105 protein-coding genes and 1 pseudogene (2 of these 106 cut by a window edge) are annotated in these 115,343 nt (G+C 34.8%); 55 read left to right on the top strand and 51 right to left on the bottom strand.

Annotation, left to right across the window (positions count from 1 at the left end; all coding sequences use genetic code 11):
- The 7 genes and pseudogenes from scpA to NZ698_RS08895 all read left to right on the top strand — a co-directional run.
- Positions 1-270: the 3' portion of a methylmalonyl-CoA mutase gene (scpA, locus tag NZ698_RS08925; RefSeq protein WP_263002767.1), read on the top strand. Its footprint begins 1,848 nt before the window's first position; only the last 270 of its 2,118 coding nucleotides appear in the window; its start codon lies off the left edge, out of view; its stop codon occupies positions 268-270.
- A 68-nt stretch (positions 271-338) separates the two neighbouring features.
- Positions 339-839, top strand: coding sequence for a hypothetical protein (locus NZ698_RS08920; RefSeq protein ID WP_263002766.1), 501 nt, complete (start codon positions 339-341; stop codon positions 837-839).
- Positions 840-1,391: 552 nt separating this feature from the next.
- Positions 1,392-2,144 carry a hypothetical protein gene (locus NZ698_RS08915; protein WP_263002765.1) on the top strand — a complete coding sequence of 251 codons (753 nt, stop codon included), beginning with the start codon at positions 1,392-1,394 and terminating at the stop codon, positions 2,142-2,144.
- Between the two features lie 10 nt (positions 2,145-2,154).
- Positions 2,155-3,546, top strand: a pseudogene (locus tag NZ698_RS08910) (RtcB family protein).
- Between the two features lie 216 nt (positions 3,547-3,762).
- Positions 3,763-4,461 carry a peptide chain release factor H gene (prfH, locus tag NZ698_RS08905; RefSeq protein ID WP_263002764.1) on the top strand — a complete coding sequence of 233 codons (699 nt, stop codon included), beginning with the start codon at positions 3,763-3,765 and terminating at the stop codon, positions 4,459-4,461.
- On the top strand, positions 4,448-4,957 hold the full coding sequence (locus NZ698_RS08900) for a tetratricopeptide repeat protein (RefSeq protein ID WP_263002763.1): 510 nt from the start codon (positions 4,448-4,450) through the stop codon (positions 4,955-4,957). The genes prfH and NZ698_RS08900 overlap by 14 nt, the downstream gene beginning before the upstream one ends.
- Before the next feature lie 25 nt (positions 4,958-4,982).
- Entirely contained in the window at positions 4,983-5,975 is a 993-nt protein-coding gene (locus tag NZ698_RS08895) for an enolase C-terminal domain-like protein (protein WP_263002762.1), read from the top strand.
- Between the two features lie 21 nt (positions 5,976-5,996).
- Here NZ698_RS08895 and NZ698_RS08890 read toward each other — a convergent pair whose 3' ends face one another.
- Both NZ698_RS08890 and NZ698_RS08885 read right to left on the bottom strand, forming a co-directional pair.
- Entirely contained in the window at positions 5,997-6,284 is a 288-nt protein-coding gene (locus NZ698_RS08890) for a cytochrome C (protein WP_263002761.1), read from the bottom strand.
- 28 nt (positions 6,285-6,312) lie between these two features.
- Positions 6,313-6,606 carry a c-type cytochrome gene (locus NZ698_RS08885; RefSeq protein ID WP_263002760.1) on the bottom strand — a complete coding sequence of 98 codons (294 nt, stop codon included), beginning with the start codon at positions 6,604-6,606 and terminating at the stop codon, positions 6,313-6,315.
- A 230-nt stretch (positions 6,607-6,836) separates the two neighbouring features.
- Here NZ698_RS08885 and meaB point away from each other — a divergent pair, with 230 nt between their 5' ends.
- Positions 6,837-7,820, top strand: coding sequence for a methylmalonyl Co-A mutase-associated GTPase MeaB (gene meaB, locus NZ698_RS08880; protein ID WP_263002759.1), 984 nt, complete (start codon positions 6,837-6,839; stop codon positions 7,818-7,820).
- A 2-nt stretch (positions 7,821-7,822) separates the two neighbouring features.
- Here the strand turns inward: meaB and NZ698_RS08875 are convergent, their stop codons facing one another.
- Positions 7,823-8,368: a DUF4251 domain-containing protein gene (locus NZ698_RS08875; protein WP_263002758.1), complete on the bottom strand. Its 546-nt coding sequence runs from the start codon at positions 8,366-8,368 to the stop codon at positions 7,823-7,825.
- A 104-nt stretch (positions 8,369-8,472) separates the two neighbouring features.
- Between NZ698_RS08875 and NZ698_RS08870 the strand changes: the two genes are divergently transcribed.
- Entirely contained in the window at positions 8,473-9,276 is an 804-nt protein-coding gene (locus NZ698_RS08870) for a M48 family metallopeptidase (RefSeq protein WP_263002757.1), read from the top strand.
- 44 nt (positions 9,277-9,320) lie between these two features.
- The gene (locus NZ698_RS08865) at positions 9,321-9,629 is read left to right on the top strand and encodes a hypothetical protein (RefSeq protein WP_263002756.1); all 309 of its coding nucleotides are present in this window, start codon (positions 9,321-9,323) and stop codon (positions 9,627-9,629) included.
- Positions 9,630-9,664: 35 nt separating this feature from the next.
- Here the strand turns inward: NZ698_RS08865 and NZ698_RS08860 are convergent, their stop codons facing one another.
- The 10 genes from NZ698_RS08860 to NZ698_RS08815 form a co-directional block, all read right to left on the bottom strand.
- The gene (locus NZ698_RS08860) at positions 9,665-10,303 is read right to left on the bottom strand and encodes an outer membrane beta-barrel protein (RefSeq protein WP_263002755.1); all 639 of its coding nucleotides are present in this window, start codon (positions 10,301-10,303) and stop codon (positions 9,665-9,667) included.
- On the bottom strand, positions 10,287-11,102 hold the full coding sequence (locus NZ698_RS08855; RefSeq protein ID WP_263002754.1) for an ABC transporter ATP-binding protein: 816 nt from the start codon (positions 11,100-11,102) through the stop codon (positions 10,287-10,289). The genes NZ698_RS08860 and NZ698_RS08855 overlap by 17 nt, the downstream gene beginning before the upstream one ends.
- On the bottom strand, positions 11,102-11,854 hold the full coding sequence (locus NZ698_RS08850) for an MlaE family ABC transporter permease (protein ID WP_263002753.1): 753 nt from the start codon (positions 11,852-11,854) through the stop codon (positions 11,102-11,104). Before NZ698_RS08850 ends, NZ698_RS08855 begins: the two co-directional genes overlap by 1 nt.
- A gap of 29 nt (positions 11,855-11,883) precedes the next feature.
- A complete protein-coding gene (locus NZ698_RS08845) occupies positions 11,884-13,254 on the bottom strand; it encodes an exopolysaccharide biosynthesis polyprenyl glycosylphosphotransferase (RefSeq protein WP_263002752.1) in 1,371 nt (456 codons plus the stop codon).
- 40 nt (positions 13,255-13,294) lie between these two features.
- A complete protein-coding gene (locus tag NZ698_RS08840) occupies positions 13,295-13,924 on the bottom strand; it encodes a 7-carboxy-7-deazaguanine synthase QueE (RefSeq protein WP_263002751.1) in 630 nt (209 codons plus the stop codon).
- Between the two features lie 6 nt (positions 13,925-13,930).
- Positions 13,931-14,815, bottom strand: coding sequence for a bifunctional 5,10-methylenetetrahydrofolate dehydrogenase/5,10-methenyltetrahydrofolate cyclohydrolase (locus NZ698_RS08835; protein ID WP_263002750.1), 885 nt, complete (start codon positions 14,813-14,815; stop codon positions 13,931-13,933).
- Positions 14,816-14,845: 30 nt separating this feature from the next.
- The gene (locus NZ698_RS08830; protein ID WP_263002749.1) at positions 14,846-15,136 is read right to left on the bottom strand and encodes a type II toxin-antitoxin system RelE/ParE family toxin; all 291 of its coding nucleotides are present in this window, start codon (positions 15,134-15,136) and stop codon (positions 14,846-14,848) included.
- Positions 15,126-15,344, bottom strand: coding sequence for a hypothetical protein (locus NZ698_RS08825; protein ID WP_263002748.1), 219 nt, complete (start codon positions 15,342-15,344; stop codon positions 15,126-15,128). The genes NZ698_RS08830 and NZ698_RS08825 overlap by 11 nt, the downstream gene beginning before the upstream one ends.
- A 40-nt stretch (positions 15,345-15,384) precedes the next feature.
- A complete protein-coding gene (gene pgi / locus NZ698_RS08820) occupies positions 15,385-17,025 on the bottom strand; it encodes a glucose-6-phosphate isomerase (RefSeq protein WP_263002747.1) in 1,641 nt (546 codons plus the stop codon).
- Between the two features lie 242 nt (positions 17,026-17,267).
- Positions 17,268-18,188 (bottom strand): DUF4349 domain-containing protein, encoded by a 921-nt coding sequence (locus NZ698_RS08815; protein ID WP_263002746.1) that lies wholly within the window; start codon positions 18,186-18,188, stop codon positions 17,268-17,270.
- 287 nt (positions 18,189-18,475) lie between these two features.
- On the opposite strand from NZ698_RS08815, the gene NZ698_RS08810 reads away from it, so the two are divergent.
- Complete coding sequence (locus NZ698_RS08810) at positions 18,476-19,834, top strand: acyl-CoA dehydrogenase family protein (protein ID WP_263002745.1); 1,359 nt, start codon at positions 18,476-18,478, stop codon at positions 19,832-19,834.
- Positions 19,835-19,920: 86 nt separating this feature from the next.
- Here the strand turns inward: NZ698_RS08810 and NZ698_RS08805 are convergent, their stop codons facing one another.
- The 3 genes from NZ698_RS08805 to lon form a co-directional block, all read right to left on the bottom strand.
- Complete coding sequence (locus NZ698_RS08805) at positions 19,921-20,298, bottom strand: MauE/DoxX family redox-associated membrane protein (protein WP_263002744.1); 378 nt, start codon at positions 20,296-20,298, stop codon at positions 19,921-19,923.
- Positions 20,299-20,388: 90 nt separating this feature from the next.
- Entirely contained in the window at positions 20,389-21,501 is a 1,113-nt protein-coding gene (locus tag NZ698_RS08800) for an AI-2E family transporter (RefSeq protein ID WP_263002743.1), read from the bottom strand.
- 71 nt (positions 21,502-21,572) lie between these two features.
- Entirely contained in the window at positions 21,573-23,978 is a 2,406-nt protein-coding gene (lon, locus tag NZ698_RS08795) for an endopeptidase La (RefSeq protein WP_263002742.1), read from the bottom strand.
- 256 nt (positions 23,979-24,234) lie between these two features.
- On the opposite strand from lon, the gene NZ698_RS08790 reads away from it, so the two are divergent.
- The 11 genes from NZ698_RS08790 (at position 24,235) to serS (ending at position 37,715) form a co-directional block, all read left to right on the top strand.
- Positions 24,235-26,376, top strand: coding sequence for a peptidylprolyl isomerase (locus tag NZ698_RS08790; RefSeq protein WP_263002741.1), 2,142 nt, complete (start codon positions 24,235-24,237; stop codon positions 26,374-26,376).
- 128 nt (positions 26,377-26,504) lie between these two features.
- Positions 26,505-27,455 (top strand): MlaD family protein, encoded by a 951-nt coding sequence (locus NZ698_RS08785; RefSeq protein ID WP_263002740.1) that lies wholly within the window; start codon positions 26,505-26,507, stop codon positions 27,453-27,455.
- Positions 27,456-27,462: 7 nt separating this feature from the next.
- Entirely contained in the window at positions 27,463-28,797 is a 1,335-nt protein-coding gene (locus tag NZ698_RS08780) for a 4Fe-4S dicluster domain-containing protein (protein WP_263002739.1), read from the top strand.
- Positions 28,798-28,880: 83 nt separating this feature from the next.
- Positions 28,881-29,666 (top strand): (Fe-S)-binding protein, encoded by a 786-nt coding sequence (locus NZ698_RS08775; RefSeq protein WP_263002738.1) that lies wholly within the window; start codon positions 28,881-28,883, stop codon positions 29,664-29,666.
- A 26-nt stretch (positions 29,667-29,692) separates the two neighbouring features.
- Positions 29,693-30,829 (top strand): glycosyltransferase family protein, encoded by a 1,137-nt coding sequence (locus NZ698_RS08770; protein WP_263002737.1) that lies wholly within the window; start codon positions 29,693-29,695, stop codon positions 30,827-30,829.
- 24 nt (positions 30,830-30,853) lie between these two features.
- Positions 30,854-31,342 carry a hypothetical protein gene (locus NZ698_RS08765; RefSeq protein ID WP_263002736.1) on the top strand — a complete coding sequence of 163 codons (489 nt, stop codon included), beginning with the start codon at positions 30,854-30,856 and terminating at the stop codon, positions 31,340-31,342.
- A gap of 79 nt (positions 31,343-31,421) precedes the next feature.
- Positions 31,422-32,558 (top strand): glycosyltransferase, encoded by a 1,137-nt coding sequence (locus tag NZ698_RS08760; protein ID WP_263002735.1) that lies wholly within the window; start codon positions 31,422-31,424, stop codon positions 32,556-32,558.
- The gene (locus tag NZ698_RS08755; protein WP_263002734.1) at positions 32,558-33,814 is read left to right on the top strand and encodes an MATE family efflux transporter; all 1,257 of its coding nucleotides are present in this window, start codon (positions 32,558-32,560) and stop codon (positions 33,812-33,814) included. Before NZ698_RS08760 ends, NZ698_RS08755 begins: the two co-directional genes overlap by 1 nt.
- A gap of 91 nt (positions 33,815-33,905) precedes the next feature.
- Complete coding sequence (asnB, locus tag NZ698_RS08750; RefSeq protein ID WP_263002733.1) at positions 33,906-35,804, top strand: asparagine synthase (glutamine-hydrolyzing); 1,899 nt, start codon at positions 33,906-33,908, stop codon at positions 35,802-35,804.
- 33 nt (positions 35,805-35,837) lie between these two features.
- Positions 35,838-36,347, top strand: coding sequence for a hypothetical protein (locus tag NZ698_RS08745; protein ID WP_263002732.1), 510 nt, complete (start codon positions 35,838-35,840; stop codon positions 36,345-36,347).
- A gap of 99 nt (positions 36,348-36,446) precedes the next feature.
- Positions 36,447-37,715 (top strand): serine--tRNA ligase, encoded by a 1,269-nt coding sequence (gene serS / locus NZ698_RS08740; RefSeq protein WP_263002731.1) that lies wholly within the window; start codon positions 36,447-36,449, stop codon positions 37,713-37,715.
- 104 nt (positions 37,716-37,819) lie between these two features.
- On the opposite strand, the gene NZ698_RS08735 is transcribed toward serS, so the two are convergent.
- From NZ698_RS08735 to NZ698_RS08695, 9 genes are all read right to left on the bottom strand, one after another.
- Positions 37,820-38,836: an alpha/beta hydrolase gene (locus NZ698_RS08735; protein WP_263002730.1), complete on the bottom strand. Its 1,017-nt coding sequence runs from the start codon at positions 38,834-38,836 to the stop codon at positions 37,820-37,822.
- A 34-nt stretch (positions 38,837-38,870) separates the two neighbouring features.
- The gene (locus NZ698_RS08730; protein WP_263002729.1) at positions 38,871-39,635 is read right to left on the bottom strand and encodes a sulfite exporter TauE/SafE family protein; all 765 of its coding nucleotides are present in this window, start codon (positions 39,633-39,635) and stop codon (positions 38,871-38,873) included.
- Positions 39,626-40,078, bottom strand: coding sequence for a FixH family protein (locus NZ698_RS08725; protein WP_263002728.1), 453 nt, complete (start codon positions 40,076-40,078; stop codon positions 39,626-39,628). Before NZ698_RS08725 ends, NZ698_RS08730 begins: the two co-directional genes overlap by 10 nt.
- 9 nt (positions 40,079-40,087) lie before the next feature.
- Positions 40,088-41,542, bottom strand: a complete 1,455-nt coding sequence (gene ccoG, locus NZ698_RS08720) for a cytochrome c oxidase accessory protein CcoG (RefSeq protein ID WP_263002727.1) — start codon at positions 41,540-41,542, stop codon at positions 40,088-40,090.
- A gap of 101 nt (positions 41,543-41,643) precedes the next feature.
- Positions 41,644-42,522, bottom strand: a complete 879-nt coding sequence (locus NZ698_RS08715) for a c-type cytochrome (RefSeq protein WP_263002726.1) — start codon at positions 42,520-42,522, stop codon at positions 41,644-41,646.
- Positions 42,523-42,532: 10 nt separating this feature from the next.
- Positions 42,533-42,730, bottom strand: coding sequence for a cbb3-type cytochrome oxidase subunit 3 (locus NZ698_RS08710; protein WP_263002725.1), 198 nt, complete (start codon positions 42,728-42,730; stop codon positions 42,533-42,535).
- A 14-nt stretch (positions 42,731-42,744) separates the two neighbouring features.
- Positions 42,745-45,006, bottom strand: a complete 2,262-nt coding sequence (gene ccoN, locus NZ698_RS08705) for a cytochrome-c oxidase, cbb3-type subunit I (RefSeq protein WP_263002724.1) — start codon at positions 45,004-45,006, stop codon at positions 42,745-42,747.
- Positions 45,007-45,011: 5 nt separating this feature from the next.
- A complete protein-coding gene (gene ccoS, locus NZ698_RS08700; protein ID WP_263002723.1) occupies positions 45,012-45,239 on the bottom strand; it encodes a cbb3-type cytochrome oxidase assembly protein CcoS in 228 nt (75 codons plus the stop codon).
- 109 nt (positions 45,240-45,348) lie between these two features.
- A complete protein-coding gene (locus NZ698_RS08695) occupies positions 45,349-47,727 on the bottom strand; it encodes a heavy metal translocating P-type ATPase (RefSeq protein ID WP_263002722.1) in 2,379 nt (792 codons plus the stop codon).
- A gap of 90 nt (positions 47,728-47,817) precedes the next feature.
- On the opposite strand from NZ698_RS08695, the gene NZ698_RS08690 reads away from it, so the two are divergent.
- From NZ698_RS08690 to NZ698_RS08660, 7 genes are all read left to right on the top strand, one after another.
- Positions 47,818-48,531 carry a Crp/Fnr family transcriptional regulator gene (locus NZ698_RS08690; RefSeq protein WP_263002721.1) on the top strand — a complete coding sequence of 238 codons (714 nt, stop codon included), beginning with the start codon at positions 47,818-47,820 and terminating at the stop codon, positions 48,529-48,531.
- A 60-nt stretch (positions 48,532-48,591) separates the two neighbouring features.
- Positions 48,592-49,407: a 3-methyl-2-oxobutanoate hydroxymethyltransferase gene (panB, locus tag NZ698_RS08685; protein WP_263002720.1), complete on the top strand. Its 816-nt coding sequence runs from the start codon at positions 48,592-48,594 to the stop codon at positions 49,405-49,407.
- Positions 49,407-49,733 carry a hypothetical protein gene (locus tag NZ698_RS08680; protein ID WP_263002719.1) on the top strand — a complete coding sequence of 109 codons (327 nt, stop codon included), beginning with the start codon at positions 49,407-49,409 and terminating at the stop codon, positions 49,731-49,733. Before panB ends, NZ698_RS08680 begins: the two co-directional genes overlap by 1 nt.
- A 2-nt stretch (positions 49,734-49,735) precedes the next feature.
- The gene (locus tag NZ698_RS08675) at positions 49,736-50,419 is read left to right on the top strand and encodes an RluA family pseudouridine synthase (protein WP_263002718.1); all 684 of its coding nucleotides are present in this window, start codon (positions 49,736-49,738) and stop codon (positions 50,417-50,419) included.
- A 145-nt stretch (positions 50,420-50,564) separates the two neighbouring features.
- On the top strand, positions 50,565-52,604 hold the full coding sequence (locus NZ698_RS08670) for an NIDO-like domain-containing protein (RefSeq protein ID WP_263002717.1): 2,040 nt from the start codon (positions 50,565-50,567) through the stop codon (positions 52,602-52,604).
- A 234-nt stretch (positions 52,605-52,838) separates the two neighbouring features.
- Positions 52,839-54,896, top strand: a complete 2,058-nt coding sequence (locus NZ698_RS08665) for an NIDO-like domain-containing protein (RefSeq protein ID WP_263002716.1) — start codon at positions 52,839-52,841, stop codon at positions 54,894-54,896.
- Between the two features lie 242 nt (positions 54,897-55,138).
- On the top strand, positions 55,139-57,241 hold the full coding sequence (locus NZ698_RS08660) for an NIDO-like domain-containing protein (protein WP_263002715.1): 2,103 nt from the start codon (positions 55,139-55,141) through the stop codon (positions 57,239-57,241).
- A gap of 74 nt (positions 57,242-57,315) precedes the next feature.
- Here NZ698_RS08660 and NZ698_RS08655 read toward each other — a convergent pair whose 3' ends face one another.
- The gene (locus NZ698_RS08655; RefSeq protein WP_263002714.1) at positions 57,316-59,442 is read right to left on the bottom strand and encodes an outer membrane beta-barrel protein; all 2,127 of its coding nucleotides are present in this window, start codon (positions 59,440-59,442) and stop codon (positions 57,316-57,318) included.
- A 263-nt stretch (positions 59,443-59,705) separates the two neighbouring features.
- Here NZ698_RS08655 and NZ698_RS08650 point away from each other — a divergent pair, with 263 nt between their 5' ends.
- Positions 59,706-61,091 (top strand): mercuric reductase, encoded by a 1,386-nt coding sequence (locus NZ698_RS08650; protein WP_263002713.1) that lies wholly within the window; start codon positions 59,706-59,708, stop codon positions 61,089-61,091.
- A gap of 85 nt (positions 61,092-61,176) precedes the next feature.
- Here NZ698_RS08650 and NZ698_RS08645 read toward each other — a convergent pair whose 3' ends face one another.
- Positions 61,177-63,444: an aconitate hydratase gene (locus tag NZ698_RS08645; protein ID WP_263002712.1), complete on the bottom strand. Its 2,268-nt coding sequence runs from the start codon at positions 63,442-63,444 to the stop codon at positions 61,177-61,179.
- Positions 63,445-63,761: 317 nt separating this feature from the next.
- A complete protein-coding gene (locus NZ698_RS08640) occupies positions 63,762-66,542 on the bottom strand; it encodes a bifunctional aconitate hydratase 2/2-methylisocitrate dehydratase (protein WP_263002711.1) in 2,781 nt (926 codons plus the stop codon).
- A gap of 418 nt (positions 66,543-66,960) precedes the next feature.
- Between NZ698_RS08640 and NZ698_RS08635 the strand changes: the two genes are divergently transcribed.
- The 8 genes from NZ698_RS08635 (at position 66,961) to NZ698_RS08600 (ending at position 76,384) form a co-directional block, all read left to right on the top strand.
- Positions 66,961-67,722, top strand: a complete 762-nt coding sequence (locus NZ698_RS08635; protein WP_263002710.1) for a WG repeat-containing protein — start codon at positions 66,961-66,963, stop codon at positions 67,720-67,722.
- A gap of 241 nt (positions 67,723-67,963) precedes the next feature.
- Positions 67,964-70,066 carry a TonB-dependent receptor gene (locus tag NZ698_RS08630; RefSeq protein WP_263002709.1) on the top strand — a complete coding sequence of 701 codons (2,103 nt, stop codon included), beginning with the start codon at positions 67,964-67,966 and terminating at the stop codon, positions 70,064-70,066.
- A gap of 457 nt (positions 70,067-70,523) precedes the next feature.
- Positions 70,524-71,288, top strand: a complete 765-nt coding sequence (locus NZ698_RS08625; RefSeq protein ID WP_263002708.1) for an HU domain-containing protein — start codon at positions 70,524-70,526, stop codon at positions 71,286-71,288.
- A complete protein-coding gene (locus tag NZ698_RS08620; protein WP_263002707.1) occupies positions 71,276-71,803 on the top strand; it encodes an acyl-CoA thioesterase in 528 nt (175 codons plus the stop codon). Before NZ698_RS08625 ends, NZ698_RS08620 begins: the two co-directional genes overlap by 13 nt.
- A gap of 53 nt (positions 71,804-71,856) precedes the next feature.
- The gene (locus tag NZ698_RS08615) at positions 71,857-72,789 is read left to right on the top strand and encodes a 2-hydroxyacid dehydrogenase (protein WP_263002706.1); all 933 of its coding nucleotides are present in this window, start codon (positions 71,857-71,859) and stop codon (positions 72,787-72,789) included.
- A 94-nt stretch (positions 72,790-72,883) separates the two neighbouring features.
- The gene (locus tag NZ698_RS08610) at positions 72,884-74,146 is read left to right on the top strand and encodes a serine hydrolase domain-containing protein (protein WP_263002705.1); all 1,263 of its coding nucleotides are present in this window, start codon (positions 72,884-72,886) and stop codon (positions 74,144-74,146) included.
- Positions 74,147-74,171: 25 nt separating this feature from the next.
- Entirely contained in the window at positions 74,172-75,926 is a 1,755-nt protein-coding gene (locus tag NZ698_RS08605) for an Ig-like domain-containing domain (protein WP_263002704.1), read from the top strand.
- Positions 75,926-76,384, top strand: a complete 459-nt coding sequence (locus NZ698_RS08600) for a heme-binding domain-containing protein (RefSeq protein ID WP_263002703.1) — start codon at positions 75,926-75,928, stop codon at positions 76,382-76,384. The genes NZ698_RS08605 and NZ698_RS08600 overlap by 1 nt, the downstream gene beginning before the upstream one ends.
- 48 nt (positions 76,385-76,432) lie before the next feature.
- Here NZ698_RS08600 and NZ698_RS08595 read toward each other — a convergent pair whose 3' ends face one another.
- The 5 genes from NZ698_RS08595 to NZ698_RS08575 form a co-directional block, all read right to left on the bottom strand.
- Entirely contained in the window at positions 76,433-76,948 is a 516-nt protein-coding gene (locus tag NZ698_RS08595) for an NUDIX hydrolase (RefSeq protein ID WP_263002702.1), read from the bottom strand.
- Positions 76,945-77,862 carry a site-specific tyrosine recombinase XerD gene (gene xerD / locus NZ698_RS08590; protein ID WP_263002701.1) on the bottom strand — a complete coding sequence of 306 codons (918 nt, stop codon included), beginning with the start codon at positions 77,860-77,862 and terminating at the stop codon, positions 76,945-76,947. The genes NZ698_RS08595 and xerD overlap by 4 nt, the downstream gene beginning before the upstream one ends.
- A gap of 18 nt (positions 77,863-77,880) precedes the next feature.
- Positions 77,881-78,306, bottom strand: a complete 426-nt coding sequence (locus NZ698_RS08585) for a deoxycytidylate deaminase (RefSeq protein WP_263002700.1) — start codon at positions 78,304-78,306, stop codon at positions 77,881-77,883.
- Positions 78,307-78,347: 41 nt separating this feature from the next.
- Positions 78,348-79,115, bottom strand: a complete 768-nt coding sequence (locus tag NZ698_RS08580; RefSeq protein ID WP_263002699.1) for an enoyl-CoA hydratase-related protein — start codon at positions 79,113-79,115, stop codon at positions 78,348-78,350.
- Positions 79,116-79,214: 99 nt separating this feature from the next.
- Entirely contained in the window at positions 79,215-80,702 is a 1,488-nt protein-coding gene (locus NZ698_RS08575) for a catalase (protein ID WP_263002698.1), read from the bottom strand.
- A 131-nt stretch (positions 80,703-80,833) separates the two neighbouring features.
- Between NZ698_RS08575 and NZ698_RS08570 the strand changes: the two genes are divergently transcribed.
- The 6 genes from NZ698_RS08570 (at position 80,834) to NZ698_RS08545 (ending at position 85,994) form a co-directional block, all read left to right on the top strand.
- Positions 80,834-81,784, top strand: coding sequence for a LysR substrate-binding domain-containing protein (locus tag NZ698_RS08570; protein WP_263002697.1), 951 nt, complete (start codon positions 80,834-80,836; stop codon positions 81,782-81,784).
- 220 nt (positions 81,785-82,004) lie between these two features.
- Complete coding sequence (gene metK / locus NZ698_RS08565) at positions 82,005-83,285, top strand: methionine adenosyltransferase (RefSeq protein ID WP_263002696.1); 1,281 nt, start codon at positions 82,005-82,007, stop codon at positions 83,283-83,285.
- An 82-nt stretch (positions 83,286-83,367) separates the two neighbouring features.
- Positions 83,368-83,859: a hypothetical protein gene (locus tag NZ698_RS08560; protein ID WP_263002695.1), complete on the top strand. Its 492-nt coding sequence runs from the start codon at positions 83,368-83,370 to the stop codon at positions 83,857-83,859.
- Positions 83,860-84,046: 187 nt separating this feature from the next.
- Positions 84,047-84,634, top strand: coding sequence for an RNA polymerase sigma factor (locus NZ698_RS08555; RefSeq protein WP_263002694.1), 588 nt, complete (start codon positions 84,047-84,049; stop codon positions 84,632-84,634).
- A gap of 198 nt (positions 84,635-84,832) precedes the next feature.
- Entirely contained in the window at positions 84,833-85,528 is a 696-nt protein-coding gene (locus NZ698_RS08550) for a YjjG family noncanonical pyrimidine nucleotidase (protein ID WP_263002693.1), read from the top strand.
- A gap of 40 nt (positions 85,529-85,568) precedes the next feature.
- Positions 85,569-85,994: a hypothetical protein gene (locus NZ698_RS08545; protein ID WP_263002692.1), complete on the top strand. Its 426-nt coding sequence runs from the start codon at positions 85,569-85,571 to the stop codon at positions 85,992-85,994.
- A 52-nt stretch (positions 85,995-86,046) separates the two neighbouring features.
- Here NZ698_RS08545 and trpS read toward each other — a convergent pair whose 3' ends face one another.
- The 7 genes from trpS to ileS form a co-directional block, all read right to left on the bottom strand.
- Positions 86,047-87,015 (bottom strand): tryptophan--tRNA ligase, encoded by a 969-nt coding sequence (gene trpS / locus NZ698_RS08540; protein ID WP_263002691.1) that lies wholly within the window; start codon positions 87,013-87,015, stop codon positions 86,047-86,049.
- A 258-nt stretch (positions 87,016-87,273) separates the two neighbouring features.
- Positions 87,274-87,915: a SanA/YdcF family protein gene (locus NZ698_RS08535; RefSeq protein ID WP_263002690.1), complete on the bottom strand. Its 642-nt coding sequence runs from the start codon at positions 87,913-87,915 to the stop codon at positions 87,274-87,276.
- Positions 87,916-87,917: 2 nt separating this feature from the next.
- Positions 87,918-88,556, bottom strand: a complete 639-nt coding sequence (locus NZ698_RS08530; RefSeq protein ID WP_263002689.1) for a lipoprotein signal peptidase — start codon at positions 88,554-88,556, stop codon at positions 87,918-87,920.
- Positions 88,556-88,750 carry a DUF2683 family protein gene (locus NZ698_RS08525; RefSeq protein WP_263002688.1) on the bottom strand — a complete coding sequence of 65 codons (195 nt, stop codon included), beginning with the start codon at positions 88,748-88,750 and terminating at the stop codon, positions 88,556-88,558. Before NZ698_RS08525 ends, NZ698_RS08530 begins: the two co-directional genes overlap by 1 nt.
- A gap of 39 nt (positions 88,751-88,789) precedes the next feature.
- On the bottom strand, positions 88,790-89,035 hold the full coding sequence (locus NZ698_RS08520; RefSeq protein ID WP_263002687.1) for a DUF6576 domain-containing protein: 246 nt from the start codon (positions 89,033-89,035) through the stop codon (positions 88,790-88,792).
- An 85-nt stretch (positions 89,036-89,120) separates the two neighbouring features.
- A complete protein-coding gene (locus NZ698_RS08515) occupies positions 89,121-89,501 on the bottom strand; it encodes a TraR/DksA family transcriptional regulator (protein ID WP_263002686.1) in 381 nt (126 codons plus the stop codon).
- Between the two features lie 60 nt (positions 89,502-89,561).
- Complete coding sequence (ileS, locus tag NZ698_RS08510; protein ID WP_263002685.1) at positions 89,562-92,960, bottom strand: isoleucine--tRNA ligase; 3,399 nt, start codon at positions 92,958-92,960, stop codon at positions 89,562-89,564.
- A 407-nt stretch (positions 92,961-93,367) separates the two neighbouring features.
- Between ileS and flxY the strand changes: the two genes are divergently transcribed.
- Entirely contained in the window at positions 93,368-94,660 is a 1,293-nt protein-coding gene (flxY, locus tag NZ698_RS08505) for a flexirubin biosynthesis putative acyl-CoA ligase FlxY (RefSeq protein WP_263002684.1), read from the top strand.
- A 92-nt stretch (positions 94,661-94,752) separates the two neighbouring features.
- The gene (locus tag NZ698_RS08500) at positions 94,753-95,364 is read left to right on the top strand and encodes a hypothetical protein (protein ID WP_263002683.1); all 612 of its coding nucleotides are present in this window, start codon (positions 94,753-94,755) and stop codon (positions 95,362-95,364) included.
- 32 nt (positions 95,365-95,396) lie between these two features.
- Here the strand turns inward: NZ698_RS08500 and NZ698_RS08495 are convergent, their stop codons facing one another.
- Entirely contained in the window at positions 95,397-96,641 is a 1,245-nt protein-coding gene (locus NZ698_RS08495; protein ID WP_263002682.1) for an NAD(P)/FAD-dependent oxidoreductase, read from the bottom strand.
- A gap of 96 nt (positions 96,642-96,737) precedes the next feature.
- On the opposite strand from NZ698_RS08495, the gene flxA reads away from it, so the two are divergent.
- From flxA to NZ698_RS08450, 9 genes are all read left to right on the top strand, one after another.
- Positions 96,738-98,258: a flexirubin biosynthesis tyrosine ammonia-lyase FlxA gene (flxA, locus tag NZ698_RS08490; protein WP_263002681.1), complete on the top strand. Its 1,521-nt coding sequence runs from the start codon at positions 96,738-96,740 to the stop codon at positions 98,256-98,258.
- Positions 98,259-98,316: 58 nt separating this feature from the next.
- Positions 98,317-99,048, top strand: a complete 732-nt coding sequence (flxB, locus tag NZ698_RS08485; RefSeq protein WP_263002680.1) for a flexirubin biosynthesis SDR family reductase FlxB — start codon at positions 98,317-98,319, stop codon at positions 99,046-99,048.
- Positions 99,049-99,120: 72 nt separating this feature from the next.
- Positions 99,121-100,341, top strand: coding sequence for a beta-ketoacyl-[acyl-carrier-protein] synthase family protein (locus NZ698_RS08480; protein WP_263002679.1), 1,221 nt, complete (start codon positions 99,121-99,123; stop codon positions 100,339-100,341).
- Between the two features lie 4 nt (positions 100,342-100,345).
- A complete protein-coding gene (locus tag NZ698_RS08475; RefSeq protein WP_263002678.1) occupies positions 100,346-100,600 on the top strand; it encodes an acyl carrier protein in 255 nt (84 codons plus the stop codon).
- 112 nt (positions 100,601-100,712) lie between these two features.
- A complete protein-coding gene (locus NZ698_RS08470) occupies positions 100,713-101,597 on the top strand; it encodes a lysophospholipid acyltransferase family protein (protein WP_263002677.1) in 885 nt (294 codons plus the stop codon).
- A gap of 128 nt (positions 101,598-101,725) precedes the next feature.
- Positions 101,726-103,261, top strand: a complete 1,536-nt coding sequence (locus NZ698_RS08465) for a phytoene desaturase family protein (RefSeq protein WP_263002676.1) — start codon at positions 101,726-101,728, stop codon at positions 103,259-103,261.
- Positions 103,251-104,915: a C45 family peptidase gene (locus NZ698_RS08460; protein ID WP_263002675.1), complete on the top strand. Its 1,665-nt coding sequence runs from the start codon at positions 103,251-103,253 to the stop codon at positions 104,913-104,915. Before NZ698_RS08465 ends, NZ698_RS08460 begins: the two co-directional genes overlap by 11 nt.
- A gap of 169 nt (positions 104,916-105,084) precedes the next feature.
- Positions 105,085-106,176 carry a hypothetical protein gene (locus NZ698_RS08455; protein WP_263002674.1) on the top strand — a complete coding sequence of 364 codons (1,092 nt, stop codon included), beginning with the start codon at positions 105,085-105,087 and terminating at the stop codon, positions 106,174-106,176.
- Positions 106,177-106,196: 20 nt separating this feature from the next.
- Positions 106,197-108,224, top strand: coding sequence for an FG-GAP-like repeat-containing protein (locus NZ698_RS08450; protein WP_263002673.1), 2,028 nt, complete (start codon positions 106,197-106,199; stop codon positions 108,222-108,224).
- 73 nt (positions 108,225-108,297) lie between these two features.
- Here the strand turns inward: NZ698_RS08450 and NZ698_RS08445 are convergent, their stop codons facing one another.
- The 10 genes from NZ698_RS08445 to NZ698_RS08400 all read right to left on the bottom strand — a co-directional run.
- A complete protein-coding gene (locus NZ698_RS08445) occupies positions 108,298-109,470 on the bottom strand; it encodes a DUF2062 domain-containing protein (protein WP_263002672.1) in 1,173 nt (390 codons plus the stop codon).
- Positions 109,471-109,956 (bottom strand): hypothetical protein, encoded by a 486-nt coding sequence (locus tag NZ698_RS08440; protein WP_263002671.1) that lies wholly within the window; start codon positions 109,954-109,956, stop codon positions 109,471-109,473.
- The gene (locus tag NZ698_RS08435; RefSeq protein ID WP_263002670.1) at positions 109,953-110,333 is read right to left on the bottom strand and encodes an ApeI family dehydratase; all 381 of its coding nucleotides are present in this window, start codon (positions 110,331-110,333) and stop codon (positions 109,953-109,955) included. Before NZ698_RS08435 ends, NZ698_RS08440 begins: the two co-directional genes overlap by 4 nt.
- Positions 110,334-110,335: 2 nt before the next feature.
- Positions 110,336-110,971 (bottom strand): flexirubin biosynthesis protein LolB2, encoded by a 636-nt coding sequence (lolB2, locus tag NZ698_RS08430; protein WP_263002669.1) that lies wholly within the window; start codon positions 110,969-110,971, stop codon positions 110,336-110,338.
- The gene (gene lolA2, locus NZ698_RS08425; RefSeq protein WP_263002668.1) at positions 110,937-111,563 is read right to left on the bottom strand and encodes a flexirubin biosynthesis/transport protein LolA2; all 627 of its coding nucleotides are present in this window, start codon (positions 111,561-111,563) and stop codon (positions 110,937-110,939) included. Before lolA2 ends, lolB2 begins: the two co-directional genes overlap by 35 nt.
- Positions 111,556-112,311 (bottom strand): polysaccharide deacetylase family protein, encoded by a 756-nt coding sequence (locus tag NZ698_RS08420; protein WP_263002667.1) that lies wholly within the window; start codon positions 112,309-112,311, stop codon positions 111,556-111,558. The genes lolA2 and NZ698_RS08420 overlap by 8 nt, the downstream gene beginning before the upstream one ends.
- A 113-nt stretch (positions 112,312-112,424) precedes the next feature.
- Positions 112,425-113,489: a beta-ketoacyl synthase N-terminal-like domain-containing protein gene (locus NZ698_RS08415; RefSeq protein ID WP_263002666.1), complete on the bottom strand. Its 1,065-nt coding sequence runs from the start codon at positions 113,487-113,489 to the stop codon at positions 112,425-112,427.
- On the bottom strand, positions 113,486-114,685 hold the full coding sequence (locus NZ698_RS08410; RefSeq protein WP_263002665.1) for a beta-ketoacyl-[acyl-carrier-protein] synthase family protein: 1,200 nt from the start codon (positions 114,683-114,685) through the stop codon (positions 113,486-113,488). The genes NZ698_RS08415 and NZ698_RS08410 overlap by 4 nt, the downstream gene beginning before the upstream one ends.
- Before the next feature lie 81 nt (positions 114,686-114,766).
- Positions 114,767-115,024, bottom strand: a complete 258-nt coding sequence (locus NZ698_RS08405; RefSeq protein ID WP_263002664.1) for a phosphopantetheine-binding protein — start codon at positions 115,022-115,024, stop codon at positions 114,767-114,769.
- 90 nt (positions 115,025-115,114) lie between these two features.
- Positions 115,115-115,343, bottom strand: the end of a protein-coding gene (locus NZ698_RS08400) for a 3-oxoacyl-ACP synthase (RefSeq protein WP_263002663.1). 311 nt of this gene lie beyond the right edge of the window; only the last 229 of its 540 coding nucleotides appear in the window; its start codon lies off the right edge, out of view — the gene reads right to left on this strand; it ends in the stop codon at positions 115,115-115,117.

Genomic DNA, 115,343 nt, shown 5'->3' with positions numbered 1-115,343 from the left:
ACTCCGGAAGAGGTTGCAAAACAGGCGGTAGAAAATGATATTCACATTTTGGGAGTTTCATCTTTGGCTGCAGGACACAAAACTTTGGTTCCGCAGGTGGTTGAAGAATTAAAAAAACTTGGAGCAGAAGATATTACGATTGTTGTAGGTGGAGTTATTCCGCAACAGGATTATGACTATCTGTATGCGAATGGCGCTGATTTTATTTTCGGTCCGGGAACGAATTTGCCGAAGTGTGCGGTGGATATTTTGAACAGGTTTCTACATTAAAATGTGATTAGAATCCAATAAATTGCACACCATTTGCATTGATAGCCATAACCAAAAAATAAAATATTATGGCTTATACAGTAGTTTCAGTATTTCCGGCAACTGTCAATACAGAGGAAATCACATCAGGATTAAAAAATCAGGGCTTTAACGAAGCGGATATCATTGTTTCAAAATCAACAGTTGAAGACGAGTCGACAGTCGATAATTATAGAGACGATGAAAAAACAAGAAGTTTCTGGGATCACGTTTTCGTAAGTGACAACGAATTGTTGGATGCTTACAGCAGAGAAAGCGTTGGTAAAATCAACGTTGTAGTTTATACTTCGACAATTACTGAGGCTCAGGATGCAAAAAAAATTCTGGATCAGTACGGAGCTCTAAAAATCTATAACCAACCTTCTTTTAGAGAAGAAAAATCTGATACAGCAGGTCTTCCGGAAGATGTTTACAATGGGATTATTGCTAAAGCAAGACACAATCTCTACTTTTTAGATTCAGAAAGAAGATCAGATCAAAACACACGTGGAATGAGCGATACAATGGATGATCTCGGTTCAAAAGATTAAACTAAACTTTACAATATAAAACCTGAATGAAAATATTTGTTCAGGTTTTTTTGTGAATTTTTTTCAAAAAATATTTGTCAGTATCAAAATTATTCTATCTTTGCATCTGAAAATCAAGTTTAACCAAATAAAAAACAACGAAGCAATGTTCAAATTAGATCATAATTCTCCTTCCGATTTGCCACTTATGGTGGTAAGGCTTCGTGGTTTGGTACATTCTTAGAATAACAGTACAATGAAATATCAAAACCCGAAGTCGTAAGATTTCGGGTTTTTTATTGCGCAATATTTCAAACTCAAACAAGTTTCCCCGAAATCATTTTTTTATTAGGAGCTTAATCCCGCTGTCCACTGTATCTTTTTTGCCAACGCTTTTTTCAAGCCAACGCAAAAAAAGGATGCCGTTTCCATCGGGGCTAAAATTTACAGCTCCAAACAGATTTAGTCAAATTTATTTTAGCAACAATATCAACTAAAATATTAGTTGAATAAGATTTAATGTGATGTATAGTTGATTAACTACTGATGCATCACCTCTAATATCTATAATTAATGGAAAATGATAACCTTCTGTTTTCCCGATTGAGAAGTCTGAGAAGCAGAAAAAGAGTAAGTAAAAAAGATGTAGAAAAAAAGGTCAGAAAAAAGTATCAACGTAGTAAAGAACTTTGGGAAATAAGAAGAAATATTCCGTTAGTTCCATTAGAAAAACCCTGTCAGAAAGGATTTGTAAGATTCTTTGTGGTGAGAGACGATGTGAGACGTTCTAAAGACGGAGATTTCTTCGAAGAAATTCTGAATAAGATCAATACAAAAATGTATTCCGAAACCCGTAAATTCTTAAAAAAGAAAAGAAAATTCGGACGAAGAATCTATGTGATACGAGATCAGAAATTAGTTCAACTTTCAAAATATCAATGGAACGATCCAAAATTAGGATTGACGACCAGAGAGAAACAATATTTTCTGAAAAGAGAAGAATACAATCCGTTCAGAAAAAGATATAATATTTACTATGAATTCATCGAACCGTGGAGATTTGTTTTAAGAGTAAAATCCAATATGATTACTCATTTCAAGCCTTTACGGTCCAACTTGGAAAAAGAAATAGATGAACTGAATTCTTATTTAAGCCAACATAAAATCGCTGGATTAGTCAATAAGAAAATTCATGGCAAATCTGGAAACTGCAAATACTACGGCGAAAAAACTGATCTGATTGAAAGTAAAAAATACTTTCACTACAAAATGTCTGCGACAGAAGCTGCAGAATGTTTAGAGGACTATAAAGTCCGAAAATTTTAAAACAAAAACAATGGAAAATTTAAAACTAAAAGGAAAAGATATATTAAAATTAGGCTATCCAAACAACCAGAGCGTCAACGTCGCTTTGGAAGTAATGAAGAGAAATTTTGCAACCAAAAATATTCATTATGTAAAATCTTTACTCAAGGAAATCCATCAAAATCCGGAAAACTTCGAGAAAGATTTAACCTTCGGACAAATCGCGGAAGCTTTGCTTTCATCAAAGAAAACTGAAAAAAGAATTCTCAATACCAATCGGGCATCATTCCAGATTTTCGGAAACAACATTTCAGATGAAGCGAAAAACCAACTGTACACCGCATTGAAACTGCCGATTGCAACGCAGGGCGCTTTGATGCCCGATGCACACAGCGGTTATGGACTTCCAATCGGTGGAGTCCTGGCTGTAGAAAATGCCGTAATTCCTTACTGAGTCGGAATGGATATTGGCTGCAGAATGTCGCTCAGTATTTTGGATACGCCAATTTCATATCTCGACGGCGCAAAAGATAAATATGAAAAAGCGCTTGCCGAACACACCAAATTCGGGATGTACGAAACGCACAAATCTCACGTCGACCACGAGATTTTCGACAGAGATACGTTCGGTTTAATTCCGATTTTGAGAAGATTAAAAGGAAAAGCCATCAAACAAATGGGAAGTTCCGGCGGCGGAAATCACTTTGTAGAATTCGGGGAAGTGGAAATTACGGAAGATGATGAACAAATCAATCTTCCGAAAGGAAAATACCTCGGAATTCTCTCACACAGTGGTTCGCGTGGATTGGGAGCCGAGATCGCTCAGTATTATTCAAGAGTTGCGACCGAACAATGTCCGTTACCAAAAGAAGCACAAAACTTCGCCTGGCTGGATTTGAATACTCATCTCGGATTAGAATACTGGACAGCGATGAATCTCGCAGGAGATTACGCCTCGGCCTGTCACAACGATATTCACCGAAGATTGGTGAAAGCGGTCGGTGGAAGAGTGAAAGCCAGAATCGAAAACCATCACAACTTCGCGTGGAAAGAAATCCACAACGGAAAAGAAGTAATCGTTCACAGAAAAGGTGCAACCCCGGCCAATGAAAACGAGTTGGGTATGATTCCCGGTTCGATGACGGCAAAAGGTTTCATCGTGCGTGGAAAAGGAAATCCGGATTCACTAAACTCGGCTTCACACGGTGCGGGAAGGGCTTTTTCGAGAGGGGAATGCAGAAACCGTTTCACTCAAAATGACATTAAGAAAGAATTAAAACTCAAAAATGTCACCTTGATGGGCGGAAATGCGGAAGAAGCACCGATGGCGTACAAAGACATCAATGAAGTGATGAATGCGCAAAGTGAACTGGTCGATATTCTCGGAACTTTTCAACCTCGAATTGTGAGGATGGATAAATAATGATTAATGTTGGATGCGGGATGTTGGGTGTTTGATGTCAAATACCTGCATTTTAATTCTTTCAAAAATCATTAAATAATTTATAACAAATAGTAATACAAAGGAGAAAAACCATAGCCCCGATGGAAACGGCATCCTTTTTTGTTGCAGACGCAGCGAAGCGGAGACTGTGACAAAAAAGATATAGTGAACAGCGGGATTAAGCTCCTAAAAAAAATGGACAAAATAATACAAATCACCTCGGGAAGAGGACCTTTGGAATGTCAGTGGGTAGTTGCCAAAGTTCTGAAGGTCTTTCTTGAGGAAGCAAAACAAAATAAAATCGATTACGAAATCATCCACCGTGAAAATGGCGATGAAAATCTGACTTTGAAATCTGCGACTTTAATTTTAAAAGGAAAAGAAGCTAATGAATTTCTGAAAAACTGGATTGGAAGCGTTCTTTGGATTGGGAAAAGCACTTTCAGAAAATTCCACAAAAGAAGCAACTGGTTTATCGGGATTTTTGAACTGGAAGGTTTGGAGAAAATTGAATTTAAAGAAAAAGAAATTCAGTTTCAGACGGCGAGAAGTCAGGGAAGTGGCGGACAAAACGTGAATAAAGTAGAAACCGCAGTTCGTGCAACTTATCTGAAAACGGGACAAAGTGTTTTCGTGCAGGATTCACGTTCGCAACTGGAGAATAAAAAGATTTCCATCATCAGACTCAAAGAAAAAGTGATGGAATTTCACATCCAGCAATTGGAAAAACAAATGCAGGAAACCTGGAACAATCATTTGAATGTTCAGAGAGGAAATCCTATCCGAACTTTTTCAGGAACTGATTTTAAAAAGAATCATCAGGAGAAAACTTTCAAAAAAGAGAGGAATCAACTGAAAAATGAATTAAAAAACTATAGAAATGACCTTAACTAAAAGTAAATATTATTTCGAAGCGCTGGATAATTATCCATACAGCTTGCCGGATTGTCTTGAAGCGTTAAATTATGCGCTTTCTTACGACCCTGAAGATGCAGATTCGCTTTGTTTGATGGGAAGAATCTACAGCGAAATGCTCATCGATTATGAAAAAGCAAAACTCTATTTTGAGGAAGCGATGCAATGTGATGTTACTAATCTAAATACGCCAAAATATTATATCAAATGTCTTTTGGATAATGAAGATTTACAGGAAGCAGAAAGACTGATTGCTTATGCTTTAAAAATAAAAGGAATTGATAAAGCAACTATATGGTTTTACAGATCTATGCTTTCAGAAAAAAGAGGAAGTTTAACGAATGCTTTAAAGTTCTTATCCGAATCTGCAAAGTATTGTTTCTCGTCACAAAGTCTAGAAGTAGTAAAAGATCGAAAGAAATTTATAAAATCTAAGATGCCGAAGAAATCTAAAAACAAGAAGGAGACGAAATAAGTCTCCTTTTTTTGTAAATTTAATTATGGAATTACGATTTGAACTCAAAAAGCTACAACTGAAAGAAACATTCTCCATTGCTTATGGAAATTACGACAAAAGAGAAGCATTACTAATAGAACTGTCTTATCAAAATTACAAAGGTTACGGAGAATGCGTTGCAATCGATTATTATCAAATTGATCTTCAAAGTTTTATTTTAAAATTAAAGGAAATTCAACATCAGATTGAAGTTCAGAAAATCGTTCATCCGAGAGAATTTTTTAAATCTTTATTGAATTTAAATCTTCATACATTTCTACTTTCTGCGTTAGATTGTGCTTTTTGGGATCTTTTCGGAAAATTGGAAAATAAAAGTTTTATTGAATTGAATCAGATTCCTTCTGAAAACTTAATGGAAAGTTCCATCACGATTTCTATTGGAGAAATAGAACATCAGATTCAAAAAATTGAGAAAAGCAATTGGAACAAATTCAAAGTAAAATGTAAAGGTTTGAATAAAAATAACATCAAAAAACTTTTAGGATTAAACAGAAATATTGCTTTAGATTCGAATGCAAGTTTTACCGATGATGACTGTGTTTGGCTTCAGGAAAATATTGAGGTTCAGAAGTTTTCGTACTTAGAACAACCAAGACCAATCGATAATTATCAAATTTTAAAAAAAGAAGGTTTTGCCAATTGGATGGCCGATGAAGATTGCCAGAATTTGGATTCAGTAGATGAATTAATTCCTTATTACAAAAGCATCAATATCAAATTAATGAAATGTGGCGGTTTAACTCCCGCTTTAGAAATGATCAAAAAAGCCAGAGAATTAAATTATAAAATCATGATTGGTTGTATGACAGAATCTACCGTGGGAATTTCCGCAGGCTGCGTTTTGACCGGGCTTGTTGATTATGCAGATTTAGATGGAGCAAACCTTATTTCGAATGACTATGCTCAAGGTAATTTCGTAGAAAATGGGAAAATAATTCTCTCCCAAAAACCGGGTTTAGGAATTGAGCTGAAATAAAATAGACTTTCATATGAAAGTCTATTTTTTATTTACAGAAATTAAATAGTCATAGACCATTTGATGTTGTTCGTCGTTCAATTTTGCTTTTGGAGCCATTCTGCTCAAAGTTTTGATCCAACCCATATCATCATGCTTTTCAGGATTCGGAAGTTTGTGACATCTGTTGCAGGAATTTTCAAAAACTGTTTTTCCCTGAGCCAATTGCTCGGATGAAGTAAACTTTGGTCCTGTCACAGCAGTGCTTTTTGGTCCGCATGAAATTAAAAAAGCTGAACCTAAGAAAAAACTTAAAACTAACTTTTTCATATGATTATTTTTTGGTGGAATGATTCAGTTATTTTTTCACAGAAACTACATAATCGTAAACCCACTGATGTTGCTCGTCAGTCAGTTTCGCTTTTGGTGCCATAGAATTCATAATTCCAACCCATTGTACAGAAGTGTAAGCCGTTGGATCTGGCAAACCGTGACATCTTTTGCATGAATTTTCGAAGATTGTTTTTCCCTGTGCCAATTGTTCGCTAGTAGAAACCGCGGGTCCCGTCGGAGCAACCGTCGTTGAGGCTTTTGGTGTACAAGAAGCTAATAAAATAGCAGTGAAAGATGCAGCAGCAATCAGTTTTTTCATGTGTAGATATTTATTTGTTTTAAAAGTCGCCGGCAACGGCGATTTCATATAGTTTCATTTGAATAATAACAAAAATAGACAATTCCTGATACGCATCATATAAATGGGTTTAATTTAGAAGCGTTAAAATTAATAATCCGTTTTTCTCGGATTTTGCAGGTTATTTTTATATTTTTGAATAAATGAAACCGAAAGGTATGTCTGGCTTGAAATAAAAGATAAATAATCAGGTGAAGTTTTCAACAGAAGATTTAAAAGAAGGAATACAATCGGGTGATAAGCGTCTGATTGCAAAAGCGATTACTTTGGTTGAAAGCAAGAAATCTGAGCACAGATTACAGGCAGAAGATTTATTAAAGCAAATCATTCCTTTCACCGGAAAATCTGTTCGTGTAGGAATTACCGGAGTTCCCGGAGCGGGAAAATCGACTTTTATAGAAAATTTTGGACGTTTGGTTATTTCTAAAGGAAAGAAAGTGGCTGTTTTAGCAATTGATCCAAGTTCTGCAATCAACAAAGGCAGCATTTTGGGAGATAAAACCAGAATGGAAGAGCTGGCTAAAGAAGAAAATGCTTTTATCCGACCTTCTCCGAGTTCCGGATTCTTAGGAGGTGTCGCCAATACTACTTTTGAAACGATGCTGATTTGCGAAGCTGCAGGTTATGATTATATCTTGATTGAAACTGTGGGAGTAGGACAGTCGGAAGTTTTGGTTTCTGATATCACCGATGTTTTTTTATTTTTAAAAATTATCGGTGGCGGCGATGAACTTCAGGGAATCAAACGAGGGATCATGGAAATGGTTGATGTAGTTTTCATTAATAAAGTTGAGAAAGATAATCTCCAAAAAGCAAAAAATACAAGATTAGAATTAAAACGTGCTCTTGATTTTATTCCTGCAAAAGAAAAAGACTGGAAAGTTCCTGTTTTACTTGGTTCCGCACTTTTTAATGAAGGATTAGATGAAATTTATTCTAAAATAGATGATTTTATTTCTTTAAAAAAGAAAACAGAACGTTTTGCTCTCGTAAGAAAAGAACAATCGGAAAAGCGCTTTGAATATTGGGTTCAGGAATATATTTTAAATATGATGAAACGAAATGAATCTGTAGAAGAAGCTTATATTCAGCACAAAAAAAATGCTTCGACATTGGTTTCAAATCCAAGTACCGAAGCAAAATTGTTTGTCGAGAAATTTCTTAAAAAAGATTGATATTATTCAATTTCTTTCACCTTAACTTCTTCATTCTTTGAAATATATCCGTCATAAGTAATAGGCTGTCTGTCGTTGCTTCTGATTGATGTAAATGCTTTTCCGTTTTTGTAAACTTCTATATTAATGTCAGAAACATTGTTTACATCATTCGGTTTTATTTTAAAAACCCAATTTCCTTTTTTACTTTGAGATTTTGTTATACTGTAATCTTTTGAAGTAAATCGGTAGCTGTTATCTTTTCCATATGATGCATTAAATGCTCTTCCAAAGTAAGGGAGAACCACTTCCATTTTGCCCTTTCGTAGTTCGATTGTATAACTTCCTGCATCCAATTGAAGAATTCTGGTTGATGGGTTATTTGGAATTCCGTTTAATACATTAATTACATCGTAGTTCATAGGATTTGCTCTTTCGGCATGAAAAGTAAATTCTTCTGAACCTGCTAATGAATTTACAATTTGAGAATCTGCAGTATTCTGAGCAGAGCAGCTCTGGAAAAATATAAATAAAACAGAAACTGATATAATATTGAGAAACTTTTTCATAATGATTAAATTAGTAAATTTAAATAGCAAAATCTATGCAAATCTTTTTTCTGATTATTTTTTGGAATAGATATTGTAAGGTTCAACTTATAATACGCAATACAATGAAAATTACACATCTATTAGGAATAGGAGCTACAGTTTTATCTGTTGCAGCTTGTACGACAAACCCGATTACGGGAAGATCTTCGCTACAGTTTGCCAATAATTCTGAAATTGAAGCAATGGCTTTACAGCAATATAAACAAACGTTGACCGAATCTAAAGTCGTTACAGGTTCGCAGTCTACCAGTGTAAAAAATGTAGGTAACAGAATAAAATCTGCTGCTGAAAAATATTACGCAAGTATAGGAAGAGGTGCAGATCTTGCCAATTATAAATGGGAATTTAATCTTCTTCAGGATAATCAGGTAAATGCATGGTGTATGCCGGGAGGTAAAGTTGCTGTATATACAGGAATTCTTCCAATCACTAAAGATGATACAGGTTTGGCGGTTGTAATGGGGCACGAAGTTTCTCACGCTTTAGCAGGTCACGGTAACGAAAGAATTTCACAATCAATGATTGCACAGGGTTTGGGAACTGCATCCGGTTTAGCCATTAAAAATGAAAAAACAGCAGCAATCTTTCAAACGGTATATCCAATAGGTTCACAGGTAGTTTTACTGAAATACGGAAGAAATCAAGAATTGGAAGCTGATCAAATGGGATTATATCTGATGTCAATGGCGGGTTACGATCCAAGACAGGCAATCCCTTTCTGGAATAGAATGGAAGCATCATCATCAGGAGCGAGACAACCAGAATTTTTATCTACTCACCCAAGTCCGGGATCAAGAGTTGGAGATATCCAGAAAAATCTTCCAAAAGCATTAGAATACTACAGAGCAGCCGGAGGAAAGGTTTAACTAAGTTTTCATCCACAATTTCATTAACCACAAAATATTAAATCATGAAAGGTATCTCAATAACAGGTCTTATACTTTTAGCAGTATCCGCATTACTTTTTTATCTTACTACAGATTTTACTGTTGAAAAGATTACCATTTCACATGTAATGGGCGTAATGGCGGGAATTGGAATTGGACTTATCATTGGTGGAATGATTGGCTATGTAAGCAAAGGTTCAGCAATAAAAGCTGAGCAGCAAAGAAAAGAATTTAAACAGCTTCAAAAAGATAAAGAAGAACTGGAAAAACAAGCAGCGGTAATTGCGCAGCGAGAAGCCGAGCTTGAATATAAAAAAAATCCTCAAATTTAATTTGAGGATTTTTTTTATATAGTATAAAATTTTAATTAAAATTTATATCCTAAACCAAGCATAAAAAGACTTGATCGGTTGTCATAGTCGATTTCCTGACTAGATCCGGCAACACTGTTGATGAATTTTCTCTGATCTTTCGAAAAAGCACCTTCATATTTTGCTGAAAGAATAATTTTCTTGATTTCACTCTGAAAACCTAACTGATAACCAACTGTAAATTCTTTAGCATCAACTTTCTGTACAAAGCTCCCGAAATTATCTCCTTTAGCAAGATTGAAACTTCCTACAGGTCCTGCGTAAGCACTTAAAAGATCTCCCAGAACATTTACACCAACCAAAACAGGAATATCTACTCTGCTGCTTTTTGCTTTAATTGTAGTTGCTTGTGCGTTAATATCATTTGCTACAGTTACTTCATTGCTGAAATTGCTGTAATAAACTTCCGGCATCAAATATAACGCAGTTGGCAAGTCGATTTTCATAGATAAACCAACATTGAAACCTGTGATATTTTTCCCTTTCTGTTCTACGGCATTGGTTGTTGCAGCTTTAAGATTTTTCCATGATGCAGAGCTTGTAGGTATCAAAACATTTGCCTTTGCTGCAAGAGAAATCTGTGCTGAAGCAAACATTGAAAAGCTTAATAATGCAATGCTAATTATTTTTTTCATTGTCGTCAATTTTAGTAATGGTATTTTCTATGGTTTTATGATTTTCTAGCAGATATTCTCTCAGTTCTTTAAATAATTCTGATGAATAAACGAAGTCAATCAGATTTTTATTGCCTGCGGTAATCAGGATGTCTTTATTACCTTCCCATTCTTTAATTCCTAATCTCAGATAAACAATTTTTTCACCAATTGTCATTACCGAGTTCATATCGTGGGTATTGATAATGGTCGTTGTATTATATTCTTTTGTGATTTCAAGTAGAAGATCATCAATTACATTAGAAGTATAAGGATCTAGTCCTGAATTTGGCTCATCACAGAAGAGATATTTAGGGTGATTTACAATTGCTCTCGCGATCGCAACACGTTTCTGCATTCCCCCGGAAATCTCGGATGGAAATTTTCTGTTCGCTTTATCTAAATGTACTCGACCGATTACCTCAAAAACTCTTCTTTTCTTTTCTCTGAAAGTTAAATTGGTAAACATATCAAGCGGAAACATGATGTTTTCCTCAACGGTTAACGAATCAAAGAGTGCACTTCCCTGAAATAAAGTTCCAATTTCAGAACGCAAATGTTGTTTTTCTTCACGGTTCATTACATTGATATCTCTTCCGTCAAAAAGAATCTCTCCTGATGATGGCTGATAAACATTTAATAAACTTTTCAGGAAAACGGTTTTTCCGGATCCACTTTGTCCGATTATAAGATTTGTCTTTCCTTTTTCGAAAGTCGTTGAAATTCCTTTAAGCACTTCAACATCACCAAAACTCTTTTTAAGATCTTTTACCTCAATCATCAGCTTAATATTAATTGTGTTAAAATTAATTCGGAAATAATGATAAAAACCATCGTCCAAACCACAGCTTGTGTACTTGCTCTACCAACTTCAAGTGAACCACCTTTCACAAAATATCCGAAGTATGAAGGGACTGTTGCAATAACAAATGCAAAAACAATTGTTTTGGTAAATGCATAAATGATAAAAAGATTAGGCATATACATCTGAATTCCGGTGATATAATCTGCCGTTGTCCAGTTTCCGGTAAGCATTCCTGCAATATAACCGCCTCCAATACCAAAAACAATACTGATGGCAATCAAGATTGGATTAAAAATAAGACAAGCTATAATTTTTGGTAAAATCAGGAAGTTGGGAGAGTTGACTCCCATAATATCTAGTGCATCAATCTGTTCAGAAACACGCATTGTTCCGATAGTTGATGCAATATAGGATCCTACTTTTCCTGCAAGAATTAAACTGATAATAGTTGGTGCAAATTCAAGAACTAAAACTGCTTTGGTTGCATAACCTACAAAAGAGGTCGGTATTGGGAATGAGGATGCATCAAAATTATTAAACATCTGAATGGCAACAACTGCTCCCACGAAAATAGAAGTGAAGGTGACCAATCCGAAAGAATTGACTCCCAAATCATTGATCTCTCTCATAAAAAGCTTCCAGAAAACTCTCATTTTTTGGGGCTTTTGAAGAGATTTACCGATCAGGATCATGTATTCACCTATGGCTGTAAAAAACTTTTTTAACATTCTGCTAAATTAGACTATTTTTATTTATTTTACTTTGCATTTTTGTCACCAACTATTACCAAAACAATGGTTTTTAAGATGATAATCATATCCATTACAAAACTCCAGTTTCTTATGTAAAAGGCATCTGCAAGAATACGCTTATTCATCTCAACTTCAACTTGTCCTGAATCTCCGCGAAAACCGCTTACCTGAGCTAAACCAGTTATTCCCGGGCTTGCCAAACTTCTCAAAGTATATCTTCCGATCTTCGGTTTGTAATAATTATCCACAGCAAGCATATGAGGTCTTGGTCCTACGACCGACATTTCACCCTTTAAAACATTGATGAATTGCGGCATTTCATCTAAACTTGTTCTCCTCAGAAATTTTCCGATCTTGGTAATTCTCCTGTCATTATGCTCAGTTGTCTTTGTTGATGAATCATCATTTACAACCATGGTTCTGAATTTAATACAATTAAAAACTTCCTCATGAAAACCATATCTTTTCTGTACAAAAAAAACGGGACCTTTCGAGCTCCTTTTAATCAAAAATGCAATGACAGGAAACAGCCAAGAACAAATCAAAACTAAGACCAATATCGAAAATATAACGTCGAATATTCGTTTTAGCAAAAAATTAGAATAAAAATCCAAAGGATATTTCCCTTGATTTAAAACCGGCTGAGTTTCTATATAACCCAAATCAAAAAAGAAATAATCGTTTTGAGAAATATTCGGGACTAATGAAATATGTACCTTGTGAGTTTCTGCTAATCTGAAAATCTCATCTCTGGTATGATCTGAAAACGGGTTTTCTGTCGGGATAAATAAGGTGTGGATACCATTAGATTTCCAGAATTTAATAAGATCATCAGAATTAATCTTTGATGAATCATATTTAAACATTTTATATCCGTAATCTTTTCTTTCTTTAAGGATGTTTTTCAATGTTTCGGTAGATTCATCTTCGTACAAAAACATGACATTTCTATGGTTGATACCTAAAGATCGAAGGTATTTAATGATAAAATAAACAATCGACTTTATAAAAATTACAGATGAAAAGAGATAAAGCGAAAACCAGGTAAGTTGAGAACTGAAAAACTGGTTGTTGCTGACTTTTCTGATCAGAATCAATCCGATTATAAATAAAAGAAAATGCACGACAACACGTTCTACAAAAATTATATAGGTTAAATTTCTGGCAATATTATATATTTTTGTTCTTCCGCTCAATAATATCCAGAAAGAAAAAAGCAATAAAAGAGAAAACGAATTTTGGGATACCAAATCTTCATCATGCACCAGATCAGGATTTCTGTTGAGGAAATACAAAATAAAAACTCCTGCAATCACCAAAAGGTCAAGCAGGATGATAAGTGTTTTTAAATATCTGGAATACCGGATTCTTTGCATCTAATAAAATGAATGATACAGAGGCTAAATTAAGGAAATTTTATGGAATATTCAGATATTTATGCGTCTGAACTGAAGCTTGCCATCGCGGGTTTGCAAGAATGAAATCAGTAATTTTCGGATACATTTCGTCTCGCTTGCTCCACTCACTTTGAAGATAAAGTTTGCAGTTTTCAGAAACTTTTGAAGCTTGTTCCTCAGCAAATTTAAAATCGTTATTGTTAAAAATAATCATTTTCAATTCATGAGCTTTAGTATAAATTTCCTGCTTTGGAAGTCCTGTCTTTTTAGGCGAAAGGGTAATCCAATCCAAATGTCCGCTCATTGGGTAAGCTCCCGAAGTCTCTATATGAACGGTACATCCAAGCTCTTTTAATTTGGATGTCAAGATATCTAAATTCCACATCAATGGTTCACCACCGGTTAACACTACAATCTTGCAATGTCTTGCTGCAATTTCTGCAATTTCTTCTGCATTCATTAAAGGATGAAGATCAGGATTCCAGCTCTCCTTCACATCGCACCAATGACAACCGACATCGCAGCCACCCAATCTGATGAAATAGGCTGCTTTTCCGGTGTGTGCTCCTTCTCCCTGAATCGTGTAAAAATGCTCCATCACAGGGAGCATTCTACCTTCATTCAATAAAATATCTTCTTCTTTATTCATTTTAAATTAGTCGTTATAGACCGAAGTTTTGTAAGCAATAATGGTGTTTTTCATTAACATTGCTCTTGTCATGGGACCAACTCCTCCCGGAACAGGCGTGATCCAGCTTGCCTTTGCAGCACAACTGTCAAAATCCACATCACCCGCTAAATAATATCCTTTTGGAGAGTCGTCATCTACTCTTGTAATTCCAACGTCAACAATTACCGCTCCGTCTTTGATCATTTCGCCTTTTAAGAAATGAGGATCACCTAAAGCTGTAATTACAATATCTGCCTTTTTAGTATATTCTTCGATGTCTTTTGTGTAAGAATGAGTCAAAGTTACTGTTGAATTTCCCGGAAAGTCTTTTCTTCCCATTAAGATACTCATTGGTCTTCCGACGATTTTACTTCTTCCGATGATGACACAGTCTTTACCCTTTGTTTCAATATTATATCTTTCCAATAATGTTAAAATTCCGAATGGAGTTGCGGGTAAAAATGTATCCATTTCCAAAGCCATTTTTCCGAAATTGGTAGGGTGGAAACCGTCAACGTCTTTTCTTGGATCGATCGCGTTAATGATTTTCTCCTGATCGACTTGATCTGGTAAAGGCAATTGAACGATAAAACCATCAACAGATTTATCCTTATTAAGTTCCTCAATTTTTTCCAGTAATTCAGATTCAGAAACCGTGCTTGGAAATTTCACTAAGCTCGATTGAAAACCAACTTCTTCACAGTCTTTCACTTTAGCATTTACATAAGCCTTGCTCGCTCCGTTATTTCCAACAAGAATGGCAACCAAATGTGGTGCTCTTCTTTTGTTTGCAATGATTTTATCAACTTCAACCTTGATTTCTGCCTTGATTTCTTTGGAAACTTTTAATCCGTCAAGAATTTCTGCCATTTTTATTTTATTACTTTTTATTATTAGATTTTAAGGATATTTTTCAGGATTCTGATGAGTGCAGAAAACGGAGAGGATGTTTACAACTTGATCTCTCTCATCTATGTCATAAAAAATCAAGTATGGCAACTTCTTCAAAGGTATTGCTCTTACATTTTCATATTTGACAACGAAAAAAGGATTTGTTTGTAACGATTTGTAAGCATCAAGTAATCTCTTCCTAAAGTTCTTTGCGGCACTCTGAGATTGTGTTCTGTAATATCTGATGGCGTCATCAATATTATTATTAGCAATAGGAGAAACTACAATCTTAAATGCCATACTTTTCTGAAATTTTCTTTAATGATTCAAATGCATCTACGGATTTTGATCTGTCTTGTTTCAAAGCTTCGTCAATCGCCTTTTTCATCTCATCAGTCAACTCAAAATCGTCTTCATCTTTCACAAATGCAATTCTCATCTTTTGAAGAAGGTTTTCCATAAATGTTTCCTCTTCTTTATTTTTAATGTGTATTGTAATGGTACTCATGATTCTATTTTTAATCAAAATTAATGAAAATCTCTAAAACTTATTTGTTTGACTTATAATAATTAATCAACCCATTTGTTGAAGAATCATGAGAACTAACTGCCTCACCATTTTCCAATTCCGGTAAGATTTTATTTGCTAAAACTTTTCCTAATTCTACTCCGAACTGATCAAAACTGAAAATATTCCAGATTACTCCCTGAACAAATATTTTGTGTTCATATAATGCAATCAACTGTCCTAATGAAAAAGGAGTTAATTCGTTAATCATTAATGAGTTTGTAGGAGTGTTTCCGTGGAAAACTTTATAATTTAATAAGAAATCAATTTCTTCTTCAGATTTTCCTGAAGCCTTCAATTCTTCTTCAACTTCTTCTTCCGTTTTTCCGAAAGCAAGTGCTTCAGTCTGAGCAAAAAAGTTTGCCAACAATTTATCCTGATGATCAGAAACTTTGTTTGGGCTTTTCGCATACGCAATAAAATCTGCAGGAATCAACTCTGTTCCTTGGTGAATCAGTTGGTAGAAAGCGTGTTGTCCGTTAGTTCCAGGTTCTCCCCAAATGATTGGTCCTGTTTCATATTCTACAAATTCACCGTTTCTGTCAACACATTTTCCGTTGCTTTCCATATCGCCTTGTTGAAGATATGCTGCAAACCTGTCTAAATATTGAGAGTAAGGTAAAATTGCATAAGTTGTTGCCGCATAGAAATTTCGATACCAAATTCCTAAAAGTCCCATCAAAACAGGAACGTTTTCAGCAAAATCTGCGGTTTGAAAATGTTGATCTGTATTTTCAGCACCTTTTAATAATTGTTCGAAATTCTCATACCCTACTGAAAGAACGATACTTAAGCCAATCGCGCTCCATAGTGAATATCTTCCTCCGACCCAATCCCAGAATTCAAATATGTTTTCTTCTGCGATTCCGAAGTCTTTAACTGCTTGAACATTAGTTGATAAAGCCACAAAGTGTCTTGCTACATCTTCCTGTTTTCCTGCTTTTAAGAACCAGTCTTTTGCTGAGTTTGCATTAGTCATCGTTTCCTGAGTCGTAAATGTCTTGGAAGCAATGATAAATAAAGTTGTTTCAGGATTTAAATCTTTTACAACTTCAGCAATATGATTTCCGTCTACGTTTGAAACGAAACGAACATTTAATCTTGTTTTAAAATGTTTTAAAGCCGAAACCACCATTACAGGTCCCAAATCTGAACCTCCAATTCCGATGTTCACAACATCAGTAATTTCTTTTCCTGTAAAACCTTTATGCTCTCCTGAAATTACGCTGTCAGAAAAAGTTTTTATGTGATCAAGAACTCTTTTGATCTGAGGCTTGATATTTTCACCGTCTACCAGAATTTCTTTATCAGAAAAATCTCTTAAAGCCGTATGCAAAACTGCTCTTCCTTCTGTTTCGTTGATTTTATCACCGGAAAACATTTTAGAAATTGCATCCTTCAACTGACATTCTTCTGCTAAATCTAGTAAAAGCTGTTTAGTTTCAGCAGTGATTAAATTTTTAGAATAATCGAAAAGGAAATTTTCTCTTTTTACTGAAAATTCATTAAAGCGTTCAGCATTATATTGAAAAAGACTTCGCAGTTCAAAGTCATTGTTGGCAAAATGTTCCTCAAGTGCTTCCCAGCTGTTAGTTTGTGTAGGGTTTATTTTTGATAGCATAAAAGTCTAGAAATTAAAATTTTAGGGCTTAGAATTTTGACGTGAAATCCGCTGAATCCTTATGCCGAATTATTGATTTGCAAATTTACGGAATTTTACACCAATGATGTTAATTGAGGATTAAAAATCGACGTAAAAGAGAATTTTGATTATCTGAAATCAAGGATTTTAACAATTGAAAATAAAAAAAACCTCCACAAAAATGCAGAGGTTCCAAAAAATCTATGTTGATAACTCAAAAGTTAGGATGCCGGATTTTGTTCTTTAAAAGTTTGATTAACTTTCTTTTTAGATTGAATTTTTCTGTAAAAGTAAAATCCAAAACCTGAAATTAATAGAAGCGGCCAAATCATTATTAACCCAACAACAATTCTTTGTATTAAATAAAATCCCTCTACAAAAGCGTTTTTTGCACTGTAAAAGAAAGCGAACTTATATTTATTGTCACTGTTAGTTGTATTTGTTATCGCAATTTCTGCGACACGAAGTTTTGGTTCTTTGATGAAAATATCAACGGTGCTGTATTTTAAATTATCCGTAACATCCAGATTGGCGAGCTGTTGCTGATTTTCTTCAGACATATTATCATCATTCATTTTCACTTTGTCTTTTGTGGTTTTGAGTTCAGAAATATTTTCGCCGGTTTTTTTGATTCTTTTTCCTTCCATTTCTGCGTATTTAATGCCTGCAGTCACATCTTCTGCATTGATGACTCTTGAATTGAGAAAGAGTTTTTTATTATTGATGAAAGTCAAAAGGTCACCCAGTTTTTCGGTAGGAACTCTTACCTGCATTGAGTTTTCAGTTTGATATTTCTTCACAAGCATTGCTTCTTTGTCTGACGTGTTGTAAGAATCCTCTGAAACAACATTACTTCGCAAATTGCTATTGGTAACGAAGCCTCCCAAATCCTGAACCGATTTTTCAATAGAAATTGTTGCATCATAAACATCTTTTACTTCCATGTTGACTTCTGCTGTTTTAATGAATTGCTTGTCTTTCACTTTCATTGTTGCTACCGAAGATATTTCCTTGGAGACTGCTGCAGAATCCGCGCTTGTAGCAACTTCATAATCACTTACGGATGCTTCTCCTTTTTTGCAAGAATAAACTCCTAATATAAGAACTGTGGCTAATGATAATTTGATGTAAGTAGTTTTCATATGTAATATTTATTGGTTTTAAATTAATATGAAATCACTATTTTGATTTCACTCATTAAATGAAATATGTTAAAGCGATTTCAAATTGCAATTTTTTTCTGTTTTGTTTAGTTCAAAGTTCAAGCGTAATCATTTGTAATGTTTGAAAATGGAAAGTAAAAACTTGTAAATGAATTATTTCAGTTTAAGTTGTTAAAAGTCAAATGTTTGTAAAATTGAATTTGCTTTATGTATGGTATTCGGATTGATTTTTGCTTGATTTTTACAAATAAATCACAACTATTATTATGTCTAATACATTTTCAAAAATCAGAAATGCCATAGAATTATTCAAATCAATCGATTTTGATCAGCTGGGCGAAATTTCACAAAAAGTAAATCTCCCAAAACTCATGGAAAATTTTTCCAAATTGGATGAGAAACAATTGAACGGAATGATGAAAATGCTTGATCCGAATAAAAAAAAGAAAGAACTGCCACCAATTGATGGAGATTTCTACGATGTCTATCATACTTTGACTCCTGAGCAAAGAGAAGTTCAGCAAAAAGTAAGAGAGTTTATGGAAAAAGAGGTTAAACCCTTGGTTAATCACTATTGGTTAAGAGACGAATTTCCGCATGAGTTAATTCCAAAATTTCAGAAACTTGATATTTGTGGCGTAACATATCAAGGTTACGGTTGCAAAGGAATGCCATTTTTAATGGAAGGTGTCATCGCTATGGAAATGGCGAGGGTTGATGCATCAATTGCTACTTTCTTTGGAGTTCAGTCGGGTTTATCGATGGGTTCAATTTATATTTGCGGATCGGAAGAACAAAAACAAAAATGGCTTCCTCAAATGCAAAAGTTTGAAAAAATCGGAGCATTTGGATTGACGGAGCCGGAAGTTGGTTCAGGAGCTGCAGGAGGTTTAACGGTGACCTGCAAAAAAACTGCTGAAGGCTGGATTTTAAATGGACAAAAAAAATGGATCGGAAACGCAACTTTTGCAGATTTAATTATTATTTGGGCAAGAGATTTAGATGACGGTGAAGTGAAAGGTTTTATCGTTGAAAAAGATAATCCCGGATATTCTGTTGAGAAAATCAAAGGAAAAATGGCGTTGAGAATCGTTCAGAACGGTTTGGTCACCTTAAAAGAATGCTTAATCACAGAAGAAAACAGGCTTCAAAATGCCAATTCATTTAAAGATACGGCAAAAGTTTTGAGAATGACAAGAGCGGGAGTTGCCTGGATGGCTACTGGTTGTGCGAGAGGAGCTTACGAAAGTGCTTTAGACTATACGAGAAAGAGAGAGCAATTCGGAAAACCTATTGCCTCATTTCAGATGATTCAGGGACATTTAGTAGAAATGTTGTCGAATTTAACGGCGATGCAAACCATGGTTTTCAGACTTTCTGAAATGCAGGATGAAGATATTTTAAAAGATGAACACGCTTCGTTAGCTAAAGTTTTTTGTACGATGAGAACCAGAGATATCGTCTCAAGAGCAAGGGAAGTTTTAGGCGGAAACGGAATTTTGCTGGAATATGATGTCGCGAGATTCGTAGCCGATGCAGAAGCTATTTATTCTTACGAAGGAACAAAAGAAATTAATTCGCTGATTGTCGGTAGATCAATCACGGGATTCAGCGCATTTGTATAATTTGAATGGTCAATGGTTAATTCGGTTTGCTTGTCAATTTTAAAAATTCATTTGCGAAGCAAAATTCACCATTGACCATTGACTTTTTATTTAACTAAAGCTTTATATTTTTCTTTATTGTCAATAATCATCCAGAGATTTATCAGAAACAAAACTCCGGCAATAGACATTCCAGAAGTTGATTTGTCTATTGTGAAAATGTGAAGGACAATTCCAACCATCACTGGTAAAATAATAATTGCGCCTAAAGCCCTCGTTTTCGGGAAGATAAACAATAATCCTCCAACAATTTCTACGGCTCCAACTAATGGCATTAACCAATGCAGCTGATTGAATGCTTCAAAAATTTTCATTTGCTCCGGCGTAGGTTTCGGCATTGGCATGTAATTGAGAAATTTGTTTAATCCGGCATTGATAAACATCAATCCGAAAAGCAAACTGATAATGAATTTTACGATTTTCATGATATTGATTTTTATCAAATTTAAATAAAAATTTAATTCGTTGATAAAAATTGAAAAAATTTTAAAGCTGATAATCAAATTGCCAAAATCCTAATCCATTTCCTTTAAAGTAATATTCTTCGATATTTTATAGCTTTTCTTCCTTTTATGAGGCTTTTCGTCTTCACCTAAAAGTCTTCCCCAAGGTTGCAGACCTTCCACGCGTTCAAAAACAATTTTAATGATCGCAATTGCCGGAATACAAAGAAACATTCCCGAAATTCCCCAAAGATGTTCTCCCAAAAGAATTCCGATAAAAGAAAATAATGCGTTGATTTTTACTTTTGAACCCACTACGAATGGAAGTATAATATTTCCATCAATCACATGCACGATAACATAGCCGATTGCAACATAGATACAGCTGGAAACTGTTCCTGTTGCAAATGCAATAAAGCAGGAAATTAAAAGCGAAATGCAAATTCCAATGTATGGAATCACGTTTAATAATCCCGTTAAGACTCCAAGCAAAACGGCATATTTTACTCCCAAAATTGTCAAAACAGTAGTTGCTAAAACTGAAACGATAACAATCTGAAGACAAAGTCCAATAATATATCTTTTGGTCATAATTCGCACTTCAGAAACAACTTCCTGAACACTGGCTTTATGTTTTTCATTAAAAACATTGACAATGAAATTATTTAAAATCCTTCTGTAATTTAAAATAAAGATGAAAAACAAGATGAAAAATGCCAGAAATCCCAAGCTTGAAGAAAAAATCCCGAAAGTAAATCCTAAAATTATTCCTGATGAAGAAAGAAGTTTGCCTAAACCTTGATCAAGATAATCAAGCTGTTCGTCAATTTTCACATTAAAAGTATGTGAAACCCAAGTCTGAAGATTATGAAAAACCGTATTAAACTGTTTGGTTAAATGCGGTAGATCGCGGCTGAAACTTGAGATTTGTGATCCAAAAAAATAAATTAACCCCGTCAGAATAACCAACATCATCGTGACAGAGATTATGGTGGAGATTGATCTCGGCAATTTTAATCTTTTCTCAAAAAAATTAGCAATCGGCAAAAAAAGCATCGCCATTAGAAATGCTAAAAAAAATGGAGCTAAAATGCTTTGCCCCAATTTGATGAGGTATCCTATTCCAATGATCGAAATAACCGCTAAAGCTAGTCTAAGGAGAAAAGGAAGTTTAAAAAAATTCATGATAAAGTTTTTCTACACATAACAAAAACCTCACCGTTTCTGATGAGGTTTTATATTTTATTGCTAAAAAACTATTTTTCGATAGCGAGTTCAAGAACTTCGGTCATCCAGTTTACATAGTTTACTTTCAGGTTCTTCAGGTAATCCTGTTTGATCTCTTCTACATCTTTTCTGTTGGCTTCACAAAGGATTACTTCTTTGATCCCCGCTCTTGTTGCGGCAAGTAATTTCTCTTTGATTCCGCCTACAGGAAGCACTTTTCCTCTTAAAGTAATTTCGCCTGTCATTGCCAAATGAGGTCTTACTTTTTTATTTCTGAAGGTAGAAACCATCGAAGTCAGCATTGCAATTCCCGCAGAAGGTCCGTCTTTCGGGGTTGCGCCTTCAGGAACGTGAACGTGGATGTTTTTCTTTTCCAAATCATCTTCTGTAATTCCTAAATCTTCGTGTTTTGCCTTGATATATTCCAAAGCAATCGTTGCAGATTCTTTCATTACCGTTCCAAGATTTCCGGTCATAGTCAGATTTCCTTTTCCGTTGCTGGTAATACTTTCTATAAATAAAATATCTCCGCCAACGCTCGTCCAGGCCAATCCGGTTACAACTCCCGGAACATCAGTTAATTCAGATAAGCTTTTCGGTCTTGGAACACCTAAAATTTCGTCTACTTTTTCGATGGAAATTTTAGCGTTATATTCTTTTACCAAAGCAGTTTGCAAAGCTACCCATCTTGCAATTCCGGCAATTCTTTTTTCTAAAGATCTTACACCGCTTTCAGAAGTATGAGCTTCTATAATATGTTTCAGTTCAGCATTTCCAAGTTTGAAAGATTTCGCCGTCAAACCATTTTCGTCCTGCTGTTTTTTAATTAAATGTCTCTTTGCGATCTCGATTTTTTCTTCCAATGTATAACCCGCAATCTGAATGATTTCCATTCTGTCTAAAAGTGGAGTCTGAATTGTTGATAAAGAGTTTGCAGTTGCCAAAAACATCACTTTAGACAAATCATAACCCATTTCAAGGAAATTATCATAAAAAGCGTTATTTTGCTCAGGATCAAGAACTTCAAGTAAAGCTGAACTAGGATCACCGTGCATTCCTTTTCCTACTTTATCAATTTCATCTAAAACAATCACCGGATTTGATGTTCCGGATTTCTTAATGGATTGAAGAATTCTTCCCGCCATCGCACCGATATACGTTTTTCTGTGACCACGAATTTCACTTTCGTCATGCAGTCCACCTAAAGAAACGCGTACATATTTTCTTCCTAAAGCATCAGCAACAGATTTTCCTAAAGATGTTTTACCAACTCCGGGAGGTCCTACCAACAATAGAATAGGAGATTTCATGTTATTTTTCAATTTCAAAACAGCCATGTGTTCTAAAATTCTCTTTTTAATATCTTCTAAACCGAAATGAGCTTTATCTAAAACTTTTTCAGCTTTCTCGATGTCAAAAGTGTCTTTGGTGAAGGTTTCCCACGGAAGATCGGTGAAGAAATCCAGGTAATTTCTCTGAACATTATAGTCGGGAGAATTTGGGTTTTGACGTTGAAGTCTTCCAATTTCTTTTTGAAAATGTTCTTCAACTTCGGGTTTCCACTTTTTCTCGCTTCCTTTTTTCAGTAAATCTTCAACATCACTTTCCGGACCACCTCCCAATTCGTCCTGAATGGTTCTGATCTGTTGATTTAGGAAATATTCTCTCTGCTGTTTGTCAAGATCTTTCGAAGTTTTCTGATGGATTTGATTTCTCAATTCCAGTTTTCTGAAATCTTCATGCATCATTTCGTAGCACTTATTGGCTCTTTCCATCAGACTTTTTTCCTCAAGCAGTTTCTGCTTTTCTGAGTAAGGAAAGTTGGCATTTGTACAGATGAAATTCAATAAATCATCGTTGTTATTGATGTTTTTGATGGCGAAGTTGGCTGCATTGGGAATATTTGGATCCAGCTCTATGATTTTTAAAGCTAAATCTTTCACATTTTCTAATAATGCTTCGTATTCTTCTTTATTCTTTGCTTTAGAATCTTTCAGTCTGGTAATTTCGCCTTTATAATAAGGTTGATTTCCTGTGATTTTTTTTATTTTAAACCTTTGAAAACCTTTTGTGATTGCGGTAACATTTCCTTCAGGAAGTTTGATGATTTTTATGATCTTCGCCAAAGTTCCTACCTGATAAAAGTCTTTTTCTGAAGGTTGCTCAATATCAGAGTTTTTCTGACTCACAATTCCTATTAAATCACCGTTTTGCTGTGCTTCTTCAAGTAATTGAATAGACGTTTTTCTCCCTGCTGTAATAGGAATCACCACATTTGGAAACATCACCATATTTCTCACCGGAAGAATCGGAAAAATAACCTGCTCAGTATTTTTTTGACTTTCGTCAATATCAGAAAGATTGATTTCTTCTGCTACAATGTTAAAGCTGTCGCCTAAGATTTCATCAAAATTTATATCTTCAAATTCTGTCATAATAAGTTGAATGACAAATTGTCATTTATAGTTTAAATCGTTAAAGGATAAATCAAAATATGTTTAGGAAATGCTCTACATATAATGTGTACGTAATTTTCACAATACTTATGCCATTTGTTTTTCGATAAAAAATACGGTCAAAATTTCCATTTTGTTCTGATTTGAATTTTAAAAATTAAAAAACCGACTTATATTTCTCTAATTTCTTAAAAATGTGTATTTTCGCACACTGATATAAAACTATATTTATAAAATGGCAATTTTAGGACAGATTAGGAGTAGACCTTGGCTTTTGATGGGAATGATCGCATTGGCGCTTTTAGCGTTTTTGGTAAACCCAGAAAGTCTCGATAAAGTTTTTGGAAAAAATCCTGATGTTTTAGGAAAAGTAAATGGTGAGAAAATTACCCGTGAGGAATATAACGACCAGCTTTTCATATTACAGCAACAAGCTGATCAGCAGCAACAGCCAAAAAGCGGACTTGAAGAGCAGGCTTGGCAATTGCTTGTGCAATCAAAATTGGTAAAACAGCAATTTGAAAAAATGGGATTTGAAATGACAGACGATTTGTTCTGGAGTCAGATTCAGTATGATCAGATGTTTGCTCAAAATCAACAGCTTTTTGACGAAAAAGGAAATTTCAAACTTCAGGAATTGAAGAAGGAAATTGAAACTTTACAAAATACAAACCCTGAAGGTTACAGCCAATGGTTGAAAACCAGAAAAACGATCGAATACAGAATCATGGCAAGACAGGTTTTTGCAAATGTTTCTACAGGAATCACTACAGGTAAAAAAGAGGCTGAAGAATTAATGAAAGAAAGAGATCAGCTTGCTGATATCGATTTTGTAAAAGTTGATTACGCTTCTTATCTTCAAAAAAATAAAATCAAAGTTACTACTGAGGATTTAAAGAAATATATCGATCAGCATCCGGTACAATTTAAAACTGAACCTAGCAGAAATCTTGGAATCGTATTTTTCCCTTCACAGCCAAGTCCTGCAGATGATGCAGCGGTATTGAGAGATATTACAAAAGTATTTTCAGTAGGAACAGACGAAAGTGGTGGAAAAGAAAACTTCATGAATACTACAAACGATTCTATGTTTGTAACTGCAAATTCTGATATTCCTTTCAATAATCAATATGTTCCGGCTAATCAAATGCCTCAAGGTTTAAGAGGTAAAATCGAAACAGCTGCAATTGGTCAGACTTTCGGTCCTTACAAAGAACAGAATTTATATGTTGTTTCTAAATTGATCGACAAGAAAGCTTCAGATTCTACATTGTCTAAGCATATTTTAATTGCATTTAAAGGTGCAGAAAGATCTACAGCAACAAGAACAAAAGAACAGGCTAAGAAAATTGCTGACAGCTTAATGGCAGTAATCAAAGGAAATCCTGCAAAATTTGCAGAAGGTCTTAAGTTATCTGATGAGCCAAATGCGGTTGAAAGAAATGGTAGTGTGGGTTGGACGACTCCTCAAAGTCAGTTTGCTCCTCCATATCTTGCTTTCCTTGCTAGCAATCCTAAAGGTGCGACAGGTTTAACTGAAACAACTTTCGGTTACCACATCATCAACGTAGAAGATAAGAAAGCAGGAACTATGGGGTACAAAGTAGCTCACTTGGTTAAATCTATCAAACCATCTGAAGCTACTGAAGCTGTTGTAGATAAAAATTCAAGAAGATTTATTCAGCAGATACAAGGAAAATCATTCAATGATTTTGTAAATATTGCTAAAAAATCAAACTATCAATATTCAAATGCTAAATCTGCTAAGAGATTTGACGGTCAGTTACAAGGTTTAGGAACTGATAAAGATGGTGAAATTCTTACTTGGGCATTTGATAAGAAAAGAGAAAAAGGAGATTCCGAAATTTTCACAGTTGACGGAACGGGAGATAAAATTGTTGTGTACCTAAACGGCAAACAGGAAAAAGGTCTTGCTGATCCTGAATCTGTAAGAGATCAGATTGAAACTGTTGTGATGAATAAATTGGCAGCTAAGCAGATTTCTGACAAGATTGGTAAAGCGACAAGCTTAGATCAGGTTGCGAAAACTTTCGCTACAACTAAGCAATCTGCGCAGGTAAATATGCTAAACCCATCTGTTGCGGGTGCTATGGAACCTAAAGTTGCTGGTGCTGCATTCGGTGTTAAAAAAGGAGCAATCTCAAATGTTATCGAAGGTGGAACAGGAGTGTATGTTTTAGTTAAAAAGAACGAAACAATCAACAAGCAACCTGGAGATGCTAAACAATTTACAGAATCTGTTACGCAGAGAAATTCTGGAATGTTTGGTCAGGCTTGGTTGAAAAGTTTACAGGATAATGCAGACATCGATGATTACAGAATCGAGATCTGGGGTAAACTTGGAAATCAACAATAAGATCTATAAAATCAACAATATAAAAAGTGGCAGAGTTTTTGCCACTTTTTTTTGTGTTTAACCCATAGCAATTCAGAAAAACATTAATTTAAATGTACTATATTTGCTTACTAGAAAAAATATAAAAAGTGAAGTTCAGTAAAGAAATAAAAGCTGGTTTAATAGCGATCTTAGCTGTTGTCGGCTTTGTCGTTTTGTTCCAATTCATGAAAGGCAGAAGCCTTTTTACTACCGATAATATATTTTACGCAAAATATGATAACGTTGAAGGTCTTACACAGTCTTCTCCGGTATCTATTAACGGGTTGAAAGTTGGTCAGGTTGATAAAATTACTCCGCAGACAGCAAAAGATGGAAAAATTCATTTCATCGTAAAAATTACTGTTGACGATAATTTTGAATTTTCGAAAAATTCAAACCTTGAGATTTTTGAACCAAGCTTAATGGGCGGTAAAGAAATGAGAGTAAATCTGTTTTATGGTGGTCCGATCGCAAAAGATGGGGATACTTTAAAAGGTGCTTTCAAATTAGGAATGATGAATAGTCTTTCTTCTCAGGTGGGTCCGGTAAAAGATCAATTACAAACTGTTCTGCACAGAGTTGACTCTTTAATGGTAAATGCAAATCAGGTAATGAATGAGCAAAACAGAGAGGAAATAAAGATTTTACTTCACAATCTTAACAAAACTGTTGGTGCTTTAGAAACCACAGCTGGAAGTGTAAACAGATTAGTTGGAAACAATGACCCTAAATTACAGAAAGTTCTTGATGAAGCTAGTCTAACCATGAAAAGCGGTAAGGTTACTTTAGATAAATACGGTAATTTGGCTGAAAGCATCGATACACAAAAACTGAATGCAACGATTGCCAATTTAGATAATACCGTAGGTCAGTTAAACAAAGTAGTTTCTGGAATTGACAGAGGAGAAGGAAGTTTAGGTAAAATTATGAAAGATGATCAATTGTACAACAATCTGAATGCTGCATCTAATAATCTGAATTCTCTGATCGAAGATTTAAAAGCCAATCCTAAGAAGTACGTTAATTTCTCAGTATTCGGTAAGAACAGTAAAGACTAATCATCTTATGCAATATCTTGACAATATTATTTTTCTGATTCTATTAGTTGCAGGTTTTGGACTATTCGGAAAAAGCCTTCTTAAGATTTATAGAAATATCAGATTAGGAAGAGAAATCAACCGCAGCGACAGAAAAGCAGAACGTTGGGAAACCATGGCTCGTGTAGCGATGGGACAAAGCAGAATGGTGAAAAGACCTGTCGCAGGTATTCTTCACCTTTTCGTGTATGTAGGTTTTGTGATTATTAATATCGAATTACTTGAAATCATTGTTGATGGAATCTTCGGAACACACAGATTTTTAGCAACAATTTTTGGACATACTTTTTACAATATTTTCACGGCAACACTGGAGGTTTTAGCAATTCTTGTTATCATCGGTGTTGTATTATTTTTTATCCGGAGAAATTTCTATGGAGTTAAGCGATTAACGATGAAAGAGCTTTTCGGGTGGCCAAAGAATGATGCCAACTGGATTTTGATCATCGAATTTGCTTTGATGGTTTTTTTCTTTACGATGAATTCATCAGATCTTATCTTACAACAAAGAGGTGTTTTGCCGGAACATGGAAGTTTTCCTATCAGTCAGATGACATTAGTTCCATTTTTGGAGATTTTCAGTTTCGATAACGGGTTTTTAATTTTTGTTGAAAGATCAGCTTGGTGGTTGCACTTTGTGGGAATTCTGTTCTTCATGAATTATCTTTATTATTCAAAACATTTACATATTATTTTAGCATTCCCAAGTACTTGGTATGCGAATTTAGATTTATATGGGAAGTTTAATAATTTAGATTCAGTAACAGCTGAAATCAAATTAATGATGGATCCAAATGCAGATCCTTACGCCGCTCCGGCCGAAGGTTCTGTCGCAGAAGCACCGTCAAAATTTGGTGCTGAAGATGTTTTTGATTTAAATCAGGTTCAGCTTTTGAATGCGTATTCTTGTACAGAATGTGGTCGCTGTACTTCGGTTTGTCCGGCAAATATTACAGGTAAAAAACTTTCTCCAAGATTGATTTTAATGAAAACCAGAGATCGTCTGGAAGAAGTTGGAAGAAATATTGATAAAAACGGGAAGTTTGAAGATGACGGTAAGAAATTACTGAACGATTATATTACGAAAGAAGAGCTTTGGGCTTGTACCACTTGTAATGCATGTACCGAAGCTTGCCCGGTTTTGCTTGATCCGCTTTCTATCATTTTCGAAATGAGAAGATTCTTAGTAATGGAACAGTCTGCTGCTCCACAGGAATTAAATCTGATGATGACTAATGTTGAAAACAATGCTGCACCTTGGCAATACAATCAGGCAGATCGTCTCAATTGGGCAAAAGATTAATTAATTTAACAATGTAAAAATCTAACCATGTAACAATTATTGGTAAACTGTTCCACTGTTATATTGGTAAATTTGAAAACCCTATGGATTTCACTATAAAAACAATGGCAGATTATGCTGCCGAAGGAAAATCGCCTGAAGTTTTGTTTTGGGTGGGCTGTGCCGGAAGTTTTGACGACAGAGCAAAAAAAATCACTAAAGCATTCTGTAAAATTCTGAATAAAATTGGGGTAGAATTCGCTGTGCTCGGACAGGAAGAAAGCTGTACAGGAGATCCCGCAAAAAGAGCAGGAAATGAATTTGTTTTCCAGATGATGGCAATGACTAACATTGAAGTTCTGAATGCTTATGACGTGAAGAAAATCGTTACCGCTTGTCCGCACTGTTTTAATACATTGAAAAATGAATATCCAAGTTTAGGAGGAAATTATGAAGTGATTCATCATACTCAGTTTTTAAAACAACTGATGGAAGAGGGAAGACTGAAAATTGAAGGCGGAGCTTTTAAAGGAAAAAAAATCACGTTCCACGATCCTTGTTATCTAGGAAGGGCAAACGGAGAATATGAAGCACCTAGAATGCTTTTAGAAAAATTGGATGCTGAATTGGTTGAAATGAAGCGTTGCAAGACAAACGGATTGTGTTGTGGAGCTGGAGGTGCACAAATGTTCAAAGAACCTGAAAAAGGGAACAAAGATGTGAACATTGAAAGAACTGAGGAAGCACTGTCTTTTCAACCTAAAATCATTGCAACGGGTTGTCCGTTTTGTAATACGATGTTGACCGATGGTGTAAAGCATTTCAATAAAAATACAGAAGTTGAAGTAAAAGATATTGTAGAACTATTAGCAGAAGCTGAGGATTTGTAATATAAAATTGATAAATTATAATATTTATGAAGATAAATTGGAATTTATCAATTTTATTTACTGCATTTTTACTTTTAGCCCTAACTTACTGGAATTATCAAAATCGTGTCTATGATTGGGATATGCCGGGATATATTGGTAGTGTACTTGAATACGATAATTCTAAATCGCCGGATGAAATTCGTACAATTACTTATACATCCATAGAAAAAGAAGCATTTCCTATTCATTACGCAGATCTCATAGGAACATCTCCAAGAGATATACCAAGACAGTTTTTTAAAAAAAACACTCAGGCTTTTACAGAACAATTACCCTACTTTCAGATAAAGGTGGGATATAATCTTGTCATTTTGCTTTTCTATAAATTGGGAGCAACTTTGCCAATGTCGGTTTTACTGGTAAGTCTAATTTCGTATTTTATTTCCGGACTTTTATTTTTTTTCATCGTAAAACTTATTTTTCCGGAGAAATATCTGATCGCAGTTTTATTAACATTCTGTGCCTTTATCCTACCACCAATGACTTATATGTCAAGAGTTTCAACTCCCGACATGTTTATTTTTCAGTTTATTCTTATTTTGATTGTTGGTTTATTAAAAAAGTGGAACAGCTGGGTTATGTTTTTCCTACTTTTTACAATTACATTTATAAGACCAGATTATATTACAATGACCCTAACTTATCTTTTCTCAATATTTTTATTTCAGTATTTTAAGGAAAGAAAATTGGATTTTAAACTTATTTTTCAAGGTATCATATTGTTGGCTTTATACTTTGTAATCATGAAATTTTATCATTATCCGGGTTGGAAAGATTTGTTTTATGACTCTTTTATTTCACGAAGACCAATCATGTCAGCTCAGCCGGCAAATTTTGGGTTGAAAGAATATTTAGATATCATTTATATAAAAATAATTTATTTTAAAAAGGTGACGCTCTCACTTGCAATAATGGTTTCTGTTATTTTCTGGCTTTCAAAAGACTTGTGGACCAGAATTATTTCTTTATTATTTGTAATAAATGTTTACATAAAATTCTTTTTCTTTCCACAATCGGCAGCGTTGAGATTTTTCTTTCCTTTTATTTTTCCTGTTTTTATTATGATGCTTTATGCAATCAGCCAAAAATACAATGGGTTCAGACTCAACAAAATTCAGTAATTTTGTGCTTTAAATTTATTTGAAATGAAAATCGAAGAATCAAATATTGTAGAAGCAAACGATTACAGAGTTATTATATATCCAGCCTCAAGACCTTTAACGACTAAAGAAGCCAAAGTAATTACCGAAAAGTTATATGACTTTCTGGCAACGTGGGCAGCGCACGGGAAACCACTTTCTTCGTCTTTTAAAATAGAGAAAAACCAATTCATTGTTATTTGCGTTGATGAGGAGAAAGAGATGGCTTCAGGCTGCAGTATCGATGCTTTAGGAAAAATAATGAGAGAGATCGATGAAGAGCATCAATTGGGTTTATTTGACCGTATGAAAGCCAGCTTTGTTGAAAATGGTGAAGTAAAAACTTTAAAGCTGATTGACTTTAAAAATAAAATCCGTAGCGGAGAACTATCAAAAGATATCGAAGTTTTCGATTTTTCTAAAAATACTTACCTTGAGTTTTTAGGAAATTTCTTATTGCCTTTCAGCAAAAGCTGGGCAATTAACATAAAATAATTTCTTTTTGAAATGATAAAATTTTCTCTTATTTGTTTAAAAATGATGGGAAAATTTTATTAACTGATTTTTCCCTAAAATGTCTAAAATCCTCTTTTTAACAACCGCTCACAATTACAATGATGACAGAATCTTTTTTCATCAGGCAAAAGAGCTTAAAATTCGGGGATTTGAAGTTAAAATTTGCAGTTTATATTCGGATTTTCAGGGAAATTTAGATGGAATTGAAATTGAATCTCATGCATTTTTAGAAAAGTCATTTTCAGAAAAAGTAAACTTGTTTCTTGAAGTTTGTGAATCTTTCCTTCCGGAATGTATTATTTGTTCGGAACCGATTCCTGTTTTAGCTGCCAGAAAATTCAGTAAAAAAAAGAAAATCAGCATTATCTATGACATTACAGAGTGGTATCCTGCAATGTCGATGCTTGAAGAATATTCGTTTCCTTCAAAACTTATTCATGGCTTTAGATTTTCATTAATTCAGTTGTATGCAGGATTTCTGAGCACTCATTTTATTTTTGGCGAAGAGACTAAAAAATTTCCTTTGGCTTATTTTTTTCCTTTCAAGAAGAAGTTGATGCTTCCTTACTATCCGGATCGAAATTATGTTTCTGAAAATATTAAAAAACTGATACCCAACCAAATTACGCTTTGTTACACTGGTGCTATTTCTAAAGATAAAGGAATCGGGAATTTTTTTAATGCAGTCGGTAAGCTGCAAAAACTTAAACCTAATCTTAAAATTTCACTTTTGATTGTCGGTTCGCCAAGAAAAGAAAGCGACGAAATTTACTTTTCAAACTTATTAACAAAGTTTTCTTTTGAAAATATAACAATCAAAAAACCAACGTCTTTCGAAAAATTCACGGAAACATTTGCCGATGCAGACATTTGCTTTGATTTGAGAGAACTTAATTTTGAAAATCATCATTCTCTGCCAATCAAGTTATTTTATTATATCGGAGCCGGAAAACCAATCATTTACTCGAATTTAAAAGGAATTAGAAGGCACATGAATGTATCAAAATTTGGAAATCTGGTCGATCCCAAAAATGCTGATTTAATTGCTGAATTAATAGTAAATTACATCGAAAATCCTCAACTTTACGATTCGCACGCAAAAAATGCAAGAAAAGAATTTGAAAACAGATACAACTGGAAAGCAATCTGTAATTCTTTTGTTGATTTTGTAAAACAATCAATTGATAAAAAATAATGATGCAACTGAAGGTTGTTAAGACTTTTATTTCCCGCTTTCTGATTCTGATCCTCAGTTTTGGATTGGTTATCTATTCGACGAATATGTGGGGAAGCGAAGGAAAAGGCACGATTTCTCTCGTTGTTGCAAATGCTGCTATTGTTAGTTTTTTCAGCAGTATTTTTGCGGGAAGCAGTACTTCCTTTTTCGCAAGAAAATATAAGACCGAGCAGGTTTTGGGATTTGCATACATTGGCTCGATTCTCATTGGAATTTTTGTTCCTTTGATTTTTAGCTTTGCTTCATTACAGGAAAATTACTTATTTCATCTGATAGGAATTTCTGTTTTTTCTTCACTTCTTGCGACAAATATCAGTTTGTTTATCGGTATTCAGAATATTCGGCTTTTTAATCTTTATACGGTTTTACAACAGTTTGCACACATTGTTTTTATTGCGGGGTTTATTTATATCTTGAATTATAGGGATGTTTCTGTTTACTTTACAGCGCAGATTTTTTGTTATGCCTTATTATTTATAACGAGTTTTTTTCAGATTTTAAAATCCTGTAAAATTTCTGAAATTTCGTTTCCGCTTGCTGTGTTGAAAGATATGTTTGATTATGGCTGGAAAAATCAGTTGAGCGCATTTATACAATTTTTAAATTACAGACTTTCTTTCTATTTTCTTGAATATTTTGAGGGAATTGCTGCGGTAGGAATTTTTTCTGTCGGAATTACCTTTTCCGAAGCGATCTGGACGATTACAAGAAGCATTGCCGTGATTCTTTATTCGGATGTCGTTAATAGCCAAAGTCGGGAAGAATCTATTGAAAAAACCAAAACATCATTACGAATGTCATTTTTGCTGATGATTATTTTTGTATTGGGAATTATCATCATTCCTTCAGAAGTTTATGAGTTTATATTTGGAAGAGCCTTTAAAGGAACCAAAGAAATCATGCTTCTCCTTTCTCCCGGAATTTTCGCCATTGCAGTAAGTGATATGATAGGACATTATTTTTCAGGTGTTAAAGAACTTAAAATACTGAATATCAAGTCGGTTTTAGGATTGCTCGTAACAGTTGCCTTATCATTTTATGCAATTCCGAAATGGGGAATGTATGGAGCCTGTGTTGTTGCAACGATTTCATATTGCGTTTCGGCAGCCATTTTATTCTGGAAATTTTATCAGTCTACTAACTTTAAAATCAATGATTATCTTATTTCAAAAGCCGAAATCAATTTACTTTTAGAAAAATTAAGGAAGAAATGATCATTAGTGAAGCATTTGTAGAAATTGACTTCTTCAACTTATTTTAAATTAACGTAATCATTTCCTATTTTTACAATTCAAAACAATATTCATGTGCGGAATCTGCGGCTATTATTCATTTAAAAAAGAAATTTCTTCTAAAAATATTTTAGAAATGAATAAAGCCATCCAACATCGCGGTCCCGATGATGAAGGGTTTTGGCTTTCGGACGGATCGGCTGGAACATCTTTTTCCGGAGAAGATTCTACGCAGAAAATCAAAGAAATATTTCCTGTTTTAAACGAAGAAAATTCTCAACTGGCTTTAGGCTTCCGAAGACTTTCCATTTTAGATTTATCTGAAAAAGGACATCAACCGATGCTTTCCGATAACGGAAAAATAACGATTACTTTCAATGGTGAGATTTATAACTTTAAAAAATTACGGAAAGAACTTGAAGATTTAGGTTATCAATTTAAAAGCAGTTCAGATACGGAAGTCATTTTAAAATCATATGAAGAGTGGGGAACCGAAATGTTTGCCAGATTTGACGGAATGTTTGCGATTGCTCTGATTGATTTAAATAAAAGTAAAATAATTTTAGCAAGAGATCGGGTAGGCTTGAAACCACTTTTTTATTATAAAAATAAGGCGATCATTCTTTGGGCTTCTGAAATAAAATCTCTTCTTAAAAATGAATATCTAAATCCTGAAATTAATTGGCAGGGAGTTTATACCAATTTTCTTTTCCAGACAACTTTGGCTCCTGAAACCTGTTTTAAAGGTGTTTTTTCTTTAGAACCTGCGTCTTTCATGACAGTTGATTTAAATGATTTTACAATGACAAAAGAGTTTTATTGGAATTTCCCTACTTCAAAAAATAATATTTCTGAGGAAGAAGCTGTATTAAAGATCGACAGATTGCTTTCTCAAAGTGTGCAGGAACAGCTTTATGCAGACGTTCCGGTTGCAAGTATGATGAGCGGTGGAATAGATTCTACGTTGATTACTGCACAGTCAAAACCTTACAAAGATGATGTTAATGCATTTACAATTGCATATCCGTTTTCTGAAGATGAAATAAGGAATGCCTCTTTGGTTGCCGAAAAAATCAAGATTCCACACCATATCAAGAAAGTGTCGGATGATGAAATTTTAAACCAATTAATAGAAAATATCCAACATTTTGAAGAACCTTACAGCAGTCTTGAAGTCTTGATGAATGCTGCAGAATATGCTAAAAATTTAGGCTTTAAAGTAGTTCTCAGCGGAAATGGTGCAGATGAATTGTTTGCGGGATATTCTCATTCTTTAAAACTCGATAAATGGCTTTTGATGAAGAATTTCAATTTTGTAAGAAATTTTATTTTCACGAAAGATGATTTTTCACAAAAGGTTAAAAACTATTTTTCTCAGGATTACATGTTTGATTTTTTCCGTCAAAGTCAGGTCGGTATGAAACTTTTGCAGGCTAAAAATGTCTTTAAGAAAGAATTTTACAATCAGATCAATCCAAATTTGAAACAGTTTCATTTGTCTGAAACCAAAGACTATAACGGATTATTTGAATATGACATGAAATATTCTCTGTCTTCTCATCATGTTTTCCGGGATGACCTGAGCGCAATGAAATATGGGGTTGAATTTCGTTATCCGTATTTAAGCAATGCACTGATTGATTTTGTTTTAGCTTTGCCGGAAAATTTACGTTTCAATGGAATTCAGAATAAGCCCTTATTAAGAAGAGTTGCCCAAAAATATCTTCCTTCCGAGGTTTTAAATATGCCGAAGCGCGGATTTTCTTTCCCACTGGCTTATTTTATTAAAAATGACAAGAAGATTCAGAATTTTATCAGTGAAAATTTAGAAAGCCTTAAAAAAAGAAATTTTTTCAACTCAGAAATCATTGATGATTGGTGGAAAAATCAAAAAGACGAGTACGGTTATGTGAAAATCTGGCAATTGGTTACTTTTGAACTTTGGTATCAGAAATATTTTGAGAATCAATAAAATCAGTTTCATTTTATATTTTACCTTTGCAGTATGAAAAATCTACTTTTTGGAATTTTACTCGGATGTTTTGCACTTATGGGATGTAGGAGCGACGAAGATTCTATTCAGAAAATTGATCAGATCATGAATTTTTACATTGAGAATTCAAGCGGAAAAGATCTGCTGATTCCCGACAGCATCGGATCTTACACAACGATTTCTATGAATGATTTTTTGGCTCCGAAAGATGTTGCTCCGGTAAGTTTTTCACCTAAAACAGGAGAAAGCTCCAGACGTTTTCTTGAATATATTGCAGGTGCTACCAGACAATTAGAAAGCGGTGGCGATTCTGATGAAAGAGTTTACCGATCGAAAATAAGAGTTGATCTCATCAAAAAAATTACCGATACTACGTTTGCTGCTGTTGTCAATGATACTTTAGAAATTCGTTATCGTTGGACTCCAACAGTTTTTGAAATCTCAACAGTACATTACAATAGTTCTCAATTACCCGTAACTAAAGATGCGGAAAGTCGTAATGTCGTGAAAATCATAAAATAATCTTTAAATTTGCATAAATCTGTTGGATGATGGAAGCTGGATGATGAAGTCCGGCAACACCCAACAACAAACATCTAACACCCAACAACAAAAACAAAAATGTTACAAGTCAATTTTTTGCGCGAAAACAAAGAACGCGTTTTAGAAGGTCTTCAAAAGAGACAATTCAAAAATCCTGAGTTGGTAGACGAGGCGATCCTTACTGACGAAGAAAGAAAAAGAATTCAGTTTGAATTAGATTCTCAACTTTCAGAAATCAATAAAATCTCCAAAGAGATCGGGATTTTAATGAAAGAAGGAAAAAGAGAAGAAGCTGAAGCATCCAAATCTAAAACAGCACAGTTCAAAGAATCGAGCACAGAATTGAAGTCACAATTGGAAGTGATCGAAAAGAAATTATTAGACATTCTTTATCAGATTCCAAATGTACCTTATGAATTGGTAAAAGCGGGAGTTTCTGCGGATGATAACGAAATTATCTATCAGTCACATGATGTTGAAGGTTTAGGTGAAGGTGCAATTCCACATTGGGAATTAGCAAAAAAATATAACCTGATTGATTTTGAATTGGGTGTAAAAATCGCCGGAGCGGGTTTCCCGGTTTATTTTGGAAAAGGAGCAAGATTGCAGAGAGCTTTGGTTCAGTATTTTTTAGATAAAAATGTTGACGCAGGTTATCTGGAAGTCAATCCGCCTCATGTTGTCAATGAAGCTTCAGGTTACGGAACCGGTCAGTTGCCAGACAAAGAAGGACAGATGTATTACATCAATGCAGATGAATTATATTTAATTCCCACAGCGGAAGTTCCTGTAACGAATTTATACCGTGATGTTTTGCTGGATGAAAAAGATCTTCCAATTAGAAATACCGCATTTTCTCAGTGTTACAGAAGAGAAGCGGGAAGTTACGGAGCTCACGTAAGAGGTCTGAACCGTCTTCACCAGTTTGAAAAAGTAGAAATTGTAAGATTAGAGAAACCTGAAAATTCTTACGCTGTTTTGGAAGAAATGGTTGAGCATATCAAAGAAATACTGACTGATCTTGAATTGCCTTACAGAGTTTTAAGATTGTGCGGTGGAGATACAGGTTTTGCTTCTGCCATGACTTATGATTTTGAAGTTTGGAGCGCTGCTCAGGAAAAATGGCTGGAAGTAAGTTCGGTTTCCAATTTTGAAACATTCCAGGCAAACCGATTAAAGTGTCGTTATAAGGCTGACGGAAAAACTCAATTAGTACATACCTTAAACGGTTCTGCAATGGCGTTGCCGAGAATTATGGCAGCTTTGCTGGAGAATAATCAGACTGAGGACGGAATTAAGCTCCCGAAGAAAATCGCTGAATATGCGAAGTTTGAATTGATTAATTAAAATTTAGTTTTTATATAAAGGAAACCACTGGGAAATCGGTGGTTTTTGTTTTTAATAAATGTTTGAGAAATAACAGGAGCTTTGAAATCTGCTAATAAACATCTTCACTTCAACGTCCAAGTCACAAAGTCATTCATTACTTCTTCCCAATGTGGCTTATCGTGATTGGGTCTTCCATCTTCAACTTCAAAGAAATTGTGTTCAAGATTTAAGTATCTTTTCAATGTTAAATTTTCCTTATGCTCACGAATGAAATATAAAGGAACGATGTCATTTAGATCACTTGCAATGTCATTCGTTCCGTAGGCCAAATAAATCGGTTTATTGAAATTTAACCAATCATCAAGGAGAGGCACGGAAAATGATTTCCATGCAAGTAAGTCTGGTTTTTGTTTTAAAATCTCAGGATTTTGAGCATCTTTAAAAATCTGATATTCTGCTTCAATTCCTTTATTGGCTTCATCCCACGAAATCTTTTTTTGCTCAGCATCTTTCCGATAATCTCGGATATTCTGATCAATTCTTCCAAAAGGATTTGCTGAAAATAAACCCAGTTTGGAAACATTTTTATTTGTGGCGGCAAGCTTTGTTGCTACTTTTGAACCTTGCGAATGTCCTGCAATAATAATCCTGTCATTGTCAACCCATTTTTGTTTTTTCAAAAATTTTAAAACTTTCAATCCGCGATCTACATAATTTTCAAGATAATCTGATTTTTGAAATTCTAAAGTTGGTGTGTTTTTGTCTTTCGAGTTTCCAACATACCAATATGAATCATTGATTTCGTTTTCATCTGCAATCAAAGGAGTTTCAGGCATTGAAATGATGACAAGGTGATAATTTTTAACAATTTTTGATACATCGAAATTTGAAATTCCTCCACCGATAAGCCAAATTCCCTCATCTTTTGAGTTGATGTAAAACGGATAAGGAAGTGAACCTTGACACCATAAGAAAACAGGTTTCTTTTGAGTTAGTACTTTATCAAAAACAATGAATTCTATCTTTTCATTTTTACCGGTGATTTCAAAAGCGGTCGATTGCTTGTTAATGATTTTTCCTTGTTGGGAAAATGTAAATTCAACTAAAAAAGTGAGTAAAAAAAAGATTCTGAATTTCATTTAGAAAATAAATTTGGCTTAAATATTTAGAAAATCAATGACAATTTGCACTATGCGGATGCGTACTGTGATCTCCAGGCAAATGACATTCTCCATTATTATCTTTAGAAATTGTCATTGCTCCAGCTGTTGGAGAGATGTAAGGAATACCCAATTCTAATCCTCTTAAGATAAATAATCCTCCCAAAATGATCATGATCACCGGAACAGCCTTTAAAATTTTAAGTCTGAAAGCCTGGTTCATCAAGTTTCCGACTAAAACTACGGTAAACATGAATGGAAGTGTTCCCAGTCCGAATAAAGCCATATATGAAGCTCCCTGCCAAATTCCGCCTGCAGCTAAACTTGCCGTTAATGCCATATAAACCATTCCGCAGGGAAGAAATCCGTTGAGAATTCCTGTGGTGAATCTTGAGCGGTAATCTGCTTTCTGCAAAAGTTTACCTAAGTTAGACTTTACTTTGAAAAGAAATCTTGAAAAAAAAGGAATTTTTGAAGCAAAATCTTTTCCTCCAAATGAAAATAATGCCATTACAATTAATAAAACTCCAACGGCAATTGTCAGATATTTTTGAAAACCTGCCATCTCAAAACCCTCACCGATAATTCCTAAAATTCCACCAAGTAAAGCGTAAGTGAAAATTCTTCCGAATTGATAGGTTAAATTCTGAAGATAGAAATTGGTTGCCTGCTTTTTGGTCAATCCCATCGACAAAGCAATAGGACCGCACATTCCGATACAGTGAAAACCGGATGCAAAACCTAAAGCAATTGCCGATATTATAAGTGCTACTTCCATATCACATCATAATCGAGCCGGTAGTCTGTTTTGTTGGTATTCCACATCAATCGTAACGTATAGTTTCCTTTTGTCAAAACTTTGGCAGGAATTGTGAATGATTGATTGGCATCGAGTTGCTCTGATCTTTTAATATCTAAATTCTGATCATCTGATCTGTTTAGCACAAATTTAATTTTAGAATTTGCATTATTGATATTTTTCGGAAAAGTCATTTTGATTCCGTCGGCATTTTGCGAGAATACAGGTTTTTCCTGAATTGTATCTGCTCTTCTTTTTGCATCAATAACGGTTTGATATTCCAGTTCTTCTTCGTAGTACTTATCGGTTACCATTTCCGAGTTTTTCTGTCCGTTCGGAAATAAGAAAAGCATTGACAAAATAAATATAATAAAAGAACCAAGTGCTATAAATACACCATGTCCCCAAGTGAAATTTTTCATCTTTAAAAATTAAAATTGTAATTTAAATGGTCCCTCGAAATACGTTTCATAAGAATCTATAAGCTCACCTTTCATATCGTAAACTCCGATGGTGATATTTTGTTTAGACAATTTCATCGCATCTTCAGGGAAACTGATGTTGATCGTTCCTTTTGTAATCTTATCTCTGTTTACTGTAATTTTACTTGAACCACTAGAGCTGATTTCTCCTTTTGCAGGTTCCATTACTTTGATTGTAACGATTTTTTTATCGTTGGTTTTGTTCAGGAAAGTGTAGTTGTAAGTATTGGTGATTTTTCCTTCACGTACAAAAAATGTGCTTCCAGCAGGTTTAATGAACTTAGCTTCCATTTCGCCACGACTTGAAAGCAGATATCCTAAAAATCCTACCAATAAGACAAGAACTACAGCAAAGCCTTTCATTCTTCCGGTAAATTTATAGGGTTCTCCGGTTTCAATTTCTTTTTCAGAAGCATAACGTACCAAACCTTTTGGCAAACCTACTTTTTCCATCACTTCATCACAAGCATCGATACAAGCGGTACAGTTAATGCATTCCAATTGCTGCCCGTCTCTGATGTCGATTCCTGTAGGACAAACAACAACACATTGATAACAGTCAATACAGTCTCCTTTTCCGGCAGCTTTACGATCTTCACCTTTTCTCCATTTTGAGCGGTTTTCACCTCTGTTGAAATCGTAGAAAACATTAATGGTTTCTTTATCGATCAAAACTCCTTGCAATCTTCCGTATGGACAAACCAATGTACAAACCTGCTCTCTGAACCACGCAAATACGAAATAGAATGCTGCGGTAAAAAGAATCATCACCACAAAATTGGTAAGATGTGCAAAAGGTCCGTCAGAAACGATATCAAGAACTTGTTCATATCCCACAATGTACATAAACATAAAGTGCGTAATGATCAACGAAATAATAACATATATTGACCATTTTAAACTTCTCTTCCAGATTTTTTCGCTGTCCCATTCTTGTCTGTCAAGCTTCATCTGCTTGTTTCGGTCTCCTTCGATTAAATATTCTATTTTACGAAAAATAGATTCCATAAAAATTGTCTGAGGACATATCCACCCGCAGAAAATTCTTCCGAATGCAATCGTAAAAATGATAATAAATAGGAGAGAAGCAATAGCTCCCAACGTGAGAATGAAAAAGTCTTGCGGATAGAATGGCTGTCCTACAATGAAGAACTCTCTGTCAATTACGTTAAATAAAAAGAAAGGATTCCCGTTGATCTTTATAAAAGGAACGATAAAATAAACTGCCAGTAATAAATAACTGACTATGTTTCGGTAATTGGTGTATTTACCTTTTGGTTTCTTAGGAAAAACCCATTTTCTCTTTCCGGATTGTTCCATTGTGCCTATAGAATCTCTATAGGTTTCAGGATCTAAAACCTGTCCCTGTCCGCCGCGTAGATTTTCTACTTCTTTATCTGACATTATAGTTTGGTTTTATTAAAAAAGAAAAAACATAATTTGTTACTATTTTTTAATTTAATAACAAATTATGTTTAATCATATATTTTTAAGTTTTAATTACTTTACTGTTTCTCCCACTTAGCTTCGTCACCATAAGCTGGTGCACCGCCTTGAGCCGGAGTAATTGGTGGCTGTTCCTGGTTGATGTGATATACGAAAGCTGCAACATTCTGGATGTCTCTTCCCGTAAGTACCCCATTTTTACCCCAAGCTTGCATAGCTGTTCCTGTAACTCCATTTTCTACAACGTGGAATACGTTTTTGAATAATGTTTTTTCAGGTTGGTTGTGCCAGAAGTTATCTGTCAGGTTAGGTCCGATACCTCCTTTACCACCTTCTGAGTGACAAGTTACACAGTTTGTCTTGAAAATTTCTTCACCTGCTGCAATATTATCTTCAGAGAATTCTGCTGTTTCTAATGTTATCTGTGGCTGAGTTTTTTCATAATCTGCAATACTTGCAATCTGCTCTTTGTATTCAGTGTCATATTCTTTTAACGGATGTGCAAAATCTGTAAAAGAATATGCGCATATATATACTATACAAAATGCTGTGCCAAACCAGAACAAACCTACCCACCATTTTGGTAATTGGTTATCCAATTCCATAATACCATCGAAACCGTGATCGATAAGGATATCTTTTTCTTCAGTTTCAGACTGCTTTTTAAAGGCTGCATCATACTGTCTTTTTAAGAAAGGAATTTTCTTCTCAGTAAGGTAAGCTGCCTTTTCTTCTGCAGTTAGTTTTTTGAATTTATTGTTTTCAATCAAATCTCCGATTGCACTGTGAATGTATGCCAAAATTGCACTGATCACTACAGTTCCCCAGAAATATGGCGAAGCTAAAAACGAGTAGCTTTGTACAAACAAGTAATAAAAGATTACTAATAATACTGTTATTATTAAAATGTTTACAAAAACAGGTGTTCTTTGTCTCATAATAAATAGTTTAATTTTTCAAATTAAAATCATCTTCATCATCCTCAAGAGGTGCATGCTCTTCTTCTCGGTAATATTTTTTAGGCCTGCTAAAAACGTAGATTACCAAAGCAATGAAGAACATCATAAAGAAAATCAGAGCCAAAGTTTGATACAAACCTGCATTTTCCGTGTTGGATAATATATCTTTAAAGTTCTGAGGAATCATGATAGCTTTTAATGTTAGTTATTACTAGCTGTTTTTATTTCCGTAGTTTTGATATCTGTACCCAATCTTTGAAGATAAGATATCAATGCTACAACTTCTTTTTTCTCAAGCTTTACATCCGGTCTCTTTGCATATTCTGTTTTTAAGTCAGGTGCTTCAGAGAAAATATCTTTTACAATTTTTGCTGCCTGGTTGTCTGCCCATTTATCTGCCGAATCAATTTGCGCTTTTGTGTAAGGTACATTAAACGCTTTTTTCATCAACGTTATTTTGTCAACCATTTTTGATCTGTCAAGATTAGTTGCAATCAACCATGGGTAACGAGGCATAATAGAACCTGCAGATGTAGATCTTGGGTTATACATGTGTTTGTAATGCCAAGAACTTGGGTTTTTACCACCTTCTCTATGCAAATCTGGTCCTGTTCTTTTAGAACCCCAGAGGAAAGGTCTGTCATAAATGAATTCCCCTGCCTTTGAATACTGTCCGTTTTTACCGTTAAATCTTACAATCTCGTCTCTGAATGGTCTTACCATCTGAGAGTGACAAGCGTTACAACCTTCACGGATATAAATATCTCTACCTTCTAATTCTAATGGCGAGTAAGGTTTTACTGCTGAAATTGTAGGTACACTCTTATCCATTGAAAGTGTTGGAACAATCTCCGTTAAACTTCCAATTGATATGGTGAAGAAAGATAAAATACCTAATAATACCGGCATTCTTTCTAACCACAGGTGAGTACCTTCTCCTTCTTTTCTTTTCTTGCTGATGATTGCTAAAGCCGGAGCTTCTGCAGGAACTTCTTTTTGGAATGATCCTTTTCTAACAGTGGCAAAAACGTTTACCACCATCAATAGACCACCTGAAAGATATAAGAAACCACCTACAAATCTTAATTTATAATAAGGAACAATTGCAGTTACCGTATCCAACCAGTTTTTCCATAATAATGTTCCGTCCGGATTGAATTGTTTCCACATCAAACCTTGAGTAAATCCTGCAATATACATTGGTACTGCATAGAAAATGATTCCTAAAGTACCTAACCAGAAATGCCAGTTAGCTAATTTTACAGACCAAATTTTTGTTCTCCACATGATTGGTACCAAGTAGTAGATCACACCGAATGCCATGAAACCGTTCCATCCCAATGCACCTAAATGTACGTGACCAATAACCCAGTCAGTAAAGTGACCAATTTTATTGATATTTTTTGTTGCTAATAATGGTCCTTCAAAAGTTGCCATACCATAACAAGTCACTGCAACTACGAAGAATTTCAATATTGGGTTTTCTCTTACTTTATCCCAAGCTCCTCTTAGTGTAAGTAGTCCGTTCAACATACCTCCCCAAGATGGTGCAATAAGCATGATTGAGAAACCAGTTGATACCGCCTGTACCCAAGCCGGAAGAGCTGTGTACTGAAGGTGGTGAGGTCCTGCCCAGATATAAACGAAGATCAATGACCAAAAGTGAATAATTGATAATTTATAAGAAAATACAGGTCTGTCAGCTGCTTTTGGTAAGAAGTAATACATCAAACCTAAAACCGGTGTCGTTAGTACGAATGCAACCGCATTGTGACCATACCACCATTGAACGATAGCATCTTTTACTCCTGCATACACTGAATAAGATTTCCATGCTCCAAAAGATAACGGAACTTCAAGATTGTTGAAGATATGAAGCATTGCTACTGCAATCCAAGTACCGATGTAGAACCAAATCGCTACATACAAGTGTCTTACTCTTCTTTTTGCGATGGTAAGAAACATATTTGCTCCGAATATAATCCAAGAGAATGCAATCAATATATCGATTGGCCACTCATGTTCTGCATATTCTTTTGAGGTGTTGATTCCCATAAAGAATGTGATGAACGTAGCAACAATCATCAACTGCCAAGTCCAGAAATGTAACCAAGATAATGTATCGCTGTACATTCTTGCCTTTAATAATCTTTGTAATGAGTAATAAATACCGGTATAAACGATATTACATACAAATGCCCAAATTACTGTGTTGGTGTGAAGCATTCTTATTCTTCCAAAACCAAACGCACCATGGGTGTTGATCAAACCTTGAATATCTCCTGATGACAGACTGTTGATCGTCGTATCATCGGTCCCGAATAAAAATTCAGGAAGTTCAGGGTAGAAAAGCATTAATGCCGCAGTAAGCCCAAACAAGAATCCTATAATTCCAAAAACTATGGTCGCATATAGGAATGCCCGAACAATACTGTTGTCATAACTAAACTTTTGTGTCTCCATATTAACTATTCACTTTTTTCTTCAATTTTATTATTTTCTCCTATTTCCTCTCTTTCATTTTTGTTGCCAGAATCTGCCTTCTTTTCTTCCTTTACTTCATCTTCAAAAAGTATGCGCACAGCAGGAGATTCGTCGTCTTCAAACTGTCCTTTTCTCGCATTTACTATAAATACGATCAGGAAAACTGCAGCCAAAGAAGCACTGCATAAGATCATTAAATATAGAATATCCATCAGACAACAAAATTAACCTATTTTCGGGGTTCAAAATTAGTGAAAAATAATGACATTAATCACGAAATATAGGTTCTTGCTAATTTAAAATCAGTCTAAATAAGGCTCTCTAAGCGGTTTTTTTGAAATATTTACGACCCAAAATCCAGGTCGAAAGTGTAGTAAAAGAAATCACTGTGATCGAACTCACCGGCATTAAGATCGCAGCAAATAATGGAGACATATGTCCGCTTACTGCAAAACTTAATCCGACAATATTATAAAGAAAACTGATTACGAATGTCAATTTAACAATGGTGATTGATCCTTTACAAACGTTTAGATAATTGTCAAGTTGTGAAACCTTTTCACCGTTCATAATAACGTCTGAAGATGGCGTAAAGCTGTTTGTGTCGTCAGAAATAGCGATCCCAACGTTGCTTTGCTTCAATGCTCCTGCATCATTTAGTCCATCTCCAAGCATGGCTACTTTCATTCCGCTGTTTTGTAAATTCTGAATGTAATTCAGCTTGTCTTCCGGATTTTGATTGAATGCCATCGAACTGACATTTGGAATGATCGATTTTAGCTGATTTTCCTCCGAAGAATTATCTCCGCTTAAGATGAAAATTTTATAAAAATTAAGTTTTGAGAAAAGGTTTTTAAGATTTTCACGATATTCATTTTTAAAAATAAATTTTCCTAAAAACTCATTGTTTTTACTGACATATACCGCTGTTTCAAGATTTTTAGAATCCTGATTATTGTATTTTGCAGATCCGATTTTATAGATATTTCCTCTTACACTCGCTTCATAACCCTTTCCTGAAATTTCGTCAAAATTTTCTACAGGAAAATACTCATCATTGATTTCTATAAATTCATACAGCGATTTCGAAAGCGGATGGTTTGAATTTTTCAGTAAAGTTTTGATATTTAATAAATCAAATTCAGGTATTTCTGAGCCTTCAAATTTGATGTTGGTTTTCTTTCTTTCGGTAATGGTTCCTGTTTTATCAAAAACGATTGCGTTGATTTTTGCAATTTTTTCAATCGTCAAAGTATCTTTTACATAAAATTTATTCCGACCTAAAATCCTCATAATGTGACCGAAAGTAAATGGCGAGGAAAGCGCCAATGCACATGGACAGGCAATGATCAGGATTGCAGAGATCACCTGAAACATTTTTTCTAAATCGATAAATGACCAATAAATTCCTGAGATTAAAGCAATTCCTAAAATAATAAATGTGAAATACTTACTGATATTATTAATTAAAGTATCTAGTCCCGTTTCATGTTTTTTGAAAGCTTCTTTGTTCCAGAGCTGTGTAAGATAACTTTGATCTACATTTTTAATCACTTCCAGTTCAAGAGATGAGCCGACTTGTTTTCCTCCTGCGAAAATTTTATCTCCCGGTTGTTTGCTGATGCTTTCACTTTCTCCTGTGATAAAACTATTGTCAATGTTTCCTTCGCCATTAATTAAAATAGCGTCAACAGGTATGATTTCCTGATTTCTTACTAAAATTCTGTCCCCGATTTTAATTTCAGAAAGTAAAATGTTTTCCTGTTTTCCTCCAAAATCAACTTTCGTAACAGCGATCGGATAAAACGATTTATAATCTCTGTCGTAAGAAAGCGAGCTGTAGGTTCTTTTCTGGAACATTTTTCCTAAAAGCATGAAGAATAAAAGTCCGCACAAAGTGTCAAAATATCCCGGACCATAATCAGTCACTACTTCATAAACGCTTCGTCCAAAAAGTACAAATATTCCCAAAACAATCGGAACATCAATATTGACAATCTTATTTTTTAAACCATACCAAGCTGATTTGTAGTAATCAGAAGCGGAATAAAGCACTACAGGGATTGCCAGCAAAAACATCAAGAATCTGAATAGATTTTTATACTGATCCATCCAGTAATCTTCACCACCAATGTATTCCGGGAAGGCTAAAAACATTCCGTTACCGAAAGCAAATCCGGCAATCGCTAATTTTATTAATAACGATTTATCTAAATGATCTTCGTTTTTTTCGGCAGTTTCTAAACTGATCGCAGGTTTGTATCCAAGATTGGTTAAAAATTTAGCTAATTCGCTTAATTTTAAATCGTTATGGTTGAATGAGATCTGTAAGGTCTTTCTCGTAAAGTTGACCTGAGAATATTTAATATTCTTATGTAAAGTATGAAGACTTTCCAAAAGCCAGATGCAAGATGAACAGTGGATTACCGGAATTTTGAAAGTAACAAGACTCGTATTTCCTTCAGAAAAATCTGTGATTTTTTCGAAAATTTCCGGTGTGTCAAGATAATCAAACTGAGAAGAATTTTCATCACTTGGGCGAATTCCCGCTCGTTTATTTAATTCGTAGAAATTGCTTAGATTGTTGATATTCAGAATTTCGTAGACAGATTTGCAGCCGTTGCAACAGAAAATTTTGTCGTCAAAAGAAATTCTTTCCTTTTCTATGTCTTGTCCACAATGAAAACAGTTCTCGCTCACCTTCATAAATTATTGACTGACAAAATTATAACAATTTTTTTTGTTTATAGAGTTTAAATGTTCTATTTTTGTGATAAATGTCATATTAAAATGTCGCAGGAAAAACAAATTGCTATTGAAGAAAGATTTGCCAGGGTTTTTAACGATAAATCCTTCAAAGAAAGGCTTTCCAATACTGATTTTGAAAGATACTTAGGTGCAAAAAAGAAGTTCAGTTTTCAGAAACATGACATCATTTTTGATGATGGTGAAATCCCAAAAGGAGTATATGTTTTAGAAAAAGGAGCCGCTAAACTGTCGAAGTCCGGGTCTTTTGGGAAAGATCAGATTTTACGATTTATAAAAGAAGGCGACATCATTGGATATCGTGCTCTGCTTTGTGGTGAAAATTTTCAGGCTAAAGCTGAAGCGATGACCGATATCGAATGTACATTTTTACCGGCTGACATTTTTATGGATCTTCTTGAAGTCGATCCTCAGTTGTCATTCATTATGCTTCAAAAAATCGCTTATGAACTGGGCGAATCTTCAAATACAATTACATTCCTTGCACAAAAGACCGTTAGAGAAAGACTGGCTGAGATTTTAATTCTTTTAGAACAGAAATTGGGCACAGATCCTGAAGGTTTTATAAAGATTTCTTTAACCAGAGAAGAGATCGCCAATATAATCGGTACAGCTACGGAAAGTGCTATCAGATTGATCTCTGAATTTAAAGGAGATCAACTCATCGAAGTTGACGGAAGAAATATCAAGATTCTGAATCACGATAAACTCATGAAACTCGGTCACGTAGTTTTATAAATCATACAACATACAAGTCGGCGAAAGCCGACTTTTTAACTTTTAAACAATACATATATTATGTCTGTTCATTCTGAAATTAAAAGAGTTACTACCGAAACCTTACGAAAAATGAAATTTGATAAGGAAAAGATAACCATGCTTACTGCGTATGATTTTACTACCGCAAAAATGGTTGATGCAGGAGGAATTGATGCCGTGCTGATCGGAGACTCTGCAGCGAATGTTATGGCGGGTTTTGAAACTACTTTGCCGATCACTTTAGACCAAATGATTTATCACACCCAAAGTGTTGTGCGCGGAATTGACAGAGCTTTGATCGTTGCCGATTTACCTTTCGGAACTTACCAAAGTAATCCTGACAAAGCATTGGAATCATCGGTAAGAATGATGAAAGAAGGTGGTGCTCACGCAATAAAAATTGAAGGTGGGAAAGAGATTTCAAAATCAATAAAAAAAATAATTAATGCCGGAATTCCTGTGATGGGACATTTGGGTTTGACACCACAGTCGATTTATCAGTTTGGGACTTATAAAGTAAGAGCTAAAGATGAAGAAGAAGCAGAAAAATTGATCAGTGATGCGAAGCTTTTGGAAGAACTAGGTTGTTTTTCTATTGTTTTAGAAAAAATTCCTGCAGATTTGGCTAAGAAAGTTTCAGAAAGCATCAGTATTCCAACAATAGGAATCGGAGCGGGTCCTGATTGTGACGGACAGGTTCTTGTATATCATGATATGGTTGGAATGAACAAAGGTTTTTCTCCAAAGTTTCTGAGAAGATATCTTGATCTGTATACGGAAATCACCGGAGCAGTTGCCCAGTATGTGAAAGATGTGAAAAGTTCAGATTTTCCTAATCAAAACGAAAGTTACTAATGAGAGATAATTTACAAATGGCTCAAGGAGTAATTTCCGTTTTAGCTATATTATGTTTGGTTGTAGGTTGGTTTCATTTGTTTTCACCTGAGATTAATGATATTCTTTCAAGAAAGCTTTTTTATCTTTTAATAGGATTGAGCTTCATCTTACAGGCTCCGTTACTTGCCAATGAAAAATTTAAGTATCCAATGTACGGAGCAGCAGCTTTGTGTATCATCGGAGCATTTTTGCCGGTTGATTCCAATTTGTCATTTATCAAAACTATTGGTTTATTGGGTGGAGTAATCATTTCGTTTACCAACAGATCAGCGAATCGTCAGTAGTTATGGAGGAACAAATTGTTTATGAAGATAATCACCTTTTGGTTATCAATAAAAAAGTTGGGCAATTAGTGCAGGGAGATAAAACTGGAGACGAATCTCTGCTGGATTCTATTAAAAATTTCATAAAAATAAGAGATGACAAGCCGGGAAATGTTTTTCTCGGTTTGGTGCATCGTATAGACCGACCGACTTCGGGTTTGGTGATTTATGCTAAAACGTCTAAAGCTCTTTCTCGTTTGACGCAGATGGTGAAAAATCGAGAGGTTAAAAAAACATATTGGGCGGTAGTCGGTAAAGAGATGATTCCCCAAAGTCAAAGATTGGTTCATTATTTAAAGAAAAACGAAAAGAATAATAAAGCCAGTGTTTTTACGAAAGTTACGGAAGGAGCAAAAGAATCTATTCTTACCTATCATGTTATTAAGACTTTAGATAATTATCTTCTTCTTGAAATTGATCTTGAAACCGGAAGACATCACCAAATTCGTGCTCAATTATCAAAAACAGGAGTTCCGATCAAGGGAGATCTAAAATATGGTTCTCCACGCTCAAATCCGGATGGCGGAATTAATCTTCATGCTAGAAAATTGGAATTCATTCATCCTGTTACAAAAGAAGATATTGTAATCATAGCTCCAGTTCCACAGAATGATCCAATTTGGAGAGCTTGTGAAGATATAATTTGATAGAAGTTGGTTTTTGATCAGAATGTATTAATAATGTTAAAATGTTCAAATATTCTCGTTATTCCTAATTTTTTATTGCCTTTTTTAGATATAATTTAAGTTATATAAAAAATAGTATATTTGTTTGAATCTAATTTAAACTTATATGAAACAATTTTACAATTTCTTTTCTTCTACGAAAAGGCTCAGAAAAAATTTACAAAATCTGTCCGTAGGACTTGTATTTTTATTTGCAGGTTATCATAGTGTAAACGCGCAGGTCAGTGCCTATTCGTTTGCACAATCTGCCGGAACGTTTACAACTCTTACGGGTGGAACAGTTTTAGAAACAGCAACTACCAATACAGGAGCAACAAGTTTGTATAATGTATCATATCCTGTAGTGATGCCTTTCTCTCTTAATTACAACGGAAGCACATACAGTAATTTAGTAGTTTCCTCAAACGGATATATTACTTTTGGAGGTACAGATGCCTCTACGGGTACCACACCAATTAGTGGAGCTGCTGATTGGGATGGCTCAATTTCAGCTTGGGGAAGATCTTTGAATAGTATGTTTAATATCAATAGTACTACAGGAGACATTAGATGGGGAACTGTAGGTACGGCACCCAATAGAGAAATGGTTATACAGTGGACTAATTTTAAACCAAGTTACTCTACAAGCACCACAAGTGTCTATGCGTTTTCTTTTCAGATTCGTTTGAAAGAAACATCTAATCAAATTATTACCACTTATAATTCTGGTTCTTACTTAATCGGAAGCACTACAGTAGCAAGTACAGCGCAAATTGGTCTACGTGGCAAGACAAATAATGATTATAATAACCGTTTGAATGCAAGTACTTTGGCTTTCACAAGCTCGACACCAGGAATTTCATCTGCAAGCACACAGTATTATAGCACTTCTACGACTGCAGCTTCAGGAATGCCTACTGCAGGATTAACTTATACATGGACTCCGCCTAGTTGTTTTACGCCAGCTATTACTGCTTCATCATCTACTCCGAATTCAATCACGGCTAATTGGACGGCACCAACTCCTGCTCCGACAAATTATGATATATACCACAATACAACCAATACAATACCGACGAGCGCAACTGCACCAACTCAAACGAATATTATATCAACTTCAGCAACAATCAACTCATTGTCACCATCTACAATCTATTATGTTTGGGTTAGATCGAATTGTGGTGCGGGAAATGTAAGTGAATGGAGTCCTGTCCCGCTGCTCATCTCAACAACCTGTCAACCTCCTGCGGTATTAACGTCTACAGGCGTAACTGTATGTTCAAATTCTAACGCTACTTTGAATGCGACAACAGAGTCTGGAGCTACGATCAATTGGTACGATTCTTCCGTGGGTGGCAGTATGGTTGGGACAGGTAATTCTTTTACAACACCCGTACTTACAAATACAGTCAATTATTGGGCATCTGCGACGAATGTGGGAGTAACCAAAAATGTGGGTCCTACAACACCGGCAAGTCTTGGTTCGAGTTCCAATACAGATACTTTATGGGATTTATTATTTACTGTTAATACACCTTTATTATTAAAAACTGTAGATGTATTTTCCGGAACAGCAAATCAATCTGGTACTATTGAGGTTTTAACTGCAGCCGGTGCATTGATGGGTACGAAAAATTTTGTAACATCTGGTGCCGGTACTGCAACAGCACAAACAATAACCCTTAATATATATTTGCCAGCCGGAAACTATGCAATCAGACGATCAGGAGCTGCAAACTTATATAGAAATTCAGCTGGAGGAACTTTTCCTTACACAACGCCGGAGTTAGTGATTACAGGTACTACCTTTGTCAATTATCCTGCCTATTATTTCTATTTCTATAATTTGACTTTCGCCAGTGGATGTGGTGAATCTCCAAGAACGATGGTTACTGCAACTGTAAATAGCAACTGTCTTTCAACTTTAGAAATTGATAAAAAAGATGCCATTAAAGTGTATCCAAACCCATTCTCGGAAGTTGTAAATATCAGCAAGCCTGAATTGGTAAAATCAATCAGAGTTTCAGATGTTTCTGGTAAATTGATCAGAACATTCAATCAGGCAGAATCTGTTTTAAGATTAAATGATCTTTCTGCAGGAATGTATATTTTACAGCTTGATATGAAAGATGGTAGTAAGCAAACCATTAAAATCATCAAGAAATAATTTAACTAATAAATTATTAAATAAAATAGGCTCTAAATTTTAGAGCCTATTTTTGATTTTTATCCACTGCAATTTACTTTGCTGTAAATGGTTTGTTAAAATAATGTAAAGAAAAGCATATTAATAATTAATTAGTTTTTTTACATTTTGATTATATTTTTAATGCTAAAAAATAGATAGTAATGTATATTTATTAATTTTTTGTATCTTGGATTCATTAAAATTAATAGAAATATGAAACATTTTTACAAGATTATTACAAGATCAAACAATCTGACTAACCGTCTGAAAAATTTTGCAATGTCCGCAGCGTTTTTGTTTTCAGGTTATAATACACTAAATGCTCAAGTAAGTACATATACTTTTGGGCAAGCATCCGGAACGTTCTCGCCAATTACCGGAACTATTTTGGGAACTGCAACAGGAAATGCTTCGGCAACGAATCTTAATAGTGAAGTTTATCCTGTAGCTCTGCCTTTTGGCTTTAATTTTAACGGAGTATCTTACACTTCTCTGAACGCATCTTCAAACGGATTTGTGACTTTCGGAACAACAGCTCCATCAACAACAAATACAACACCTATCTCAAATACAGCTACATATGATGGTGCGATTTCAGCATTTGGAAGAGATTTAAATAGTGTATTTGATGTAAACAGCGTTACCGGTAATATGAGTTGGGAAGTTGTAGGTACCACCCCAAATAGAGAAGTGGTTATTCAATGGAAAGATTTCAGACCTACCAATGTAACAAGTACGACATCTGTATATACATTTTCATTTCAAATCCGATTGCAGGAAACATCAAATATAATTAAAGCAGTTTATACTTCTGGCTCTTATGTAATTGGTAGTACATCTTATAATTCAACTGCACAGATAGGATTAAGAGGTACATCTTCTTCAGATTATAATAATAGACTAAATGCTACAACTTTAGAATTTGTAAATTCAACTGCAGGGACAGCAAATACAAGTTCACAAGCTTTTAATACTGTAAATGCTATTCCGGGAATGCCATCAACTGGTTTAACATACACTTGGACGCCGCCAAGCTGCTACACTCCAAATGGATTAACATCAACTTCATCAACACCCACAACGGCAAGTATTTCTTGGAATGCATCTTCATCCTTACCTTCAGGAGGGTATGATATTTATTACAGCACTTCAAATACACCTCCAATTTCTACCACAGCTCCATCACAAAGTGTTACAGGAACAACGGCTACATTAAGCCTATTAACGCCTTCAACGGGTTATTATATATGGGTTAGATCAAATTGTGGAAGTGGAAATACAAGTGCTTGGACATTGCAGCCAATAAGCGTGTTTACCCAATGTCAACCGCCTGCATTGCTGTCTACAACCGGCGCAACGGTATGTCCGAATCAAACCGCTACTTTATCAGCAACTGCTGATGCCGGAGCAACAATAAAATGGTATGATGCTGTAACCGGAGGTAATATGTTAGCAACCGGAAATTCTTACACAACTCCAAATCTATCCTCCACAACAAATTATTACGTATCTGCATCAGTTGGTAGCACGGAAAGTGTCGGAGTAGCAAACCCTGGAGTATTAACAAATAGTGGAACAACTACTGCTGGAACAACTTTCTACATGGAAGCTACGGTAACTAATACACCAATATCTGTTCAAAGCGTTGATGTATTTCCTAGCGCTGCAGGTAATGCAAGTTTTATTAGGGTTTATTTAGGAACAGCAAGTACTCCTGCTTACGAAATTCCATTTACTTCTACCGTTGCCAGTGGAGGAGTTACGCCACAAACTATACCACTTAACATAGTTTTGAATCCAGGCGTATACAGATTTAAAATTGAAGGAGCGGGGAGTTATTACAGAAACTACGTTTCTCCTGGTGGAGTAGGACAAGCCTTTCCATACGGACAAGGTAATTTTACTTTAACAGGTGGAAGTAACGTAACAACAGGTTACTACTTATTCTATAATTTTGTTGTGGGAAATAATTGTGAATCTGCGCGTCAGCAAGTCACAGCTTCTATTGATACAGCATGTCTTTCAACTTCAGAAGTTCATAAAAAAGATGCCATTAAAGTATATCCAAATCCATTCTCTGAAGTTGTAAATATCAGCAAGCCTGAATTGGTCAAATCAATCAGAGTTTCAGATGTTTCGGGTAAATTGATCAGAACATTCAATCAGGCAGAATCTGTTTTAAGATTAAACGATCTTTCTGCAGGAATGTATATTTTACAGCTTGATATGAAAGATGGCTCTCGTCAAAGTGTGAAAATTGTGAAGAAATAATCTAAAATTTAATTATTAGCAGAAGCAGATTCTTTTTATAGAGTCTGCTTTCTTTCGTTTAATAGCTATGCAACAAATATAAAATTCAAAATTTGAAGAATTATTAATTTCTGATTATATGATTTAGATATTTAATTATTTGTTATTTATTTCTGTTTTTATTTGATGTTTATTATGAAATATTGGCTATTTTGTATTGTTTTAAAAATTATTATCTTTAGGACAACTTAAAATAAATTATTATGATTAAAATCTACGAATTGCCTTACAGACATAGCAAAATTAATTATTGTCTTTATTTTTTGCTGATAGTCACTGCATTTTTTGCGGGTGGAATTATCAAAGTAAAAGCTCAGGTGAGTGCTTACACTTTTACACAATCATCAGGAACATATTCTTCAATTGGAGGAACGGTTTTAGGCGCAGCAACAGGAAATGCTGCAACGACTAATCTGAATAGTGAAGTATATCCTGTTACATTACCATTTAGCTTTAATTTTAACGGTACTTCTTACAGTTCTATGAATGTTTCAACGAATGGTTTTATTACTTTCGGCTCTGTCGCTCCATCGACCACTTATACTACTCCTATCTCAGGTGCTACTGCGTACGAGGGTGCGGTTTCTGCCTGGGGAAGAGATATAAGTAGCTTTTTTGATGTCAATGGCAGAACGGGAAGTGTCACTTGGGAAACTTTGGGTACAGCACCAAACCGGGAAATTGTGATTCAGTGGAATAGTTTCCGGACAAATTCGGCAACTGCTGTTACCACTGTTTTTTCGTTTTCATTTCAAGTAAGGTTGCAGGAAACTTCCAATACGATCAAGGCTGTTTATGATGCCGGAAGCTTTTTGATTGGAAGTACTGCAGTATCTGGAACGAGTCAGATTGGTTTGCGAGGTTTATCGAATTCGGATTTTAATAACAGACTGAACGCAAGCACGGTAGAATTCTTCAATTCGGCTATAGGAACTGCGAACACCAGTACACAATCATTCAATACCAGCATCGCAATTCCAGGAATGCCGGCTGCGGGATTAACTTATACCTGGACTCCGCCTACTTGTTATATACCTGCAGGATTGTCTGTGGTATCGACTTCCACATATACTGCAAATTTATCTTGGGGAGCTTCGCCTTCAAATCCTACAGGATATGACATCTATTACAGTACCAATAGTACACCTCCGAATTCTTCTACTGTACCAACAATTCAGAATGTTTCGGGGACATCATATCAAATAGGTTCTTTAAATCCTCTTACAACTTATTATGTCTGGATAAGATCAAATTGTGCTGCAGGAAACGTAAGTTTTTGGAATTCAGAAACAACTCTATTTACTACGACTTGTATTCCTCCAAATTTACTATCTTCAAACGGCGCTGCGGTATGCCCGAATAATCCTGCAACTTTAACTGCGACCGCTAATACTGGAATCAGTTTAAATTGGTACAATGCTCCAACAGGAGGAAATTTACTTTTTACAGGAAGCTCATTTACGACACCGCCATTAGCTGCAACTACCAATTATTATGTTACTGCATCTTCAGGTACTACAGGAATTCAGACGGGAAAATCGATTTACTCGCCGTCTCCTAGTAGTGGTGCAGGTACTACAAATTTTGGTTTGGTTTTCGATGCATTGGGTTATTTTATATTAGAAAGTGTGACAGTATATCCTGTAAGTGCTTCCGGAGCTTCTGGTACACTTACGATTGATGTAATTAATAGCAGTGGAGCTATAGTTAATACCAAAACTGTAAATGTGGTGGGTTCTCCTACAAGCGCTCCAGTCGCTCAGGTGATTAATCTAGATTTCCCTATTTTCCCAGGTTTAAATTATAAAATTCGTCCGGGTAGTTATACAGGAATATCAGGTTTACTATTTGACCCCTCTGCAAATGCTCCTTCAGGAAATTATGGTTATCCTTATACTGTGCAGAATTTGCTAACAATTCAGACGAGTACATTAACCGCAGCTCCTGCCAACACGACTCGTAACGATTTATACTACTATTTTTATGATTGGAAAATCGGAACAAAGTGCGAATCACCTAGAACCATGGTTACCGCAACAGTAGATGCAAATTGTCTTTCGACATCGGAAATTGATAAAAAAGATGCCATTAAAGTGTATCCAAATCCATTCTCGGAAGTTGTAAATATCAGCAAGCCCGAATTGGTAAAATCAATCAGAGTTTCAGATATTTCTGGTAAATTGATAAGAACATTCAATCAGGCACAATCTGTTTTAAGGTTAAATGATCTTTCTGCAGGAATGTATATTTTACAGCTTGATATGAAAGATGGCTCTCAACAAACCATAAAAATCATTAAAAAATAATCTTCATTAATATTTTTAAATAAAAATCGGCTCTAAATTTTTAGAGCCGATTTTGTTTTTTATAAAAACTGATCTTATTGTCCCGGTTGCAAAACTCCACCGTTGCTTTCACTTTGAGTGGTTTGTTTGATCATATTCGGATCTTCTTTTGCCAGTTTGTTTTTAGTTGGAATTTTATAATTTACGGTGATTCCGAAACTTCTGCTGTCGAATTTATTTGATGTAAAGACTTTTCCTCCTAGAGAATTTGCTACGATGACACTTTTATTCTGATTAAATATATCTCTTGCATAAAGTGAAAGATTTAGACGGTCGGCCATAAACTTTTTAGATATCGTTAAATCAAAAGCATTGTTTAAAGGTTTTTCAATTTGAAAATAATAGAAATTTCCTCCTTTTGGTATCACGTTATAATTCGCCTGAAGTCTGATGTCTTTTGGAAGAATAAACTGTCCCATCAAGCTGAAAACCCAAAATCCTTTAGATTTAATATCCGGCATTTCCTGAATCTGATACCCTGCATAAACATATAATAAGTTCATTTTATCAGGATTTACATTAAATTTCATCAGTTCACTGAAAGGTGTCGTGAACAGCATAAACGGAATCGGCATTCCGAAATTGAAGTTGTGTGTTCTGATGCTGTTGACCTGTACCTGCTCGTTTCTGATTAAATTCCCTTCTCTCGAAACTTTCTGAACAATCTGATCTTTTACCCAACTTGTGTTGTAGCCAATGTATGCATAATCAAATGCACTGATTTTGATTTCCGCATTGTCATAAATCGTAGGTTGCAAATCGGGATTACCGCTTGTTGTAAGTGTTTCTGTACTAAGTGTTGTATTATTCGGGTTTAGGAGCGAAACACTTGGCAGACTGATTTTTTTGTTATAATTCAAATTAACGAAAAGTTGTTTCATTAAATTATACTGCACACTTGCATTTGGAAAGACTTTAAACTTTTTAAATGGATTTAAATTATCCTGTTTTAGATTACCATTGTTATCAATCATTCTGGTAATCCCTGTAATATCATAATTTTCGGCTCTAGCTCCGGCGATGAAATCAAATTTCTTCAGAGTTGCCTGAAACTCCAGGTACGCAGAAGTGGTCTGTCTTGTATAATCAAGATTAACAATATTTCCATCTTTTGTTTCAAAATTTTGCTGATCATATAATGCTCCGAAGCTTACTTTTCCTTCATCCAAAATCTTCAAAGGCTGAGAGTAATCGATTTTGAAATTGTATAAGTTAAATAAAGAAGAGTTGTTTAATGATCTATCCCCAAATTGATTAAATTCTGAATCACTATTGGTATAAACTGCTTTAAAATCAAGCTTCTTGTTTTTATCCTCAAATTTTTTCTGATATGTCGCAGCAACTTCTTGTCTTAAGCCCTTTGTAGCACTTCCAAAATTAGATGTTGAAGTACCATTTAGAAAGTTATCGGTCGTAATATCTGCACCTCCATTGTTATGATTGACGTCATAGTTTAATAATAATCTGTCTTTCCCAAGTTCAAAAGTGAACGCAGAATTCATATAATAAGTTCTTCCCAAAGAGCTGGAGTGATTTCTGGTAAGTTGATCAAATTCGGAAAGAGATAAACTTTCTCTGTAATATTGACCCAAATTTACCTGCCATCCGAACCATTTGTTTCTTGAATTTAAGGCAATTGAATTATTAAACCTACTTCTATATTTATCATAGCTTGAAAAACGATAACCTCCGTTATACACTGCAGTCAGATAATTTTTTGCTGATTTACTGGTAATAATATTTAAAATTGCACCGCCGGAAGTTGCCGGAAATTCTGCACCTGGTTGAGTGATGATTTCAATTCTTTCAACAGAATTTGCAGGCATTCCTTCCAGAAATGCGTTGAGTTCGTTGCTTGAGATATTCAAAGTACGGCCATCCATATAAACATCGAGTGGTTTTCCCTGATACATCATTCCGACCATGTCTGAAACGACCAAACCGGGAAGTTTTTTTACACCTTCCATTAAAGAGCCTGAATTAAGACTCGGCTGTTCAGAAAAATCAAAAATCGTACGGTCGGCTTTTTGTTCAACAGCTTTTTTGGTTTTAGTCATGACCACCGCTTCGATTTCCTTCTCTTTTATTTTTGTGTCTTTAGTTTCCTGTGCAAAGCTGATTGTTGATGCTAAAACTGATAGTGCAAGTACGATTTTCTTCATTTGGGGATTTACTTATATCCTGTTAGACGCTAAAAGATTGATTTTGTTACAGGTGAAATAGAAAAATATTGAAGAAGAGATGGTCGGAATAAGAAGTTCTTGCTTTGTGGTGATCAGTAATGGTATTAAATGAAAATTTCGATAGATTTTTGTAGTGTTATAAAATTCTTTCTAATATATTTTTTATGAATTGATGTATAAAGGAATAGAAATTGAAAACTATAAATGAATTCCTTTGTTAAATAAATTAAACATCAACAATAATGATAAAAAAAGACGCCATCATCATCGGTTCCGGACAGGCTGGAAATCCGCTTGCTTTGAAATTATCAGCTGCAGGCTGGAAAACGGTTTTAATAGAAAAATCTGAAGAAATGCTGGGCGGAGTTTGTGTAAACGTTGGATGTACACCCAGTAAAACATTGATCGCCTCCGCAAAAGTAATGCATACCATAAAAACCGCTGAGAAACATGGGATTTCAGTCCCGTCATCGACTATAGATTTTGAGAGCACACAAAGAAGGAAGGAAAAAATTGTATCAGATTCTAAAGCAGGGGTAAAGAAAAATTTAGAAGAAGCTGAAAATCTTGAGTTGGTATTTGGAACCGCATCTTTCAGTGGAGAAAAAACAATATCTGTACAAAATGATGGTGAGGAAGCCATTGAGTTTACAGCACCTTATATCTTTATCAATGCTGGATGTAGACCTGCAACTCCGGAGATCGATGGACTAAAAGATGTGAAATGGTATGATTCTACAGGTATCCTGGAACTTCGCGAAATTCCAAAAAAATTAATTGTGATTGGAAGCGGTTACATCGGTTTGGAATTAGGACAAATGTACAGCCGATTTGGAAGTGAAGTAAGCATCGTTGAAAAAGCTGGTCAGATAATGTCTAACGAAGATGAAGACATTGCAGAGAATCTACAGGAAATATTGGAAGACGAAGGTCTAACGTTTCATCTTAATTCTGAAATTAAAAATGTAAAGCAAAACGATAATGAAATTATTTTAACTTTTACTAAAAATAATAAGGAAGAGCAGATTACGGGAACACACTTGCTAATTGTAGCAGGAAGAAAATCTAACGCAGACAGCCTACATCTTGAAAAGGAAGGTATAAAAACGGACGACAAAGGATACATCAAAGTAAATGCTAAATTAGAAACAACAATTGATGGTGTCTATGCACTTGGAGATATCAAAGGTGGTCCGCAGTTTACCCACATTTCTTACAACGATTATGTGATTGTTTCCGAGAATATTTTAGATCAGAAAAACACTTCGACTGATGGAAGAATTATTCCTTATACTGTATTTACAGATCCGCAAGTTGGGCGGGTTGGTTTGTCTGAAAAAGAAGCCACGAAAAGAAATCTGAATTTCTCAGTTGTTAAAATTCCCGGAAAAAGAATTACGCGAGGTTTGGAGTCTGCAGAAACTCAAGGTTTATGGAAAGCTATTGTTGATAAAGATTCCGATAAAATTTTAGGTGCTGCAATTATTGGGAGCGAAGGCGGTGAAATCGCATCGATTATTCAAATGGCAATGACGGGGAATATCTCTGCAAAAGATTTACAGACTTTTGTTTTTTCACATCCTACATATTCGGAATCTTTAAATACCCTCTTTTCGGAATTGAAATAAATGTTATAAATCTTTAAATTAAAAACCCTTTCAGTACTGAAAGGGTTTATTTTAATTCCAATTAAAGATTAAATTATTTCTAACCTTAATTTTCCTGTTGCTTAATCAAATTCAGAGCAGAGCCTGCCTTGAACCAATCAATTTGTTGATCATTGTAAGTGTGGTTTGCCATTACAATATCTTTAGTTCCATCTGTGTGAATGAATTCCAAAGTCAACTGTTTTCCCGGCGCAAACTGATCCAAATCTAAGAAGTTGACTACATCATCTTCCTGGATTTTATCATAATCTGTTTCATCGGCAAATGTCAATCCCAACATTCCTTGTTTTTTCAGGTTAGTCTCATGGATTCTTGCAAACGATTTTACCAAAACAGCTTTTACACCAAGATGTCTCGGTTCCATTGCAGCGTGCTCTCTTGAAGAACCTTCACCGTAATTCTGATCTCCAACAACGATTGAAGGAATTCCTGCGGCTTTGTAAGCTCTTTGTACAGCAGGAACTTCACCGTAAGAACCGTCTAGTTCATTTTTTACACTGTTGGTTTCCATATTGTAAGCGTTTACTGCACCAATCAACATGTTATTCGAAATATTATCAAGATGACCTCTGTATTTCAACCAAGGTCCCGCCATCGAAATGTGGTCAGTTGTACATTTTCCGAAAGCTTTAATTAAAACTCTTGCTCCAGTAATATTTTTACCATCCCAAGCCGGAAATTCTTCCAGTAATTGTAGTCTGTCCGAAGTAGGACTTACTATTACTTCAACAGTTGAACCATCTGCAGATGGAGCTTGGTAACCGTTATCATCTACTGCAAAACCTTTCGCCGGTAATTCAAAACCTTGAGGTTCATTTAATTTGATTTGTTCTCCGTTTTCAGCTGTTAAAGTATCTGTAATGGGATTAAAATCTAATCTTCCCGAAATTGCAATAGCTGCCACCATTTCAGGAGAAGCTACAAAGGCATGAGTGTTTGGATTTCCATCTGCTCTTTTTGCAAAGTTTCTGTTGAAAGAGTGAATAATCGAGTTTTTCTCACCTTTTTCAGCACCTTCTCTGTCCCATTGTCCGATACAAGGTCCACAAGCATTGGTAAAGATTCTTGCATTTTCAAATTTTCTGAAAGAATCTAAGAATCCGTCTCGTTCTGCAGTAAATTTCACCTGCTCAGAACCAGGGTTGATTCCTAAAATCGCTTTAGGTTTTACGCCTTTTGCAACAGCGTCTTCAACAATAGAAGCTGCTCTTGATAAATCTTCATATGAAGAGTTAGTACAAGAACCAATCAATGCCCATTCAACTTCAATTGGCCATCCGTTTGCTTCGGCTTTTGATTTAAATTCAGAAACAGGAGTTGCCAAATCTGGTGTGAAAGGTCCATTTAAATGTGGAGCTAATTCAGATAAATTAATTTCAATAACCTGGTCAAAATATTGTTCAGGATTTTCGTAAACTTCGGCATCACCTGTTAAATGTTCAGCAACCTGATCGGCAGCATCAACAACATCCTGTCTTCCTGTAGAAGCTAAATATCTTCTCATTGAATCATCATAGCCGAAAGTGGAAGTTGTAGCACCAATTTCAGCACCCATGTTACAGATTGTTCCTTTTCCTGTTGCAGATAAAGATATCGCTCCATCTCCGAAATATTCTACGATACAGCCGGTTCCACCTTTTACGGTAAGAATTCCTGCTACTTTTAAGATAACGTCTTTTGCGGAAGTCCAGCCAGACATTTTTCCTGTTAATTTTACGCCGATTAATTTTGGCATTTTCAATTCCCAAGCCATTCCGGCCATTACGTCTACGGCATCTGCACCACCAACTCCGATGGCAACCATTCCTAAACCTCCTGCGTTTACAGTATGAGAGTCAGTTCCGATCATCATTCCTCCCGGAAATGCGTAATTTTCTAAAACAACCTGATGAATAATTCCGGCTCCCGGTTTCCAGAAACCGATTCCGTATTTATCACAAACTGAACCTAAGAAGTTGAAAACCTCTGAATTCTTATTGATTCCTTCCTGTAAATCTGATTGAGCACCAACCCGAGCTTGGATCAGGTGATCTGCGTGAGCGGTCGACGGAACTGCTACTTTGGCTTTTCCGGCCTGCATGAATTGTAAAAGAGCCATCTGCGCAGTTGCATCCTGCATGGCAACTCTGTCCGGAGCGAAATCCACGTAGGAATTTCCTCTTTCATGTTCTTTTGTTGCGTTCCCTTCCCACAAATGGGTGTAAAGAATTTTTTCTGAAAGTGTTAATGGTTTTCCTGTGATCTGTCTTGCTGCTGCAATGCGTTCAGGATAACGTTCGTACACTTTTTTGATCATGTCAATGTCGAAAGTCATATCTAATTTATTTTTTCTATTTCACGTAAATTTCCGTTCAAAATAATTGAACAGGGATGATCCTCTTATCCATCAAATTCTGTTCCTTCGATCATTTGAAAGGATAATACTAATGAATAACGAGCATGTTTTATTTCTATCAAGTTAAGAAAAATTAGAATTTCTGTAATTGATTTAGGTTAAAATAAATTAGATGAGCCTTAAATAGAAATGTTCTAAACAAAAAAAAATGAAAGATTTTAAATCCATTAGGACTAAAATCTTTCATTTATATCAATTGTAAATCAATCTTACGATTGACCTGTATTTAAATTTAATTAATGACCAACAGTTACCAACTCTTTGATAGAAGGAACAAAAGTAGTCAGATCGATACCTTCAACTGCCGTTTTGTATTCGTCAATATTAGGAATTCTTCCCATAATTGCAGAAAGCACAACAACCGGAGTGGAAGCCAGTAAAGATTCTCCTTTTTTACGTTCAGAATCTTCAACCACTCTTCCCTGGAAAAGACGGGTAGAAGTTGCTAAAACAGTATCTCCTTTTTCAGCTTTTTCCTGGTTACCCATACAAAGGTTACATCCAGGACGCTCAAGATACATCATGTTTTTGTACTCAACACGAGCTGCACCTTTTGGAGCATTATCATCAAATTCAAAACCTGAATATTTCTCCAACAACTCCCAATCACCTTCTGCTTTTAATTCATCGATGATGTTGTATGTTGGAGCAGCAACTACAAGAGGAGCTAAAAATTCAACTTTACCATCTCTTTTTTCAATGTTTCTTAACATTTGAGAAACAATTTTCAAATCACCTTTGTGAACCATACAAGATCCTACAAAACCAAGATCTACTTTTTTATCTCCACCATAGAAAGTAAGATCTCTAATGGTATCGTGAGTATATCTTTTAGAAACATCATCATTGTTTACATCAGGATCAGCAATCATTGGTTCTACGATCACATCAAGATCAACTACAACCTCTGCGTAATATTTTGCGTTAGAATCTGGAGTTAAAGCCGGCATTTCACCAGATTTGATTTCAGTAATTCTCTTATTTGCTTTATTTATTAATCCCTGAAGAACATTAAGATGATTATCCATTCCTTTGTCGATCATGATCTGAATTCTGCTTTTTGCAATTTCCAGTGATTCGATCAAAGTATCGTCTTCAGAAATACAGATTGAAGCTTTTGCTTTCATTTCTGCAGTCCAGTCTGTAAAGGTAAATGCCTGATCAGCAGGAAGCGTTCCGATATGAACCTCAATAATTCTACCTTGGAAAACATTTTCTCCCCCGAACTGCTGTAACATCTGTAATTGAGTAGCGTGAACAACGTCACGGAAATCCATGTGATGTTTCATATCACCTTTGAAAGTCACTTTTACAGATTCCGGAATCGGCATAGAAGCTTCTCCAGTCGCCAATGCCAAAGCTACAGTTCCTGAGTCAGCTCCAAATGCTACACCTTTTGACATTCTTGTGTGAGAATCACCACCAATGATGATCGCCCATTCGTCGATGGTAATGTCATTCAAAACTTTATGGATAACATCTGTCATTGCGTGATATTCACCTTTTGGATCACGTGCAGTAATTAGACCAAAATCATTCATAAATTTCATCAATCTAGGAATGTTTGCCTGAGCTTTTTTATCCCAAACCGAAGCTGTGTGACATCCAGATTGATAAGCACCGTCAACGATTGGAGAAATAACGGTCGCAGCCATCGATTCCAATTCCTGTGCAGTCATCAAACCGGTTGTATCTTGTGAGCCAACAATGTTAACTTCAACTCTAACATCAGATCCAGCGTGTAAAACTTTCCCAGGAGCTAAACCAACAGCATTTTTATTAAATATTTTTTCAACAGCCGTAAGACCAACTCCTTCTTTAGTAATTTCTTTTGATGGAGCGTAAACTGTAGGAATTTCAATTCCTAAAATTCCTGAAGCCCAAGTTTGTAATTTTTTACCAAAAACAATCGCGTAAGATCCACCCGCTTTGATGAATTCCATTTTTTGCGGTGTGAATGACTTAGAAATGTCTTTCAACTCTTGATCGCCGTTGTATAATTTTTTAGTCTTTGTATTAATTGTAAGAACAGTTCCGGTAGCTACAGAGTAAACTTCCTCAAGAATTGGTTCGTTGTTCTCATTACGGATAACATTTCCTTCTGCATCCAGTTTTTTCACCCAATTCTGAAGGTCAATACCAATTCCACCGGTTACGTCAACAGTCGTCAGGAAAATTGGAGAAATACCGTTCGTTCCAGCTACAATTGGAGCAATATTTACAAATGGAATGTAAGGACTTGCCTGTTTACCTGTCCAAAGTGCAACGTTGTTTACACCAGACATTCTTGATGATCCAACTCCCATTGTTCCTTTTTCTGCGATCAGCATCACACTTTTGTCAGGATGTTGTGCCTGCAAAGCCTGAATTTCTTTCTGAGCTTCAGGAGTCATCATACACAAACCATGAAGTTCACGGTCCGATCTTGAGTGAGCCTGATTTCCCGGAGATAAAAGATCGGTTGAGATATCACCTTCACCAGCAATATACGTTACCACCTTGATTTCTTCCGGAGCTTCAGGAAGTTTTGTGAAGAATTCTGCCTGTGCGTAGCTTTCAATGATTTCTTTAGCAATTTCGTTTCCGCTGTGGAACGCTGCTTTCAGACGGTCAGTATCTGCTTCGTAAAGGAAAACCTGAGTCTTCAGAACATTTGCAGCTTCTTTAGCAATTGAAGCATCATTTCCTAAAGCTAAATCCAACAATACTTTGATTGAAGGACCGCCTTTCATATGAGACAATAACTCAAAAGCAAAAGCAGGAGATATTTCTTCTAATACGGATTCACCTAAAATGATTTCTTTTAAAAATTGAGCTTTCACAACTGCAGCAGGTGTTGTACCCGGTAAACTGTTGTAGATAAAGAATTTCAGAGAATCTGCTCTGTATTCGTTATTCTTATCTTTAATTTGTGCAATGATTGCGCTTAAAAGTTCGGCACCATCAATTGGTTTTGGGTGAAGACCCTGAATTTTTCTTTCTTCAATCTCTTGGATGTAATCCTGATAAATAGTCATAAATAGAAGTTCTTTTTCAAAGTTAATAGTAAATTTGTACAGAGTTTTTATTGAGATATTTGCAGTTTAATGCAAAAATCTGCAACAACAAAAGACAATTTTAATCTACATCATTTTTAAAACGTGAGCTAATGTTCAGCTCCGAAGCGAGAATAAAGGACTTTTTCTGAAAATGTAAGTGGCTTACGGGTAATCTGTCTTGTCGCAAAAAACTCTCTTTAGGAAACGTTAGGTTTTATTTTGATCATCAAATATCAAAAAATATTTTTCTAACGTTTTTAAAAATTATCAGACATTTAAAAAATGTTCCCAAAAATACGAATTTTAAATATTTTTTTTGGGTTAAATTATTTAGATTCTGTATAAATATGAATTTTATATTTTCTATTTTTGGCAGATATTTTGAACACGAATGTTTATGAAGAAAGTTTTTGATGTTATTTTTATTCTTTTATCAGTAAGTCTGTTTTCGCAGTCTAAAAGTTTGAAAAATAATCAGTTATTAAATAATAAAAAATCTGCACAAAAGGTTGTTAAGAAAATTCCTGAGAATAATTCAATTATTATTAATGAAAATATTCCATTATTGATTCCGCAAAAAAAGAATGATAATTTTGGATATATTAATCAGAACGGCAGATTCGTCATTGCGCCGGAATACCATATTGCGATGTTTTTTGGAGAAGATTGCAACCTTCTGAACTCTACAAATCTAAAAGCCAAGAAATTTGGCATAGCTAAATTTGCCACTGTAGAAAAAAATAATATTTCCTATAGAATTGATCAGACCGGAAAAATAGTCTACCAATATAAAAATGCAGATTTAGGCAAATGTAACACTGAATTCAAAAAACAGCTTTTCCATGCCTATATTTTAAATGGATTATACGGAATTATTGAGGACTCAAAATTTACTAATCCCGCTGATCGGTCACAATTTAAAATTTATCCAAAATATCAATACCTTCATATCTTGGAAGGCGATGATTTGTCAAATCCTATGATTGTGGCTTCCCATAAAGATAAATTTGGTATCATTGATGTCAACAACAATATTATTATTCCATTTGAATATGCCGATATCAAACGAAATTACAGCTGGAAATTGGGGAAAATGTTTGAAGTGACGAAAGATGATAAAAACTATTATTACATTGATTCTAATAATAAATCGTACTAAATTTGGAAGATCATTAAATTTTTGTAATTTCGCGCTGAAATTAAAGGGGTGCTCCAACGGGGGCTGAGATTATACCCAATGAACCTGGAACAGATAATGCTGTTTAGGGAACTTTGTAAGTGTACCAATCTATCAATGTACCAGTTTACCAATTTTTCGGCGTTGCTACATTGTTAAATTTTCAAATTGTTACATTTTTAATCGCCCCTTTTATTCCATTAAATTTAAAAAATTTATAAGAATGAAAGGATTATTTTTTTTAGGACTTACCGCAAGTTCTTTGAGTTTTGCACAAACGCAGAACACAGATTCTCTGAAAATCAGAGAAATTGAAGCGATCAGTTTTACCAAACGACTTCCTGTCGCCAAAGAAATCATCAATGTACAGAAAGATCTTGACAGCAGAAATCTCGGGCAGGATTTACCGATTCTCTTAAAAAACCAAACCTCAATTATCTCAACTTCCGATGCAGGAAATGGAGTAGGTTATACTGGTTTTAGGATTCGTGGAGTTGCAGGAAGAGGAATTAATGTAATGATGAATGGCGTTCCGTTCAACGATTCTGAAAGTCAGGGAACTTTCTTTGTGAATGTTCCGGATTTGACGAGTTCAGCGTCGCAGATTGTCATTCAAAGAGGTGTTGGAACTTCCAATAACGGAGTTTCTGCTTTTGGAGCAAGTATTAACGTGATTTCGAAAGAGCCTGAAGATCAATTTTATATTAAAACAGATGACAGTTATGGATCATTTAATACGTATAAATATTCAGCTGAAATTGGTTCGGGAAAATTCTGGAAAGACCGACTTTCAGTAATGGGAAGGTATTCTCATATTCATTCTGACGGATATATTGACAGGGCTTTTTCAGATTTAAATTCTTACAATTTTACCGCTTTATTAGAAGAAGGAAAAACCAAGCTGCGCCTGATGGCTTTTGGTGGAAAAGAAAAAACTTACCAGGCCTGGAACGGTGTCGACAGAAAAACATGGGAAACCAATCCTAAATACAATATTTCAGGAGCAATCTATGATGCGAACTGGGAAAATGTTGTCGGATTTTATGATAACGAAACCGATAATTACAGACAAAATCATTATCAGTTACTTTGGGAACAAGGTCTGAATGAAAAATGGAATTTAGAAACCACTTTGCACTACACAAAAGGAAGAGGATATTACGAAAATTACAAGCAGGGAGATCCTTATGCAAGATATGCTCTGCCAGATTTTAACGGAGAAGAATATTCAGATTTTATCAGAAAAAAATGGCTGAATAATGATTTTTACGGAATTGTTTCAACGCTATACGGAAAGTTTGATAATCTTGATCTAAATTTCGGCGTTGTCGGAAATCAATATTATGGAAGACATTACGGAAATGTGACAGATGTTTTTGTTCCGCAGATTCAGGAGCATGAATATTACCGAAACCGATCTGTAAAAAATGAAGTGGCAGGTTTTGCGAAAGCTTTAGTTAAAGTAAATAATTTCGAATTCTTCGGAGATTTACAGTTAAGAAATATTGATTACGATACGAAAATCTTAATGGCGGGAGATGACGAAGGAGCAAATTTAGATAAAAACTGGTTGTTTTTTAATCCAAAAGCCGGTGTTAACTATAAGTTAGGTAATGGAAAAGTCTTCGTTTCTTACGCTCATGCGCAAAGAGAACCGAATCGTGATGATTTGATTGCAAACAATGATGTGAAATCGGAAAAGCTGCATGATTTTGAAGCGGGAATTGAAGAGCAGTTTGGTAAAATCGCTTTCACAGCCAATCTTTATTATATGTATTACCTAAATCAGTTGGTTTTAAACGGACAGATCAGTAATATTGGAGAATTTATCAGAACTAATTCCGGGAAAAGTTACAGAAGAGGAATTGAAGTCGGCGCTTTGGTAAAACTTTCAAAACAATGGGAAATTTCAGGAAATGTAAGTTTGAGCCAAAACAGAAATATTGACTTCAGAGTTGATAACAAAACATTAGTTAGCGATTTGGGAGATACCGAAATCTCTTTCTCTCCAAATGTAATTGCCAATTTGGGACTGAAATTTAATCCCACTCAAAATTTCCAGTTTGCTTTGATGAATCAGTATGTTGGAAAACAATATTTAGACAACACCGAAACTCAGGACTTACAACTGAAAGATTATCTTCTGACAGATTTTAATGCTCAATATCAGTTTAAAATCGCAAAACAGGATGTCGCTTTGAAACTTTTAGTTAATAATATTTTTAATCAGAAATATGTAAATAACGGATACGTTTACGACGGACCGATCTATTTTTCTCAGGCAGGAACCAACTTTATGTTCGGAATTAGCTGGAAAATTCAATAATTAATAAGACACCATTTCATATCATTATATTTCAGTAAAGTTCAGATTAAATTTTGAAGGCTGCTTCGGCAGTCTTTTTTTGTTTTATATTTAAAATTATTGATCCATTTTTAATTTATTTTAGTTTTTGGTTATAGGTTGATATATTTGTTTTTCTTTCTTAAATGAAATGCCTTTGTTTTTCTTTATTTAATGCTGCATCTTAGAAAAAACTTTGTCTATCATTGCGATTATTAACGCAAAGAAAAACAAGGAATTATATGATAAAATAAATAAAATAAGTGAGACAAAGGCGTTTCACTTATTTTCGGAAGACAAAGATTCATAATGCGGGATAAGTTTATAAAAAGGAAAAATCTGTGCAAGTCTGCGCTATTTGTGGGAAGCGTATCTCATAATATATGGATACAAACAAATCTCTGAAAAAGTCACGAAAAAGTTATAAATTTGCGACCAAATGAATATTTCAGCTTATATTTTAGACTATTTGAAACAATTTGGAACCGTTACCGTTCCGAAGTTTGGTGTATTTTCTCTGGAAAATTCTAAAGCAGTCATCAACTCAGAAAACGGAAGTATTCTTCCACCTTCCACAAAAATTGCGTTTCATTCTGATTATCAGGTTTTATCTGAGGATTTGGTACAATTTATCAGCAGTCAGAAAGCTATTTCAAAAGAATCTGCAGAAAACGAATTGCAGATTCAGACCGATTTTTGGAAGAAAAAACTTCAGGCTGAGCAGGTTTTGGAGATTCAGAATCTAGGAACTATTTTTATCGAAGACGGACAGCTTCATTTTAAAGGAAACCGTCTGGAATCTGATCATCCGGATTTTTATGGTTTGGAAGAAATTCACTTTTCAGATATCAATAAAGGTGAAACTTTTGAAACTCCTAAAAACACTGAAAAAGACTATAAATTCAACAAATCTATTCTTTGGATTTTCCTTTTTATAATTCCGGTTTTAGGAATGTTGTATTTAGCTTATGCACAAAAAGAACTTATTTTTGGAAAAAAATCTTTCGATGATCTTTCGGTACAGACCAAAACAAAGAGAATTGAAAAGAAAATTATTCCTGTAAAAATAGATTCTGTACAGATCAAAAAAGCAGATTCTATAAAAGCTTTTAAAACGGATTCTTTAAGAAAAGATTCGATCAGACAAGCTGCAAAAACTTGGAGACCCAAGTACAAAAAAAGAAAATCAAGATGGCAAAAATAAAAAAAGCGTCAGAATCACTGACTATTATGACGAATATTGTACTTCCCAATGATACCAATCAATTAAGAAATCTTTTCGGAGGAGAATTATTGGCAAGAATGGATCGTTGTGCATCAATCTCGGCAACAAGACATTGCGAAAGAAGAGTAGTGACAGCGTCTGTAAATCACGTTTCATTCGATCATCCGATTCCGGAAGGCGGAATCGTTGTGATGGAATCTAAAGTTTCCCGCGCATTCTCAACTTCAATGGAAATTTATGTAGATGTTTGGTTGGATGATCCAATTAATCATAAAAAAATACAGACCAACAAAGGAATTTACACTTTTGTAGCGGTAGACGAATTCAACAGACCGATTCCAATCCCAGCAATGGAACCGGAAACCGAACTTGAAGTGGAAAGATTTGACGCTGCTTTAAGAAGAAAAGAACTTTCTTTAATTCTGTCGGGAAGAATGAAGCCAACAGATTCAGTGGAACTGAAAAAATTGTTTGCAGGAGAAATTGATAAATAAATAACGACGGAAGAATTTTTTCTTCCGTTTATTTTTAAATGTAATCTGAGATTATGAGAATTTTACTATTAGATAAAAATCATCCGTTAATTACTGAACAGCTTTTAGAAAAAAACTTTATTCTCGAAGAAGATTTTACGTCTCCTTACGATGAGGTTTGCAATAAGATTGAGAATTATGATGGAATAATTATCAGAAGCAGAATTCCTTTAGATCAAAACTTTTTAGAGAAAGGGAAAAATCTGAAATTCATCGCAAGAGTAGGAGCGGGAATGGAAAATATCGATATTCCTGTTGCTGAAAAATTGGGGATCCAGTTAATTAATTCTCCGGAAGGGAATAGAGATTCTGTTGCCGAACATGTTGTCGGAATGCTTTTAATCTTAATGAACCGACTTTTCATTGCCTCCAACGAAGTGAAGAATGGAATTTGGCTTCGTGAAGAAAATCGAGGCGACGAAATATTAGGAAAAACAGTTGGTCTTATCGGTTACGGAAACATGGGAAAAGCTACTGCAAAAAGACTTTCGGGTTTTGGATGCAAAGTGATTTTCCATGATATTCTTCCTGATCTCTCTGATGAATTTGCAACGCAGGTTTCTTTAGAAGAATTAAAAGATCAAGCTGAAGTTTTGAGTTTACATATTCCCTTGACGGATTCAACAAATAATTTAGTTGACGCTGAATTTATTTCTGCGATGAAAAATGATTTCTACTTTATTAATACCGCAAGAGGAAAAAATGTAGAAACGAAAAGTTTAGTCGAAGCTTTGAAATCCGGTAAAGTAAAAGGAGCTTGTCTTGACGTTCTGGAATATGAAAAATCTTCTTTTGAAAATTTAGAGACAAATAATGATGATTTAAATTACCTGTTAAACTCTGAAAAAGCTATTGTAACCCCACATATTGCAGGTTGGACACATCAAAGTAAAGAAAAACTGGCGCAGGTAATTGTAGATAAAATTCTTTTGACTTATTCAAATTGAATATCTTACAATTATGTTAAATAATTCATAATTTACAATGATTTTTCAAGATTCATTTTGAGTTTTATTAAATTGCCACTCATTTTTGAAACTCATGAAGAAGCTTACTTTTGTACTCGCTGCAACCTTATTTTTATTTTTTTTCTCCTGTAAAAACAAATCCGAAAACAAAGAATCTCTCAATGAGAATACGACAAATCTTCCCAACTATGGTAATGTAGATTTGGGTAAGGTGTTTTCTCCCGAAGATGCAGTTCTTTCAAACAAAGATTTCATCGTTAATTATATTGACCAATATTATAAAAAAGTATGGGAAGGAAGTGATCTGAGCGGTGGAATTTTAGTTGCAAAAGGTAACGATATTTTATTTGAAAGCTATAGAGGTTTTGGAAGAGAAGGTAATCAAATGCCGATTGATAAAAATACACCTTTACACGTTGCTTCGGTTTCAAAAACTTTGACGGCAATGGCAATGTTGAAATTGGTTGAAGCGCGGAAAATAAAATTATCTGATCATTTGACGCAGCTTTTTCCGGGATTTCCTTATCCGAATGTGACAGTTCAGACTTTACTGGATCAAAGAAGCGGGCTTCCGAAATACGAATATTTCATCACGAAAATTCAACCTGCTCCTTCTGAACTTTCAAAAACATATATTACTAATCAGGATGTTTTGAATATGATCATCAAATATAAACCTGAATTGGCAAGAGATACCAATACTGGTTTTATGTATTGTAATACCAACTTTGCGCTTTTGGCTTTGTTGATTGAAAAAGTGACAAAAACTCCTTTTCCTCAGGCGATGCAGGAGATGGTTTTCACTCCTTTAAAAATGACGAATACCTACATTTTTCAGGAGAAAGATATTCCGACAGCAGCGCAATCATTTTATTATGGCGGAAACAGATTGTATCCTTTAGACCGTTTGGATTTGATTTATGGAGATAAAAATGTTTATACGACACCGAGAGATTTGTTTGCATTTTCAAAAGCAATGTTTTCGAAAGATTTTCTGAAACCTGAATTGAAAGACATGATTTTTGCGCCTTATAGTAACGAAAAAGCAGGACAGAATAATTACGGGTTAGGATTCAGAATGAAAATTTTTGATAATGGAGAAAAATTAACGTATCACAACGGTTGGTGGCACGGAACCAATTCTGTTTTTGCCCATCTTTTAAAATCAAAAGTGACGATTGTAGCAATTGGAAATAAATATTCAGGGAAAGTGTATTCAGCTTTGGCACTTTCGGGATTATTTGAGGATTTTCCGCCTCAGAAAGATAAGCTTAACCATATTATGAATGATAATAAAGACACATTAAAAACCGGAACTGAAGTTTTTGGAGAATAATGTTTATTTTTGCTCAAATATATTCATGAAAAGAATTCTTCTCTTACTTATTTTCAGTTTTCTTGTACATTCCTGTGCGAGAGTTGGTTCTCCCGTTGGTGGCCCGAAAGATACTTTGGCTCCGAAATTTTTAAGTTCTAATATTGATACAACAAGAATTAACGTAAAAAGAGACATCAAAGAACTGAGAATCGATTTTGACGAGTACATTACGTTGAAAGATATTAATAAAAACCTCAATATTTCTCCACCAATCGAGAATATTACGAGAATTCTACCATCAAATATTGCCAATAAATTTTTGATCATACAATGGTCAGATACGCTTCAGGCGAATACTACATACAATTTTAACTTCGGAAATTCGATTGCTGATAACAGTGAAGGAAATGTTTTGAGATATTTCAATTTTGCTTTTTCTACAGGCGAAAAGTTGGATGATCTCTACATAAGCGGTGAAGTAAAAGATGCTTTCGCAATTACAAAACAGAACAGCAGTGAAAATAAAATGGTTGTCGGAATGTATCAGTTAAAAGATACAATCAATTATAAAAAGAAACCTTATTATATTACAAAAGTCGATGACGACGGATATTACGAATTAAATTATTTGGCTCCGGGAAAATATAAAATCATTGCATTTGATGATGACAACGGAAACTCTATCTACGATCCTGGAAAAGAAAAAATTGGCTTTAGGAAGGATACTGTAAATATTGAAAAATCTATTTCAGGTTTAAATTTAAAACTATATCCTTCGAAAAAAGCATTTAAAAAACCTGAATTAAAGGAAATTCCTGGTGGTATTCTCATGGCATTCGAAGGTAATCCTACTGATGTGAAAGTCACTTCAAGAAACGAAAAGCTTCATGATTTTAAAGTTACCCATACCCCGAAATCAGATTCTGTACGAATTTGGTTTGATGCAGTAAAAAGCAATGTTGGACAAACAGTAACAGAAAATCTAAAATTTGCCTACGAAGCCGATGGAAAAAAAGATTCTACATCGGTATTCTATAAGTATAATGCAAAAAACGCAATGACAGTTGATAATAATATCGGCGGTTCACTTCTTCCTCCCAAAACCGATTTTAAGTTGATCTCAAATTATGTTGTAGATAAGATCAATCCTGAAAAATGGACATTGAAGACAGATAGTGTAAGTCAGAATTTCACGGCAAAAATATCTGCTGCAAATCCTTACGAAATTTTTGTTCAGTCTGATTTTGTGGTCGGTAAAAAATATCAGCTTACAATTCCGAAAACCACAGTTTCTTCTTATTATGAAAAAAATGCAGAATCAAAAAGATTTGATTTTGAAGCGGATAAAGTTGAAAATTATGGTAATTTCACTTTTACTTTGACGAACGCGCCAACAACTAAATATTGGATTCAGTTACTGGATTCTTCAGAAAAAGCTGTTTATCAAAAGTACACAAGCGGAAACGTGATCAAATTTGAAATTGTAAAGCCGGGTGATTATATTGTCAGGATTTTGGTAGATAATAATGAAAATAAACATTGGGACGAGGCAGATTTTGTGAACCAGACTTTTGCAGAAGATTCTTACATATATTATAAAATGGTTGTTGCAAGACCATTATGGGAATCAAAAGAAGATTGGGATCTGAATGATAAAAGAGTTTTTGAAGGCATTAAAACTCCGAAACCTGCTGAGAAAGAAGATACCCAGACAAATCCGAATAATCTGAATAATACAAACGGAACCAATTTGAATAACAATACAAGATTGAATAATACGAGACAACTAACCCGATAATGAAAACATTTAAAAAAGTAGTTTTCTGGATTTTTGTTTCCTTTGCGATCATTCAGTTTATTCCGATTGATAAAACAAACAAGCCGATTGATAAATCAGTCAATTTTATTGATGTGAAAAAGTCACCATCCAAAGTTGTGACATTACTCAAGAATGCGTGTTACGATTGTCATTCAAATGAAACGGTTTATCCGGAGTATGCCTACATTGCGCCGTTTTCATGGTCTGTTAAAGATCACATCAATGAAGGTCGCGAACATCTTAATTTCTCGGTTTGGAACTCTTATAATAAAGATTTAAAAGAAAGTATGCTCAGTAAAGCTGTTCAGACATTAAAAGATAAATCGATGCCTTTACCCGCATATATCGTTTATCATGATGATGCCAATTTATCTGAAGCAGAACGCACCGTTTTAGTTAAATATTTTGAGGAAATTCTGAAAACTAAATCTTATTAAACTTAAAAAAACTCCCACATTTACAAAAGATGCGGGAGTTTTTTTAGCTTAAAAAGTCTTTAAATATTCTTTGAAAAATATTTTCTGTGAATCAAACGCAATATCTTCAAGATTGATTTCGCTTAGAGGAATCCAGTGTGTTTCCGAAATTTCTGAGAGTGCTAAACTTACTTCAAATTTCTCTGAAACAGTATATTCATAAAACAGATCAACTGTGTTGTAATCAATTTCTTTATACTGATAAACGTTGGGAAGACTTGTGAGATATTTTAGATTTTTAATATCTATATCGAGCTGCAATTCTTCAAAAAGCTCTCGTTTGCAAGTTTGTTCCGCACTTTCTTTCGGATCTACAAAACCTCCTGCCAAATCAAGCTTTCCCTTTTTAGGTTCCTGATTTCTTTTGGTCAGGTAAACTTCATCTCCGCATCGTATTACTACAGCAACAGCTCCTGCAACATTATTATAAAGGGTGAAATTGCAATTGGGACAGCTCCATTTTTTTTCACCGTCCCAATTCAATGATTCTTTGCCGCAATTAGGACAAAATTTCAATATTTTCATTCAACAATTTTAGTCTTATTTCGCGGATGGAAAGTTAAAATAACATCACGAAGCTCTTCAGTTTTAAGATGGGTATAAACCTGCGTTGTAGTAATGCTTGAATGTCCCAACATTTCCTGGATAAAACGAAGATCTGCACCATTCTGCATCAAATGCGTTGCAAATGAATGTCTGAATGTGTGAGGTGATATTTTCTTGCTTACGCCAGCTTTGTCTGTAAGTTCTTTAATGATAAGAAATACGATCACTCTTGACATTGAAGTTCCTCTACTGTTTAAAAACAGAGTATCTTCATGCTTTTTATTGATCTTGATTTTTGACCGTACGTCTTTTATGTAAGCCTGAAGCAAATCAGCTGTGTAATGTGCTAAAGGTACAAAGCGGATTTTATTCCCTTTTCCGATAACTTTAATGTAATTTTCTTTAAAATTGATATTTGAAATTTTCACATCAATCAGTTCAGAAACACGCAATCCGCATCCGTACAATACTTCTATGATACAGTGATTTCTTTGTCCGAGATCCGAGCTGATGTCTATAGCATCTATAATTTTATTAATATCGGAAAGACTTAAAGTATCAGGAAGGTAGAGTCCCAACTTAGGACCTTCAAGTAATGATGAAGGATTGTCTTCGCGAATCTCGTCTTCCATCAGGAATCTGAAAAAGGCTTTGATAGAAGAGATCCATCTCGCTTGCGATCTTTCGCTGAATTTCTGTTTGGATAATGTGAAGATATACTCCTGCAAATGGTCGTACGAAATTACGTCAGGACCAGTGCTGTCTAAGTCTTCCTCTGCGTATTCTTTTAGTTTTTTGATGTCTCTAACGTAGGCATCGAGGGTGTTTTCTGAGAAATTTCTTTCGAATCTAAGAAAAATTTCGAAATCTTTAATTTTTTCATCCCAAGTCATTGTGTTGTGTTTTTTTAATTATAATTCATTTTCTGTAACCTGTAATATTTCTATTCCATGATCTTGTAAAAATGATATTCCTTCATTATCTGAATATGCATTGATGTATACGAGTCTTTGTATCCCTGCCTGTAAGATCAGCTTGCTGCAGTCTTTGCAGGGTGAGAGCGTAAGATATAATGTCGCTCTCCGTGCTGATTGTGTAGAACCGGCTAGTTTCAGAATCGCATTTGCTTCTGCATGTAAGACGTACCAGTGTGTTTTTCCGTTTTCGTCTTCACAGCAATTTTCAGATCCAGAAGGTGTACCATTGTAACCGTCTGAAATAATCATCCTATCTTTTACGATAAGAGCTCCTACCTGTTTTCTTTCACAGTAGGAAAGTTTTGCCCATTCAAGAGCCATTTTTAGATAAGCTTTATCAAACTTATTAATCTTCTGCATCAATTCTTTTTTCGAAATAATTGTGATGTGATGATATTTATTTAGAAGCTTGGCTTTCTTTTTTCAATAAAAGCTGAAACTCCTTCTTTTTTATCTTCCATTTCAAAAAGCTCTCCGAAATACTTGATTTCAGTTTCAAAGCCTTTATCTGTATCAGATAAATTGGTTGCATGTATTGCTTTGGAAATTGCCATCGGAGAATTGTTGCTGATCAATTTAGCCAATTCTTTTGTTTTGACTAATAATTCTTCGATCAGGTAAACTTCATTTACCAAACCAATTTCTTTTGCTTTTTGCGCAGGAATCATCTTTGCCGAGAAAATCATCTCGTTGGCAATTCCTTTTCCTACTAATTTCGGAAGTCTTTGCGTACCTCCATATCCGGGAATCAAACCTAATGTAACTTCGGGAAGACCCAATTTAGCATTTTCAGATGCATATCTTATATGACATGCCATTGCTAATTCTAATCCTCCTCCTAAAGCGAACCCGTTTACTGCCGCAATTACCGGTTTAGACAAATTTTCAATTTTGTTGAAAAGATTGTTGTGCCCGTTTCTTGCCAGTTCTTCTGCTTTTTTCTGATCAAAATCACTGAATTCTTTGATGTCTGCTCCGGCTACAAATGATTTTTCTCCGCTTCCTGTTAATATAATAACTCTAATCTCAGCATCGGATGCTAATTCATCTAACGCAGAACTGATTTCATTTATTGTCTTTGCATTCAATGCATTTAGACTTTCAGGTCTGTTGATTGTGATGATTGCAGTCTTGTCTTCTTTGCTTACAATTATATTTTCGTAGCTCATTACCCGTCTATATCTTTAATAACCTGCAAATTAAAAATTATTTTGCAAAAAAAAGGGAAAAAATTAAATTTTTTCCCTTTTTTGTTTATTTATAATAGTTTATTTTGAATGATTCATCATATTTGAATCAATATTGATGTGCAAACCTGAAGCTACCTTCATCCCAAGCTCAATATTTGCTCTGAAAAAATGGCACAACTGACGGTTGATAATTTCGTCTTTTTTTGGTCCGTCAATCCCGCTCATATGATCAATAATATTTTTAACCAAATGATCTCTATCCTCCTGATTCATTGCCTTCGTGTACAGTAATCCCGGTTGAGTGTAGTGATCATCATCATTTTCGTTACGGTTATAGTTTGCCACATGATTGCTGTCTAATTCATATTCGAAATTCTTGTAAGAGGAATCTGGCTGTATATCGTCAAAACTGTTCGGATGATAATTTGGCTTGTCCTGATATTCACTGGAATCTGCCATGAATCCATCTCTTTGATAATTATTAACAGCAAACGGACATCTGTTTACCTCAAGCTGATGTGCGTTTACACCAACTCTGTATCGGTGAGCATCAGGATAAGAAAATAATCTTCCCTGAAGCATTTTGTCAGGTGAAAAGCTAATTCCGTTGATCAGATTGCTTGGAGAGAATGTAGATTGTTCTACGTGTGCAAAAAAATTATTTGGAACTTCATTCAATTCCATTTCGCCAACTTCAATAAGTGGAAAATCTCCCTGGAACCAAACTTTGGTAATGTCAAAAGGATTCCATCTGAATTCTTTTGCCTGCTCTTCGGTCATTACCTGTATATACATCGTCCATTTCGGAAAATCACCATTTTCGATAGCATTACAAAGATCTTCCTGAGCGAAGTCCGGATTTTCTCCTGCCATTTTTGTAGCGTCTTCGTTGCTGAAATTTTTGATTCCCTGTTTTGTTTTAAAATGAAATTTCACCCATGTTCTCTGATTATTTTCATTAATCATCGAAAATGTGTGAGAACCAAAGCCATGCATATGTCTGTAGCCGTGAGGAGTTCCTCTGTCAGACATCAAAATGAGAACCTGATGAAGTGATTCCGGATTTAAACTCCAGAAGTCCCACATCATTGTCGGACTTTTTAAATTAGTCTTTGGAACTCTTTTTTGAGTATGAATAAAGTCAGGGAATTTCTTAGCATCTTTAATAAAGAAAACAGGTGTATTGTTACCTACCAAATCCCAGTTTCCATCTTCAGTATAAAATTTTAGGGCAAATCCTCGAGGGTCTCTCGCTGTATCTGCACTTCCTTTTTCTCCGCCAACGGTAGAAAAACGCGCAAACATTTTACAAGAATTTCCTACCTGTGAAAAAAGTTTTGCTTTTGTATATTGTGAAATATCATGAGTAACAGTAAATTTCCCATAAGCACCGCTTCCTTTAGCATGTACAATTCTTTCCGGAATTCTTTCTCTTACGAAATGAGCAAGATTTTCCTGCAAAATAAAGTCTTGTAATAAAACAGGACCTCTCGAACCAACGGTTTGAGAATCCTGATGCTCAAAATACGGAGCACCGCTGCTTGACGTTAATTTTTTAGAATCCATAGAGTTATAATTTGATTGATTTTCTAATTTTCAAAAGCTGTAATTAAGCTTAATAATTATCAAATTTAGTAGAAATTTTTTATTGGTTGTGCTAAAAACGTCATATCTTTGTCATAGATAATATTAATCAAATGAACATTCAGCAATTGGAATATCTTATCGCTGTAGATAAGTATAAACATTTTGGTAAAGCTGCTCAGGCTTGTTTTATAACCCAGCCGACATTAAGTGCAATGATACAGAAGTTTGAAGATGAGCTGGATGTAAAAGTTTTTGACAGAACGACTCACCCGATTCGTACAACAGATGTGGGATTGCAGATCATAGATCAGGCAAAAGTCATTATCGAGGCTGTAAATGAGCTTAAAAACAAAGCTAATTTATTAAATAATATTCTAGGTGGAACCATCAATTTGGGAATTATTCCAACGGTTTCTTCATTTATTTTACCAACGGAAATTTTCCATTTTCTGGAAGACAACCCTAAAATTCTGATGAACGTAAAAGAAATGACTACTGATAATATCATCAAAGCTTTAAAAGCGGGTGAATTGGACGCGGGAATTATTTCTACACCTTATGATAATGCCAATGAATTTTATCAGGATTTCTTATTCAATGAAGAACTGATGATTTACAGTTCGGATACTGAAGCCAATAAGAAAAATACATTTATCGTTCCGGATGAATTGAATGTCGAAAAAGTATGGCTTTTGGAAGAAGGAAACTGTTTGAGAAATCAGTTTGAAAATATTTGTCATTTAAAAGAAAACAGATTAAAACCTAAAAATCTTGAATTTTTAGCTTCAAATATTCAGACTTTAGTTCATATGGTTGACAAAGTTGGTGGAATCAGTATTTTACCTGAATTGGCTTTAAATCAATTGTCTGAAGAGCAAAAAGGTAAAGTATTCAGATTTAAAAAGCCGTTTCCTTACAGAGAAATCAGCATTATTTATTATAAGCCTACTTTTAAGCAAAAAATAATCGACGAATTAGGTGCTTTCATCAAGACTTCACTTAATGCTAAGTTAAATTTCAATGAAAATCCTAAAGATTATGTGAGCATCAAGCCTCAATAATTGATATAAATCATTAATTTCAAGAAAATTATAAATACCACGCAAAAGTTTTGAGTATTAAGAAAATAGTACTTAAATTTGCCAACGTTATTAACGAGGAAAAATTTGACCTGATTGCAACCTCTCTAAAAAAATGCTAAAACAGATATTCTTTTTAGCTTTTTCTGGGCAATTATTCATTTTTTTCTTCTACATTTAATTTTAAAAATACAAGAATAATATGTCTTATTTATTTACGTCTGAATCAGTTTCAGAAGGGCATCCAGATAAAATTGCCGACCAGATTTCCGATGCATTAATCGATAACTTTTTAGCATACGATAAAACTTCAAAGGTAGCTTGCGAAACTTTGGTGACTACAGGTCAGGTTGTTTTGGCTGGTGAAGTGAAATCTGATGCATATCTTGACGTTCAGACGATCGCGAGAGAAGTAATCAACGGAATTGGTTATACAAAAGGTGAATATATGTTCAACGGTGACTCTTGTGGAGTAATTTCTGCAATTCATGAACAATCTCCGGACATTAATCAAGGTGTTGACAGAGCTGTAAATGACGAATCTTTCGAAGCTAAAGCAAATGCTCAAGGTGCAGGAGATCAGGGAATGATGTTCGGTTATGCAACCAATGAGACGTCTAATTATATGCCTTTGGCTTTAGATTTGGCACATACCATTCTTAAAGAACTTTCTGCAATCAGAAGAGAAGATTCTGAAATCAAATATCTTCGTCCTGATGCTAAATCTCAAGTAACAATTGAGTATTCTGACGATCACAAACCGGTAAGAATAGATTCTATTGTAGTTTCTACTCAGCATGACGATTTCGCTGCTGAAGAAGAGATGCTGAACAAAATCCGAGAAGACATCAAAAATATTTTGATTCCTAGAGTTGTGGCTTTGCAGACTGAGGAAATTAAAGCTTTGTTCAATGATCAAATCAAATATCACATTAATCCTACAGGAAAATTTGTAATCGGAGGTCCTCACGGAGATACCGGTTTGACAGGAAGAAAAATCATCGTTGATACTTACGGTGGAAAAGGAGCTCACGGTGGTGGTGCTTTCTCTGGAAAAGATCCTTCAAAAGTTGACAGAAGTGCTGCATATGCAACAAGACACATTGCTAAGAATTTAGTTGCTGCGGGTGTTGCAGACGAGGTTTTGGTGCAGGTATCTTATGCAATTGGTGTTGCTGAACCTTGTGGTTTGTACATCAATACATATGGAACTTCAAGAACTGGTTTGAATGACGGCGAAATTGCTAAAAAAGTTTCTACAATTTTCGATTTGAGACCTTACGCAATCGAGCAAAACTTGAAGTTGAGAAATCCTATTTATCAGGAAACAGCTTCTTACGGTCACATGGGAAGAGAGCATTTTGTTGCTGATAAAACTTTCAATAAAGGTCATAAAAATGAATTGACTCTTACAGGTTTAGAGTTCTTTACATGGGAAAAATTAGACAAAGTAGAAGAAATTAAATCCGCTTTTGGAATTTAATCTTTTCTTTTAGATATTTAAACTGCTTTATCTTCATGAGATAAGGCAGTTTTTTTTAAATTTACGTTTTAAATAAATTAGGATGAAGAACTTTCGTTGGTTAGTGGCAATTGTGTGTATTTGTTTTTTAAGTGGTCTTACAAAAGCACAAGTTACAATACATAAAATGGTGAATGTGGGATATGTTTATCAAAATCAAAGTTTTGGTGAAGTAGGAGGAAAGTTACTTTTCTTAAAAACTGATGATGTTATTTACCGATTAGGCGCTTCCGCATTGATGGGATCAGCTAATTCTGAATTTGCAATAATGCCGAAAGTAAATGCCGATGTTTTGTTGAATTTTCAAAAGAATGTTGACTTCAAACATTCTTATTATTTTCTGGCAGGAGTTGAAGGCACCAATAAATATGTTGCTCCAAAGATTGGTGTTTCTTTATTTGGCCTTTTAGATTTGACCGGAGGATACGCTTTTTCAATTGCAGACTCGCGATTAAACGGAAAAGAATTGAAAGGTTTAAATATTAATTTCACACTAAATATTCCTACTGCGTTCCTACATGACATGTTTAAGTAGTATTCTTTATCTAATTCTTTGATATATTTAATAATTATTTAATAGTTATTAAAATTTTATTTATATTTACAACATAATTTGATGCCTATCGATAAGACTTTACTCTAATACAACTTGTAACTGACAAAAAACCTAACAGAATGTTGGGAGACTGTAAGTCTACAGGTAAATACTGAGAAGAAAAGTCATGAAATCAACAGATAGCCTATTAATATCTCTTTACCAGAAAGGAGACGAAGAAGCATTATCAACCCTTATACATCGTCATCAGAAAGACCTCTTTTCATTTATTCTGTATAAAATAAATGATGAAGATTTGGCCAACGATGTTTTTCAGGATACTTTTATCAAAATTATCATCATGCTGAAAGAAGGGCGTTATAATGAAGAAGGAAAATTTATTCTTTGGGCAAAAAGAATTGCCCAAAACTTAATCATCGATCATTTCAGAGCTAAATCTAAAAATGTAAAAGTTTCGGAAACTACTTTCGACAACGATGAGTTTTCTATTTTTGATTTGATCAGAGAGCCTTCAGAAAATATTGAAGATCAACTGGTAAGTATGCAGATACAAGAAGATTTGCTTAAAATGCTTCAGTTTCTTCCGGAAAATCAGCAAGAGGTGATAAAACTCAGGTTTTTCGACGGACTGAGTTTTAAAGAGATTGCAGAACATACAGATATGAGCATCAATACCACTTTAGGACGGGTTCGCTATGCACTGATCAATCTAAGAAAAATCATGGAAGAAAATAATATTATCTTAACGAGATAATAATTCACTTACTTTCACGTTTTAAAGAAAAAACATTTTTTGCCTATGAAAAATAACGATTCTTTAAAAATGAAAAGTTTGAAACCCAAAAAACAAACCATTGATTTTTTGCTTAGTTTCTCAAAAAGTCTTGACGTGGTAAAGATTAAAAACAATCATTATCACCTTTCAAAAAATTAATCATTAATTTTGTGCTGTATGAAAATTCAGCACATTTTTTTTGACCTCGACAATACACTTTGGGATCACCGTAAAAACGCATATCTTACCATCAAAGATCTTTTCGACAAAGAAGAAATTACTTTAAGATACAATATAGATTTTGAAGAATTTCATTCTGTTTATCACGAAATCAATGAAAGACTTTGGGAGCAAATTCGAGATGGAGAAATCGATAAAGATTATCTCCGCAAACACCGTTTTTACGATACTTTCAAACATTTCGGAATTGATGATCTAGATTTATCCATGTTTTTTGAAGAGCATTTTTTAGATAAAATTCTTAATTATAATCATTTAGTTGAAAGTGCAGATGTTATTTTAGAATATCTAAAATCTAAAAATTATACACTTCATATTATTTCAAATGGTTTTCAGGAGGTTACGGAGAGAAAATGTATTTTATCAAAAATTGATCACTATTTCAATACCATTACAAGCGCCGATTCAGTTGGCGTAAGAAAACCGAATCCTGAAATTTTCGAATATTCTTTAAATCTTGCAAAAGCTCAAAAAGAGGAAAGTATTCTGATTGGTGACGACTGGATTGCCGATGTTGTCGGTGCACAGAATTTTGGGATTGATGTGATTTTCTTTGATGTTTTAAATGAAAATCCTAAGCAGGAAAATTTGAAAATAATTAAACATCTTTTACAGATTAAAGGATATCTATAAAATGAAAAATCAGAATATAGAACCGTCTAATTTTTTCAAAATGACATCTCTCATTTTTACGGCATTATTAGCTGGAATGATTATTATGGGAGGAATGATGTATCTCATGAATCCGACTAAAAATTTTGATTTCAATATGAAAAATCAGCTTTTAGTCATTATGTTAGTAGCAATGATTGCCGGGATTTTCGGATGTAATTTACTGTATAATTTTTTTAAAAATAAAATTGAGAACATTAATTCATTAGGAGAAAAGATCGCAAAAATTCAGAGTGCAAACTTAGCAAGATTAGCTCTGGTTGAAGCTCCTGCTTTACTCGGCATAGTTCTTTACATGGTAGAAAGTAATTTAGCATTTCTCATGCTTTCTGCAATTATGATTCTTTATTTTCTGACACTAAAACCTTCAAAAGAAAAAATTTTAGATGATATGAATCTGACTTCAGAAGAAAGAAGACAATTCTAAAAAGCAAAAGCCTTTCAGTTTGAAAGGCTTTTTTATGTTTAAAATGTTTGAATTAAATTCCCAAACTTTCTCTTACTCTTTTAATTGTTTCAGAGGCAATTGCTCTTGTTTTTACAGCGCCTTCCTGAAGTTTAGTTTCCAGTTCATCAAGATTGTTCATGTAGTAAGAAAATAATTCTCTTTCTTTTTCAAATCTTGTCAGAATTAAGTCTAAAAGTTCTTTTTTAGCATGACCATAACCGAAATTTCCTGCTAAATATTTAGCTCTCAAATCTTCAGTCTGTTCAGGAGTTGCAATTAGTTCATAGATTGCAAAAGTTTTGTCTGTAGAGGGATCTTTCGGTTCTTCCAAAGATTTAGAATCACTTTCGATGCTCATCACCTGCTTTTTTAGTTCTTTTTCAGGCAAAAAGATGTTGATAATATTTCCTCTTGATTTCGACATTTTGTGACCGTCAACTCCGGGAACATATTTGGTGTCTTCCTGCAATTCAGCTTGAGGCAAAACCAAAACTTCACCCATCTGATTATTAAATCTTGAAGCTACATCACGGGCAATTTCCAGGTGTTGAAGCTGATCTTTTCCTACAGGAACGATCTCTGCATCATACAAAAGAATATCTGCAGCCATCAAAATCGGGTAGGTAAATAAACCTGCGTTGACGTCTTGTAAACGGTCTGCTTTATCTTTAAACGAATGTGCTAAAGTCAGTCTCTGATAAGGAAAAAAACATGATAAATGCCAAGAAAGTTCACAGGTTTCAGGAATGTCGCTCTGTCTGTAAAAGAATGTTTTTTCGGTATCTAGTCCGCAGGCAAGCCAAGCTGCAGCAATTTCGTAGGTGTTATTTTTAAGTTCTTTTGCATCTTTAATTTGTGTCAACGAATGAAGATTCGCAATGAATAAAAATGATTCATTTCCTGATTGCTTTGAAAGCTCTATTGCAGGAATAATTGCACCCAAAAGGTTTCCAAGGTGCGGTGTTCCGGTGGCTTGAATGCCGGTAAGAATTCTTGACATTTGTTTTAAATTATTTTTAAAAATTAGTGAAATGCAAATTTAGTGAAACTATTTAAAGTCTTATAAGGGAATGCTTATTTCATTTGTTGTCATCCTGAGAATTATAGCTATTGAGATTCTTTCAGAATGACAAAGATTATGTTTTAAAGATATTATTTATTAATATAGCAATTATTAAGTCTGTTTGTCATCATGAAAGGATCTCGACTTATCTATATAATTTAAATTCTTATTCAATTACAAAACGGAATTTATTTATTAAGGAATTAAAATCTTCTCACCTCCATACCTTGGTTCTATGCCAAAAATAAAATCCCAAAAAACCTTTGCTCTTGCCAATTTTTCTCTTGCATTGGTTTTGATTCCTGCATATTTATTTACATCTGCAGCATTGAAACCATAAGCCTCAATTCCGTTTTTTCTTGCTAAATAAACTGCACGTTCATTGTGAAAACGTTGAGAAATGATGATGTAAGATTTTTGTCCAAAAATTTCCTTCGCACGAACTACAGAATCCAAAGTTCTGAAACCTGCAAAATCCTCAAAGATTTTTTCTGCCGGAACTCCTGCTTTGATGAGTTCGTTTTTCATTTCTTCCGGCTCGTTGTAATCTTTTTTGGAATTATCTCCGCTTACAATAATATTTTGAACTTTTCCGGATTTATACAATTCGGCTGCAGCTTCAATTCTATTGAAAAAATAAGCATTCGGACTTCCGTTTGAAAGTGTTTTGCTTGTTCCTAATAAAAGCCCTGTTTTTTCGTTTGGAAGTTTTGAAAATTCTGAAGTCACATAATCTTCTGATTCAGAATCGATTTTAAAATTAGCCCACAAAATAAAAAGAACCGACACTCCGAAGAATATCAGTCCGATAAATAATATTTTCTTTAAAATTTTCATTATTAAAATTCTAATCCATTTGGGAAAGCTTTCTTTCTGAAAATCAATAAAAGTGCAGCTCCTACTGTAATTGCAGAGTCGGCAACATTAAAGATGTATTTGAAAAATTCGATGTGTTTTCCGCCGATTATCGGCCAGCTCTCAGGAACAGTCCAGTCAACCAGTGGAAAGTGAAGCATGTCAACTACGCAGCCTTTCATGAAATTGGAGTAACCATGACCAAAAGATGTGATTTTAGAAACTCCTCCGTAATCGAGCCATCTTCCAATACTTTCATCGTAAACTGTTCCGCTGTCGAAGATCAGTCCGTAAAACATTCCGTCAATGATGTTTCCGATCGCTCCTGCAAAAATGATTGACATTGGAATGATTAAATAATTTGAAGCGCCCTGTTTCAGCCACTTTTTAAACAAATAGATCATTCCTCCGATTAAGAAAAGTCTTAGGATTACAAGAAGATATTTTCCGAACAATCCGCCAAAATGAAATCCATAAGCCATTCCTGGATTTTCAACAAAAGTAAATTTGAAAAAGGGTAAAACTGAAACGCTTTCGCCTAAACTAAAATGAGTTTTGATATAAATTTTTGAAGCCTGATCTATAAATAAGATAAGAAAAGTAACAGCTAATATCTTTTTCATTACAAATTAGTCTTTGGTTTGTCTTTAAAGTTGTTTGCTGGTTTATCTTTTTTCACAGGAGTTTTTTTCTCAACGGTCTGAGTTTTCATTCCTCTTGTGTGAAATTTTTCGTAACGAATTCCCATGTCTTTCATCACACTTTTCAGTGCATTCAGTTCCATTTGATTTTTTGGGTGTACAATTAATGCTTCCATTTTTTTATTTATTTTTTTTCATTCTGAGCTGGCTTATATTTATTTTTTAGACAATTCGTCTAATCTTTTCCGGTCTTTTGCAGACAGATCATTGATTCCGTTTTTGCCCATTTTGCTCAGAAGTCGGTCAATTTCTTTTTCTCTTTCGCGTTTATCAGAATTAAATTGTTGATCGATCGTCAGATTTTTTGGCTTGTCGGGATAGAATCTGTTTTTGATTCTGTCTTTGTTGAAAAACCATAAAACTGCGATGAGAATAATTCCTAAAATCAAATATTCGCTCATAGATATAATTAAAAATTAGGTTTATAAAATGTCATACAACATTTCATAAACCCAATAATTTATTTACAAAAATAAGATAAAAATTTTATCTCTGCATATTTTTAGCTTCGATGCTCAAAGTAGCGTGCGGAACGGCTAAAAGTCTTTCCTTAGGAATTAGTTTTCCTGTAACTCTACAGACACCATATGTTTTATTTTCGATTCTGATCAAAGCATTTTTCAGATCACGCACGAATTTTTCCTGTCTTCCTGCCAAAATAGAGTTTTGTTCTTTGCTCAGGGTCTCTGCACCTTCTTCAAAAGCTTTGAATGTTGGTGAAGTGTCATCCGTACCATTATTCTGGTCGTTGATGAAACTCTCTCTGATCAGCTGCAGATCTTTCTCTGCTTTCTCTATTTTCTCTTTAATTACTTTTTTAAATTCCTGTAAATCAGCATCGTTATATCTTACTCTTTCGTCTTGCATGGTCTTTTTTCTTTTTTAATAAAATTATGAATTGGATATTGAAAAAACAATAACTATACGTTAATTTTTTTCAACATTTACTTTAAAATTTTGGTCATCAATATCGATTTCGTTAAAATTTGAAAGTGAAGATACAATTTCTATTTTATTTGACAAGACTTCAGATGAAATATAGTCTTCATTTTGTTTGATTTGCTCCAAAAATGGTGTATTTTCTTCCAAAATGATGCTTATTCTATCTGTTAATTCAAAATCTTTCTCTTTTCTAAGATTTTGGATCCTGTTGATAAACTCTCTTGCGATACCTTCAGATTTTAACTCATCAGTCATCTTCAAATCTAATGCCACAGTTGTTTTTCCGTCAGAAGTTACCGTCCATCCCGGAATATCTTTCGTTGAAATTTCAACATCAGCAATTGTGATCTCATAACCTTGAATTTCCAAACTTCCTTCTTTTTCTAAAGATGAAATTTGTTCTATGGTAAGATTAGCAATTTCATTTCCAACCACCTTCATATCTTTTCCAAGTCTTGAACCCAAAGTTTTGAAGTTGGGTTTGATCTGTTTTACAATTAAATGTGATGCTTCTTCAGCATTGATCAATTGCAATTCTTTAACATTAACTTCTTGTTTAATTAATTCTGCAACCGCTAAAATCTGCTCTTCGGTTTTCTTATCCAACACAGGAATTAAGACTTTCTGTAAAGGTTGACGCACTTTTACATTTTCTTTTTTTCTCAAAGAGAAAACCATACTTGTAATGCTTTGTGCTAAATGCGTCTTCTCAACCAAATCCTGATCGATTAAACTTTCATCAGCAACAGGGAAATCTGTCAGGTGAACTGATTCAAATGTTTCTTTTCCGGTAGCTGCGTTTAAATCCTGATACAACTGATCCATAAAGAAAGGAGCGATTGGTGCAGATAATTTGGTAACAGTTTCAAGACAAGTATATAAAGTCTGGTAAGCAGAAATTTTGTCATCAGAATAATCTCCTTTCCAGAAACGTCTTCTGCACAGTCTTACGTACCAGTTACTCAGGTTATCATTAACAAAATTGCTAATGGATCTTGCCACTCTTGTCGGCTCGTAATCTTCGTAGAAAGCTTTAACTTCTTTGATTAAAAGATTCAATTCAGATAAAATCCAACGGTCGATTTCCGGACGGTTTTCAATATCTTTTTCAGCATATTTAAATCCGTCGACATTGGCGTATAATGTAAAGAACGAATAAGTGTTGTAAAGCGTTCCAAAGAATTTTCTTCTTACTTCGTCAATTCCTTCAATATCAAATTTCAGGTTTTCCCAAGGATTTGCATTTGAAACCATGTACCAACGCGTTGCATCTGGTCCGTAAACCGCTAAAGTTTCGAACGGATCAACCGCATTTCCTTTAGATTTTGACATTTTCAGACCATTTTTATCCAAAACAAGTCCGTTACTCATTACATTTTTATAAGCAACCGAGTCAAAAACTGCAGTTCCGATAGCATGAAGTGTATAGAACCATCCACGGGTCTGGTCAACGCCTTCGGCGATAAAATCTGCAGGGAATGCTTTATTATTGTCAATTAACTCTTTGTTTTCAAACGGATAGTGTAGCTGCGCATAAGGCATAGAACCTGAATCAAACCAAACGTCGATCAGGTCACTTTCACGGTTCATTGCTTTTCCTGATTCTGAAACCAGGATAATTTTGTCAACGATATTTTTGTGAAGATCAACCAAAGAATAGTTTTCTTCAGACATATTTCCGATTTCAAATCCTTTGAATGGATTTTCTGTCATCAATCCAGCGGCGATAGATTTTTCAATTTCGTTGTACAACTCTTCAACAGAACCAATGATGATTTCTTCCTGTGCTGAGCCTGTGGAAGGATCAGTTCTCCAGATTGGCAACGGAATTCCCCAATATCTTGAACGGGAAAGGTTCCAGTCGTTGACGTTTTCCAACCAGTTTCCGAAACGTCCTTCTCCTGTAGCTTTTGGCTTCCAGTTGATTTCTTTGTTTAAATCTACCAAACGGTCTTTTACCGCCGTCATTTTCACAAACCATGAATCTAACGGATAATATAAAAGGGGTTCATCAGTTCTCCAGCTGTGTGGATAACTGTGAACATATTTTTCAACTTTAAAAGCTTTGTTTTCTTCCTTTAAACGGATAGCGATTTCTACATCAACAGACTTTTCAGGTGCTGTTCCCGCATCGTAATATTCGTTTTTCACATATTTACCTGCAAAATCTCCCATTTGCGAAGTGAACTTCCCTTGCAAATCAACCAACGGAACCGGATTTCCGAATTCATTTAATACCAACATTGGCGGAACTTCAGGAGTTGCTTCTTTAGCCACTTTCGCATCATCTGCACCAAAAGTTGGCGCCGTGTGAACGATTCCCGTACCGTCTTCTGTTGTAACGAAATCTCCTGAAATCACTCTGAAAGCATTTTCCGGATTTTGGTAAGGAAGGGTGTACGGCAATAACTGCTCATATTTAATTCCAACCAAATCAGCACCTTTGAATTCGCCAAGAATTTGGAAAGGGATGGTTTTGCTTGATGAAGTGTAATTAGCGAAATCTTCGTCAGTTCCCTCAACGAATTTCTTACCGAACTGTTTTCCGGTTAGAGCTTTAGCCAAAACAATATTGATCGGCTCAAAAGTATATTGATTAAATGTTTTTACTAAAACATAATCGATTTTCGGTCCTACTGTCAAAGCAGTGTTCGAAGGTAAAGTCCATGGAGTGGTCGTCCATGCTAAGAAATGTACATCTCCAAAACCCTGTAAAAACGAAGGCAATGTTTCAGGCAATGTCTTGAACTGTGCAACAATCGTAGTATCAGTCACATCACGGTAAGCTCCCGGCTGGTTTACTTCGTGAGAAGAAAGTCCGGTTCCTGCTTTCGGTGAATAAGGCTGAATCGTGTAGCCTTTATACAACAAATCTTTGCTGTACAATTGCTTCAACAACCACCAAACGGTTTCCATGTATTTTGATTTGTACGTGATGTACGGATCTTCCAAATCTACCCAATAACCGATTTTTTCGGTCAGGTGATTCCAGACATCCGTGTAACGCATTACCGCTTCACGACATGCTTGGTTGTAATCTTCAATCGAAATTTTTTTGCCAATATCTTCTTTCGTGATTCCGAGTTCTTTTTCAACTCCTAATTCCACAGGAAGTCCGTGCGTGTCCCAACCTGCCTTACGGAAAACCTGCTTCCCGTTCTGAGTCTGGTAACGACAGAAAATATCTTTCAACGCTCTTGCCATTACGTGGTGAATTCCTGGCATTCCGTTTGCTGAAGGCGGACCTTCGTAAAACACAAACTCAGGATTTCCTTCACGGGTTTCAACACTTTTTTCAAAGGTTTTATTGGCTTTCCAGAATTCCGCAACATTCTCGGCTACGTCTATCAGGTTGAGGTTTTTATATTCTTTAAATTGGCTCATTGTAATTTCTCAATTTCGTTGATTAATCAAGTTGGCAAATTTAGTGATTTTTGTCGGTTTATAATATATGTTTTATTTTGATTGGGCTTATTGAAAAGTTTGCGAAAATTGAAGCGGTTTAAGCAGTGAATTGTGAATGGTCAAAATGTGAATTTTCGCACGTAATGATTTAAACATCTTGTTAGCATATCAATAGGAGTGGGCTTTAGCCCGCTTTCAAAATTATCAAATGAAATTGGCTTTAGCCAAAACTTATTTTACTCTCGCATATCTTGCGGATTACGGAGATTTTTGAGATTAAATTTTAAAACAATCATTTGTGAAAATCTGTGGGATCTGTGGGAACAAAACTTTCCATCCAACTTTTAATTTTAATTTAAATAAATTTGTCATCTAAATTTAAACTATTGGAACTCTTCCCACTTATCGAGAAATCAAGCATTCAGGACATCAAAAAGTTTCAGGAAGAAAAACTTCATGAGCTTTTACAATATCTTGAGATGAATTCGCCCTTCTATCAGAAATTATTCAAAGAAAATAATATTCAGATTTCTGATATCAAGACTTTAGAAGATTTACGGAAAATCCCAACGACTTCGAAGAACGATATTCAGCAGAATAATGATGATTTTTTCTGTGTTTCCCAAACTCATATTGTTGATTACAGCACAACTTCAGGGACGTTGGGTGATCCCGTAACTTTCGGTCTTTCCGAAAATGATATGGAAAGAATTGCTTACAACGAAGCGATATCTCTTGCCTGTGCAGGAATTCAGAAAGGTGATGTAGTGCAGATGATTACGACCATTGACAAAAGATTTATCGCAGGGCTCGCCTATCTTTTAGGTTTGCGGAAAATGGGCGCAAGTGTCATCAGAATGGGACCCGGAATTCCCGAACTGCAGTGGGATTCGATTTTCAGATATAAACCTAAGTATTTAATTACCGTACCGTCGTTTTTGTTAAAAATGATTGACTACGCTGAGAAACATGGGATTGATTATAAAAGTTCAAGCGTTATCGGTGCGGTCTGCATTGGTGAAAGCATCAAAAATCAGGATTTTTCAGATAATATTCTTTCGCAGAAGATCAAAGAAAAGTGGAACATTAAATTATTCTCTACTTATGCATCTACTGAAATGAGTACTGCATTTACAGAATGTGAATTTCAGATCGGCGGACATCAGCATCCGGAATTGATTATCACGGAAATTCTTGATGACGAAGAAAATCCTGTGAAAGAGGGTGAAAGTGGCGAGCTGACCATTACGACTTTAGGCGTTGAAGCTTTACCTCTGTTAAGATTTAAAACGGGAGATTTAGTTAAAGCGCATTATGAACCATGTGAATGCGGCAGAAATACGATGAGACTCGGTCCGGTTGTCGGCAGAAAACAGCAGATGATTAAATATAAAGGGACAACGTTGTATCCGCCTGCAATGAATGATATTCTGAATGATTTTGACGGAATTTTATGCTACCAGATTGTGATTCAGTCGAATGAAATTGGTCTTGATGAAATTATCATTAAACTCAGCACAGAAAGAGAAGACGAAAGTTTTGAAGGCGAAGTTCGTGATCATTTCAGGGCAAAATTAAGAGTAAGTCCAAAAATTGAAATCGTCAATTTTGATGTTTTGTCTAAAACGGTTTTTAATCCAAACAGCCGAAAGCCAATCACGTTTGTAGATTTACGATAACCTAATTTTATTCAATCAAGTTGGAAATGTTTTTATGAACTGGTGATTAAATATCCCTCTAAGTATTATATTTGCTGTCTAAAAATAAATTTATGAAAAAAATATTGTTTGTATTAATGATGGCTGTTTCATCCATAACTTTTGCGCAAAATGAATTGAAGGTTATTTCAGGAAGCTTTGATTTTATAAGAGATCAGACTGAAATTAATGTAGAATTAAAATTTGATCAAACACTTTATCAAGTGGAGAATTGGAGTGAAGACCAATATCTTGAGAAGAGGAAAGAGGATATTTTAAAAAATCCAAAAAAGACAGATGAAGATTGGCAAAAATGGTTGGGCGAATGGCAAAGATTTAAGAGCTCAGAGTATTTAAAATATTTTTTGAAAGGAGTAAACAGTAAATCTAAAATCGTCTTTGCAGATGACAGTAAGGCAAAGTATACATTGATAATTGATGCAAAATGGATTTATGCAGGATGGCATGGTGGAATAATGGGGCAAGAAGCAAAGCTGACTTCGGATATGAAAGTAGTAGAAACTGAAAATCCATCAATCGTCGTACTGCATGTACAAGGCGATAAAATCTTAGGAAAACCGCAGAATAAAGATTTCGTAATGGAATATGGAAGAATAGCAGGAGCGTTTGAAGCTACGGGAAAAAGATTTTTGGGGAAAGAATATAAAAGAGCCTTAAGAAAATAAAAAAACGGTCTGAAAATTTTCAGACCGTTTTTTTATGCTTTTTCTTTTTCTGTTTTAATGAAATTGGCTAAGTTGACGATTGCCGTATCATGTATTCTTACAAACGTGTTCTTCTTGTCCCAAACATAACCAGCGAGGACTGCACAGATTTTCCTTTTCACATCAGGGTTTTCCGGCTGATGGAAAAATAATTCCTGAAGATTTCCGGTGTACCATTCTTTTACATACGTTGTAAAAACGTTAACTCCGTATAAAATGTAATCTGCAAATTCTATCTGCCAGTCGACTTTTTCACCATTTAACTGTCGGATTGCCAATTTTGCCGCCGTCATTCCGCCTTCTGTGGCAAATGCCATTCCTGAGGAGAAAACAGGATCTAAAAATTCTGACGCATTACCCGTCAAGGCGAATCCGTCTCCGAATAATTTTTTAACCGAACAAGAATAGTCTTTCAAATGTCTCGGCTCAAATAAAAATTCTACATCTCCGAAACGTTTTACATAATAATCCGACAGAGAAATTGCTTTTCTTAAGGCTTCTGCGGTATCGCCATTTTCCGACAATTTATCAATGTATTCAGTTGGACCCACAATTCCTACACTCGTATTTCCATTCGAAAAAGGAATTACCCAAAGCCAAACTTCAGTTTCAATAATATCAAAAGAAATCAAAGTTCCTTCCTCGCCTTCTTCTCTGTTGACATCTTCAACATGAGCGAAAATAGCTGAGTGCGGAGATAATTTTGAAGGTTTTTCTAAATCTAAAAGTCTTGGTAAAACTCTTCCATAACCACTTGAATCAATCACAAATTTTGCGTGGATTTCTTTGGTTTCGCCTTGTTTCGTTTTTACAGTAGTAATAGAATCAGTTCCGTCAAATTCAATTCCGATTACTTCGGTTTCAAATTCAAGATCAACACCTTTATTAATCACTTCCTGAGCCAATGTATTGTCAAAATCAGCTCTTGGAACCTGCCAAGTCCAGTCCCATCCTTCACCGAATTTATTACTAAAATCAAAAATGCAAACTTCATCTCCTCTCAAAAAACGTGCGCCGAGTTTTTTCTCGAATCCCATTTTATCCAAAGCAGGAAAAAGTCCCGCTTCATCAAAATGATCCATCACTCTCGGAATCAAACTCTCACCAACTACAAGTCTCGGAAATTTTGTTTTTTCAACAACTTTTACGTTGATATTGTTCTTCTTTAGGTAAGCAGAAGAGACGCATCCGGAAGGTCCAGCTCCGATTACGAGAACATCAACAAATTCTTTGGTCATCTTTGATTTTTTATTTTAATAATAACTTATATCTTTGCCGCAAAATTAGTGACAATTAATTATATTTTACAAAATTATATATTATTACTTTAATTAATGAAAATAAATAACTTTTTAGAACTGAGGGATTTTCAGAAGATCATAATAGAAAATGAAACCGTAGAACTCGATGAGGTACTTCTCAACCGTGTGAATGCAAGTTTTCAGTTTCTTAAAGAATTTTCAAAAAATAAAGTAATTTATGGAGTCAATACAGGTTTCGGACCGATGGCTCAGTTTAAAATCAGTGATGAAGATACGCATCAGTTACAATATAATTTAATCAGAAGTCATTCTTCAGGCATCGGGAATCCGCTTCCTGCGGATGAAGTGAAAGCTTGTATGTTGGCTAGATTAAATACTTTGTCGTTAGGAAATTCAGGAGTTCATGAATCTGTTGTTTTTTTACTTAAAGAATTAATAAACAGAGATATTACTCCATTGATTTTCGAACACGGCGGAGTAGGTGCAAGTGGCGATTTGGTGCAATTGGCACATTTAGCTTTGGTATTGATCGGTGAAGGTGAAGTTTTCTATAAAGGTGAAAGAAAATTGACCAGAGAAGTTTTCGAGATCGAAGGTTTAGAGCCAATTAAAGTTGAGATCCGTGAAGGTCTTGCTTTAATGAATGGAACTTCCGTTATGTCGGGAATTGGTATTGTTAATGCATACAAAGCCAATCAATTAACTGATATTTCAATTAAATTATCATGTGCGATTAATGAGATTGTTCAGGCTTATGACGATCATTTGTCAGAAGCTTTAAACGGAACAAAACTTCATGCAGGTCAGCAAAAAATTGCAGCCAGAATGCGCGAACATTTATCTGACAGTAAATTGATCAGAAAAAGAGCTGATCATTTGTACACTCATTTTGAAGAGCAGGAAAAGGTTTTCAAAGAAAAAGTTCAGGAATATTATTCTTTAAGATGTGTTCCACAGATTTTGGGACCGGTTTTAGATACTTTGGAATATACCGAAAAAGTTCTTGAAAACGAGATCAATTCGGCAAACGATAATCCGATCATCAATGTTGAAGATCAGCATGTTTACCACGGAGGTAACTTCCACGGAGATTATATTTCTTTGGAAATGGACAAGCTGAAAATTGTAGTAACTAAGTTGACAATGTTGGCTGAAAGACAACTGAATTATCTTTTAAATTCAAAAATCAACGAAATTTTGCCTCCTTTCGTAAATTTAGGTAAATTAGGTTTCAATTTCGGGATGCAGGGAGTTCAGTTTACAGCAACTTCCACAACTGCTGAAAGTCAAATGCTATCAAACTCAATGTATGTTCACAGTATACCTAATAATAATGATAATCAGGATATTGTAAGCATGGGAACGAATGCTGCTGTGATTTGCAGAAAGGTAATCGAAAATGCTTTTGAAGTGTTGGCAATTGAAGCAATAACGATCATTCAGGCTATTGAATATCTTGATTTTAAGGATAAGGTTTCATCTAAAACAAAGGAACTGTACGATGAAATTAGAAAAATTATCCCTGCTTTTTCAAGCGATATGGTGATGTATCCTTATTTGGAAGAAGTAAAAAAATATTTAAAGACAATGTAATTATTTAGTTAAATTGATTGTCAATAAAACTAATACGAAACAATATTAACATAAACACATGAAATGTGCAATTGTAACAGGCGGCTCCAGAGGAATTGGTAGAGCGATCTGTATAAAACTTGCTGAAGAGAAAAATTATCATATTCTGATCAACTACACTTCAAACGAAGCTGCGGCAAAAGAAACTTTAGCTAAAGTTGAAGAATTGGGTTCTACAGGAGAAATCCTGAAATTTGATGTGGGAAATGCAGATGAAACTGTATCAGTTCTAACTGAATGGCAGGAAAGCAATCCCAAATCAATAGTTGAAGTTATTGTAAACAATGCAGGTATTACAAGAGACGGATTATTCATGTGGATGCCGAGAGAAGACTGGAACTCTGTGATTAATACGAGCTTAAATGGTTTTTATAATGTCACCAACTTCTTCATCCAAAAGTTATTGAGAAATAAATACGGAAGAATCATCAATATGGTGTCAGTTTCCGGAGTAAAAGGAACTGCAGGACAAACCAATTATTCTGCGGCAAAAGGCGCTTTAGTCGGAGTTACAAAAGCTCTGGCTCAGGAAGTTGCTAAAAGAAATATAACTGTAAATGCAGTTGCTCCGGGTTTCATTAAAACGGATATGACACAGGATTTTAATGAAGATGAACTTAAAGCAATGATTCCCGCAAACAGATTTGGTGAAGCAGAGGAAGTTGCAGATTTAGTCGCGTTTTTAGCTTCAAGAAAATCTTCTTACATCACAGGAGAAATTATTAATATCAACGGAGGAATTTATTCATAAATTAGGTAGCAGATGATAGGTAACAGTTATTAGCTGCAACCTAAAACCTGAAACCTGTAACCTAAAATTTAGATGGAAAATAGGGTAGTCATTACCGGAATGGGAATTTATTCTTGCATCGGAACTTCTTTGGAAGAAGTGAAAGAATCCCTGTATCAAGGTAAATCCGGAATTGTTTTAGTTGATGAGAGAAAAGAATTTGGTTTCAGATCAGGGCTTTCGGGTGTTGTTCCAAAACCGGATCTCAAAAATCTTCTCAGCAGAAGACAGCGTGTAAGTATGGGTGAAGAAAGCGAATATGCTTACTTGGCTACACTTGACGCACTAAAAAATGCTAATATAGATCAAGACTTTTTAGACCAAAACGAAGTTGGAATTTTATATGGAAACGACAGTGTTTCAAAAGCTGTTGTAGAATCGATTGACATTGCCAGAGAAAAGAAAGATACTACTTTGATGGGTTCCGGAGCGATTTTTAAATCGATGAATTCTACGGTGACGATGAATCTTTCTACGATTTTTAAATTGAGAGGAATCAATTTAACCATCAGTGCAGCCTGTGCAAGCGGTTCTCATTCTTTGGGATTGGCTTATATGATGATCAGCAATGGTTTTCAGGATATGATTGTTTGTGGAGGAGCTCAGGAAACCAATAAATATTCTATGGCAAGTTTTGATGGATTGGGAGTTTTTTCAACAAGAGAAAACGAACCAACCAAAGCTTCAAGACCTTTTGATTCTGAAAGAGATGGTTTGATTCCGAGCGGTGGAGCGGCTTCCTTAATTGTTGAAAGTCTCGAGTCTGCACAAAAAAGAGGTGCACATATTTTAGCGGAAATCGTTGGTTACGGATTTTCATCAAACGGAGGTCATATTTCTACTCCCAATGTTGACGGACCTGCTTTAGCCATGAACAGAGCTTTAAAACAGTCTGGCTTAAAGGCAGAAAATATAGATTATATCAATGCTCATGCGACTTCTACCCCGATTGGTGATGCGAACGAAGCAAAAGCGATTTACGAAATTTTCGGCAGTGAAGTTCCTGTGAGTTCAACAAAATCGATGACGGGTCATGAATGTTGGATGGCAGGAGCGAGTGAGGTGATTTATTCGATTCTGATGATGCAGAATGATTTTGTTGCACCGAATATCAATCTGGAAAATCCTGATGATGACGCAAAAAAGATAAATCTTATCGCTGAGACAAAAAATCAAAAAATTGACGTATTTTTGTCGAATTCTTTCGGATTTGGGGGAACCAATTCCGCATTAATTGTTAAAAAATTTGATTAAAAACATGGAAAGGGAAAAAATTGTTGCGATCGTTAATGATTTTTTGATCAACGAATTTGAAGTTGACGGAGATGAAATCAATAATGAGGCAAATTTTAAAAAAACATTAGGCTTAGACAGCTTAGATTATATTGATCTTGTCGTTGTGATCGAATCTAATTTCGGAGTGAAATTAGGGGAAGAAGACTTCAAAAAAATAGTGAATTTTGATGACTTCTATTCAGCTATTGAAAGTAAAATCTCTGAAAAAAACGCTTAATTATTGATTAAATATTTACTTTAAAAAATGTAGCAATATAACAATTTATCAATGTGCCAATGAGAAAATAATTGTTACACTGTTATATTGATAAATTGGTAAATTGTATTTTATGAACAAGTGGAAAGGTAAGTCTAAAGGAACCATATTAGGATACAGAATATTCGTCTGGTGCATTAGAAATATCGGGATCAGAAGTTCATATTTTGTGCTTTATTTTGTAGCTGCATATTACTTTTTATTCGAAAAAAAGAGCAACGAATACATTTCATATTATTTCAAAAAGCGGCTCGACTATAACTTTTGGACTACGATAATCTCCAGATATAAAAGTTACTTCACTTTCGGAACGGTTTTGATTGATAAAACTGCGATCTCTGCGGGATTGAGAGATAAATTTACCTACGAATTTGACGGTGTTGAAAATTTAAAAAACCTTTTAGCCGAAAAAAAAGGCGGAGTTCTCATCAGCGCGCATATCGGAAATTTCGAAATTGCAGAACACTTTTTTGCAGATATTGATTTTGATTGTCAGATTAATTTAGTAACGACAGATCAGGAAGTTACGATCATAAAAGAATATCTCGACAGTGTTACGGTTAAGAAAAGCAATATTAAATTCATCTATGTGAAAGACGACATGTCGCATATTTTTGACATCAATGAAGCTTTGTCAAAAAACGAATTGATTTGTTTTACCGGTGACCGTTATTTTGAAGGTTCAAAATTCCTTAAGGCAGATTTGCTAGGTAAAAGTGCAAAATTTCCTGCAGGTCCTTTTCTCATTGCTTCGAGATTGGGCGTTCCGGTCGTCTATGTGTATGTAATGAAAGAGAAAAATCTTCATTATCATTTGTACGCAAGAGTCGCTCAACAGGTTAAAAAACGTGATGCACAGGGACTTTTAAACTCATATACTCAAAATCTGGAATCAATGATCAAAAAATATCCTCTCCAGTGGTTTAATTATTTTGATTTTTGGGATCAAGTAGATTAATTTCAATACATTTATGGCAGCTATTCCGCCTTCCGCTCCCAATCTTTTTTGCTTTGCAAAAAAGGATTTCCGCTCAAGTCGGGCTGCTGCAATTCGACGTTAAAAAATCTCAAAAATTAATTTCTCCCTTGAAAAAAGAATTTGACATATTGGTCATTGGCAGCGGTCTCGGAGGTCTTGTTTCGGCACTTATTCTGGCGAAAGAAGGCTTGAAAGTCTGTGTTCTGGAAAAAAATAATCAGTATGGCGGAAACTTGCAGACATTTTCAAGAGATAAATTGATTTTTGACACCGGAGTTCATTATCTCGGCGGACTTTCAAAAGGGCAAAATCTGCATCATTTTTTTTCTTATCTTGAGATTATCGATGATCTTGAACTTGAGAAAATGGATAATAACGGATATGATAAAATCACATTTGGAGAAGACAAAATCGAATATCCGCATGCTCAAGGTTACGAAAATTTTGTCAAGCAATTATCGCAACATTTTCCCGACGAACGAGAAAATTTAGAAAATTATTGTGAAGAAATTCAGCGGGTTTGCAATTATTTTCCGAGATATAATGTTGTCGGACAAAACAATTATAACGAGGAAATTCTTCATTTAAATACAAAAAGATTCATAGAATCAATCACTTCAGATCAAAAACTGCAGGCTGTTTTATTGGGTTCAAATTTTCTGTACGCAGGTGATTCTGAGAATATTCCTTTCTATGTTCATGCTTTGACGGTGAATTCTTATATTCAAAGTGCGTACAAGTGTGTGAAAGGTGGAAGTCAGATTTCAAAACTTTTAATCAGAAAATTAAGAGAATATGGAGCAGAAGTTCATAAACATTCCGAAGTTTCTGAAATGATTTTTGATGAAAGCAATGTTTTAAGCTCTGTAAAAACTGTTCAAGGCAAAGAGTATTTCGCAAAACAGTTTATATCCAATATAGAAATCCGTTCTGCAATTAAACTGATAGGTGAGAATAGGCTGAAAAAATCTTTCCTCAACAGAATTTTGAGTTGGGAACCCGTTTCGTCATGTTTCAGTGTTTATTTGGTTTTAAAACCTAATTCACTTCATAATTTTAATTATAATATTTATCATTTTTCATCTGAAGAAACGGTCTGGAATGCTTTTAAATATAAAAAAGAACACTGGCCGGAAACCTATATGCTTTCTTCTACTCCAGCAAAATTACATCCTGAATTCGCTGAAAGTTTTACTGCAATTTCTTATATGAATTTTGACGAAGTGAAACATTGGCAGAATACATGCAACACCATTGCTGATGAACAAGAACGAGGAAAACAATACGAAAAATTTAAGCTTGAAAAAGCGGAAAAAATGATTGATGCTTTAGAAAAGAAATTTCCGGATATGAGGAATTCTATTAAAAACATTTACACGTCTTCTCCCTTGTCTTACCGCGATTATATAGGAAGTTTCGACGGAAATATGTACGGTTATATCAAAACTTCAGAAAACCCTTTAAAAACAATGGTGTCACCAAGAACCAAAATTGATAACCTTTTTTTAACGGGACAATCTGTAAATATGCACGGAATTTTAGGCTGTACAATCGGAGCTTTTAATACTTGCGCGGAAATTTTGGGTAAAGAACTGATTGATGAGCGTTTGACAAAAGTTTTAAATCAAACAAATGAAGATTAAAATTTTTATTTATGCATTTTTTGTTTTAAATCTGGTTTCGTGTGGAACAAGAAAGTCTGTGAAACACATTCCCGATGTAAAACAGTATTTGTTAGAGATTCCGAAAGTTCAAAAAATTAACGACTCTACTTTTAGTTTTAATCAAAATTATTTAACCAAAAACAAACAGCAGCTTTGGGAACTTTACATCAAAGGAAATCCTCTGCAATTGGGCTATAACAATGGTGCTTTAATGCAACCCTTGATGCAGAAGCAGGAAGAAATTTTCTTTTCGAAAGTAGAAACATTTGTTCCGTCGAAATTTAAACAGAATCTCTTACGCGGTTTTCTGAAATGGTATAATCGTAAGATGTATTTAAATATTAAAGAGGATGATCAGGTTGAATTGTACGGATTGTCTCAATATTCATCAGATAAATATGATTTTATCGCGCCAAAATTCAGAAGAGCAATGTATTTACACGGAGCACATGATATTGGTCATGCAATGCAGGATTTAATGGTTGTTGGATGTACTTCTCTTGCGGTCTGGAATGAAAATACAGAAGATGGAGATTTATTGATCGGAAGAAACTTCGATTTCTACGTCGGTGACGAATTTGCCAAAAATAAACTGGTCGAATTTGTAGAACCGGAAACCGGAATTCCTTATCTGTCTGTAAGCTGGCCGGGAATGATCGGTGTAGTTTCTGGAATGAATAAAGAAGGAATTACCGTGACGATCAATGCCGGGAAATCGAAAATTCCATTGACGGCAAAAACCCCGATTTCTTTGGTGACAAGGGAGATTTTACAGTATGCAAGAAATATTGATGAAGCAATTGCAATTGCCAAAAAAAGAAAGGTTTTCGTTTCAGAATCTATTTTAGTCGGAAGTGCAAATGATAAAAATGCAGTGATTATCGAAGTTTCTCCGGATAATTTTGGAGTGTATAAAGTTGAGAATTCAAGCAAGGTTTTTTGCACAAATCATTTTCAATCTGAAGCTTATAAAGATGATAAAAGAAATCAAAAACATATAAACGAAAGTCATTCCGAATATCGCTATGAAAAGCTTCAGGAACTTTTGCAGGAAAATAAAAAACTCAATCCTGAAAAAATGGCTTCGATTTTAAGAGATAGATCAGGTTTAGAAGATAAAAGTATCGGCTACGGAAACGAAAAAGCGATTAATCAGCTTTTGGCTCATCATGCAGTCATATTTTCACCAGAGAAAAGATTGGTTTGGGTTTCTTCAAATCCTTATCAATTGGGAGAATTTGTATGTTATGATCTGAATGAAATTTTTTCAGATAAACGATTAGCAAATGGTGAATTTTCAAAATCAAAATTGAATATTGCTAAAGATCCTTTTGTAGATTCTCCAGAATTTAAAGACTATGAAGATTATAAAAAGAAAAGTTCTCAGATTGACGCGGCAATTAACGATCAGAACAGAGTTTTAGCTCAAGATTTTATCATTCATTATCAATCTTTAAATCCCGATTTGTGGTTGGTTTATTATCAAATTGGGAAATATTACTTTAATAAAAAAGAATATTCTAATGCGAAAATTGAGTTTGAAAAAGCTTTGACTAAAGAAATTACAACTGTTCCAGACAGAAAAAATGTAGAGGAGTATTTGAATAAGGCATTAAAAAAGTTAAATAATTAATTGTTAGTACAGTTTTTCCAACCATTATTTTAAAATCAATATTTTCAATTCTTTTTACTTTTGTTAATTTAAGTTAGTTTTAATTTAATAAATCTTTATTTAAATTGAAAATTATTTCACCATTTGATTGTTTTATTGCTATATTAGCTTTTTTTAAAATAATAAATGAATGAAACAAAACTACTTTTTATTATTATGCTTTTTAGTTTTATTTTCATGTAAAAATGACGAAAAGATCGAAGGTGTTGAGGTTGAAAGTTCTTTAGTTAACTTTAATATTGATGCTGTCCCGTATTCCAAATTATCAACATACTCTTTCTTTAAAGGAGATTTGAAGAATTTGGAACCTTCTGCCAAAGTAATTCCCTACGAACCTGCAAGTGCCCTTTTTACAGATTACGCACTGAAAAAAAGATTTATATGGATGCCAAATGGTGTCAAATCAACATATGATGCAGATAACAAAACACTGAATTTTCCTGTAGGAACAGTTCTGATAAAAAATTTCTATTATAATACGATACAACCCGGAAATACAACAAAAATCGTCGAAACCCGATTGATGATAAAAAAAGCAAGCGGGTGGACTTTTGCAGAATATTTATGGAATGATGCACAAACAGAGGCAGAATTAGTGACAGGGTCTGATTTTACAAGCGGAAGCTCAAAACATCTTACATTCAGGAAAGAGAATAATGATGTGATGACTATCGATTACAGAATTCCGTCAGAAGCTGAATGCTTTGCTTGTCACAAATTGGAAAACAAACCTGTTCCGATAGGAGTGAAACCACAGAACATGAATACGGCTTATAATTATCCAAATGGTCTGAAAAATCAGTTGCAAAATCTTGTAGATGAAGGATATTTGCAAAGCTTTCCGTCAAATATTGTTTCTACGGTAAATTATAAAGATACAAGCAAACCTTTAGATTTACGATTGCGTTCTTACCTAGACATAAACTGTGCTCATTGTCATCAGGAAAATGCAAGATGTGATTATCGTGCTATAAGATTAAGTTTCAGCCAGACAACAAGTCTTTCAAATATTGGAGTCTGTCTAGTTGCAGATGAACCGATAGATCAGTCTCTGCAAAGAATTATTACTCCTTCAAATCCTGCTAAATCTGTGATGCATTTCAGACTTAGTTCTGTGGACGAAAGTTCCAGAATGCCGTTGTTGGGAAGAACTATTGTTCATGATGAAGGCGTTGAACTTTTAAAACAATGGATCAATACGATCAATCAAAACTGTCCTTAAAAACTAATATATAACCGAACATGAAAAAAACAGCTCTTTTTATTCTTATGTTTAGTATTACATGGGGAATCGCTCAATTAAATTGTAGCTCAGCTTTGGTTGCTGCGGTAGGAACAAATACAGCTCCTACTATTACAGGTGCAGCTCCTACAATATTTTGTGGTTTATCAACAACAACTTTACCAACAGCCGGAATCTGGTATAAATTTACTGCAACACAAACAGCAAGTATCAATGTAACTACCTCGATTCCCGGTCAAAGTGTTGATACCCGATTAATCATTTATAAAGGTAACTGTTCTGCGCTTACTTGTGTAACTTCAAACGATGATTATTCCGGTGGAGCAGGTACTTACAATTATGCATCAGAGGTTACCTTTTCAAGTGTAGCCGGAACAACTTATTATATTGTATTTGATAATAAATGGACAAGTTCGGGATTCAATTTTAATGTAAATGAAGTTGTAGTACCACCAGACAGAGTTACATTTATTCCGCAATCTGTAAGTTCAGCGGGAACTTTGAATAATTGTGTTGTTGATATGAATGGAGATTATTTAGATGATATTGTCTCTGTAGTAAATGCAACGCAGATTGTAATTTCTTACCAGCAAACAGGAGGAACTTTTAATAATGTTACCTATACAGTTCCAACCACTACTGTAACTCCATCTTGGAGTATTGCAGCAGGAGATTATGACAACAATGGTTACAACGATCTTGTTTACGGATCCGGAAGCGGAATTACTTTTGTAAAAGCTAACAGCACCGGAACCGGTTTTACTGTCGACAGAAAACCGCAGTCTTATCTTTGCCAAAGATCGAATTTTGTAGACATCAATAATGACGGTAAATTGGATGCATTTATTTGTGATGACAATGCACCGAATAGATATTATCTGAATGACGGTACAAACATGAATCATAATCAGGGAGGATTGGGAGATTTTCCTACAGGCGGAAATTATGCGTCTATATGGACTGATTTTGATAATGATGGAGATATGGATCTTTATATTGCAAAATGTAACAGTGCAGGTGCCGGAAATGGAGGAAATCTTGATGAACTGCACAGAAATAACGGAAACGGAACATTTACCAATGTAGCTGCTGCTGCAAATATGTTAAATCCTATACAAAGCTGGTCTTCCGCTTGGGGAGATTTTAATAACGATGGTTGGATGGATTCTGTAGTAGGAATGAATGCAGCGAGTGATGTATCGAGCAAAGTGATGAAGAATAACGGTAATGGAACATTCTCAGATATGTCTGCAGGTTCCGGATATGACACCGCAAGTGCTACGAGTAGAGAATATGTAACGCATGATTTTGATAATGACGGATTCCTAGATGTATTAAGTTCAAATAAAATCATGTTTGGAAATGGAAATTTCACTTTTATAAGTTCAAATACATATGATTTAGATGCCTATAACCGTCCTATTGGAGATTTAAATAATGACGGATTTTTGGATATTCAAAAAGGCAGTACAATCATGATGAATGCCGGAAATACAAATAAATGGCTTAAAGTGACATTAAAAGGAATTCAAAGTAACAGAAACGGAATCGGTGCAAGAGTGGAAATTCACGGAGCATGGGGAAAACAAATCAGAGACGTACAAAGTGGAACAGGATTCAGAAATATGAGCTCTCTGAACACTCATTTCGGAATTGGTCAGGCAACAGCAATTACAAAAGTTGTGGTAAGATGGCCTTCAGGAACTATTGATGTAGTGAATAACGTTACCCCGAACACAACATTACATATCGTAGAAGGATCATTCTTAGACACAAAAGAAGTTGAGAATGTACAAGATTTATTGACAATCTATCCAAATCCGACATATGATATGATCAATATTAAAACTAAAAAAGGAATTGATATTGTGGAAGCAAAAATATATGAATTGAGTGGAAGAATGGTTTTACAAACAAAGGTTGAAAGAAATTCAATTTCTGTTAAGAATCTGAATCAAGGTGATTATTTGTTGATCTTAACGGATAAAAACGGTAAAACTCATTCTCAGAAAATAATAAAGAAATAGTTTTAAGAATAATAAGTAACGATTTATTTAAACTGTAAAGTCAAAAGGCTTTGCAGTTTTTTATTTTATTAAGTCAATTATTCTTAGGATTCAACTTATTCAGAAAGAGATAAGATGCAATTCCGGAAACAAATGACATTGAAGTGGCAAGAATCAAACTTCCGATTACATATTGAAGGAGATTATTTTTTACCAGATCAAAATTCAGATCCTGAGTTAAAATATTACTTTCACCACTTAAAAAAGGAGATCCCAAAAACAAAGCTGCCGCAATAATAAATGGAATAAATGGCGGTAAACTGACATTTGATGCTACAAAAGCCAATATTTTATTAAGCTTAAAAAGCACAGATAAAGAAATCACCAACAAGGTATGAAATCCCCAAAACGGCGATAAACCCACAAAAACGCCGAGTGCAATAGAAAAAGCTTTGGTACGGTTGCTTCCATCACTCTCTAAAACATCTTCTTTGATAAATTGTTTAAAACTTTTCTTTCTGAAATTTCGGATAAAATTTCTTGGAATGATATAAAATAAAGTGATAATGACTAAAATAGTATTCAAAATACTGATTCTCGTAAAATCTTTGAATGGTCTGAAATGCGAAACTCGTTCCGCCGGATCATACAAAACTTTGATCGGAACATTTTTTACCTGAACATGTTTCCAGGCTGTCCGTACAATGATCTCAATCTCAAATTCAAATTTTGGAGTAAAATATTTCTTCGGAATTTTATGTAAAGGGTATAATCTATAGCCCGATTGTGTATCTTCGAGCTTAATTCCTGTTTCAAACCAAAACCAAAAATTAGAGAAACGGTTCCCAAAACTGCTTTTTTTTGGAATGCCATCCTGCGACATATTTCGGTTTCCTATGAGCAATATATCTTCTTCTTCATCCAATAAAGCCTTCACAAAAACAGGAATATCATCCGGATAATGCTGTCCGTCTGAATCGATGGTAATTGCGTGATCAAAACCCAATTCTTTAGCTTTTCTAAAACCAATTTTCAGTCCGTTTCCCTTTCCCTTATTTTCAGGTAAATTGATCGTGGAAATTTGCGGATAAGTTTTTAAAATTTCTAAAGTTGAATCACTTGATCCATCATTGACAACGATAATGTTTTTAGTATACTCTAACACACCGTCAATGACTCGTCTCAGAGTTTTCTCGTTGTTGTAAGTAGGAACCAAAACGCAGATTTTCCTCTTGTCAATTGCATTTTGTACTTCAGAAAATGTCATTTATTTCAACGAATTTTTTTCTGCGGCAGTCATGGTTTTAGACTGTTGTGCAAATTTTTTGATATAGCTTTTCAAAGCAGAATTTTGCTTGCTGTAGTTGTTTAAAATAAAAGTTTTATCTTCCTTAAGGTTCTTCGAATATCCTACAATTTTAGGAATATTTTCCTGAACGCTCATTCTGATTACTCTTAATTCAGCATTATTGGGATTGGCTTTAACAATACTTTCCAGACTTGATGCACCAGCTTTTACAAATGTTTTTCTTTTATTTTTCTCCGTGGTGACTTTAGCTTCAAGGATTTGGGATGCAGCCTTGTAGGCAGAAATTACAGGATCAGAAGAAGATTTTTTTTCCGCCAATTCAATGAAATCTTTAGCACCTTCGACGGACAAATTTGCTTTTGAATAGCTGTTTCTCAAAGCTTCCAGATCTGAGCTTTGGAGAAATAAAAATAAGCCTGTCAATAAAGATAATATCAGTTTCATGATGTCTGTTTGTTGTAATTAACTGACATCTTCAATGCAATAGTCTCGCCAAAAGAAGTCGTGTTTTTTACTTTGATTTCATTTTCACCTTCATTAATATCAAGTTGCATCGTAAGACTTGGTGTTTCAAAAGGGTTAATAATTGCCATGAATTTTACATTGGAAGCTGATTTCAAAAACAATTTTTGTCCGGTAAACTCTTCCGTTAATTCTTTCACAATCTGCATCATACAAACTCCTGGTGTCACAGGATTTCCAGGAAAATGACCTTTGAAAATATCATGATCTTTATTAAGAGAAATTTTTGCAATATAACTTCCGTTTTCTGATTTGTCGTAGGATTCTAAAGTATAAAAGTCTGTAAGGATAGTCTGCATAATTATTCAGTTTCAGTGATTTGAAATAGTTTGATATTGATCTTAAAATCTTTGTGCTGAAGATTGATCGTTTCTGCAAAAGTAGGTTTTTTCGCATCAAAACTAAAATTGATCTTCTCCTTTTTGTTCTTGGTGTAAACAATTTGCGTGAGGAGAGAATTTGATTTGCTAAAAGATAAGTAATAATTTTTTTTGTCTAATTCTGACCTGAAAATATTTGAGTTTTCATCTTGAAAACTTTCGGCGACAGGGTATTTTTGTCTCAGCAATTCCTGAAAATCATTCTTTAAAAAATTAATGACCATTTTTTTATCTAAATCTGCCAAGACATAATTGAGTTTGAAGTCATTCTCGGAAATCTCAAAATCAATCATTTTGTTTCCAAAATCTGAGGTCATCACGACTCTATGCGTGGTTTCGGAGATTTTTTTAATAATAAGAATTCCGCTGATGTCATTGCCGTAAACTTCCATTTGGCATTTGTAAACATAATCCTCTTTTGAACTAAAGTATAGATTTTCAACCTCTTTTGCGGAGTTTGAAATTGGTTTTGCATCTTTCAGCTGGTACGTTTTGCACGAAAACATTAGCAATAAAAGCGAACTATAAAGAAAACTCAGAAGCAGGAATCGGCGCATTGATTTTGGTGTTTTTAAAAACAATATTTGTTGTGTCGCCCGAAGCCTCGGTCATATTTACCTGAGAAACTGTCGATTGATTTTTAGGAAAATGAAGTTCAATTTGCTTAATGTACTTCAGCAACTGCGCAGATTTCGGAGTAAATTTCGCAATGTTCGAACTTGAATTTTTCATATAAACCACAGAAAATTCAGGATCGCTGAACATCTTTCCGTTTGAACTTCCGACAATCAGTTTATTTATTTTTTCAAAAGTTTTGCTCTTTGCATCAACGGAAGATTTTTTTCCTTGGTCGTTGATGAAAATTTTGTTTTCCTTAAAGATAATGCTGTACTGATAAGGTTTTGTGTATTTCCAGCTCAATGTATTTGGAGATTTTAGCGACATTTTGCCTTGTGTGACAATATTTTTATCTAAAAAATCCATTTTTTTTGTCTGAACGAAATCGCTTTGCAAAGTTTTGATTTCCTTTGTTTCAGCGGAAATTTTTGTCACAAATGCTTTGGATTCGGCACTAGTCATTGCCGTAGTTTGGGCAAAAACAAAACCTGAAATTAATAAAAAGGCGAAGAAAGCTGTATTTTTAAACATTGTTTTCTGATTTAATAATTGAATCAATCGTGAAAGTCGAATATTTTTCACGCTCCAAAAATAACAATAATTCAACCAAAACATTGAACGTTTTCTCAGAAGTATCGTGAAGCAGGATAATGCTTCCTTTCTTTAAATTTTTGGTTACTTTCTTTAAAATTTTCTTCTCATCCGTAATCACCGTGTCCAGCGAACGGACATTCCAGCCGATGCTTTTTTTATTTGTTTTCTTAATGGCTTTGGCAATATTGGGATTGGTTACACCAAAAGGAGGACGGTACAAATCGGTTTTAATATTGCCAATTTTCAACATTGCATCATCACATTTTTCAATTTCATCAATCATTTTTGAAGTTGATAAAAAGCCGGTATTATTGGAATGTGAAAAAGTGTGATTACCAACCGTATGACCTTCTGCAATGATTCTTTGGAAAGTTTCAGGATATTTTTCAATCTGTTTTCCGATGCAGAAAAATGTAGCTTTTATATTATTTTCTTTTAATAAATCTAAAAATTTCGGAGTAAATTCTGTCGGTCCGTCATCAAAAGTCAAAGCAACTTCTTTGATTTTTGTTCGTTTATGGGTAAAACTGTTAACAAAATATCCCAACTGAATGTCAAATGAACCCCAAACTACAACTGCTGAAAATAGGATGAAACAAAACACGTAAACCCAAATTGTTCCTTGGAATGCATAAGTAAATACATTAAGAAAAAGATAAAAGATAATAAATGGATAATGTTTCATCTTTATTGTTTTTGGATTAAACCTTTAACGGTCTGTTTGTCCTTCCGTACGAATCTAAACAATGTCGTCGAGATTCCTACGGATGACAAACTTACTTTTAATTATAACTGAATTTAGTAAGCTTTCTCCAGCAAAACCAAACTATGGTCAATTCCTCTGAGATGATTGTAGAGAAGAATATTTCTGATGCTTTCCTTTTTCACCTCATTAATTTTCATCACTTCCGGAATCACTTGATTTTTCAAAATCTGACAAGCCATAAATGTTGAAAAACCGCTCGCCGTATTGAATTCTCCACTCAAATGTTTGTAATAAAGTAGCGATGAATTTGGAAATAATTCCGATGCGTTTTTATAATAAATATCCGACTCTGAATCTCCACTGAAACCTAAAATCAGAGCGTCAATATCTTCGCTTTTCAAATTATTTTTAGCTAAAAAATCTTCAATAAATTTCTCAGTTTCGTCTAATTCTAATGTATTAACAATTTTAATATCTTTTAGTTGAGCATAAGAATTTTCAGTTTTCTCTTTTCCTAAAACAAAAAAGCTTGAACCTTCGCCCCAAATCACACCTTGCGTCGTTGAATTTAAATAATCAACCGGAAGATTTTCTTCTTTTTTAATGGAATTGCTCAATTTGTAGAGCTCCATCGTTCTGTCCGTTTGTTCATCTGTTGAACCGACAAGAACATTTTCTGCCTCACCATCCAAAATCTGAAGTTTCGCATCCAGCATTGAAAATTCCAGTGAAGATGAACTGTTGACGTACGTGAAATTATAGCCGTGACATTGCAATCCCAGAGCAATCTGTCCTGAAACTGTGTTGTGTGTAGATTGGATGAAAAACGTTGGTGTCAGAAATTCTTCATTGTTTTCCAAAACATTTTTCAGGAACTTTTCGGAATCCTGAGAACAGCCCATTCCAGTTCCGACGATGATAGAATCGGGTTTTTCAATTCCTGCTTTCTGTAAAGCTTTCGTGGAAGCTACGGAGCTCATTTTAACCGTTTTAGACATTCTCCGGCTCATCGCGGGCGGAATGAATTCCTTATAATTGGGCTCGATGGCTTTTAAAATCTGAACTGAATTTTCAGGTTTTAAAGTTTCGAATAAATTTTCGTTTAAAGTGTCCTGAACCGAGATGCAGGCGGCACTGTTGATGTAAACTGCACTCATAATTTAGAAAAAATTAAAGTTGAACAGTTTCCTCCAAATCCAAATGAGTTGGAAAGTACGTGGTTGATGTTTTTTTCTTTTAGTTCGGTAACCGGCGTCAAATCAAATTCTTCCATTTTGTTTTTGAAATTTAAATTCGGAAAAATTACATTGTTCTGCATCGCCAAAATCGAATAAACCGCTTCAATTCCCGCCGCCGCCGCCAATGTATGACCTGTAAAAGCTTTTGTAGAACTGAATTCCGGAACCTGGTTTTCACCAAAAATCCGAATCATTGCAATGCCTTCAGACAAATCATTATTCGGTGTCGCCGTTCCGTGAACGTTAATATAATCAATGTTTTCTTTTTTTAAACCTGAAACCTTCAAAGCTTTTTCCATTGCTAAGAAAGCACCTTGTCCGTTTTCCGAAGAGGCGGTTTGGTGATGCGCATCGTTGGCGTTGCCGTAACCGGAAAGATAAGCGAGGACTTTTTTATTTTCTTTTTTGACAATTTCATCAGATTCTAAAACCAGGAAAGCGGCTGCTTCGCCCAGGTTCAGACCTTTTCTGTCGTTGTCGAATGGTGTGTTGTAAGAATCCGTCAAAATCATAAGCGTATTAAAACCATTCAAAGTGAACTTCGAAAGTGAATCTGTTCCGCCAACAATCACACGGTCAAGGACACCGTTTTTAATCAGTTTAGCGCCCATCATAATTGCATTGGCTGCAGACGAACAGGCCGTGCTGATGGTGGAAACCATTCCTTTCAGACCCAACAATTCTGCAATTGCCAATGATGAATTTCCTGCGTCGTGAGCGTCGATGTATTTTTGCTTTTCAGGAAAATCTTCGTAGGTGTAGAAATATTTTTCAGTAACATCCATCCCGCCAACGCTGGTGGAGGAAATGAGTCCGGTTTTATATTCGTTAATATTTGAAATTCCGGCGCTTTCTACAGCTTCTTTTGCGGCAACCATCCCCAATAAAGCAGTTCTTGTCACATTATTGTCTTCCTTTAACTGAAGTTTATGTGCAAGTTCTTCATTAGACAGTTTTATCTCGCCTGTTTTGATGCTTCCGGCGTGGCGTGTTTCAAACAGTTCGATGTCTGAAATGCCGTGCTTACCGGTCGTCAGCGAAATAAAATTTTCCCCGACATTGTTACCAATGGAGGAAATGATGCCCATCCCTGTAATGGCAATTTTTTGACTCATCCTTTTATAATGTACCAATGTATCAATTTAACAGTGTAACAATATTGGTACATTGCTAGATTGATACATTGTTAGATTGAATTATTTTGTTCTGTTTTCTTCGATGTATTTTGCCATCACTTCGATAGACTGGAAGATTTCTTTTCCTTTTTTCGGGTCAGATAATTTGATTCCGTAGTCTTTGTCAAGTAGTACGATTAATTCCAAAGCGTCGATAGAATCTAATCCAAGACCGCCACCGAAAAGTGGATCTGAATCTTTGATTTCCTCTATTGCAACATCTTCAAGATTAAGAACTTCTATGATTTTTGTTTTTAATTCTAATTTTAAATCTTCCATATTTTTTAATTTACCAATGTTTCACTTTATCAGTTTACCAATTTTAGACTGACAATTATTGTTACATTGTTGTACTGTTATATTGTTAAATTACGTAGTTAGCAAATATACAAAAGCTTTATAACTTTCCTGATATAGTTCGACCCAGCCACACAAGACTTTTTCAGCTTTCCCTGATTGCAGAATCTGTGCCGCGTATGAATTCAAAAATTCTTCATCGAATTCATCTAAAACGAAAAAAGCATTTTCGGTCTGCATTTTATGCTTGATGCTGATTTCACCGACGCAAATATTAGGCAAAGTATAAACAAAAACGGTA

This window comes from Chryseobacterium edaphi (assembly GCF_025628985.1).
Taxonomy (GTDB): domain Bacteria; phylum Bacteroidota; class Bacteroidia; order Flavobacteriales; family Weeksellaceae; genus Chryseobacterium; species Chryseobacterium edaphi.
This window is presented reverse-complemented; position numbering and strand designations above follow the sequence as displayed.

Excerpts from the sequence above, each read along its gene's own strand:
- NZ698_RS08895 (WP_263002762.1), top strand. The coding sequence starts at position 4,983 with ATGGAATTACGATTTGAACTCAAAAAGCTACAACTGAAAGAAACATTC.
- NZ698_RS08775 (WP_263002738.1), top strand. The coding sequence starts at position 28,881 with ATGGATTTCACTATAAAAACAATGGCAGATTATGCTGCCGAAGGAAAA.
- NZ698_RS08735 (WP_263002730.1), bottom strand. The coding sequence starts at position 38,836 with ATGAAATTCAGAATCTTTTTTTTACTCACTTTTTTAGTTGAATTTACA.
- NZ698_RS08810 (WP_263002745.1), top strand. The coding sequence starts at position 18,476 with ATGTCTAATACATTTTCAAAAATCAGAAATGCCATAGAATTATTCAAA.
- ccoG (WP_263002727.1), bottom strand. The coding sequence starts at position 41,542 with ATGTCAGATAAAGAAGTAGAAAATCTACGCGGCGGACAGGGACAGGTT.
- NZ698_RS08585 (WP_263002700.1), bottom strand. The coding sequence starts at position 78,306 with ATGCAGAAGATTAATAAGTTTGATAAAGCTTATCTAAAAATGGCTCTT.
- NZ698_RS08860 (WP_263002755.1), bottom strand. The coding sequence starts at position 10,303 with ATGAAAAAAATAATTAGCATTGCATTATTAAGCTTTTCAATGTTTGCT.
- NZ698_RS08525 (WP_263002688.1), bottom strand. The coding sequence starts at position 88,750 with ATGGAAGCATTAATTGTACACCCAAAAAATCAAATGGAACTGAATGCA.
- NZ698_RS08690 (WP_263002721.1), top strand. The coding sequence starts at position 47,818 with ATGTCGCAGGAAAAACAAATTGCTATTGAAGAAAGATTTGCCAGGGTT.
- NZ698_RS08710 (WP_263002725.1), bottom strand. The coding sequence starts at position 42,730 with ATGATTCCTCAGAACTTTAAAGATATATTATCCAACACGGAAAATGCA.
- NZ698_RS08620 (WP_263002707.1), top strand. The coding sequence starts at position 71,276 with ATGGCAAAAATAAAAAAAGCGTCAGAATCACTGACTATTATGACGAAT.
- NZ698_RS08870 (WP_263002757.1), top strand. The coding sequence starts at position 8,473 with ATGAAAATTACACATCTATTAGGAATAGGAGCTACAGTTTTATCTGTT.
- NZ698_RS08770 (WP_263002737.1), top strand. The coding sequence starts at position 29,693 with ATGAAGATAAATTGGAATTTATCAATTTTATTTACTGCATTTTTACTT.
- NZ698_RS08865 (WP_263002756.1), top strand. The coding sequence starts at position 9,321 with ATGAAAGGTATCTCAATAACAGGTCTTATACTTTTAGCAGTATCCGCA.
- NZ698_RS08550 (WP_263002693.1), top strand. The coding sequence starts at position 84,833 with ATGAAAATTCAGCACATTTTTTTTGACCTCGACAATACACTTTGGGAT.
- NZ698_RS08725 (WP_263002728.1), bottom strand. The coding sequence starts at position 40,078 with ATGAAAAATTTCACTTGGGGACATGGTGTATTTATAGCACTTGGTTCT.
- NZ698_RS08600 (WP_263002703.1), top strand. The coding sequence starts at position 75,926 with ATGAAAACATTTAAAAAAGTAGTTTTCTGGATTTTTGTTTCCTTTGCG.
- NZ698_RS08570 (WP_263002697.1), top strand. The coding sequence starts at position 80,834 with ATGAACATTCAGCAATTGGAATATCTTATCGCTGTAGATAAGTATAAA.
- NZ698_RS08680 (WP_263002719.1), top strand. The coding sequence starts at position 49,407 with ATGAGAGATAATTTACAAATGGCTCAAGGAGTAATTTCCGTTTTAGCT.
- NZ698_RS08675 (WP_263002718.1), top strand. The coding sequence starts at position 49,736 with ATGGAGGAACAAATTGTTTATGAAGATAATCACCTTTTGGTTATCAAT.
- NZ698_RS08610 (WP_263002705.1), top strand. The coding sequence starts at position 72,884 with ATGAAGAAGCTTACTTTTGTACTCGCTGCAACCTTATTTTTATTTTTT.
- NZ698_RS08730 (WP_263002729.1), bottom strand. The coding sequence starts at position 39,635 with ATGGAAGTAGCACTTATAATATCGGCAATTGCTTTAGGTTTTGCATCC.
- NZ698_RS08455 (WP_263002674.1), top strand. The coding sequence starts at position 105,085 with ATGAAACAAAACTACTTTTTATTATTATGCTTTTTAGTTTTATTTTCA.
- NZ698_RS08595 (WP_263002702.1), bottom strand. The coding sequence starts at position 76,948 with ATGAAAATATTGAAATTTTGTCCTAATTGCGGCAAAGAATCATTGAAT.
- NZ698_RS08640 (WP_263002711.1), bottom strand. The coding sequence starts at position 66,542 with ATGACTATTTATCAGGATTACATCCAAGAGATTGAAGAAAGAAAAATT.
- NZ698_RS08850 (WP_263002753.1), bottom strand. The coding sequence starts at position 11,854 with ATGTTAAAAAAGTTTTTTACAGCCATAGGTGAATACATGATCCTGATC.
- NZ698_RS08555 (WP_263002694.1), top strand. The coding sequence starts at position 84,047 with ATGAAATCAACAGATAGCCTATTAATATCTCTTTACCAGAAAGGAGAC.
- ccoN (WP_263002724.1), bottom strand. The coding sequence starts at position 45,006 with ATGGAGACACAAAAGTTTAGTTATGACAACAGTATTGTTCGGGCATTC.
- NZ698_RS08410 (WP_263002665.1), bottom strand. The coding sequence starts at position 114,685 with ATGAGTCAAAAAATTGCCATTACAGGGATGGGCATCATTTCCTCCATT.
- NZ698_RS08435 (WP_263002670.1), bottom strand. The coding sequence starts at position 110,333 with ATGCAGACTATCCTTACAGACTTTTATACTTTAGAATCCTACGACAAA.
- NZ698_RS08790 (WP_263002741.1), top strand. The coding sequence starts at position 24,235 with ATGGCAATTTTAGGACAGATTAGGAGTAGACCTTGGCTTTTGATGGGA.
- NZ698_RS08635 (WP_263002710.1), top strand. The coding sequence starts at position 66,961 with ATGAAGAAAGTTTTTGATGTTATTTTTATTCTTTTATCAGTAAGTCTG.
- NZ698_RS08500 (WP_263002683.1), top strand. The coding sequence starts at position 94,753 with ATGAAAAAAATATTGTTTGTATTAATGATGGCTGTTTCATCCATAACT.
- lolB2 (WP_263002669.1), bottom strand. The coding sequence starts at position 110,971 with ATGCGCCGATTCCTGCTTCTGAGTTTTCTTTATAGTTCGCTTTTATTG.
- NZ698_RS08855 (WP_263002754.1), bottom strand. The coding sequence starts at position 11,102 with ATGATTGAGGTAAAAGATCTTAAAAAGAGTTTTGGTGATGTTGAAGTG.
- NZ698_RS08530 (WP_263002689.1), bottom strand. The coding sequence starts at position 88,556 with ATGAAAAAGATATTAGCTGTTACTTTTCTTATCTTATTTATAGATCAG.
- NZ698_RS08515 (WP_263002686.1), bottom strand. The coding sequence starts at position 89,501 with ATGCAAGACGAAAGAGTAAGATATAACGATGCTGATTTACAGGAATTT.
- metK (WP_263002696.1), top strand. The coding sequence starts at position 82,005 with ATGTCTTATTTATTTACGTCTGAATCAGTTTCAGAAGGGCATCCAGAT.
- prfH (WP_263002764.1), top strand. The coding sequence starts at position 3,763 with ATGGACAAAATAATACAAATCACCTCGGGAAGAGGACCTTTGGAATGT.
- lolA2 (WP_263002668.1), bottom strand. The coding sequence starts at position 111,563 with ATGTTTAAAAATACAGCTTTCTTCGCCTTTTTATTAATTTCAGGTTTT.
- NZ698_RS08815 (WP_263002746.1), bottom strand. The coding sequence starts at position 18,188 with ATGAAAACTACTTACATCAAATTATCATTAGCCACAGTTCTTATATTA.
- NZ698_RS08780 (WP_263002739.1), top strand. The coding sequence starts at position 27,463 with ATGCAATATCTTGACAATATTATTTTTCTGATTCTATTAGTTGCAGGT.
- NZ698_RS08845 (WP_263002752.1), bottom strand. The coding sequence starts at position 13,254 with ATGCAAAGAATCCGGTATTCCAGATATTTAAAAACACTTATCATCCTG.
- NZ698_RS08480 (WP_263002679.1), top strand. The coding sequence starts at position 99,121 with ATGGAAAATAGGGTAGTCATTACCGGAATGGGAATTTATTCTTGCATC.
- NZ698_RS08615 (WP_263002706.1), top strand. The coding sequence starts at position 71,857 with ATGAGAATTTTACTATTAGATAAAAATCATCCGTTAATTACTGAACAG.
- NZ698_RS08745 (WP_263002732.1), top strand. The coding sequence starts at position 35,838 with ATGAAAAATCTACTTTTTGGAATTTTACTCGGATGTTTTGCACTTATG.
- NZ698_RS08470 (WP_263002677.1), top strand. The coding sequence starts at position 100,713 with ATGAACAAGTGGAAAGGTAAGTCTAAAGGAACCATATTAGGATACAGA.
- lon (WP_263002742.1), bottom strand. The coding sequence starts at position 23,978 with ATGACAGAATTTGAAGATATAAATTTTGATGAAATCTTAGGCGACAGC.
- NZ698_RS08520 (WP_263002687.1), bottom strand. The coding sequence starts at position 89,035 with ATGAGCGAATATTTGATTTTAGGAATTATTCTCATCGCAGTTTTATGG.
- NZ698_RS08575 (WP_263002698.1), bottom strand. The coding sequence starts at position 80,702 with ATGGATTCTAAAAAATTAACGTCAAGCAGCGGTGCTCCGTATTTTGAG.
- NZ698_RS08825 (WP_263002748.1), bottom strand. The coding sequence starts at position 15,344 with ATGAGTACCATTACAATACACATTAAAAATAAAGAAGAGGAAACATTT.
- NZ698_RS08715 (WP_263002726.1), bottom strand. The coding sequence starts at position 42,522 with ATGAGACAAAGAACACCTGTTTTTGTAAACATTTTAATAATAACAGTA.
- pgi (WP_263002747.1), bottom strand. The coding sequence starts at position 17,025 with ATGCTATCAAAAATAAACCCTACACAAACTAACAGCTGGGAAGCACTT.
- NZ698_RS08830 (WP_263002749.1), bottom strand. The coding sequence starts at position 15,136 with ATGGCATTTAAGATTGTAGTTTCTCCTATTGCTAATAATAATATTGAT.
- NZ698_RS08440 (WP_263002671.1), bottom strand. The coding sequence starts at position 109,956 with ATGAAACTGATATTATCTTTATTGACAGGCTTATTTTTATTTCTCCAA.
- NZ698_RS08755 (WP_263002734.1), top strand. The coding sequence starts at position 32,558 with ATGATGCAACTGAAGGTTGTTAAGACTTTTATTTCCCGCTTTCTGATT.
- flxA (WP_263002681.1), top strand. The coding sequence starts at position 96,738 with ATGAAAATAAATAACTTTTTAGAACTGAGGGATTTTCAGAAGATCATA.
- NZ698_RS08670 (WP_263002717.1), top strand. The coding sequence starts at position 50,565 with ATGAAACAATTTTACAATTTCTTTTCTTCTACGAAAAGGCTCAGAAAA.
- NZ698_RS08450 (WP_263002673.1), top strand. The coding sequence starts at position 106,197 with ATGAAAAAAACAGCTCTTTTTATTCTTATGTTTAGTATTACATGGGGA.
- NZ698_RS08835 (WP_263002750.1), bottom strand. The coding sequence starts at position 14,815 with ATGGCAGAAATTCTTGACGGATTAAAAGTTTCCAAAGAAATCAAGGCA.
- NZ698_RS08445 (WP_263002672.1), bottom strand. The coding sequence starts at position 109,470 with ATGACATTTTCTGAAGTACAAAATGCAATTGACAAGAGGAAAATCTGC.
- NZ698_RS08460 (WP_263002675.1), top strand. The coding sequence starts at position 103,251 with ATGAAGATTAAAATTTTTATTTATGCATTTTTTGTTTTAAATCTGGTT.
- NZ698_RS08665 (WP_263002716.1), top strand. The coding sequence starts at position 52,839 with ATGAAACATTTTTACAAGATTATTACAAGATCAAACAATCTGACTAAC.
- NZ698_RS08915 (WP_263002765.1), top strand. The coding sequence starts at position 1,392 with ATGGAAAATGATAACCTTCTGTTTTCCCGATTGAGAAGTCTGAGAAGC.
- NZ698_RS08840 (WP_263002751.1), bottom strand. The coding sequence starts at position 13,924 with ATGAATAAAGAAGAAGATATTTTATTGAATGAAGGTAGAATGCTCCCT.
- asnB (WP_263002733.1), top strand. The coding sequence starts at position 33,906 with ATGTGCGGAATCTGCGGCTATTATTCATTTAAAAAAGAAATTTCTTCT.
- NZ698_RS08420 (WP_263002667.1), bottom strand. The coding sequence starts at position 112,311 with ATGAAACATTATCCATTTATTATCTTTTATCTTTTTCTTAATGTATTT.
- NZ698_RS08890 (WP_263002761.1), bottom strand. The coding sequence starts at position 6,284 with ATGAAAAAGTTAGTTTTAAGTTTTTTCTTAGGTTCAGCTTTTTTAATT.
- NZ698_RS08415 (WP_263002666.1), bottom strand. The coding sequence starts at position 113,489 with ATGAGTGCAGTTTACATCAACAGTGCCGCCTGCATCTCGGTTCAGGAC.
- NZ698_RS08760 (WP_263002735.1), top strand. The coding sequence starts at position 31,422 with ATGTCTAAAATCCTCTTTTTAACAACCGCTCACAATTACAATGATGAC.
- NZ698_RS08765 (WP_263002736.1), top strand. The coding sequence starts at position 30,854 with ATGAAAATCGAAGAATCAAATATTGTAGAAGCAAACGATTACAGAGTT.
- NZ698_RS08875 (WP_263002758.1), bottom strand. The coding sequence starts at position 8,368 with ATGAAAAAGTTTCTCAATATTATATCAGTTTCTGTTTTATTTATATTT.
- NZ698_RS08580 (WP_263002699.1), bottom strand. The coding sequence starts at position 79,115 with ATGAGCTACGAAAATATAATTGTAAGCAAAGAAGACAAGACTGCAATC.
- serS (WP_263002731.1), top strand. The coding sequence starts at position 36,447 with ATGTTACAAGTCAATTTTTTGCGCGAAAACAAAGAACGCGTTTTAGAA.
- NZ698_RS08660 (WP_263002715.1), top strand. The coding sequence starts at position 55,139 with ATGATTAAAATCTACGAATTGCCTTACAGACATAGCAAAATTAATTAT.
- NZ698_RS08645 (WP_263002712.1), bottom strand. The coding sequence starts at position 63,444 with ATGACTTTCGACATTGACATGATCAAAAAAGTGTACGAACGTTATCCT.
- NZ698_RS08475 (WP_263002678.1), top strand. The coding sequence starts at position 100,346 with ATGGAAAGGGAAAAAATTGTTGCGATCGTTAATGATTTTTTGATCAAC.
- ccoS (WP_263002723.1), bottom strand. The coding sequence starts at position 45,239 with ATGGATATTCTATATTTAATGATCTTATGCAGTGCTTCTTTGGCTGCA.
- xerD (WP_263002701.1), bottom strand. The coding sequence starts at position 77,862 with ATGACTTGGGATGAAAAAATTAAAGATTTCGAAATTTTTCTTAGATTC.
- NZ698_RS08900 (WP_263002763.1), top strand. The coding sequence starts at position 4,448 with ATGACCTTAACTAAAAGTAAATATTATTTCGAAGCGCTGGATAATTAT.
- NZ698_RS08655 (WP_263002714.1), bottom strand. The coding sequence starts at position 59,442 with ATGAAGAAAATCGTACTTGCACTATCAGTTTTAGCATCAACAATCAGC.
- NZ698_RS08805 (WP_263002744.1), bottom strand. The coding sequence starts at position 20,298 with ATGAAAATCGTAAAATTCATTATCAGTTTGCTTTTCGGATTGATGTTT.
- NZ698_RS08535 (WP_263002690.1), bottom strand. The coding sequence starts at position 87,915 with ATGAAAATTTTAAAGAAAATATTATTTATCGGACTGATATTCTTCGGA.
- NZ698_RS08630 (WP_263002709.1), top strand. The coding sequence starts at position 67,964 with ATGAAAGGATTATTTTTTTTAGGACTTACCGCAAGTTCTTTGAGTTTT.
- NZ698_RS08800 (WP_263002743.1), bottom strand. The coding sequence starts at position 21,501 with ATGAATTTTTTTAAACTTCCTTTTCTCCTTAGACTAGCTTTAGCGGTT.
- NZ698_RS08920 (WP_263002766.1), top strand. The coding sequence starts at position 339 with ATGGCTTATACAGTAGTTTCAGTATTTCCGGCAACTGTCAATACAGAG.
- NZ698_RS08605 (WP_263002704.1), top strand. The coding sequence starts at position 74,172 with ATGAAAAGAATTCTTCTCTTACTTATTTTCAGTTTTCTTGTACATTCC.
- ileS (WP_263002685.1), bottom strand. The coding sequence starts at position 92,960 with ATGAGCCAATTTAAAGAATATAAAAACCTCAACCTGATAGACGTAGCC.
- panB (WP_263002720.1), top strand. The coding sequence starts at position 48,592 with ATGTCTGTTCATTCTGAAATTAAAAGAGTTACTACCGAAACCTTACGA.
- NZ698_RS08650 (WP_263002713.1), top strand. The coding sequence starts at position 59,706 with ATGATAAAAAAAGACGCCATCATCATCGGTTCCGGACAGGCTGGAAAT.
- trpS (WP_263002691.1), bottom strand. The coding sequence starts at position 87,015 with ATGTCAAGAATTCTTACCGGCATTCAAGCCACCGGAACACCGCACCTT.
- NZ698_RS08545 (WP_263002692.1), top strand. The coding sequence starts at position 85,569 with ATGACATCTCTCATTTTTACGGCATTATTAGCTGGAATGATTATTATG.
- flxB (WP_263002680.1), top strand. The coding sequence starts at position 98,317 with ATGAAATGTGCAATTGTAACAGGCGGCTCCAGAGGAATTGGTAGAGCG.
- NZ698_RS08625 (WP_263002708.1), top strand. The coding sequence starts at position 70,524 with ATGAATATTTCAGCTTATATTTTAGACTATTTGAAACAATTTGGAACC.
- NZ698_RS08885 (WP_263002760.1), bottom strand. The coding sequence starts at position 6,606 with ATGAAAAAACTGATTGCTGCTGCATCTTTCACTGCTATTTTATTAGCT.
- NZ698_RS08405 (WP_263002664.1), bottom strand. The coding sequence starts at position 115,024 with ATGGAAGATTTAAAATTAGAATTAAAAACAAAAATCATAGAAGTTCTT.
- NZ698_RS08560 (WP_263002695.1), top strand. The coding sequence starts at position 83,368 with ATGAAGAACTTTCGTTGGTTAGTGGCAATTGTGTGTATTTGTTTTTTA.
- NZ698_RS08495 (WP_263002682.1), bottom strand. The coding sequence starts at position 96,641 with ATGACCAAAGAATTTGTTGATGTTCTCGTAATCGGAGCTGGACCTTCC.